This window comes from Staphylococcus pseudoxylosus (assembly GCF_044794325.1).
In the GTDB taxonomy this organism is placed as follows: domain Bacteria; phylum Bacillota; class Bacilli; order Staphylococcales; family Staphylococcaceae; genus Staphylococcus; species Staphylococcus pseudoxylosus.
Map to the genome: position 1 here is coordinate 2133848 of NZ_CP085024.1, position 115343 is coordinate 2249190.

128 protein-coding genes, 1 tRNA gene, 1 other RNA gene, 1 pseudogene and 1 riboswitch (2 of these 132 running past the window's edge) are annotated in these 115343 nt (G+C 31.7%); of the genes and pseudogenes, 42 read left to right on the forward strand and 89 right to left on the reverse strand.

Translation table 11 applies throughout. From position 1 onward, the window contains the following. From dltA to LG295_RS10195, 5 genes are all read right to left on the reverse strand, one after another. On the reverse strand, positions 1–558 hold the beginning of the coding sequence (gene dltA / locus LG295_RS10175; RefSeq protein ID WP_107530135.1) for a D-alanine--poly(phosphoribitol) ligase subunit DltA. The gene continues 906 nt to the left of window position 1, outside the view; 558 of the gene's 1464 nt are visible here — the first part of the coding sequence; the start codon lies at positions 556–558; the stop codon falls past the left edge of the window. Between the two features lie 14 nt (positions 559–572). Beyond that, entirely contained in the window at positions 573–719 is a 147-nt protein-coding gene (locus LG295_RS10180; RefSeq protein ID WP_318833056.1) for a teichoic acid D-Ala incorporation-associated protein DltX, read from the reverse strand. Between the two features lie 1039 nt (positions 720–1758). After that, positions 1759–2724, reverse strand: a complete 966-nt coding sequence (locus LG295_RS10185) for a D-glycerate dehydrogenase (protein WP_318833057.1) — start codon at positions 2722–2724, stop codon at positions 1759–1761. A 10-nt stretch (positions 2725–2734) separates the two neighbouring features. Beyond that, entirely contained in the window at positions 2735–3514 is a 780-nt protein-coding gene (locus LG295_RS10190; RefSeq protein WP_318833058.1) for a TIGR01457 family HAD-type hydrolase, read from the reverse strand. Between the two features lie 5 nt (positions 3515–3519). Continuing rightward, the gene (locus LG295_RS10195) at positions 3520–3951 is read right to left on the reverse strand and encodes a DUF86 domain-containing protein (RefSeq protein WP_318833059.1); all 432 of its coding nucleotides are present in this window, start codon (positions 3949–3951) and stop codon (positions 3520–3522) included. A 144-nt stretch (positions 3952–4095) separates the two neighbouring features. On the opposite strand from LG295_RS10195, the gene LG295_RS10200 reads away from it, so the two are divergent. Beyond that, positions 4096–4362 carry a DUF3055 domain-containing protein gene (locus tag LG295_RS10200; protein WP_017722369.1) on the forward strand — a complete coding sequence of 89 codons (267 nt, stop codon included), beginning with the start codon at positions 4096–4098 and terminating at the stop codon, positions 4360–4362. Between the two features lie 281 nt (positions 4363–4643). Here the strand turns inward: LG295_RS10200 and LG295_RS10205 are convergent, their stop codons facing one another. The 7 genes from LG295_RS10205 to LG295_RS10235 all read right to left on the reverse strand — a co-directional run bounded on the left by LG295_RS10205 (position 4644) and on the right by LG295_RS10235 (position 11707). Continuing rightward, the gene (locus LG295_RS10205) at positions 4644–5027 is read right to left on the reverse strand and encodes a YutD family protein (protein WP_107530140.1); all 384 of its coding nucleotides are present in this window, start codon (positions 5025–5027) and stop codon (positions 4644–4646) included. Between the two features lie 168 nt (positions 5028–5195). Beyond that, positions 5196–6137, reverse strand: a complete 942-nt coding sequence (lipA, locus tag LG295_RS10210; RefSeq protein ID WP_017722371.1) for a lipoyl synthase — start codon at positions 6135–6137, stop codon at positions 5196–5198. Positions 6138–6217: 80 nt separating this feature from the next. After that, entirely contained in the window at positions 6218–7537 is a 1320-nt protein-coding gene (locus tag LG295_RS10215) for a bifunctional UDP-sugar hydrolase/5'-nucleotidase (protein WP_318833060.1), read from the reverse strand. A gap of 21 nt (positions 7538–7558) precedes the next feature. Further along, the gene (locus LG295_RS10220) at positions 7559–8383 is read right to left on the reverse strand and encodes a sulfite exporter TauE/SafE family protein (RefSeq protein ID WP_107530142.1); all 825 of its coding nucleotides are present in this window, start codon (positions 8381–8383) and stop codon (positions 7559–7561) included. 10 nt (positions 8384–8393) lie between these two features. After that, positions 8394–9242, reverse strand: a complete 849-nt coding sequence (locus tag LG295_RS10225; RefSeq protein WP_107530143.1) for a DUF72 domain-containing protein — start codon at positions 9240–9242, stop codon at positions 8394–8396. Positions 9243–9558: 316 nt separating this feature from the next. After that, entirely contained in the window at positions 9559–10626 is a 1068-nt protein-coding gene (locus tag LG295_RS10230; protein WP_318833061.1) for a nitronate monooxygenase family protein, read from the reverse strand. Positions 10627–10681: 55 nt separating this feature from the next. After that, positions 10682–11707, reverse strand: coding sequence for a hemolysin family protein (locus LG295_RS10235; RefSeq protein ID WP_107530145.1), 1026 nt, complete (start codon positions 11705–11707; stop codon positions 10682–10684). A 196-nt stretch (positions 11708–11903) separates the two neighbouring features. Here LG295_RS10235 and LG295_RS10240 point away from each other — a divergent pair, with 196 nt between their 5' ends. Continuing rightward, positions 11904–12170, forward strand: a complete 267-nt coding sequence (locus tag LG295_RS10240; protein ID WP_107530146.1) for a zinc ribbon domain-containing protein — start codon at positions 11904–11906, stop codon at positions 12168–12170. A 127-nt stretch (positions 12171–12297) separates the two neighbouring features. On the opposite strand, the gene sufB is transcribed toward LG295_RS10240, so the two are convergent. The 5 genes from sufB to sufC all read right to left on the reverse strand — a co-directional run bounded on the left by sufB (position 12298) and on the right by sufC (position 17873). Then, positions 12298–13695, reverse strand: coding sequence for a Fe-S cluster assembly protein SufB (gene sufB, locus LG295_RS10245; protein ID WP_017722380.1), 1398 nt, complete (start codon positions 13693–13695; stop codon positions 12298–12300). Positions 13696–13873: 178 nt separating this feature from the next. After that, positions 13874–14323: a Fe-S cluster assembly sulfur transfer protein SufU gene (gene sufU, locus LG295_RS10250; RefSeq protein WP_107558539.1), complete on the reverse strand. Its 450-nt coding sequence runs from the start codon at positions 14321–14323 to the stop codon at positions 13874–13876. Beyond that, positions 14313–15551: a cysteine desulfurase gene (locus tag LG295_RS10255; RefSeq protein WP_404476869.1), complete on the reverse strand. Its 1239-nt coding sequence runs from the start codon at positions 15549–15551 to the stop codon at positions 14313–14315. The genes sufU and LG295_RS10255 overlap by 11 nt, the downstream gene beginning before the upstream one ends. 151 nt (positions 15552–15702) lie before the next feature. Continuing rightward, complete coding sequence (gene sufD, locus LG295_RS10260; protein WP_107530149.1) at positions 15703–17010, reverse strand: Fe-S cluster assembly protein SufD; 1308 nt, start codon at positions 17008–17010, stop codon at positions 15703–15705. 101 nt (positions 17011–17111) lie between these two features. Further along, a complete protein-coding gene (gene sufC / locus LG295_RS10265; RefSeq protein ID WP_107558538.1) occupies positions 17112–17873 on the reverse strand; it encodes a Fe-S cluster assembly ATPase SufC in 762 nt (253 codons plus the stop codon). A 364-nt stretch (positions 17874–18237) separates the two neighbouring features. Here sufC and LG295_RS10270 point away from each other — a divergent pair, with 364 nt between their 5' ends. Both LG295_RS10270 and LG295_RS10275 read left to right on the forward strand, forming a co-directional pair. Next, positions 18238–19086: a DUF368 domain-containing protein gene (locus tag LG295_RS10270; protein WP_107558850.1), complete on the forward strand. Its 849-nt coding sequence runs from the start codon at positions 18238–18240 to the stop codon at positions 19084–19086. Between the two features lie 181 nt (positions 19087–19267). Then, on the forward strand, positions 19268–20296 hold the full coding sequence (locus LG295_RS10275) for a hemolysin family protein (RefSeq protein WP_107558851.1): 1029 nt from the start codon (positions 19268–19270) through the stop codon (positions 20294–20296). A gap of 617 nt (positions 20297–20913) precedes the next feature. On the opposite strand, the gene LG295_RS10280 is transcribed toward LG295_RS10275, so the two are convergent. The 8 genes from LG295_RS10280 to LG295_RS10315 form a co-directional block, all read right to left on the reverse strand. Further along, entirely contained in the window at positions 20914–21087 is a 174-nt protein-coding gene (locus LG295_RS10280; RefSeq protein WP_142397277.1) for a VraH family peptide resistance protein, read from the reverse strand. 475 nt (positions 21088–21562) lie between these two features. Beyond that, entirely contained in the window at positions 21563–22378 is an 816-nt protein-coding gene (locus LG295_RS10285; RefSeq protein WP_318833062.1) for a MetQ/NlpA family ABC transporter substrate-binding protein, read from the reverse strand. Between the two features lie 23 nt (positions 22379–22401). Further along, the gene (locus tag LG295_RS10290) at positions 22402–23097 is read right to left on the reverse strand and encodes a methionine ABC transporter permease (RefSeq protein ID WP_107531685.1); all 696 of its coding nucleotides are present in this window, start codon (positions 23095–23097) and stop codon (positions 22402–22404) included. After that, complete coding sequence (locus LG295_RS10295; RefSeq protein ID WP_107531684.1) at positions 23090–24115, reverse strand: methionine ABC transporter ATP-binding protein; 1026 nt, start codon at positions 24113–24115, stop codon at positions 23090–23092. The genes LG295_RS10290 and LG295_RS10295 overlap by 8 nt, the downstream gene beginning before the upstream one ends. An 85-nt stretch (positions 24116–24200) precedes the next feature. Then, a riboswitch (SAM riboswitch) is annotated at positions 24201–24306 on the reverse strand. Between the two features lie 54 nt (positions 24307–24360). Continuing rightward, positions 24361–24660, reverse strand: a complete 300-nt coding sequence (locus LG295_RS10300; RefSeq protein WP_107531683.1) for a thioredoxin family protein — start codon at positions 24658–24660, stop codon at positions 24361–24363. After that, on the reverse strand, positions 24657–25049 hold the full coding sequence (locus LG295_RS10305; protein ID WP_029377597.1) for a toprim domain-containing protein: 393 nt from the start codon (positions 25047–25049) through the stop codon (positions 24657–24659). The genes LG295_RS10300 and LG295_RS10305 overlap by 4 nt, the downstream gene beginning before the upstream one ends. Positions 25050–25283: 234 nt before the next feature. Then, entirely contained in the window at positions 25284–25664 is a 381-nt protein-coding gene (gene gcvH, locus LG295_RS10310; RefSeq protein WP_017722393.1) for a glycine cleavage system protein GcvH, read from the reverse strand. Between the two features lie 175 nt (positions 25665–25839). Further along, complete coding sequence (locus tag LG295_RS10315) at positions 25840–26196, reverse strand: arsenate reductase family protein (protein ID WP_107531682.1); 357 nt, start codon at positions 26194–26196, stop codon at positions 25840–25842. 141 nt (positions 26197–26337) lie between these two features. Here LG295_RS10315 and LG295_RS10320 point away from each other — a divergent pair, with 141 nt between their 5' ends. Next, positions 26338–26658, forward strand: a complete 321-nt coding sequence (locus LG295_RS10320) for a thioredoxin family protein (RefSeq protein WP_029377600.1) — start codon at positions 26338–26340, stop codon at positions 26656–26658. 378 nt (positions 26659–27036) lie between these two features. Here LG295_RS10320 and LG295_RS10325 read toward each other — a convergent pair whose 3' ends face one another. Then, the gene (locus LG295_RS10325; RefSeq protein WP_107558599.1) at positions 27037–27576 is read right to left on the reverse strand and encodes a nitroreductase; all 540 of its coding nucleotides are present in this window, start codon (positions 27574–27576) and stop codon (positions 27037–27039) included. Positions 27577–27642: 66 nt separating this feature from the next. Then, positions 27643–28362 (reverse strand): type I 3-dehydroquinate dehydratase, encoded by a 720-nt coding sequence (aroD, locus tag LG295_RS10330; RefSeq protein ID WP_107558600.1) that lies wholly within the window; start codon positions 28360–28362, stop codon positions 27643–27645. A gap of 152 nt (positions 28363–28514) precedes the next feature. Between aroD and LG295_RS10335 the strand changes: the two genes are divergently transcribed. The 5 genes from LG295_RS10335 to LG295_RS10355 all read left to right on the forward strand — a co-directional run bounded on the left by LG295_RS10335 (position 28515) and on the right by LG295_RS10355 (position 32479). After that, positions 28515–28940, forward strand: a complete 426-nt coding sequence (locus LG295_RS10335) for an organic hydroperoxide resistance protein (RefSeq protein WP_107531679.1) — start codon at positions 28515–28517, stop codon at positions 28938–28940. A 492-nt stretch (positions 28941–29432) separates the two neighbouring features. Further along, positions 29433–29969 carry a GNAT family N-acetyltransferase gene (locus tag LG295_RS10340; protein WP_107531678.1) on the forward strand — a complete coding sequence of 179 codons (537 nt, stop codon included), beginning with the start codon at positions 29433–29435 and terminating at the stop codon, positions 29967–29969. A 238-nt stretch (positions 29970–30207) separates the two neighbouring features. Further along, complete coding sequence (locus tag LG295_RS10345) at positions 30208–30471, forward strand: hypothetical protein (RefSeq protein ID WP_107531677.1); 264 nt, start codon at positions 30208–30210, stop codon at positions 30469–30471. A gap of 164 nt (positions 30472–30635) precedes the next feature. Next, positions 30636–31931: a CitMHS family transporter gene (locus LG295_RS10350; RefSeq protein ID WP_107558601.1), complete on the forward strand. Its 1296-nt coding sequence runs from the start codon at positions 30636–30638 to the stop codon at positions 31929–31931. A 311-nt stretch (positions 31932–32242) separates the two neighbouring features. Next, positions 32243–32479 carry a hypothetical protein gene (locus tag LG295_RS10355; RefSeq protein WP_017722402.1) on the forward strand — a complete coding sequence of 79 codons (237 nt, stop codon included), beginning with the start codon at positions 32243–32245 and terminating at the stop codon, positions 32477–32479. A gap of 4 nt (positions 32480–32483) precedes the next feature. Here the strand turns inward: LG295_RS10355 and LG295_RS10360 are convergent, their stop codons facing one another. From LG295_RS10360 to LG295_RS10370, 3 genes are all read right to left on the reverse strand, one after another. Continuing rightward, positions 32484–32702, reverse strand: coding sequence for a YozE family protein (locus tag LG295_RS10360; protein WP_107531674.1), 219 nt, complete (start codon positions 32700–32702; stop codon positions 32484–32486). A 558-nt stretch (positions 32703–33260) separates the two neighbouring features. Next, positions 33261–33467 carry a TM2 domain-containing protein gene (locus LG295_RS10365; RefSeq protein WP_017722404.1) on the reverse strand — a complete coding sequence of 69 codons (207 nt, stop codon included), beginning with the start codon at positions 33465–33467 and terminating at the stop codon, positions 33261–33263. Between the two features lie 69 nt (positions 33468–33536). Then, entirely contained in the window at positions 33537–34040 is a 504-nt protein-coding gene (locus LG295_RS10370; protein ID WP_404475862.1) for a hypothetical protein, read from the reverse strand. 229 nt (positions 34041–34269) lie between these two features. Here LG295_RS10370 and tsaT point away from each other — a divergent pair, with 229 nt between their 5' ends. Next, a complete protein-coding gene (gene tsaT / locus LG295_RS10375) occupies positions 34270–34452 on the forward strand; it encodes a type II toxin-antitoxin system toxin TsaT (RefSeq protein ID WP_029377611.1) in 183 nt (60 codons plus the stop codon). Between the two features lie 228 nt (positions 34453–34680). Here tsaT and LG295_RS10380 read toward each other — a convergent pair whose 3' ends face one another. Next, positions 34681–34890, reverse strand: a complete 210-nt coding sequence (locus LG295_RS10380) for a hypothetical protein (RefSeq protein WP_107558603.1) — start codon at positions 34888–34890, stop codon at positions 34681–34683. A 164-nt stretch (positions 34891–35054) separates the two neighbouring features. On the opposite strand from LG295_RS10380, the gene LG295_RS10385 reads away from it, so the two are divergent. From LG295_RS10385 to vraX, 6 genes are all read left to right on the forward strand, one after another. Next, complete coding sequence (locus tag LG295_RS10385; protein ID WP_107531763.1) at positions 35055–35303, forward strand: hypothetical protein; 249 nt, start codon at positions 35055–35057, stop codon at positions 35301–35303. Positions 35304–35436: 133 nt separating this feature from the next. Next, on the forward strand, positions 35437–35568 hold the full coding sequence (locus LG295_RS10390; RefSeq protein ID WP_404475866.1) for a hypothetical protein: 132 nt from the start codon (positions 35437–35439) through the stop codon (positions 35566–35568). Between the two features lie 100 nt (positions 35569–35668). Next, entirely contained in the window at positions 35669–36631 is a 963-nt protein-coding gene (locus LG295_RS10395; RefSeq protein ID WP_107558604.1) for an arsenic resistance protein, read from the forward strand. Between the two features lie 227 nt (positions 36632–36858). Further along, a complete protein-coding gene (locus LG295_RS10400) occupies positions 36859–36987 on the forward strand; it encodes a hypothetical protein (RefSeq protein ID WP_017722411.1) in 129 nt (42 codons plus the stop codon). Between the two features lie 243 nt (positions 36988–37230). After that, positions 37231–37407 (forward strand): hypothetical protein, encoded by a 177-nt coding sequence (locus LG295_RS10405; RefSeq protein ID WP_199186537.1) that lies wholly within the window; start codon positions 37231–37233, stop codon positions 37405–37407. A 606-nt stretch (positions 37408–38013) separates the two neighbouring features. After that, positions 38014–38178 (forward strand): C1q-binding complement inhibitor VraX, encoded by a 165-nt coding sequence (vraX, locus tag LG295_RS10410; RefSeq protein ID WP_017722413.1) that lies wholly within the window; start codon positions 38014–38016, stop codon positions 38176–38178. Positions 38179–38437: 259 nt separating this feature from the next. Here the strand turns inward: vraX and LG295_RS10415 are convergent, their stop codons facing one another. Both LG295_RS10415 and LG295_RS10420 read right to left on the reverse strand, forming a co-directional pair. Continuing rightward, positions 38438–38878 carry a GNAT family N-acetyltransferase gene (locus tag LG295_RS10415; protein ID WP_107531761.1) on the reverse strand — a complete coding sequence of 147 codons (441 nt, stop codon included), beginning with the start codon at positions 38876–38878 and terminating at the stop codon, positions 38438–38440. Positions 38879–39078: 200 nt separating this feature from the next. Next, positions 39079–39465, reverse strand: a complete 387-nt coding sequence (locus tag LG295_RS10420) for a VOC family protein (protein ID WP_107558867.1) — start codon at positions 39463–39465, stop codon at positions 39079–39081. 243 nt (positions 39466–39708) lie between these two features. On the opposite strand from LG295_RS10420, the gene LG295_RS10425 reads away from it, so the two are divergent. Next, the gene (locus LG295_RS10425) at positions 39709–39909 is read left to right on the forward strand and encodes a helix-turn-helix transcriptional regulator (RefSeq protein WP_107531759.1); all 201 of its coding nucleotides are present in this window, start codon (positions 39709–39711) and stop codon (positions 39907–39909) included. A 180-nt stretch (positions 39910–40089) separates the two neighbouring features. Here the strand turns inward: LG295_RS10425 and LG295_RS10430 are convergent, their stop codons facing one another. Both LG295_RS10430 and LG295_RS10435 read right to left on the reverse strand, forming a co-directional pair. Continuing rightward, positions 40090–40272, reverse strand: a complete 183-nt coding sequence (locus LG295_RS10430; RefSeq protein ID WP_107531758.1) for a hypothetical protein — start codon at positions 40270–40272, stop codon at positions 40090–40092. 118 nt (positions 40273–40390) lie between these two features. After that, entirely contained in the window at positions 40391–41212 is an 822-nt protein-coding gene (locus LG295_RS10435; RefSeq protein WP_107531757.1) for an alpha/beta hydrolase, read from the reverse strand. Positions 41213–41408: 196 nt separating this feature from the next. On the opposite strand from LG295_RS10435, the gene LG295_RS10440 reads away from it, so the two are divergent. Then, complete coding sequence (locus tag LG295_RS10440) at positions 41409–41897, forward strand: MepB family protein (RefSeq protein ID WP_107558790.1); 489 nt, start codon at positions 41409–41411, stop codon at positions 41895–41897. Between the two features lie 26 nt (positions 41898–41923). Here LG295_RS10440 and LG295_RS10445 read toward each other — a convergent pair whose 3' ends face one another. Beyond that, entirely contained in the window at positions 41924–42301 is a 378-nt protein-coding gene (locus tag LG295_RS10445) for a DUF1722 domain-containing protein (RefSeq protein WP_107558789.1), read from the reverse strand. A gap of 246 nt (positions 42302–42547) precedes the next feature. Here LG295_RS10445 and LG295_RS10450 point away from each other — a divergent pair, with 246 nt between their 5' ends. The 3 genes from LG295_RS10450 (at position 42548) to LG295_RS10460 (ending at position 43800) form a co-directional block, all read left to right on the forward strand. Beyond that, positions 42548–42820 (forward strand): hypothetical protein, encoded by a 273-nt coding sequence (locus LG295_RS10450; RefSeq protein ID WP_107556325.1) that lies wholly within the window; start codon positions 42548–42550, stop codon positions 42818–42820. 346 nt (positions 42821–43166) lie between these two features. After that, on the forward strand, positions 43167–43349 hold the full coding sequence (locus tag LG295_RS10455) for a CsbD family protein (protein WP_107531754.1): 183 nt from the start codon (positions 43167–43169) through the stop codon (positions 43347–43349). Between the two features lie 283 nt (positions 43350–43632). After that, on the forward strand, positions 43633–43800 hold the full coding sequence (locus LG295_RS10460; RefSeq protein WP_199186531.1) for a hypothetical protein: 168 nt from the start codon (positions 43633–43635) through the stop codon (positions 43798–43800). A gap of 116 nt (positions 43801–43916) precedes the next feature. Here LG295_RS10460 and LG295_RS10465 read toward each other — a convergent pair whose 3' ends face one another. The 4 genes from LG295_RS10465 to LG295_RS10480 all read right to left on the reverse strand — a co-directional run bounded on the left by LG295_RS10465 (position 43917) and on the right by LG295_RS10480 (position 46816). Beyond that, on the reverse strand, positions 43917–44255 hold the full coding sequence (locus LG295_RS10465; protein WP_107558788.1) for a metalloregulator ArsR/SmtB family transcription factor: 339 nt from the start codon (positions 44253–44255) through the stop codon (positions 43917–43919). Between the two features lie 13 nt (positions 44256–44268). Further along, positions 44269–44889 carry a CadD family cadmium resistance transporter gene (locus LG295_RS10470; protein WP_199186530.1) on the reverse strand — a complete coding sequence of 207 codons (621 nt, stop codon included), beginning with the start codon at positions 44887–44889 and terminating at the stop codon, positions 44269–44271. 313 nt (positions 44890–45202) lie between these two features. Then, positions 45203–45739 (reverse strand): CHAP domain-containing protein, encoded by a 537-nt coding sequence (locus LG295_RS10475; RefSeq protein WP_107558786.1) that lies wholly within the window; start codon positions 45737–45739, stop codon positions 45203–45205. A 705-nt stretch (positions 45740–46444) separates the two neighbouring features. After that, positions 46445–46816, reverse strand: a complete 372-nt coding sequence (locus LG295_RS10480) for a VOC family protein (protein ID WP_107531953.1) — start codon at positions 46814–46816, stop codon at positions 46445–46447. Between the two features lie 350 nt (positions 46817–47166). Between LG295_RS10480 and LG295_RS10485 the strand changes: the two genes are divergently transcribed. After that, on the forward strand, positions 47167–47325 hold the full coding sequence (locus tag LG295_RS10485; RefSeq protein WP_158262640.1) for a hypothetical protein: 159 nt from the start codon (positions 47167–47169) through the stop codon (positions 47323–47325). A 51-nt stretch (positions 47326–47376) separates the two neighbouring features. Further along, positions 47377–47550, forward strand: coding sequence for a hypothetical protein (locus LG295_RS10490; RefSeq protein ID WP_167456087.1), 174 nt, complete (start codon positions 47377–47379; stop codon positions 47548–47550). Between the two features lie 307 nt (positions 47551–47857). Here the strand turns inward: LG295_RS10490 and LG295_RS10495 are convergent, their stop codons facing one another. Both LG295_RS10495 and LG295_RS10500 read right to left on the reverse strand, forming a co-directional pair. Continuing rightward, on the reverse strand, positions 47858–48241 hold the full coding sequence (locus tag LG295_RS10495) for a YxeA family protein (RefSeq protein ID WP_107558879.1): 384 nt from the start codon (positions 48239–48241) through the stop codon (positions 47858–47860). A gap of 260 nt (positions 48242–48501) precedes the next feature. Beyond that, positions 48502–48666: a hypothetical protein gene (locus LG295_RS10500; RefSeq protein WP_158256300.1), complete on the reverse strand. Its 165-nt coding sequence runs from the start codon at positions 48664–48666 to the stop codon at positions 48502–48504. Positions 48667–48878: 212 nt separating this feature from the next. On the opposite strand from LG295_RS10500, the gene LG295_RS10505 reads away from it, so the two are divergent. After that, positions 48879–49541 carry an HAD family hydrolase gene (locus tag LG295_RS10505; protein ID WP_107558892.1) on the forward strand — a complete coding sequence of 221 codons (663 nt, stop codon included), beginning with the start codon at positions 48879–48881 and terminating at the stop codon, positions 49539–49541. Here the strand turns inward: LG295_RS10505 and LG295_RS10510 are convergent. The 3 genes from LG295_RS10510 to LG295_RS10520 form a co-directional block, all read right to left on the reverse strand. After that, complete coding sequence (locus tag LG295_RS10510) at positions 49538–50014, reverse strand: DinB family protein (RefSeq protein ID WP_318833064.1); 477 nt, start codon at positions 50012–50014, stop codon at positions 49538–49540. The two genes, LG295_RS10505 and LG295_RS10510, sit on opposite strands and share 4 nt — an antisense overlap. A gap of 278 nt (positions 50015–50292) precedes the next feature. Further along, positions 50293–50802 (reverse strand): immunodominant staphylococcal antigen IsaB family protein, encoded by a 510-nt coding sequence (gene isaB / locus LG295_RS10515; RefSeq protein ID WP_326001062.1) that lies wholly within the window; start codon positions 50800–50802, stop codon positions 50293–50295. Positions 50803–51672: 870 nt separating this feature from the next. Next, positions 51673–52566: an iron-hydroxamate ABC transporter substrate-binding protein gene (locus LG295_RS10520; RefSeq protein WP_404476872.1), complete on the reverse strand. Its 894-nt coding sequence runs from the start codon at positions 52564–52566 to the stop codon at positions 51673–51675. A gap of 940 nt (positions 52567–53506) precedes the next feature. Here LG295_RS10520 and LG295_RS10525 point away from each other — a divergent pair. After that, positions 53507–54262: a LysR family transcriptional regulator gene (locus LG295_RS10525; protein ID WP_107558731.1), complete on the forward strand. Its 756-nt coding sequence runs from the start codon at positions 53507–53509 to the stop codon at positions 54260–54262. Positions 54263–55328: 1066 nt separating this feature from the next. On the opposite strand, the gene LG295_RS10530 is transcribed toward LG295_RS10525, so the two are convergent. From LG295_RS10530 to LG295_RS10545, 4 genes are all read right to left on the reverse strand, one after another. Further along, positions 55329–56162 carry a hypothetical protein gene (locus LG295_RS10530; RefSeq protein WP_107558732.1) on the reverse strand — a complete coding sequence of 278 codons (834 nt, stop codon included), beginning with the start codon at positions 56160–56162 and terminating at the stop codon, positions 55329–55331. A gap of 418 nt (positions 56163–56580) precedes the next feature. Beyond that, positions 56581–56982, reverse strand: a complete 402-nt coding sequence (gene arsC / locus LG295_RS10535; protein ID WP_107558733.1) for an arsenate reductase (thioredoxin) — start codon at positions 56980–56982, stop codon at positions 56581–56583. Positions 56983–56999: 17 nt separating this feature from the next. Continuing rightward, positions 57000–58292, reverse strand: coding sequence for an arsenite efflux transporter membrane subunit ArsB (arsB, locus tag LG295_RS10540; RefSeq protein ID WP_199186526.1), 1293 nt, complete (start codon positions 58290–58292; stop codon positions 57000–57002). After that, positions 58292–58606 carry a metalloregulator ArsR/SmtB family transcription factor gene (locus tag LG295_RS10545; RefSeq protein WP_107558734.1) on the reverse strand — a complete coding sequence of 105 codons (315 nt, stop codon included), beginning with the start codon at positions 58604–58606 and terminating at the stop codon, positions 58292–58294. The genes arsB and LG295_RS10545 overlap by 1 nt, the downstream gene beginning before the upstream one ends. Before the next feature lie 205 nt (positions 58607–58811). Here LG295_RS10545 and LG295_RS10550 point away from each other — a divergent pair, with 205 nt between their 5' ends. The 4 genes from LG295_RS10550 to LG295_RS10565 all read left to right on the forward strand — a co-directional run bounded on the left by LG295_RS10550 (position 58812) and on the right by LG295_RS10565 (position 60482). Then, positions 58812–59012 carry a hypothetical protein gene (locus LG295_RS10550; protein ID WP_107558735.1) on the forward strand — a complete coding sequence of 67 codons (201 nt, stop codon included), beginning with the start codon at positions 58812–58814 and terminating at the stop codon, positions 59010–59012. Positions 59013–59044: 32 nt separating this feature from the next. After that, positions 59045–59365, forward strand: a complete 321-nt coding sequence (locus tag LG295_RS10555) for a helix-turn-helix transcriptional regulator (RefSeq protein WP_107531472.1) — start codon at positions 59045–59047, stop codon at positions 59363–59365. A gap of 90 nt (positions 59366–59455) precedes the next feature. Then, positions 59456–60340 (forward strand): permease, encoded by an 885-nt coding sequence (locus tag LG295_RS10560; protein WP_404475881.1) that lies wholly within the window; start codon positions 59456–59458, stop codon positions 60338–60340. Positions 60341–60353: 13 nt separating this feature from the next. Further along, positions 60354–60482, forward strand: a complete 129-nt coding sequence (locus LG295_RS10565) for an alcohol dehydrogenase (protein WP_107531470.1) — start codon at positions 60354–60356, stop codon at positions 60480–60482. A 112-nt stretch (positions 60483–60594) separates the two neighbouring features. On the opposite strand, the pseudogene LG295_RS10570 reads toward LG295_RS10565, so the two are convergent. The 3 genes and pseudogenes from LG295_RS10570 to LG295_RS10580 all read right to left on the reverse strand — a co-directional run. Further along, a pseudogene (locus LG295_RS10570) lies at positions 60595–60717 on the reverse strand (YolD-like family protein); the annotation flags it as partial. Between the two features lie 114 nt (positions 60718–60831). Beyond that, on the reverse strand, positions 60832–61395 hold the full coding sequence (locus tag LG295_RS10575) for a hypothetical protein (protein ID WP_326020420.1): 564 nt from the start codon (positions 61393–61395) through the stop codon (positions 60832–60834). Further along, complete coding sequence (locus LG295_RS10580) at positions 61392–61523, reverse strand: hypothetical protein (protein WP_275128974.1); 132 nt, start codon at positions 61521–61523, stop codon at positions 61392–61394. The genes LG295_RS10575 and LG295_RS10580 overlap by 4 nt, the downstream gene beginning before the upstream one ends. A gap of 517 nt (positions 61524–62040) precedes the next feature. Between LG295_RS10580 and LG295_RS10585 the strand changes: the two genes are divergently transcribed. Both LG295_RS10585 and LG295_RS10590 read left to right on the forward strand, forming a co-directional pair. Further along, entirely contained in the window at positions 62041–62607 is a 567-nt protein-coding gene (locus tag LG295_RS10585; RefSeq protein WP_107531468.1) for a hypothetical protein, read from the forward strand. A gap of 17 nt (positions 62608–62624) precedes the next feature. Continuing rightward, complete coding sequence (locus LG295_RS10590) at positions 62625–62795, forward strand: hypothetical protein (RefSeq protein ID WP_158256294.1); 171 nt, start codon at positions 62625–62627, stop codon at positions 62793–62795. Positions 62796–63184: 389 nt separating this feature from the next. On the opposite strand, the gene LG295_RS10595 is transcribed toward LG295_RS10590, so the two are convergent. The 13 genes from LG295_RS10595 to LG295_RS10655 form a co-directional block, all read right to left on the reverse strand. Next, complete coding sequence (locus LG295_RS10595; RefSeq protein WP_107531467.1) at positions 63185–63520, reverse strand: hypothetical protein; 336 nt, start codon at positions 63518–63520, stop codon at positions 63185–63187. 238 nt (positions 63521–63758) lie between these two features. Beyond that, positions 63759–64119, reverse strand: a transfer-messenger RNA (tmRNA) gene (gene ssrA / locus LG295_RS10600). Between the two features lie 129 nt (positions 64120–64248). After that, positions 64249–64713: an SsrA-binding protein SmpB gene (smpB, locus tag LG295_RS10605; protein WP_017722470.1), complete on the reverse strand. Its 465-nt coding sequence runs from the start codon at positions 64711–64713 to the stop codon at positions 64249–64251. A gap of 22 nt (positions 64714–64735) precedes the next feature. After that, a complete protein-coding gene (gene rnr / locus LG295_RS10610) occupies positions 64736–67123 on the reverse strand; it encodes a ribonuclease R (RefSeq protein WP_107558406.1) in 2388 nt (795 codons plus the stop codon). A gap of 35 nt (positions 67124–67158) precedes the next feature. After that, positions 67159–67899, reverse strand: a complete 741-nt coding sequence (locus tag LG295_RS10615; RefSeq protein WP_107531465.1) for a carboxylesterase — start codon at positions 67897–67899, stop codon at positions 67159–67161. Between the two features lie 133 nt (positions 67900–68032). Next, complete coding sequence (secG, locus tag LG295_RS10620; protein ID WP_017722473.1) at positions 68033–68266, reverse strand: preprotein translocase subunit SecG; 234 nt, start codon at positions 68264–68266, stop codon at positions 68033–68035. A 68-nt stretch (positions 68267–68334) separates the two neighbouring features. Next, positions 68335–68796 carry a hypothetical protein gene (locus LG295_RS10625; RefSeq protein WP_107531464.1) on the reverse strand — a complete coding sequence of 154 codons (462 nt, stop codon included), beginning with the start codon at positions 68794–68796 and terminating at the stop codon, positions 68335–68337. A gap of 1086 nt (positions 68797–69882) precedes the next feature. Beyond that, entirely contained in the window at positions 69883–71187 is a 1305-nt protein-coding gene (gene eno / locus LG295_RS10630) for a surface-displayed alpha-enolase (protein WP_107531463.1), read from the reverse strand. Between the two features lie 192 nt (positions 71188–71379). Beyond that, entirely contained in the window at positions 71380–72897 is a 1518-nt protein-coding gene (gpmI, locus tag LG295_RS10635; protein ID WP_404475888.1) for a 2,3-bisphosphoglycerate-independent phosphoglycerate mutase, read from the reverse strand. 1 nt (position 72898) lies between these two features. Further along, complete coding sequence (gene tpiA, locus LG295_RS10640) at positions 72899–73660, reverse strand: triose-phosphate isomerase (RefSeq protein WP_107531461.1); 762 nt, start codon at positions 73658–73660, stop codon at positions 72899–72901. 79 nt (positions 73661–73739) lie between these two features. Continuing rightward, complete coding sequence (locus LG295_RS10645) at positions 73740–74930, reverse strand: phosphoglycerate kinase (protein WP_042363074.1); 1191 nt, start codon at positions 74928–74930, stop codon at positions 73740–73742. Between the two features lie 130 nt (positions 74931–75060). Next, positions 75061–76068, reverse strand: a complete 1008-nt coding sequence (gene gap / locus LG295_RS10650) for a type I glyceraldehyde-3-phosphate dehydrogenase (protein ID WP_107531460.1) — start codon at positions 76066–76068, stop codon at positions 75061–75063. Between the two features lie 41 nt (positions 76069–76109). Further along, entirely contained in the window at positions 76110–77138 is a 1029-nt protein-coding gene (locus tag LG295_RS10655) for a sugar-binding transcriptional regulator (RefSeq protein WP_107531459.1), read from the reverse strand. A 369-nt stretch (positions 77139–77507) separates the two neighbouring features. On the opposite strand from LG295_RS10655, the gene LG295_RS10660 reads away from it, so the two are divergent. Next, positions 77508–77738, forward strand: a complete 231-nt coding sequence (locus LG295_RS10660; protein ID WP_107531458.1) for a hypothetical protein — start codon at positions 77508–77510, stop codon at positions 77736–77738. Positions 77739–78139: 401 nt separating this feature from the next. Then, positions 78140–78634 carry an immunodominant staphylococcal antigen IsaB family protein gene (isaB, locus tag LG295_RS10665; RefSeq protein ID WP_404476875.1) on the forward strand — a complete coding sequence of 165 codons (495 nt, stop codon included), beginning with the start codon at positions 78140–78142 and terminating at the stop codon, positions 78632–78634. Positions 78635–78752: 118 nt separating this feature from the next. On the opposite strand, the gene LG295_RS10670 is transcribed toward isaB (LG295_RS10665), so the two are convergent. Then, a complete protein-coding gene (locus LG295_RS10670; protein ID WP_107531456.1) occupies positions 78753–79418 on the reverse strand; it encodes a DUF4887 domain-containing protein in 666 nt (221 codons plus the stop codon). A 981-nt stretch (positions 79419–80399) separates the two neighbouring features. On the opposite strand from LG295_RS10670, the gene LG295_RS10675 reads away from it, so the two are divergent. Further along, complete coding sequence (locus tag LG295_RS10675; protein WP_107558408.1) at positions 80400–81296, forward strand: TIGR01777 family oxidoreductase; 897 nt, start codon at positions 80400–80402, stop codon at positions 81294–81296. A gap of 23 nt (positions 81297–81319) precedes the next feature. Next, positions 81320–81529: a hypothetical protein gene (locus LG295_RS10680; protein WP_107558409.1), complete on the forward strand. Its 210-nt coding sequence runs from the start codon at positions 81320–81322 to the stop codon at positions 81527–81529. A gap of 231 nt (positions 81530–81760) precedes the next feature. On the opposite strand, the gene clpP is transcribed toward LG295_RS10680, so the two are convergent. Beyond that, positions 81761–82345, reverse strand: a complete 585-nt coding sequence (gene clpP, locus LG295_RS10685) for an ATP-dependent Clp endopeptidase proteolytic subunit ClpP (protein ID WP_017722486.1) — start codon at positions 82343–82345, stop codon at positions 81761–81763. A 154-nt stretch (positions 82346–82499) separates the two neighbouring features. Between clpP and LG295_RS10690 the strand changes: the two genes are divergently transcribed. Continuing rightward, positions 82500–82571, forward strand: a tRNA-Arg gene (locus LG295_RS10690). 237 nt (positions 82572–82808) lie between these two features. Here the strand turns inward: LG295_RS10690 and LG295_RS10695 are convergent. The 20 genes from LG295_RS10695 to fakB1 all read right to left on the reverse strand — a co-directional run bounded on the left by LG295_RS10695 (position 82809) and on the right by fakB1 (position 107622). Beyond that, positions 82809–83654 (reverse strand): YitT family protein, encoded by an 846-nt coding sequence (locus LG295_RS10695; RefSeq protein ID WP_107531689.1) that lies wholly within the window; start codon positions 83652–83654, stop codon positions 82809–82811. A gap of 219 nt (positions 83655–83873) precedes the next feature. Next, entirely contained in the window at positions 83874–84818 is a 945-nt protein-coding gene (whiA, locus tag LG295_RS10700) for a DNA-binding protein WhiA (protein WP_107531690.1), read from the reverse strand. 34 nt (positions 84819–84852) lie between these two features. After that, positions 84853–85857, reverse strand: a complete 1005-nt coding sequence (yvcK, locus tag LG295_RS10705) for a YvcK family protein (protein WP_107531691.1) — start codon at positions 85855–85857, stop codon at positions 84853–84855. Further along, the gene (gene rapZ / locus LG295_RS10710; RefSeq protein ID WP_107531692.1) at positions 85844–86770 is read right to left on the reverse strand and encodes an RNase adapter RapZ; all 927 of its coding nucleotides are present in this window, start codon (positions 86768–86770) and stop codon (positions 85844–85846) included. Before rapZ ends, yvcK begins: the two co-directional genes overlap by 14 nt. Before the next feature lie 365 nt (positions 86771–87135). After that, positions 87136–88080, reverse strand: a complete 945-nt coding sequence (gene trxB, locus LG295_RS10715; protein WP_107531693.1) for a thioredoxin-disulfide reductase — start codon at positions 88078–88080, stop codon at positions 87136–87138. 64 nt (positions 88081–88144) lie between these two features. Then, positions 88145–89581: a lipopolysaccharide assembly protein LapB gene (locus tag LG295_RS10720; RefSeq protein ID WP_107557866.1), complete on the reverse strand. Its 1437-nt coding sequence runs from the start codon at positions 89579–89581 to the stop codon at positions 88145–88147. A 21-nt stretch (positions 89582–89602) separates the two neighbouring features. Then, positions 89603–90079, reverse strand: coding sequence for a DapH/DapD/GlmU-related protein (locus tag LG295_RS10725; RefSeq protein ID WP_107557867.1), 477 nt, complete (start codon positions 90077–90079; stop codon positions 89603–89605). A gap of 9 nt (positions 90080–90088) precedes the next feature. After that, positions 90089–90925 carry a prolipoprotein diacylglyceryl transferase gene (gene lgt / locus LG295_RS10730; RefSeq protein ID WP_404475894.1) on the reverse strand — a complete coding sequence of 279 codons (837 nt, stop codon included), beginning with the start codon at positions 90923–90925 and terminating at the stop codon, positions 90089–90091. A gap of 3 nt (positions 90926–90928) precedes the next feature. Continuing rightward, the gene (hprK, locus tag LG295_RS10735) at positions 90929–91864 is read right to left on the reverse strand and encodes an HPr(Ser) kinase/phosphatase (RefSeq protein WP_039068628.1); all 936 of its coding nucleotides are present in this window, start codon (positions 91862–91864) and stop codon (positions 90929–90931) included. A 302-nt stretch (positions 91865–92166) separates the two neighbouring features. After that, positions 92167–95001, reverse strand: a complete 2835-nt coding sequence (uvrA, locus tag LG295_RS10740) for an excinuclease ABC subunit UvrA (protein ID WP_107557869.1) — start codon at positions 94999–95001, stop codon at positions 92167–92169. Positions 95002–95006: 5 nt separating this feature from the next. Further along, positions 95007–96989 (reverse strand): excinuclease ABC subunit UvrB, encoded by a 1983-nt coding sequence (uvrB, locus tag LG295_RS10745; protein WP_107531851.1) that lies wholly within the window; start codon positions 96987–96989, stop codon positions 95007–95009. A 318-nt stretch (positions 96990–97307) separates the two neighbouring features. Further along, entirely contained in the window at positions 97308–97538 is a 231-nt protein-coding gene (locus LG295_RS10750) for a CsbA family protein (protein ID WP_107531850.1), read from the reverse strand. 5 nt (positions 97539–97543) lie between these two features. Continuing rightward, the gene (locus LG295_RS10755) at positions 97544–98185 is read right to left on the reverse strand and encodes a YfbR-like 5'-deoxynucleotidase (protein ID WP_029377670.1); all 642 of its coding nucleotides are present in this window, start codon (positions 98183–98185) and stop codon (positions 97544–97546) included. A gap of 341 nt (positions 98186–98526) precedes the next feature. Next, positions 98527–99483, reverse strand: a complete 957-nt coding sequence (locus LG295_RS10760) for a CHAP domain-containing protein (RefSeq protein WP_404475899.1) — start codon at positions 99481–99483, stop codon at positions 98527–98529. A gap of 472 nt (positions 99484–99955) precedes the next feature. Beyond that, positions 99956–101072, reverse strand: a protein-coding gene (prfB, locus tag LG295_RS10765) for a peptide chain release factor 2 (RefSeq protein WP_107531777.1) whose coding sequence is annotated in 2 segments (ribosomal slippage) — positions 99956–100999 and positions 101001–101072 — 1116 coding nt in all. Because the reading frame shifts where the segments join, the coding sequence is not laid out codon by codon here. A 218-nt stretch (positions 101073–101290) separates the two neighbouring features. Next, positions 101291–103822 carry a preprotein translocase subunit SecA gene (gene secA / locus LG295_RS10770; RefSeq protein ID WP_107531776.1) on the reverse strand — a complete coding sequence of 844 codons (2532 nt, stop codon included), beginning with the start codon at positions 103820–103822 and terminating at the stop codon, positions 101291–101293. A gap of 285 nt (positions 103823–104107) precedes the next feature. Beyond that, complete coding sequence (hpf, locus tag LG295_RS10775) at positions 104108–104674, reverse strand: ribosome hibernation-promoting factor, HPF/YfiA family (protein WP_107531775.1); 567 nt, start codon at positions 104672–104674, stop codon at positions 104108–104110. 66 nt (positions 104675–104740) lie between these two features. Beyond that, complete coding sequence (locus LG295_RS10780) at positions 104741–105412, reverse strand: ComF family protein (protein WP_318833072.1); 672 nt, start codon at positions 105410–105412, stop codon at positions 104741–104743. Continuing rightward, positions 105405–106487: a DEAD/DEAH box helicase family protein gene (locus LG295_RS10785; protein WP_318833073.1), complete on the reverse strand. Its 1083-nt coding sequence runs from the start codon at positions 106485–106487 to the stop codon at positions 105405–105407. The genes LG295_RS10780 and LG295_RS10785 overlap by 8 nt, the downstream gene beginning before the upstream one ends. 271 nt (positions 106488–106758) lie before the next feature. Further along, entirely contained in the window at positions 106759–107622 is an 864-nt protein-coding gene (gene fakB1 / locus LG295_RS10790; protein ID WP_107531772.1) for a fatty acid kinase binding subunit FakB1, read from the reverse strand. 165 nt (positions 107623–107787) lie between these two features. Between fakB1 and LG295_RS10795 the strand changes: the two genes are divergently transcribed. Next, complete coding sequence (locus LG295_RS10795; protein ID WP_318833074.1) at positions 107788–108429, forward strand: YigZ family protein; 642 nt, start codon at positions 107788–107790, stop codon at positions 108427–108429. Between the two features lie 120 nt (positions 108430–108549). Here LG295_RS10795 and LG295_RS10800 read toward each other — a convergent pair whose 3' ends face one another. After that, positions 108550–109611 carry a glycosyltransferase family 4 protein gene (locus LG295_RS10800; RefSeq protein ID WP_029377678.1) on the reverse strand — a complete coding sequence of 354 codons (1062 nt, stop codon included), beginning with the start codon at positions 109609–109611 and terminating at the stop codon, positions 108550–108552. Between the two features lie 398 nt (positions 109612–110009). Here LG295_RS10800 and LG295_RS10805 point away from each other — a divergent pair, with 398 nt between their 5' ends. The 4 genes from LG295_RS10805 to pepT all read left to right on the forward strand — a co-directional run bounded on the left by LG295_RS10805 (position 110010) and on the right by pepT (position 114138). Further along, on the forward strand, positions 110010–111080 hold the full coding sequence (locus tag LG295_RS10805; RefSeq protein ID WP_029377679.1) for a diguanylate cyclase: 1071 nt from the start codon (positions 110010–110012) through the stop codon (positions 111078–111080). 533 nt (positions 111081–111613) lie between these two features. Continuing rightward, a complete protein-coding gene (locus tag LG295_RS10810) occupies positions 111614–112375 on the forward strand; it encodes a threonine/serine exporter family protein (protein WP_107557876.1) in 762 nt (253 codons plus the stop codon). 17 nt (positions 112376–112392) lie between these two features. After that, positions 112393–112893 (forward strand): threonine/serine exporter family protein, encoded by a 501-nt coding sequence (locus LG295_RS10815; RefSeq protein ID WP_017722511.1) that lies wholly within the window; start codon positions 112393–112395, stop codon positions 112891–112893. Between the two features lie 12 nt (positions 112894–112905). Then, on the forward strand, positions 112906–114138 hold the full coding sequence (pepT, locus tag LG295_RS10820; protein WP_318833075.1) for a peptidase T: 1233 nt from the start codon (positions 112906–112908) through the stop codon (positions 114136–114138). A 194-nt stretch (positions 114139–114332) separates the two neighbouring features. Here the strand turns inward: pepT and LG295_RS10825 are convergent, their stop codons facing one another. Continuing rightward, a protein-coding gene (locus LG295_RS10825; RefSeq protein ID WP_107531844.1) for a glycerate kinase crosses the window boundary here: on the reverse strand, positions 114333–115343 show its 3' portion. The gene runs 114 nt beyond the window's last position; the window shows 1011 of its 1125 coding nt (coding positions 115–1125); its start codon lies off the right edge, out of view — the gene reads right to left on this strand; it ends in the stop codon at positions 114333–114335.

Here is a 115343-nt window from a genome sequence, read left to right on the forward strand (position 1 = left end):
AAATGGAGCTTGATTTAGCCATTGTTGATTCTCACCTATTTTATTCAAATCTACCATCCAGTTCGTAAATTCGTTAAGACTTTCATACCTAATTTGTACACCCTTAGGTTCACCTGTTGAGCCTGATGTAAAAATGGTATATGCAATATCTTGATCTTTAATTTTAGCTTCAAATTCAACTGTGCGATGATCCATCACAAGTGTTTCAGTATTAATGATTACTCTGTCATTACTATCTAGTGAATGTTCACTTGTATTAAAAATAAAATCAGGGTTAATTTTTTCAGTAATCGTATTAATACGCTCTTCAGGCATAGATACATCAAGTGGTACATAACCACATCCCGCCTTCATACTGGCAATCATTCCCACAATCATAAATGGCGACATATGACCATATACAATTAATGGACTTTTACTATCTTTTATTAAATCTGCGAGTTTATTTGTATATTGATTTAACTCACGATACGTTAATACATCTGTATTATGCTTTATTGCTATTTGCTCAGGGTACATTTTTTCATTCTCAATTAATGAATATATAATATCCTTCATACTATTCTCCTCGACTAAAATTCATTATAAATAAAGTTATTATGCGTATCTCCAGAACCATAAATTAAATACAGTGCTATAAATATTGCAAAATATAAAAGAGTTAATAACCATGGTTTAAGCTTTTGATATTTTGTTGTATTTTCCATCTCTTTACGCATTTTTCACCTCTTCATTCCAATTATTTTTTTATATTATTAACTATTTATTACATAAGTAAGTTTTTTGTTGTAGTGCTATTTACACTACTTTAACATTTTACCAACTTATTATACATTTTTTATGATGTTGTGACAATCGAATTAACATATTTATATATAACAAAAATGTTAGAATGTGTATTTTATAGAGTTTTATAAAACCAAAACTATTATAAATTATTAGTTTGTTTTACATAATATGATTCGAAGTAATATTTTCTTATCGTAGTAATAATGTAATTATTTGTTACAAATCAATGCTAAAAAATCTTGCCTAAGGCTATAACTGCACGTTGCTATTGTTATCTATCGTATATAAAGTATGCAGTAGCATCATTATATTGCTACGGAAAATGTACAAATTAATAAGTAGCAATAATAAGAAATTTTGAAAATAATTCATTATCTACTTGCTTTAAAAGTTATTATTTAGCTATTTAATCGAGCGAGGATTTGTAACAAATTCGACACTTATACAATTGATTTTTTTAATAGTATTCTTTACATCATTATTTATAGTCTATTACTTAAAATTTCACATAAAAATCCACCTCCCTTTAAAACAGAAGTGGATTAAAACGTAGACAATCCTTAATGTATTGTTAGACTAAAATTTGTTTATTTATTGGTATAGTTTTTCAAAATAACAGTGGTTTTTTCAGACCAAAGTTGGCTTTATTATCAATTGATTTATTCGACATAGTAAACATCACCATTGTTTAATTTATATACTAATCTTTTTAGTGTAATACTGGCAGTGATTTAGTTGGACTCCTGCGTAATGCGCACTACCCGAGACTACAAGCTAAGGCAGTGCCCTGGAAAAGCGTGCACAAAAAAACTGCCAACAAAGTCGGAAACTTTGTCGACAGTCTGATACACATCTCTTTAAATCAGAGGTATATTTCTACATTACAGGTAAGTATTAACGCTCTACCTTATTTCTTTTATATTAGGATGTAATAATACAAAACGTCGCCATATTATCTATTTACAAAATTTATTTTAAATTGACTGGTGTTTTAGCTCGTTGATTGTTTAATACTAACCTTATATTATCAACACATAATTGAATCATACGATTTCTGGTTGTAACAGAGGCGCTTCCAATATGTGGAACGATAACAGCATTGTCCATCGATAATAAAGGATGCGCCATATCTATTGGCTCTTCACGTAAAACGTCAAGTCCACAAGCTGCAATCTGTCCATTCTGTAACGCAAATACAAGCGCCTCTTCATCTACGACAGCACCTCGCCCAATATTTATAAAAATGGCATCACTTTTCATTTTTTCAAAGGCTTGGGCATTAAATTTATTTCTAGTTTCTTCTGTAAGTGGTGCAGTACAAATAATAAAATCACTATGTTCAAGCAAAGTATCAAAAGGAACATACAATGCACCAAGTGCTTTTTCAGTATCTTTATTTCTAGATCTATTATGATACATAATCTTAGTATCAAAACCTTTTAATCTTCTTGCAAATGCCTTACCAATCTCACCCATACCATATATTCCTACATTGGCATTGGACAAGTCTTTTCCGGCAAATAAGTATGGTCCCCAACTTTGCCACTCTCCATTTTGAACATACTTTTCAGCTTCCACAATACGTCTAGCTACTGTTAACATCAATGTAAATCCAAGTTCTGCAGTTGTTTCAGTAAGTACACCAGGTGTATTAGTTACAGTAATCCCTTTACTATTTACAAGGGGGACATCTATATTATCAAAACCAACTGCCATATTAGCAATCACTTTCAATTTTGGAGCAGCTTTGATAACTTCACTATCTATTTTTTCACTTAAAGTAATCAAACAAGCAGTTGCATCTTTAATATCCTCTAGAAATTGATTTCTTGGCATTGGTATTAAAGACTCATCCCACATTTCAACTTGTGCAATAGCCTCTAACTGATCTATAAATGGTTGTGGAATACTTCTACTTACAATGATTTTTTCCATTCAATCACTCCTAACTCTCGAGTTCTTTAATAACATCATTTAAATCTTTAAATGTATAGGTCGGAGGTACTGGCTTCTGTTCAATTTCTTCTTTGGTTGTTACACCTGTTTGTACATGAATCGTATCAATATTCACATTGATGCCCGACATAATATCTGTGTCGTATAAGTCACCTACCATCGCAACCTCTGAGCGCTCTAATCCTAAAATGTCTAGCGCTTTTTTCATAATAATTGGTTCTGGTTTACCGATAAATATAGGTTGAACACCAGTTGACACTGTGACCACGCTTGTAATCGCGCCATTTCCAGGTAAAAATCCACGTTCCTTTGGTATAGATACATCTTGGTTAGTTGAAATAAATTTCGCGCCATTACGCACACCTAAAGTGGCAGTCGCTAATTTTTCATAAGTAACGGCTTCGTCTAAACCAATAACAACATAATCTACAAATTCATCTTCTTTAACTACTAACCCTTTGTCTGTTAACGCATGTTTCAATCCGCTACCACCTAACATATATACACTTGCTCCTGGAGATTCCTCAGCAATATATTCAGCAGTAGCTAGCGCTGATGTAACAACCTCATCAGCTTGTGCGACTAATCCCATTTTATTTAACTTCGCTGCTACTTCTTCTGGGTCTTTGGTAGAATTATTAGTCACATATAAATGTGGAATTTTATATTGATTTAAATATGATATAAATTGAGACGCACCATCTATATGTTCATCGCCTTTATATAAAGTACCATCCAAATCAATTAAGTAAGCTTGATATTTTTTCATATTACTTATTCTCCTTTTTTGCCAAATGCCGTTACAGGTACATCTTCACTCTTTAAAAATTGTATAACTTCTTCTACATATGTTTGATAATAAGATACCGACTCGTCAAAAAGTGGTACTAATTCAGCGGCATCAAGTTCATCATAATAATGAACAAATTGTTTTCTAACATCTACCGTTTTATTGATTTGATTTTGTGTATCTTCTGAAATCACTTTTTCCAAAGCTAAGATATCTATTACGTCTTTATAATTTCCTGGGTCTCTTAAGATAAAACCATCAATAATCATGTTCCCAATGTCTACTGCTGATTCAATAAACATTTGTGCTATGCGTTCGAACGCATAAACATTATCTTTATTTTGCGGATAATCTTGAATAAGTTGTTGCAAGTAATTTAATTTTGTATTTAATTGATCTTTATTCACGAAATACATCTTTTCACCCCTATCAATATCATCATACCATACCTTTGCAGTCAAATTCATTTATGGTTATACTGTAAATTAAGACTTTTTAACTAAATTAAATAATTATAATAATTAGATTTGTAAAATAGGAGAAGTAAGGAGTGTTTCAAAGTGATTGATATGTATCTTTATGATGATGATGAATCTGCTCAGGTGCAATTTGTTGGTTTTGTTGGTGAACATAGTCGCTATGACCTAATGTTAGTTCAAACAAACCGTCATTTCGGTAAAACGATTGTATTAAATATGCAAACGAATCAATTCGGTATAATAGGTACCGACGATTTAGAAGAAGAAGGTTATATTGCCCACATCCTAGGTGTTAATGAAGACGAAGGCAATGAAATTTCAGAATACCTTAATGAAGTTATTCAATAAATGCGCACTAGCATATCAATATAATTATCGTAACAAACCTTAGCTAAGTAGAAATAGTTATATTAACGATAGCAATTCAATTCTATGGTCTGTAAATATGTTCACTTCTACAACATAAACCAAAAGCAACTTTATTCATTTTTGAATAAAGTTGCTTTTTTAAGACGGGCTATTCTATTTATGCATCAAATTTTTTAAACAAACGATATATACATTACTATTGCACATAATGCTCAAGCATATTGTTGAATATTATTTCAAGCACGATATACTCATAATCATTATTTTTCAGTATCTTGAATACTAGGTTTTATTTTAACATCATGCAACTTATCTTCTTCAAAATCTATTTCAACTATGTCATTTGACTCTGCATAATTTTTCATTTCTACTTCTGGAATACGTCTTAATATAAAGTACGGGCAACCAAAATTACAATATTCTAATAAATAATCTTGAATTGTTGAAAAGCGTTTGCTTAATTCGGCTTTCTTATTAGAATCTTTATAAAAGCCTTTCAACCTCAGTTGATCATAACCAAAATCTCCAACAATAAAATCATACTTATCTAATATATCTGAATAGCGATTCACAAATGTTTCTTCATCAAAACATTCTCTATAATCTTCTATGATTTCAAAAAATTGTCCATTTAACTTTATCATGTCATTCACCTAATCTAAACGCATCAAATTACTATTATTCACTAGCTAATTTATTAATAAATAGTTCTTTGACTTGTATGTAATTATATTTTACTTCTAAGAAAGACTTAGCTCATTAGTATTGCGCATCAACACAACTGTAACAAATGAACTAAGTCTTTAATTAACTTATTTATTTAAATGCTTACCGATTTCTGTACCAAGTTGTTCTTCACCAATACGGTGTTTTTCTTTAGCCGCTTCATTTACTTGCTCGTCGGCATGATATGAACTTCTTACTAGTGGTCCTGCTTGGCAATGTTTAAATCCTTTATCCATTGCTACTTTTCTTAATTTACCAAATTCTAATGGTGTATAATATTTTTCAACTTTTAAATGTTTACGTGAAGGTTGCAAATATTGACCAATCGTTAAAATATCAACATCATTAGCACGTAGGTCGTCCATTGTTTCATAGATTTCCTCGTGTGTTTCACCTAATCCAACCATAAGACTTGATTTTGTTGGGATATCAGGTTGTAACTCTTTAGAACGTCTTAAGAACTCTAATGTACGGTCATAAGTTGCTCTAGCACGAACTCTCGGTGTCAAACGGCGGACTGTTTCGATGTTATGGTTTAAAATGTCTGGTTTTGACGCCATTAAAGTTTCTAAAGCATCATAGTCTCCGCCCATATCTGAAGGTAAGATTTCTATTGATGTAAAAGGATTACGCTCACGTACTTTACGTACAGTTTCAGCGTATACATTTGATCCTGCATCTCTTAAGTCATCACGAGCCACAGCTGTAATAACAACGTGTTTTAAATTCATTAATTCTACAGATTCAGCCACTCGTTCTGGCTCATCTAAGTCTAATTCATTTGGAAGTCCTGTCTTAACTGCACAGAAACGACATGCACGTGTACATACTGCACCTAAAATCATAAACGTAGCAGTACGACGTTCTCCCCAACATTCATGTATATTTGGACACTTTGCTTCTTCGCAAACTGTATGTAAATTCTTTTCGCGCATCATTTTCTTAAGACCAGTGTAGTTTTCGTTAGTATTTAGCTTTATTTTCAACCAATCTGGTTTACGTAAAATCTCTTCATTTTTAGTAGCCATAACCGCACAATCCTCCTGATTTGAAATCTCTAATCATTATAACGAAAATTCAGGTAAATTAAAACGTATAAAGTCATATTTTAATATTCCAATAATTTTTCTTTAAAAATATCTCTTAAAAACTCTGGCATCAAGTAATCTATAGACTGATCTTTTAAAGTAGGAAAATAGCGTCCAAACGTATACATATCTATCGTTCCTAATATATATGTCTCGTCATCATCGATTAATTCACCATTTATAAAGTAACGTGATTCAGACTCAATAAATCCTAAATTATATAAAATATAGCCGCCAAAAATATTACCTCTAAAACCTAGACCTTGTGCGTGTTCATTAAGGTATTCTTGTTTTTGACTTTTGATTATTATATTTTTCAACTCTCGCCCACTTAATCTAATACGGACTGCATTAATAGGGTGAGGTAACATCTGATGTATATCGTACTCCGTTAAACGTTCTGCTTCTATGCCATTTACGATGAGTCCTGCATTAATAATTGTACAGTCTGCATTCGTAAATTCAAAAATACTTTCTGCTAAAATATGCGCCGTTTGAGTAATGGTATCTGTTCTTCTAGGTAAGTAAATTGGTCGATCAATCACTGAATCATTTAACAACATTTTCCCTTCTTCATCAAAATGAGTCTTAACTTCTGGTAATTTGTCTAGTGGATGAAGTATTGCTTGTTTTTTAACTATGCTATTATTTTCAATTTCTAAAGTGACTTCCCCTAAAAAATGCCCATATTTTCCTGCTGCAGCCATTAATACACCATTGTTAATCTCACCATTTTCAAAATAGTGGTGTGTATGACTACCTAAAATCAAATCAATTTCTGGAATTTCTTGGCATAATTTTTCGTCAAAGAATACACCAACATGGCTCATAATCACAAGTAAATCATAGGCACCTTCATTAGCATTTATTTCATCTTTAATTGCTTCTAAAGGATTTGTGACAATCCAATCTAAAGCTCGATAAAAAGGAGTGAATGGAGCGGTAGCCGCAATAAATAGTATGCGTACCCCGTCTATAACTTTTATGAATGATGATGACATATTACGGGGTAAACGCCCCTGTTCATCAAAGACATTCGCACAAGTAACATCGAATGTTGCATTGTCATATAAAGTATTTAACGCATCATGAGAAATTGTCATACCTTCATTATTACCAATCGTAGCGATATCACAGTGTGCTTCATTTAATAATTCCACATTTTTTATACCCATAGTTGCTTCAGTGACAGGCGCCGAAAGGTCAACATGGTCGCCAATATCTAAATATAGCGAATGATGGCTTAGCTGTGGTCTCTTTTGAGTCAAATACTCAGTAATTCGTGCATATTCGTGTAAGTGACTATGTATGTCATTTGTGTGATAAATTGTTAACTTCATCTATAGTTCCCCTCCTTCGTTTTATAAAAATGATTTAATTATTAAATATATACCCATAATTAACATTAATGTACGCAATAATATTACAACGGTCTCTGATTTTACCGAGTGATTAATTTTCACGCCAACCTTTGCACCAAAATAACTTGCAAACACTAGGACAATTGCATATAACCAGGCCACATGTCCTTGTGCAATATGACCTACTGAACTCATAACACTAGAAAAGAAGATCATCATCATGCTTGTACCGACAGCCACATGTGGTGGGAATCTGAATACAATTAACATCAGTGGTGTCATTAATGCACCGCCACCTATACCTAGTAATCCGGTTAATATACCAATAAATAATGTTGCTATGAAGGAAATTAAAGGTGGCACATGATAAAAATATTGCTTACCATAACCATCAATATAACTCCTTTCGTACTTTGCTTTAGCAAATATTTTTAATGGTTTTATTTTCTTTCGTATTACAAGCAAACTTGCTACTAATATTAAAAACAAACCAAAATACAAGTTAAAAGATGTTAATGTTAAGTAACGACTTATTACAGAACCAATGAGCGCCCCTGGTAGCAAACCAAATAAAAATATCGAGCCATTTTTTACATCAACTTGTTTAGTTTTCAAATAACCCAATGTCGAAGATAATCCAGTTACTATTAATATAACTGATGAGGTTCCTATAGCGATTTGAGGCGTTATACCTTCAAGTAAATCATGATCAACACCTAAATAAACCAGTGTAGGTACAATGATTATACCTCCACCAATACCAACTAATGATCCTAAAATTGCTGATAAACCACCAATTAAAATCAATAATATTACAGTTAACATCCAATCGCTCCTAAAATAATTTTAATTGTTGTGGCGCTAACCCCTGATAATCTATGCCCAATAAGCGTTGATAGGTTTTAGCATTTTGGGCTGCATGTCCACCAGAATTATTATTAAAAACGACGTAAATATCTTTTGCTTTATGTTCTAGTACTTTTACTTTATCAATTAATGCTTTTAATTCTTGTTCACTATAATCATATAAATACCTTACTTCTCTCCAAGCATCATCCGTCATATCTTTTTTAGTCCATCCATGTACATTTCTTCCATGGTACCGTACAAATGCGGTTTCATTTGTAATACGGTTAACCATGGGTATAGAACCTTGACCAACTTGAGGTTCATCACAAACGGCATGTATGATATCTTGTTGTGTTAAGAACGACAACGTTTCTTCTTTAAAAGACTCGTTAAACCAAGATTGATGTCTAAATTCTACACATACAGGAAAAGCTTCCAATTGTGCTCGAATATAACGAATATACGTTATATTTTGAACAGTACAATCAAACCAAGGAGGAAATTGTACCAACACCATCGCAAGCTTATTTTCATCTTTTAATGGTTGAAGCATCATTTTGAATTGATCTACTAAAGTTTGTCTTGTCTCAGCAAAGTCATGGTAGTCTGCATGTAAAGTTAATGCTTGATGTATTTTCACTATAAATTTAAATCTTTCAGGTGTTTCTTTTATCCATTTTCTAATATTTCTCTCAGGTTGAATTGCATAATACGTTGCGTCCAATTCTACGATTGGGAAATGACTTGCATATGTAGCTAATTTATCCGTCTTACGCTGCAAGTCTTCATACAATGAATCATGATCCCCCCAACCTGTTAACCCTATATTTATCATAGTATCACCAAGTTAATGATACCATATATGTTTTAATGGATTCACTTGATTAAATTCAATTTACTATAACTTAAAAAAGTAAATCTTGATACTTTATGATTTATCGAATGTATTTAAAAAAACTGATAATGACATAATTATTTTAGTCAGTGTTAATTTTCAATAATAAAAAGAGAAGTAGTATTGAAATCAAAAGTTTAAAATTGATTTCAATACTACTCCTCATTACTTAAAAACACTATTTTCAAAATTTTTTAGCTATGCTATAGCTTAATAAGCAATTTACATATTGCGTTTGTCATATATTTATAGTTATTCACTGGTTCAATAGATGGTTTGCTTGTTGTACAATACGTTCCATCAATGCTGATGCCGACGAACATTGCGCCAATCTAGGACTTTGTCCACTCCACAAATGTGTCCACTGCGCATTACCTTCTCTAGCCGCTTCTTTACGAATTGAGCTAGTCAATTGATTTTGTATAGGGTAATCTGGGATATCTTCATTATATTCACCCATCGTATGGATAAACTCATTATCTATGCCTCTCGCAGGTTTACCAGTAAAGACATTTGTAACTACAGTATCTGTTTCTTTACTATGTTGGATTGCATTTTTATAAAGTTGGCTGGCGCCACTTTCCTCGGATGTTAAAAATGCTGTACCCATTTGTATGCCTTCAGCGCCTAAAATCATACTAGCGACCATACCTCTGCCATCCATAATACCACCTGCTGCAACGACAGGTATACTCACCTGGTCGACAATTTGAGGTATGAGTGACATCGTACCTATGAGAGGGGTGAGATTGCTGGATGTTTCTGTAAAAGCTCCCCTATGGCCACCTGCCTCACTGCCCTGGGCGATGATAATATCCATACCTGCACTTTCATTAGCAATCGCTTCCTCCACACTTGTAGCCGTTCCCATGACTTTAATATTTCTTTCTTTTAATCTGGTAAGTATTGATTGTTCAGGAATACCAAATGTAAACGAAACTACAGGCACGCCTTTTTCAATCACGATATCAATCGTATCTTCAAACTGCTGTTTCTCACTTATATTAACAATAGGTTCATCTAAATTTAATGCTCTGCGATATGGTTTTAACCAAGCATTCATGTGCTCTACTTTTTCAGGAATAAATAACTTCTCACTAGGCACAAACAAGTTCACTGAATAAGGTAAATCAGTTAATTGTTGTACATAAGTGATTTCTTTTTCCAGTCGGTCTGCGCTAAAATAGCCTGCGCCAATTGTTCCTAAACCACCACTATTACTCACTGTCGCGACTAATTCAGGCGTGGTCGATCCTGCCATGCCAGCTTGTATAATTGGATATTTAATATTTAATAATTTAGTAACTCTAGACGATAATTCCATTTAATCTGCCCCTTTGCCTTTTTAACAAAATAACATCATTAAATCATGATTAAAATCACATATTATTTTTATTGTACGCCTTCATTTGTTCCTCTAGTTTTTCATTTTCTTCTTCATCCATCTCATCTTCTATTTCCATACCTAACATTTCTTCAATTAGGTCTTCGTGAGAAACAATAGCTTCCGTACCACCATACTCATCTAATACAATGGCTAAATGTTTACGTGAAACTGTCATTTTCCTCAACACCCATTCAGCACGATTATGCTCATTCACAAATAAAGGTTCGGATGTATATTTTAAAATATTATTCTCAGGTTGACGGCTCCATGCTAATAAATATTTAGAATGAAAAATACCTATAACTTGATCGATATCTTTACCATATACAGGATAACGTGTATACGGATTAGAAACTACAGTATCATAAGCTTCTTCATACGATATATCTGAAGGAAATGCAGTAACATTTATGCGTGGCGTTGTATCAATGTCTGTAATCTTTAATTGCTCAAAATCCATAACCCCTTGAATACGATTACGCTCCATTTCATTAAATGCGCCTTCGCTACCTGCAATGGTAACCATCTGTCTAATCTCTTCTTTTGAATAACGTTGTTGTTCTTCCTGTCCTTTAGATAAAAAACGGTTAATTGCATCAGTGATACCATTAAGAATTTTAGTGATTGGTTTAAATATTAAGACGAAAAACGATATAGGTGTATACACTAAACGTGAAATTCTATCTGGATATGTAGCTGCAATTGACTTAGGAATAACTTCTGAAATAACAATGATGACTACTGTTGTTACTGCCGTTGCAATACCAACATTTAAACCCATGTCTACTGCTAATATTGTAACTAACGTAGGTAAAATAATATTCGCGATATTATTTCCAATGAGTATCGCCGTGATAAATTCACTTGGTTTTGCTAATAATTTTGATAATTTCCCCGCTTTTTTATTTCCCTCTTGAGCATCTGTTTGTATTTTCATCCTGTTTGCAGCAGTTAATGCGGTTTCACTTCCCGAAAAGAAAAATGAAGCAAACAAAAGTATGATTATACCAATAACCATAAATTCATGACTCCTTTAATAAGCTTTATTAATAAATTCACTTTCATATTATTTCCCATTTTAATAACTTTATAAACGCATTGTTCTTGTAATATAACATATCGTTTCCCAGTAAAAAGAACTCACATTTGATAGCTAATTGTTACAAGTAAATATGTTATGATAAGGAAAATAATTCAGGATAGGAGTTGTTCATATGGCTAAGGTAACGCAGTGCCAAAGTTGTGGGATGCCTATAGATAAAAAAACGCCTGCAGGAACAGAAAGTGATGATACAGCATCAGAAAAATACTGTCATCATTGTTATCAAAATGGTTCATTTACTTTGGATCTTGGATTTGATGATATGTACGAGTATAATCTAAAAAGATTTCAAGAATCAGACATGAATAAAATACAAAAATTCTTTTTAAACAAAATGTATACTAAAAAATTTATGGCCAAGTTAGATCGTTGGAAATAACACACATTACTAATATGAAAAAACACGAAATGATACGCAATTTTAACAACATTTAAAGATAAATGCTATCAATTTAGTATCACTTCGTGCTTTTAAAATTATCCAACGGCGATTTCAATGGTTAAATTTAACCGATTGAACCTTCCATTTCAAATTTAATTAATCGGTTCATCTCTACCGCATATTCCATTGGTAATTCTTTTGTAAATGGTTCAATGAAGCCCATTACAATCATTTCAGTCGCTTCTTCTTCAGAAATACCACGACTCATCAAGTAGAATAATTGTTCTTCAGATACTTTTGAAACTTTCGCTTCGTGTTCTAAAGAAATATTATCATTAAATACTTCGTTGTATGGAATTGTATCTGAAGTAGATTCATTATCTAAGATTAAAGTATCACATTCGATGTTTGAACGTGCGCCCTTAGCTTTACGTCCAAAGTGAACGATACCACGATAAACAACTTTACCGCCATCTTTAGAAATTGATTTAGAAACAATTGTTGAAGAAGTATTTGGCGCTTTATGAATCATCTTAGCACCAGCATCTTGTACTTGTCCTTTACCTGCAAATGCAATAGATAAAGTACTTCCTTTGGCACCTTCGCCCATCAATACACAGTTAGGGTATTTCATCGTTAATTTAGAACCTAAGTTACCGTCAACCCATTCCATATTACCATTCTCATGAACTAACGTACGTTTTGTAACTAAGTTATAAACGTTATTTGCCCAGTTTTGTATTGTTGTGTAACGAACATGTGCATCTTTATGAACGATGATTTCAACTACTGCTGAGTGAAGAGAGCTTGTTGAGTAAACAGGAGCTGTACAACCTTCAACATAGTTAACAGATGCGCCTTCATCAGCGATGATTAATGTACGTTCAAATTGTCCCATATTTTCAGAGTTAATACGGAAATATGCTTGTAATGGTGTATCTAATTTAATGTTTTTAGGTACATAAATGAATGAACCGCCAGACCAAACAGCTGAGTTTAATGCTGAGAACTTGTTGTCAGCAGCAGGCACAACTGTTGAGAAATATTGTCTGAATAACTCTTCATTTTCTCTTAATGCACTATCTGTATCTTTAAAGATAATTCCTTTGTCTTCAAGTTCTTTTTCCATATTATGGTAAACAACTTCAGATTCATATTGTGCAGAAACACCAGCAAGGTATTTTTGTTCTGCTTCAGGAATACCTAACTTATCAAACGTACGTTTGATTTCTTCAGGTACTTCATCCCATGAACGTTCTGTATTTTCAGATGGTTTAACATAGTAAGTGATATCATCAAAGTCCAATTCAGATAAATCTCCACCCCATTGTGGCATCGGCATTTTGTAGAATTGTTTTAATGATTTCAATCTATAGTTAAGCATCCATTCTGGTTCATCTTTCATGCTTGAGATTTCACGGACAATATTTTCCGTCAAACCACGTTCTGATCTAAAAATGGAAACATCTTCATCATGGAAACCATATTGATAATCCCCAACATCAGGTGCTTTTTTAGCCATTTAAATCACTCCTTTTATATATTAAAAACGACTTACGTGCAAAATCATTTGTGTATTACTTTTTATATGCTGTTAAATAGGCAATGTATTAAACCTTTAACTACATTAGATATCATGTTGTAATCCCTAGTTTGAATGGAATTTTACACATTGTCAATGCATCAACTTCAGTTTAATCTTACTCTTCCGTATTGCCTTCTTTTTCAACTGTACCCTTTTCGAGTGCTTTCCATGCTAATGTGGCACATTTAATACGCGCAGGGAATTGAGCGACGCCTTGTAGAGCTTCAATATCGCCCATATCTTCGCTTATTTTATAATCTTCACCAAGCATCATTTTGGAAAATTCTTGACTCATTTTCATAGCATCTGCTAATGAATGACCTTTTACCGCTTCAGTCATCATTGAAGCGCTAGACATGGAAATGGAACAGCCTTCCCCATCAAATTTAGCATCTTTTATGAAACCATCTTCAATATCAAACGTAAGATGAATGCGGTCCCCACACGTTGGATTGTTCATGTCGACGGTCATTGAACCATTATCTAAAGCGCCTTTATTTCTTGGGCTTTTGTAATGGTCCATAATCACTGAACGATACAATTGATTTAAATTATTAAAATTCATATGAGAAAAACTCCTTCGTCTGTTTCAACGCTTCGACGAGTTGGTCAATATCTTCTTGCGTGTTATAAATATAAAAACTTGCGCGTGCTGTAGAAGATTGATTCAACCACTTCATAAGTGGTTGTGCACAGTGATGTCCGGCTCTTACGGCCACACCTTCAGTATCTACCGCAGTTGCTACATCATGCGCATGAACATCAGTCATATTGAATGTAATAACACCAGCGCGTCTTTCTTTCGCAGGTCCATAAATTTCAATACCTTCTATCTCTGACATCTTGTCGTAAGCGTACTGTGTTAATGCTGTTTCATGTTGTTGAATCTCTTCGAAACCTAAGTTTTCAATATATCTTACCGCTTCAGCTAAGCCAATTGCTTGAGCTATTAATGGTGTACCAGCTTCAAATTTAGTAGGTAAGTCAGCCCATGAAGCTTCATATTTACCTACAAAATCAATCATATCTCCACCAAATTCAATTGGTTCCATTTTATTAAGTAACTCGCGTTTACCATATAAAACACCAATACCTGTTGGACCAAGCATTTTATGACCACTAAAGCTGTAAAAATCAACATCTAATTCTTGCATATCCAATGCCATGTGAGGCGCTGCTTGTGCACCATCCACGCTAATGATTGCGCCATGTTCATGTGCAACTTCTGTTATAGCTTTTATATCATTAATTGTGCCAAGTACGTTGGATACATGTGCTATAGCTACAATTTTTGTATTATCATTAATTGTAGCTTTTACATCTTCAATCGCTAACTCCCCATCTTCAGTCATTGGGATAAATTTTAATGATGCATTTTTACGCTTAGCTAATTGTTGCCATGGCACGATATTAGCATGATGTTCCATTTCAGTGACTACAATTTCATCACCTTCTGCAATGTTAGCATCACCATAACTGTGAGCGACAATATTTATTGATGCTGTTGTACCTCTAGTGAAAATGACTTCTTCAAAGTATTTTGCATTAATAAAACGTCTCACTGTCTCACGAGCACTTTCATAACCATCTGTCGCTAATGACCCTAATGTGTGTACACCACGATGTACATTTGAATTATAACGTTTATAATAATCGGCCATTGCATCAATAACTTGCACGGGTGTCTGACTAGTAGCGGTTGTATCTAAATAAGCCAAGCGTTTGCCATTAACTTGTTGATTGAGAATTGGAAAATCTTTTATAATTTCAGTAACATTTAAAGTATCAGTCAAATTACTCACAGGCCTTCCTTTATTAAAAATCAATATGCAGACCTTAGCAAAGGTTCAGTCACAATTGATAGATCGTTATACTATCTTTGTCGCTACGGTCAAAATTGGACTTCCCGCTTTAATTACTATTGTCTTAACTTCAATTTTAAGTCTATTTATTTACTTTTAATTCAATTACTTCACGTAATTGACGTTTAACATCTTCAATTGGTAGTTCACGAACTACTGGATCTAAGAAACCATGAATAACTAGTCGCTCTGCTTCTTGACGAGAAATACCACGACTCATTAAGTAGTATAATTGCTCTGGGTCTACGCGACCAACTGAAGCTGCGTGTCCTGCTTCTACATCATCTTCATCAATTAATAAAATTGGGTTAGCATCCCCACGAGCATTTTCAGATAACATCAATACACGAGATTCTTGGTTAGCATTTGATTTAGCGCCACCATGTTTGATGTAACCAATACCATTAAATACTGTTGAGGCACTTTCAAGCATTACACCATGTTTTAAAATATAGCCATTTGTTTCTTTACCATATTGCACAATTTTTGATGTCAAATTAACTTTTTGGCTACCTGTACCAACAACAACAGATTTTAATTCACTTTCTGAACGGTCACCAATTAAGTTAGTTGTATTATCGATAATCTGGCTACCTTCATTCATAAGTCCAAGTGCCCAATTAATTGTAGCATCTGCTTGAGTAACACCACGACGAATAATATGACCAGTAAAGCCTTTATCTAAATAATCTACAGAACCATAAGTGATTTTTGAATTTGCTCCTGCACTTACTTCTGAAATGATATTCAATTGGTTGCCTTCGCCACTAGCATTTGATAGATAGTTTTCAACATATGTCACTTCTGCACTTTCCTCTGTGCTAATAATGACATGATTGTAGAAACTTGCTTGTTCATCGTCATGTAAGACAACATATTGAATTGGGTGTTCTACAACTACATTTTTAGGTACATATACAAATACGCCACCGTTTAGTAATGCTGTGTGTAATGCTGTTAATCTGTGTTCATCAACAGTAACAGTTTCATTCATGAAATATTGTTTTACTAAATCTGGATGATTAACTAATGCCTCAGATAAACCTTCAACTATAACGCCATCATTTTTTGCAGAATCAGAAACTTTAGTAAAGGCCAATGTATTATTATGTTGAATAATCAAATTCTCAGAATTATCTATATCGATAATATCTTTTACTGCTTCTGGTAATGCTTCTAACGTATGATATACGCTACCTGTTGTTTCGTGTTGCTTAAATGAGTCAAAATCCCATCTGTTAATTTTTGTTTTATCTGGTTTTGGCATTTCTAAAGTTTCAGTTAATTTTAACGCTTCTTTACGTAATTCTGTTAGCCAAGTAGGTTCATTATGGGCTTGTGAATATTCAACTAGTTGCGCTTCAGAAATGTTCAAAGTTTCAGTCGTCATACTTTTTTCCTCCCATTTGATGATTGTATGATTTAATTCATCGGTATAAATCAAGACCTTAAATCTTCATCTAAATTAATATGTTTAATATGAGTTGAGACTTATTCTGTAGCACCATACTCTTCTTTAACCCATTCGTAACCTTCTTCTTCAAGACGCTTAGCTAATTCTGGACCACCAGAAGTAACTACTTTACCGCCATACATAACGTGAACATGATCAGGCGTAATGTAATTTAATAGACGTTGATAGTGCGTGATAATTAATGAGCCAAATTCGTCTCCACGCATTTGGTTGATCCCTTTAGAAACAACTTTTAATGCATCAATATCTAAACCTGAGTCAATTTCATCTAAAATAGCGAATTTTGGTTCTAACATCATTAATTGAAGAATTTCATTACGTTTCTTCTCACCGCCAGAGAAACCTTCATTTAAGTAACGTTGTGCCATATCTTGATCGATATCTAAGTAATCCATTTCTTTATCAAGTTTTTTGATAAATTGCATTAAATTAATTTCTTCACCTTCTTCACGTTTAGCATTTATTGCTGAACGCATGAAGTCTGCATTTGTTACACCAGTAATTTCTGATGGATATTGCATTGCTAAGAAAAGACCAGCTTTTGCACGGTCGTCAACTTCTAATTCTAAGATATTAACGCCGTCTAAGATTACTTCCCCTTTTGTTACTTCAAAGCTTGGGTGACCCATGATTGCTGATGATAATGTTGATTTACCAGTACCATTTGGTCCCATAACTGCGTGTATTTCACCTGTGTTAATTGTTAAGTTAACACCCTTTAGAATCTCTTTATCTTCTATAGACACATGTAGGTCTTTAATTTCTAATGTTGATGGCATACATATTCCCTCCGTATTATATGATATGTTTTTCCTATCTAGTTTATAATAATTTTAATCTGCAGTCAAAAGACTGAGCACTTGTTACATCATCTAATTATAACGTAGTTATATATGAATATAAACCTTTTCTAGTGCTAAATTAAAATCGTTATTAAAACACAATAATTTTCGATAATATTACTATGATTTCTGTAAATGATAAAAGCATCCTTAACGTTCTCAATACATTAAACGCTCTTTTTCATATTAATTCACATTATAAATATGGTATCTACATCATTTAGTTTCTTTGTGTTTATAATATTGTATTTCACTTTTTTATGCTAATATCATTACTACATTATTAAAAAAGGAGAAAGATATGTCAAAAATTAAATGGTCTAATTTATGGAAAGGTTTTGCAATGGGTACGACTGATTTAGTCCCCGGAGTAAGCGGCGGAACAATTGCATTGTTGCTAGGTATCTATGATGATTTCATACGTTCCATTAGTGGGATTTTTTCAAAACGATTTTGGGAAAGTCTGAAGTTCTTAATTCCTATTGGTCTGGGTATGGTTATCGCAATTGGAGTATTAAGTAAACTCATTAATTATTTACTCAGTACACACACAGTACCAACAATGTTCTTTTTTGTTGGGCTTATCGGGGGAATTATTCCTTACCTATTGAAAACGTCTAAATTCAAGCAAACGTTTAGTATACAGCATTATATATTATTGTTATTAGGTATCGTTATTATTGTAGTTATTACATTACTCAATAACGGAGATAAGCACGCTGGTGAAACTTTATCATTAAATTCTGGTTTAATAATCAAATATTTTATAGCAGGTATGTGTGCTTCTAGTGCCATGTTATTACCTGGCATTTCAGGTTCATTCATGTTACTCGTCTTTGGCGTTTATGGCACAGTAATGTTTGCTATTTCAGAATTCATGTCTTTAAACTTTGCGGCAATACCTGTTTTATTAACTGTAGGTGTGGGTGTTATTTGCGGATTTTTATTCTCAAGTAAATTAATTCAGTATCTACTATCCTATTATACCTTTCTCACATACGCTCTTATTATAGGTTTTGTAGTTGGCTCACTTTACGCCGTGTTCCCAGGGCTACCTGGTACATTTATAACTTGGATAATTTCAATCATCACACTTATATTAGGATTTGTTATTAGTTATAAACTAGGAAAAATTACAGCAGATGACTAATGATTTTTAATTTGTATCATATTTGACTACAAATTAAACTCATAGTCATTCAATTTATCGTTCAACACGTTATTTCACATAAAGTGATTCTTTACACTAGCTATGAACTCGTACTTTTTATATAATAGAATACCAATCAGAAATGATTGAATAACAACATATCGGAGGAATTAATTAATTTTTGGGAACCTTTATTAGTTTAATTATATTTATTTTATTATTGGTGTTAACCGCATTCTTTGTGGCGACAGAATTCGCAATCGTTAAAGTTCGAACATCTAGGATTAACTCACTTGCGAATGGAGACAATAAAAAAGCAGTTGCCGCACAAAAAGTAGTATCTCATTTAGATGAATATTTAGCTGCTTGTCAACTTGGTATTACCATTACAGCCTTAGGTATTGGTATGGTCGGTGAATCTACCTTTGAGTTTTTATTACACCCTATTTTTAGTAGTTTAGGCCTTTCCGAAACAATGATTCATATATTCACATTAATTAGTGCGTTTGTAATTGCAACTTATTTACACGTAGTTGTCGGTGAAATGGCACCTAAAACAATTGCAATTCAAAAAGCCGAACAAATCACATTGCTAATCGCTAAGCCAATTATCATGTTTTACAAATTATTTTATCCATTTATTTACATTCTTAACGGCTCAGCAAGATTAATTTTAAAAATGTTTGGCATGCAACCTGCTAAAGAAAGTGAATTATATCATTCAGAAGAAGAATTAAAACTATTAATTAAAGAAAGTCATGAAGGTGGAGAAATTTCAGAGAATGAGTTAACACATATTAATCGTGCTTTCGCGTTTGATGAAATGAAAATTGCAGACGGATACTTGCCACTTGAAAAAGTCTCAGTTGTTGATATCAATAGTAATATTGACGAAACTAAAGCCTATGTAAGTAATGCAAACTACACAAGATTTCCTGTAATTAAAGACAACACTACACAAATTGTAGGTTATATACATGCAAAAGATCTATTAAGTAATGATATAAACTCGCTTAAGGATATTACTCATAGGATTCTTAAGATCAAATTAAATTCAAAATATCATCAAGTCTTAGAGCAAATGAAATCACACCAAATTCATATCGCTCTAGTGGAAGACGAACATCAAAACCCGCTTGGTATTATCACAATGGAAAATATCTTAGAAAATATTGTCGGTGATATTAAAGACGAATATGATCAATCTTAATAATCAAATAAGTACAAAAGATTCCGAGACATTAATTATGTCTCGGTTTTTTATGTATTTAACTATCTATAGTTGTTGTTAAAATTTCAGGAAGAAATACTAAAATTACTGCTAAATATCTTTGTGCACATTATATTTATATAGCAAAATGATTATTGTAAAAAATTGATCTCCGTAACTCTAGCTCATGGGAAGTTTTATTCAATTTTTATCAAATGAAGTATCACAAATAAAACCCGACACAAAACTTATATACGTTTTCATCTATGACTGCAATGAAAATGCATATAACATAATTGTCGGGTTTAATAATGATAAATATCAATAGCGAAAATGATATTTCATTCATATAATATATCCATAAATAGAGATTTAAGAAGATTCATGCCTCTAATTATTTTAAGCTCTCCCATTACAGTTAAAATTAACAATTTGAAACTAATAACATTAAATATTCAAAGTAACAGTAGTACCTTGAACATCTAACTTAGCAAATATATTAATTGAAACTTAATTATATTTTACACCTTAGAATTGTTCAATTCAAACTTAACTAATAGGAAATACTTTATTACATTTTCCGTTACTATTAAATCTAAATACTCATTAATTTCAACCTATTTTTTGTAATTTTTATCAAACCAAAGTAAATAGACGATAGCACCAACTGGCACCCCAACCAATGGCGTTGTAACCATACTTACAACAAACATACAGGCTATAATCGTCAATACATCATTAGTACGCCACTTTTTATTTAATAAGTAATCCCACATTTCTTTTAGACTCATTTCAATCCACTCCTTAATATTTAAAAGTAATTTATTAATAAGATGCGTTTTAATAAAACCACTAATTTAAATTTTAATTCAAGATATTTGTAGTTACCATTTAAAATTCAATGAACTGATTCATTCATATTTTAATTTAGATAACTGTGCTAATTGTAAAATTAAACTATTAAAAAATATCTATAATCTGGAAATAGCTCAAGTATCAAAACGGCATCTATTCAATATTGTTGATAATCCAATGATAACACGTAATAAAGTAGATAAAACTAAAATTGTTGTCTTTTTTAAATAGTTTAATTAATTAGGGATATAACTTAAACACCTCTACTAAATACTCAAAATCTCAAAAAAGCACTAACTACTCATCCTAATGAATAGTTAGTGCTTTTTTATTTTTACAGGTTCTTTGACAAAGTTCATACAAAAATCCCCTTTAGCCATTACGCTAAAGAGGATAATAAATATTTCGCTATTATTTAGCTGGTACTACGGCACCATCATATTTTTTATTGATTTCATCTTTAATTTCTTTAGATTGTAATACTTCCATCAATGCTTTGATTTTTTTATCATCTTTATGTCCTTCTTTAACAGCAATTAAATTGGCATAAGGATTGTCTTTAGCTTTCTCTAATACAATAGAATCATCTTTAGGACTTAATTTTTGATCGATTGCAAAATTAGAGTTGATAATGACAGCATCCGCATCTTCATTTTGATAAATTTTCGGTAAGTATTCTGCAGATTGTTTATTATTAAATTTGATATCTTTTTTGTTTTCTACGATATCATCAAATTTAGCATCTTCAATCTTCACGCCATCTTTTATTTTAATTAATCCTGCATCTTGGAAGAATTTTAAGAAACGGCCTTCTTCAGCTGGATTATTAGAAACATAAACTGTGGCACCTTTTGGTAAATCTTTTAGACTCTTATACTTTTTAGAATAAACAGCCATTGGTTCTAAATGAACATTACCTGCTGATTCTACTTTATATCCTTTATCTTTTTTCTCAGTTTTTAAATAAGGTGTATGTTGGAAAAAGTTTGCGTCTAATTCACCTTTATCTAATAATTTATTCGGTGTTGTATAATCGTTGATTGTTTTAATTTTTAAATCATAGCCTTTATCTTTTAATAATGGCTTGGCTTTTTCTAAAATTTCAGCGTGAGGGGCTGGAGAAGCACCTACTGTAATTTTTTTATCTTCACTACCTCCACTATTCCCACAAGCTGCTAAAACAAGCGCTAATATAATTACAGAAGCTAAACTAAATAATTTTTTCATATAAAAAGTCCCCCTTTTTAAGATTATCTCTTATCAATTTTATTAGTAGCCCAATCACCAATAAATTGAATGATGAACACTATAATAAGGATTAAAATTGTTGAAACAAAAATAACGTCATTTTGATTTCTAGTGAAACCTGTTAAATAAGCTAGGTTACCTAAACCACCGGCACCAATAACACCGGCCACTGCAGTAGAACCTACTAAAGCAATCGCTGTAACAGTAATACCTGAAATTAACGCTGGCATCGCTTCAGGTAAAAGTACTTTTTTGACTACAGTCCAAGTAGTAGCACCCATTGACCAAGCCGCTTCAATAACACCTTTATCAATCTCTTTAAATGCAATTTCTACAAGTCTGGCATAGAATGGAGCCGCACTAATAATTAAAGCTGGTAATGCTCCAGTTGGACCACTAATCGTGCCTAATACTAAACTTGTAAATGGAATTAATAATAAGATTAAAATAATAAATGGTATCGCTCTAAACAAGTTAACTATAAATGAAACAACCGTATAGAAAACCCTCGCTATAGGTGATTTACTTTTTGCTGATAAAAAGAGCAATACACCTAATATTAAGCCTAATATAAAGGCAAAAATTGTCGAAATAACTGTCATATAAATTGTTTCGTATGTCGCTAACCAAACTTCGTCCCAGCTGACGTTTGGCATTGTAAACATCTCGCGGAGGATGTCACTCAATGAATTACCCATGTCTTAACACCTCCACTGACACATGTTGTGCTTCTAAATCACTTTTGAACTTTTCGAATTTTTCTGAATTTACATCGCTCAATTGAATCACTAAGAATCCAAGCGAACCATCTTTTGTATGTTTAATATTAGCTTCTAATATGTTCACATCGATATTATGCGTTTTTGTTATGTACGACACGAGAGGTTCCGTGGCATTATTCCCTGTGAAATTCAAACGTACAACATAATCATCTTTATTAAGTGAGACTAAGTCACTAATAGATTCATCAAAATCATCATTTAAATCATCTTTAACAAAACGTTTTGTAACTGCATGTTGTGGATTTTCAAAGACTGTGGAAACTTGACCTTGTTCAATCACACGACCGTTTTCCATAACAGCCACTTCATCACATATGCGTCTAATAACATGCATTTCATGCGTAATAATCACGATTGTTAAATTTCTTTCTTCTTTAATTTTCAATAATAATTCTAAAATTTCATCTGTTGTTTGAGGATCCAATGCACTTGTCGCTTCATCACAAAGCAATACAGTTGGTTCGTTTGCTAACGCTCGCGCAATGCCGACACGTTGTTTTTGACCGCCTGATAGCTCTGAAGGATATGCACTTTCTCTACCTTTCAGCCCAACAAGTTCTACTAATTCTTTTGCCCGTTGTTTTGCTTCACGGCGAGGCACGCCCGCTATTTCCAATGGAAATGTAATATTATTTAATACAGTACGAGACCATAGTAAATTAAAATGTTGAAATATCATGCTCACTTTTTGACGCTTTTTTCTTAACTGTGATTTTGATAGCTTACCAATTGTATCTCCATCGATAATGACGTCTCCTGAAGTCGGTTGTTCGAGGTTATTTAGAAGTCTAATTAAAGTACTTTTCCCCGCACCTGAAAAACCAACTACTCCAAAAATCGAGCCTGATTGAATACTTAAATCAACATGATCTACAGCCAGTACGTCCTGTTTTTTCGTTTTGTACTTTTTGACTATTTGATTTAACTCAATCATTCTGTTTCCTCCTTGTGTTGCTAATCCTTCAATTAAAAAATGCTTCCTCTATGTTCACCGAAGTATAGAGAAAGCAAAATCGCTTCTCTCATCTTCTAAAGTTTTAAAACTTTATGTGAATTGGCACCATTTCTATTAAAGACGGTTGCCGGGCTTCATAGGGCACATCCCTCCACCTCTCGTGATAAGAGTTTCATTATTTAATTATTTTTAATCCTACCATTGTACTAATATTTCGTCAATAACTATTTCAAATTTTCTAACAAATAAGGCACCGATTGAAATGCATAAATTCTTTTTTGCTCTTCACCTTTTGACATTACTAATAAAACTGGTACAGATTGAATTTCATATGATTGGCTAAAATCAGGATGAAAATTTAAGTCCATTTTTATTGTAGGTAATTGCAAAATATCATTAGCAATATCTAGCATTCGTTCAGAAACCTTACATGTTCCACATGTTGGTGTGTAGCCAAAGATAAGATACTTATCTTCGTTTATATATTTATTGACGTCAACACGTTGTTCACTTGTTACATTCATGTTAATAAACTTACCCTCTCAGCTATATAATCCAATCTTGCTTTCGCCACCTTTTCCTCATCCTTTACTATAAAGCCATGTTTTTCTAGTACTCTAGATAAATATGGTTTAGGACAACGAGCAACTTCACAATATTGTTTATCTACTCTTATATGTCTACTTTCACTTAAATAGCGTTTGAACCATTTTCGTATTCTTTCACCTTCATCATCCGAATCCACAAGAATATACACTTGTTTGTCATATAAAGTATCGATCATTTCATCTAATTTATCTACACCCATTGTACCATTCGTGCAGATAATTTCTATAGGTTGATCAATCACTTGTTTGACACGCTTCTTGTCTGACTTTCCTTCGACAACAATTACTTGGTTCAGTATCGTCATGACATCCACCCTCTAAATGTTGATAGTAAATCTTTTCTACTTAGTTCTTCACAATCCTTGGTGACAATAAACATAATTTACATAGTTTAAATATTTCTTATTATTACAAACATAATTTATCATTTTTCAAAGTTGAGGTGAACTCGTTAGACTTATAAAATTACTAACGCTCCAATAGTCCTCAATGATATGAAAAAACTCCAAGACAGTTATATCATGGAGTTCAGTGTTATATTATTCGCCAATCATTTCTGAATATTGCTCAGCTGTTAATAATTCATCTAATTGACTTTCGTCACTTAGTTCAACTTTAACCATCCAAGCTTTTTCGTATGGTGATTCATTTACGAATTCTGGGCTATCTTCTAACTCATCGTTAGATTCAACTACTTTACCTGATACAGGTGCATATAGTTCTGAAACTGTTTTTACGGATTCAACACTACCAAAAGTGTCGCCTTCATTAATTTCGTCATCAACTTCTGGTAATTCAACGAATACGATATCGCCAAGTTCACCTTGAGCATATTCAGTGATACCAATTGTTACTGTATTACCTTCAACTTTTACCCATTCATGTTCTTTAGAATATTTTAATTCACTCGGTACTGCCACAAGAATCCCCTCCTAAATGATTTTACATATTAATGATGCCATATGCATACCATACAATCAACTATTTCTTAGTATATTAATATTATTATAATGTTTTCACAACAATAGATGAAGCGTTTACAAACACAACTTATCATTTTAACTTACAGAGATTGCTCTATTTCCATGAGAGGAATTAAGATAACCATGTTGCTTTATATTGATCTTCTTTAAAACCAACTGTAACTTTGTCCCCAGAAATAGCTAATGGTCTTTTGACCAACATACCATTTGTTGATAATAAATCTAACTTTTCATCATCAGTAAGGTCACTCATTTTGTCTTTAAGACCTAATTCACGATATTTAGCGCCGTGCGTATTAAAGAGTTTATTTATATCGATATCTGTCATCTCTAAAATTTCTTTAAACTCGTTTTTAGTGGGCGTATGCTGCACTATATCGATTGGTTCAAAGCTCACACCGTAGTCTTGTAAAAATTTCGCCGCTTTTTTACAAGTAGTACAATTAGGATATTGGTAAAATTTTATCATTATTCTGTACCTCCTATAACTAGTTAACATTAATATATCAAATTTATTGCCAAAACGCTCTAATAAATAAGCTAATTTTTTTTATAACTTTAAATTTTTCGTTATAATAAGCTTAATTATATTTTTAAAAAGGAGAAAATTATGAAACCTATTAATACAAATGATGCATTTAAAGAAACTGTACAGAGTGATAACCCTGTTATTGTAAAATTCGAAGCTGGCTGGTGTCCTGACTGTAAAGCAATGGATATGTGGATTGACCCTATCCAAGAAAAATACAATGATTACGACTGGTTTACAGTTAATCGTGACGAACTTGAGGACGTTGCAGCCGACAACGATGTGATGGGTATACCAAGCTTACTAGTATTTAAAAACGGAGAAAAATTAGCTCACTTACACTCAGCTAATGCGAAATCACCAGAGCAAGTAGAAGCATTTTTAGCTGAAACATTTAAATAATCGATTAATAAATGAGATATTTCATCTCATTTTGATGGGCTGGGACAAATGAATTGTTCCAGCCCTAATCATTGTAGTGTAGCATTTTTAAAGCACCTCTGCTTTATAGAGCCACTTCTTTATAGAGCCACTTCTCAATTTATTGAGTTAGTGGTTCTTATGCCTGAGCTTTAGCTCAGACAATCAGTTTTAAGTTAGGGAGATTTATGTATGAACATCAACTTTAACTCAGATAAAGTCCTCCAATTAGCCGTAATCATATTTCCAAGAGATACCAACGTAACTTTTTAATATTTATGTACATCATTATAAAAATTAAGAATGGGCATTCGAAGTCAAATTTTACTTTTGATTTCGAACGCCCATTCTAAAATCACTTTAAAACTTTTCTATCACTTGATCCGTATGACGCTTTCTATGTGGCATTTCATCCTGTAAATCTGTGAGATACAAGAAACCTACAAGTTGTTCATCATCTTTCACATTAAATATTGATCTTATTTCAGGGGTGAATATATATGCCGGTGATTTCCAACATGTACCAATACCCGCTTCATGTAATAATAGCATTAAGTTTTGAGCAAAAGCCCCAAATGCCATATGATTCTCTAAATCTTCTCGTTGTCTTGGATCTCTTTTTAGAATTAAGACAAGCATGCCACCAAGATTTGTAACAGTATCATAATGATTTTCTTGTTTTTTATCTAAGTTAGGGAATGCAACCTCTGAGAGTTGTTTACTCATAGGACCTAAGCGATCTTTAGCAATATGAACCACTCTCCACGGCTCTCTCATGCCATGATTAGGAGCATCTGTCGCTTGCTGTATCGCTTGATATAGAGCGTTATCATCTATAGTCATATCTCTTTTAAAAACTTTAATACTTCTACGATGTGCAATTGCATCTTGTAGTTCCATTGATTATCGCCCTTTCGTTAGTGATAATTATTTTCAATTATAAATCAGGCGACCACTATTTTCAAACTACTCGTATAATTTAATTTGTTGTTTTAATTTTTCAACATGAATTTGACCGGGTGCTTTTGGATCGTCTAAGCAGCCATACGAAACCGAGCCTCCAAACAATCCCTGAGCAGTTCTTGAAATTAATCCAAGCTTAGACATCGCTATACCAACAACTTGTTGCGAAACTGTGTCTGCAGTCTCAGACATTGCATTTAATAGATTTAGAACATCTTGTTTATCATGAGGCATAACTGCTACTTTTAAATAATCTGGTTCAAGTTGATGCATTTTATAATATAAACGTTTTAATACTTCCAATTTAGGTGTTTTCTTAAAGTTATGTTGCGATAATACAACTTCTAGATTTTCACGATGAGCTGATTCTATCAATGTTTGATATTTTTCTATAGGCGTCCCTTCTTCATATTCAATATCTATCATATCAACATAATCTAATAGGATTATTGTCTCTAGCACATTCAAGTATTTATCATTTGCTAATTGACCTTCTCCTCCTTGACTCTTTGTTCGATAGGTTACTAACAATTTTTTATTTAAGTTTAGATTGTATATATCTTCAGCAATTTTTGCTACAGATGCTTCATCAAAATCTGACCACTGATCTATTCTTAGTTCTATAATATCTATGGCGTCTTGATATTGTTTTAAATCCTCAATTGTATGTTGTGCGAGTTCGCGTTTAGGTGCAATTGTAACAGCTATATCAACTTTGGCCATGTTTAAACTTCCTTTTATTAGTAATATTTAAATTATTGTATAACAATTTCTAAAAATAATACAATTAAAAAACATATAAATTACTCTGTGAAATGATTTAAAACATTTTTCTTGGGTAAACATGAATTAGAAGTTTTTAAGGAGGTCATAAAATGGCAGTAAATTATGAAACGAAAGCAACAAATACAGGCGGACGTAATGGTCACGTTCAAACTGACGATAAAGCAATTGATGTAGCAGTTGTACCACCAGCTCAAGCTGATGCTGAAAAAGGTACAAACCCTGAGCAATTGTTTGCAGCAGGTTATGCTTCATGTTTTAATGGCGCATTTGATTTAATCTTAAAACAAAACAAAGTGAGAGGCGCTGAGCCAGAAGTTACTTTAACAGTACGTTTAGAAGATGACCCAGAAGCTGAAAGTCCTAAATTAAGTGTCTCAATTGATGCAAAAGTCAAAAATGTATTATCTCAAGAAGAAGCTGAGAAATATTTACAAGATGCACACGAATTTTGTCCATACTCAAAAGCTACACGCGGCAACATCGATGTTGACTTAAATGTAGCAGTTGTTGACTAATATACTCCCCCCGAAAAATTCTTAATTGAAACTTTTCGGGGGGATTTTTTTGTCTTTTAATTCCTGGTGTGCAATCTAGATGTTTTAATACTTAATGAATGTTTAATTAATTGTTCCCTTCATCTTTACTGTGAAATAAGATGTAAGCAACCAACACTGCAAAAGAAATCAGGATTAGCACTACCAGTGAAACTATAATAGTTATTAAAGCTCCCACAATTTATGCCTCCATTCACATTTATGCGTCTTGCTATATTATACCATAATTATCATATCTCTATTATTTACTTAAAATATATATTAAGATGTATTTTAAAGTTTATAAAAAGTTATTCTTTTACATACTGAATTGAAAATGTCCACATATTTTTGCAAAAAATTAAAGATGGTATTGCTCAAATAAATTATTTCCTTTAATATTATAATTAAATTGGTAAACGAGAACTATTCATCCATTATAAAAAATACTTTGCAGAGGTTAGGAGGCATTGAATGACGCAAATTCGCTATTTAACAACTGAAGATTTTTCTATTTATAAATCCTTGTTACTGCAAGGCATTAATAAAGAACTCGAAGTATTAGCGTGGAAATTACAAAACGAGAAATGCTTAAATGATACAGATTTACACAAGTTACTATCCACAGACTCAACAGATTGTATCGTTCTTGGCGCTTTTGAACAGGATATACTTATTGGCGCTGTTACACTAATTCATCATCAAACCTATAGCTTGTCTCATAAAGCAACCTTAGAAAATATGTGCATTAAAAATGTAGATCAAAATTCTAAAGAACAAATTTCAAAAATGCTTATGCGCCAGATATTTGAAATTTGTAACGAAAAAGAAATTGAAATATTGATGACTTCACTTATTTCAAATAACATTAGTGGTAAAGTCTTTTTTAGTAACTTAAATTTTGAAACACTTGTGCTAGAACAGCATGCTAGAAAATATGATGATTATTATGTAGATGAACACTGGCTTATTTATCGTTTCGACGGTAATGACAGTGACTTATTTGTTTAATAGCAGTAATCACTAAATTGTTGACATAGGGTAACTAAATTTCTCTATGTCATATTTAATTTTAAATGCAAGGTGATAAATTGTGTTTTATTTCAAAGTTCATAATTAATATGAAACTGATTCACTTATCTTAAAAATGACTTGCAATTATATTGCTAAACAAATATTATTTTTGTTAAGTGCTATTTTATTAATAAATATTCTATTCATCTTATTATTTAAGAGAGGGCTGAACATTTTGAAATATGCTACAACATTATTATCACTGTTCTTGTCATTAATTACACTTGCTACCCCACTATTAGTAGTTAATAAAGTTTTAGAGGGTAACTTGCCAATATTAGCAGGTGGACTATTTATCTTAGGCGTTATATTAATTAATATATATGCAGCAATACGTGGCGACCGTATTGCAAATTTATTTGCATTATGTGTCTCCATCTTTTCATTCATTTTATTAAGCTATCCATTATGGAAACCTTTTGTAATTGGTTTTTTATAATACTAATAAATATCCCTAATTTATTTATAAAAGCTTTATGATTACTTTGTTTGTAATCATAAAGCTTTTTATAGTTTGCTAATGTAATAAATATAAATTTACACATTTTTAATTTTACAAATTTTCTGAAAAAGATATAATATAAAAAATAAGGGGGGAACGCTATGAATTTAGCGCTATTAGGTTTTATCATGATTATTATCTTTATGATATTAATCATGACACGCAAGATGTCTGCATTAACAGCTTTAATTGTTTTACCAACTATTTTCGCTTTGCTTGGCGGCTTCTATGCTGGGCTAGGCAAATTTATGCTCGAAGGAATAGAAACAGTTGCACCGACTGGGATTATGCTTACATTCGCTATTCTCTACTTCGGCGTCATGATAGATGCAGGTTTATTTGAGCCTGTAATCAACCAAATCATTAAAGTGGTCAAAGGGGATCCAGTTAAAATTGCATTTGGTACTGTAATCTTAGCTTCAATGGTAGCATTAGATGGAGATGGCACAACTACATTTATCATCACAGTTACTGCAATGATGCCACTTTATAAGAAAATTGGTATGAGCTTGTATACATTATCAACACTCGCATTATTGTCCATTGGCGTTATGAATATGTTACCTTGGGGCGGACCGACAGCACGAGCTATTTCCTCATTGCAAGTAACAACTGAAGAGGTATTTATTCCTATTATACCTGCAATGGTAGCAGGTATTGTTTTTGCTTTCGTTGTTGCATTCATACTAGGAAAGCGTGCCAAAAAACATATTACTTCTTATACCGATATAGATTTAAATGACATTAAACCAGAAATTTCAACTGAAGACTCATTGTTAAAAAGACCAAAGATGCTTATACCAAACGCAATCCTTACCATTTCACTTATTGTCTGTTTGGTAATTGGTATATTACCCATACCAGTAATGTTCATGCTTTGGTTTGGAGTAGCGATTTTATTAAATTATCCAAATCTTAGTATTCAAAATTCAGTGGTAAAAAAACATGCAGGAGACGTCCTATCAGTTATCAGTTTAGTATTTGCCTCGGGTATTTTTACAGGCGTAATGAACGGTACTAAAATGGTTAACGAAATGGCAAATACCTTAGTTAACATTATTCCTGATGCTATGGGTGATCACTTTGCATTAATAACCGCCATATTAAGTGGGCCATTTACATACTTCATGGCAAACGATCCATTTTATTACGGTGTACTACCTATTCTTGCTGAGTCTGCACAACAATTTGGCATTTCAAAAGTTGATATGGCAAGAGCGTCCGTATTAGGCCAACCATTACATGTGCTCAGTCCTTTATATGCTGCTGGTTATTTACTAGTCGGCATGCTTGATATAGAATACGGACAAAATCAAAGAATTGTTATAAAATGGGCAGTAGGATCTAGTTTATTTATGATACTTGTGGCGTGTATTTTAGGAATTATACCGTGGTAACAATATATTAAATTTTTAAAATAAATTATAACATGAGGGCTATGTTACCTATCTAAAAAAGATAGATGACATAGCCCCATTTTTGGTAAATAGTATCATTATGGAAGATCATAATTTTTGTCATTCCATATTCATGTTAGTTTGTCCTGCATGCCCCATTGCAACTTTTTAAAATATAATATTCTATTACAAAATTAGATAACAAATAAAATACTTTAGAAGAAATAAATTTATATTATGCAAACCGTTTTATTTATGTTTTACATGGGTAAAAGTTAACGTCGGATTTACAATATTGAGGAGTGTTTTTTATGAATCAAATTAATGAATGTAATTATATCAATCCTTCTAAAGTTTCACTTGATTGGGAATGCTTTGTACTAAGCAAAAGTGACATGGAATTAGATGGATTGCCAAAAGAACTCATTAATTCTTGGATGGCACAAAATATCATTGAACCATTTTCTATTAGAAACAACGAGATTAATTTTAAAACAACAGATATAAAAGCTGCTTTAGAAAAACAAAATTGGTATTATGACAATTAAAGTATTAGTTAGCTAACTCTATATTATTTCGGTATAAACTTAATGCTCGTTTTGCAGAAGCTAAAACTTCATGATCAAAATAATTACTATAGAAATACGAATTTAATGCAATAAAACTTGTTTCATTTTTCGGAAAATTTTTGTCGCCTATAATATTATGCGCAAGTTGACCGAGCGGTGTATCATCTTCTATAAAACCGATTACAAAATCATAAAATGTCATAAGCATTACCTCGATTATCTATATTTTAATCGTTACCGTCTTTTCAATGTGTGAGCGTTTGTTTAATCATAACAAATAATAATGTTTTGTCTATCACGATACATTTATAAATTTAAATGTTTTTAAATTAAATACTGCCATGACAATATTTAATTTGAATTGTAAAATTTACAAAGTTTTTTTAATTTAATGTTAATTCCATAAATTCAACTAAAGGTAGGCGTATTTATATAACATAACTGTATAAAGCGCCTACCTATTCAACGTGTCTAATAAAATAAATGAACTAACTATAACATTACAAAAAGTAATAAAATTTCTTATCACTATTCTCTTTATATAATTTAGCAGTTGCTTCAACTAGCAAATTTTTCTATATGCATAAATGAATTAATACAAATATTTTTTCAATTAATATCTCCTTTTTGTACTGTTTTATCGCTTACCAAAACTACTCGCTATGAACATATACATTACCATTCAAACAAAAAGAGCTGTAAAGTAATCTAAAACGATAGATTGCTTTACAGCTCACATGCATATACTTCTTAATTTTGCTTATACTAACACGTTACCATTTTGATCTGCTGGTTTAAATAATGTTAATATTGCACCTATAATAGCTAAAATTTGTGGAATTCCGGTCCAACAAAAAACCAAGAATAATAAGCCCATTCCAGTTTTTCTAGCATAAAATTTATGAATTCCAAAGCTACCTAAAAAAACAGCTAAAACAATGTAAATAACTTTATTTACTTCATTCATATTTTTGTCTCCTTACTTAATTTATATTGACTCCATTATACATCAAACTATTTAATAAATTAAATAATATTACATATTATTATAATATACTTTGAAATAAGTTTGTTCTAACTCCAAAATCTTTGAATAACTATTAGGCATAATTTCAATGCTTAATTCGATAAACTTGTCTAAAACTAATATTATCAATTGTACGTTATACTTATCATCTTTAAACTTGTGTTTAATTTGTTCAATTATTGTATTTTCTTCTAAGAGTACCAATGCACGGCCATAAGTTTTATCTACTTTGCCTCTTTGAAAAGCTGGCTCTAAATAATTAAGCATGTCATCTATACTTTTATAAGTTTCAAGTCCAGTTTGGATATGCAAATGAATTTTGTCAGCGATTTCTCTAATTCTCTCATCTTCTTGTTTATTTTTGGGCATTAATCCTTCGCGAATCATATTTTTTTGTTCAACTATATCATTTTCTACTTGATTATATAACTCAACAAATTCACTAACACTTTTTGACTTTAATGCTTCTATCTTTTGTTCAATCTTTGTAAAGTTACTGTTATAATCTTCCATTATTATTCCTCTTTTCATACTTTAAATAATTAAAGGCTATTATTTATTATCCATTCTTTAAATAAGTGAAACTTTAAAATTCATCCTATATGAGATTGTAAATTAGTGATAAGATGATAATGCTATAAGATTAAATGTAACTACAGTTAAATTTTTTAAGATTCACATAAATTTTGCACAAATTTAACAGTTTTATAAATGCATACACATAAAAAGGAGGTGTAGTATTTTGAATCTACATTTCATGGTCGTTTTTTGGTTATCGGTAATTTTCTTAATTTGTGGTATAGGCGCACTTATCGCATACAAAGTAAGAGGGTCACAACAAGCTAAAGAATCTTTACTAGGTGTTACAGTCATGCTAATTGTTTTTGGTGTTGTTGGTATACTATTCTCATTAATATTTAGTTAAAAAATAAATTTAAAATTTATTTTTTAGAAGCATCTATAAAACTATACTTCGAAAAACACCCTATATTATTTCTTAACACAAATTAATCAGCGCAAAATACTAAACACAGGTCTATAAATCCATATTGCTTTAAATTAGGAACAAGGCAGAAATCAATTTTGATTATGTCCTGTTCTTTTTTTGCTAAAATCAAGCTACGTTTTCTATTTATTTTTTAAACTTCACTTTTTAATCTTGAAGAAAAGTGTAAATGATTAATATTACTATTGCTAAAACAAAATAATAAATAAAGCGCTTGAAAGTACGTCTCTTTTCATGACGTATTTCATCTTTGGCATAATTTTTATTTTCATGTAATCTTGTATTAATAAATAAAAATGGCATTGTTGCTAAAAATGCGAAAATAAGACTTAATATTACAATAATAACTATGTTCATAGGTTCACCTCTATAAAAACATTATTTACTTAATTCTTATTCCCTGTATTTTGTACTTTAATGGAAATTTGATTAAATATATTAGATGTAGTGTTACAGTTTTATGATTTATAATGAAATTAATTTCGATTTAACTCGATAAAAATTAAAAAGGAGGCACCATTTTGAATTTAACTTACTTGCCACAATGGACAGTTATTAATCAAAGTCAAAAACAGTTTGTTATCCAAGAGGATGAAACGTCCATTTCAATAGTTAGTCCTATAAATGACTACGCCATGGGTATTTTAAGCCAGGTATCTTTTGATATCGAACAAGGAGCTGTTACAAACTATAAAGTAGAAAATAACAGCAAATCGTTACTCATTGAAATCGACGAATCAAAAAAACACTTAATAATTAAAGATATTTAAAATACTGTGTGCTGAACATAAATCAAAGTGAATTATTAGATTTATATTTTCACTTATTAACGTAAATAACGGGTATAATATTTATAGCGTGAGTTATTAATTTTATCTAATATAAGATGGGTGAGTGATTCGAATGAAATTCTTCAGAAATTTATTGTTACTCGTATCTGGTGTATTAGTCGTCTGTGCATTATTATTAAGTGTTGATAGTTCAACTAATGAAAAAGTAGAAAACAAAGTTAGTGTTCAAGATAAGCAAAAATAATAAATTAATAGCAATTTAACTAACAATCATTAAAATTCTATATAATGATTGTTAGTATTATATTTGAGGATTTATTTTTATATTTTAAAGAGAGGTAACTATGCAACATTTAAAAATTAAAATTGAAAATTACCAAATTTACATATATTTTACCGTTATATTACTTGCTATAATTATAGGATTAACATCAGACCATTTAACTAAATTACTTGAATCTGTCATCCCTTTCTTTATTGGAATTTTAATGTTTAGTATGTTTTCACAGATTCCTTTTTTTAAATTACGCAAAAACATGCTAAATGGCAAATTTATGATAGCCCTAATTTTATCAAATTTCATACTCATCCCTATCTTCGTATATGGTTTAATTCAGTTATTCAATATTACTTCCCCTGCTATATTGATAGGTTTAATGCTCGTATTGTTAACACCTTGTATTGATTATGTAATTGTCTTCACCTCGCTAGGCAAAGGCAACGCACAATATATGTTGATTTCTACACCTATTTTATTTATTTTACAAATCATCTTATTGCCCTTGTACTTTGTTATCTTTAATAGCGAAAACGCCTTTTCTTTCAGAGATTTAGCGCCATTTATTCAATCATTTATCATTTTTATCGTTCTGCCCTTTATGGTTGCTGCATTACTACAATATTTTAGTAAACATGCTTTGGCTTTTGAGAAAACGTTAAAAATTACTGGATGGCTTCCAGAAATTTTTATGTCTTTTGTACTTTTTGCAGTCATTGGATCTCAAATACATAAAATCACTCATGATTTAAACATCGTCGTTACTGTTCTCCCAATCTATATCATATTTATAATTATCGCTCCTTTTATTGGATATCTATCAGGAAAACTATTCGCATTAGAAACTGCGACTTTAAGAACATTAGCCTTTAGTTCAAGTACAAGAAACGCTTTGGTTGTATTACCTTTAGCCCTTTCATTACCAGATAGCTGGGTAACGATTACAACAACTGTGATTATCACACAAACGTTGGTTGAATTAGTAGGAGAGATCTTTTATATAAAAATCATACCTAGATTAATCAAATAAAGTTTTCTGTAGAATCTTTAAACCAATACATCCGACGGTCTAGGTATAAAAAAAGTTTTTTATTTATTAACAATTACATATCATACAACTAAAACATTTGCTATAATAGATATCAATCGTAAAATATTACCTTTTGGTTTAAAATCTTCGTATAAGTTAATATTTTAATACGCTTGGATATGAATTTATTATGTTTCATATTGAAATTAAACTAAGGAGTGGATGTTTTGAAGAAATTTATTTTAGTTTTATTAGGGGTATTAGGCACAGCATTTTTAATCAAACCATTATTAACAGTTGTAGTCGATGATGAAGACGAAAGTGTTGATGAGGACCGAACAAACGAACAATTTTAAACTCAACTATTTATAAATTACAATAAGTTAATTATGAATATATTCAAAAGCGCCGACAAACTCTTAAGATTTTGTTGGTTTTTTATTTTGCTTATTTTAGGCACAATTCAAATATTGTTATTTTGTGTATTTTTACTATAAAATAGATATATAGTTTTCTTTCCTAATGATTTTGTATTCCATTATTTCACTAAACCTTTAAGCCCTCTATACATGAGAAATTTCTAAATTTGAGGTGATTTTATGCAAATACTAAGAAAAGTGACTGACAATGACAGTCTGTTATATTATGTAAAAACTGACCTAGGTTTAATTATTAAAATTAAAGCTAATCCCTCTTTAAACAAAGCCGAAACAAAACAAATGTTGATTGATGTAGCAAATGAAATGGATGATAAATTGAGGAGCAATATTGAATAAATAACAGACTTCATATTCGAGCATTTAATAACTGCTTATGTCTAATACCTCCCCATTATCTAATTTCATTTCTATAAAAGATTCACTTCTTAAGGAATTAATATCATAAGACACTTAGATTAACTGTGAAAGAATCTGTAGTTAAAGATTTTTTCACAGTTTTTATAATTTTATAAAAGAATCACTTCAAATTTTCTTAGAGATTAAATTACAAAAAAAGCGCCACTCTTAAGAATGGCGCAAATCTCGAAAATATAATCCACACTAGAGTTTGGAGGACTTCTTGTGCTTATTAATATCTACCCCAAAGTAATTTAATAAAAACATAAATAACTAAATTAATATTAAATTTCTTAGATGTATTTATTGATGATAGACATTCATTTCCATCTCTTTAATAATATATAATTTGCTGTTTAAGAAAAAAATTAAATGAATTCAATCATACTGTTGGAAAACAAATTAATAAAAAGTTATCCTATATATAAAGCATTATAATGAAATGAGTGATTAAATAAGCGTTATTCGTAGTAATAATTTACAACGCATTTTTATTTAGTTAGGTAGTAGATTAAATAGAAATGTTTCAATAAAAAGGGTGATGAAATGGAAGTACTACGTAAAGTTTATAAGGACGATGAACCAGTCTATCATGTAAAGACTGACAAAGGATCAGTTATAAGAATCAAAGGTTCTGATGAATTAACTGACCAAGAAACTGAAGAACTATTAACACTGGTGTCTCAAGATATTGATAAAATGAAAAAATAAACAACTACATTTTATAGACTACTACAAAATGTATAGTGCAAAAACTTATTAGGTGCATGTTTAAAGAAAGGGGCAATTAAACAATAAACACCTGCATAAGTTAAAAATACATTAACAGTAATAATATAATGAGATAACAACTTAATAATACGTTTCGAATATACCATTCTAAGCGTATTAATATATACGAAATGCGTGAATATGAAACCTAAACATTGTTTTAGATTTCAACTTCACGTATTTTTATTTTATCAGATTATTAACGAGCTAAATACATTTGAAAGGTTATATGAGGAATATTGTCTTCTAAATAAACGTCTGAGACACTTTCAAAGCCAAATGACTCGTAAAATGATTTAAGGTATGCTTGACCAGATATTCGAATCTGCGTTTGCTTATAGCTTTCTTTAATCTTATTTAACGTTGCTTTCACAATTTTTCTACCATAATTAGCTTTTCTATATTTTTCTACTACTAGCACTCTACCAAAAGTAATATAAGACGGATGTTCTATAATACGACTATATGCAACGATTTCTTCTCCGTTTTTAAGCATTACATGTAAAGTATTTAAATCAAATTCATCTACTTCTTGATACGTACAATTTTGCTCAACTATGAATACATTGACTCTAGCTTGGAAAACTTTAACCAATTCTATATTCGACATTTCTTTTGTGTGCTTAACAACTAACTCCATCCTATATTCCTCCAATAAATAAAAATGTACCAGATTTACCCCATCCTCTTAAAACGAGAACACATAGCATAAATCTAGCACTATCAACAAAATTAATCCATCTAATAACAAACAATATATTTAATTCTTATTCGAGCTGAAATCATATAGCATAAGATTATTTGCACTTTTCATGATGACTTTAACTAAAAGTTTATATTTTATTGTTCAACAATTTGAATTAAATTACCACACGTATCATCAATTATGGCATATTTCACACCTTCAACCTCTTTGGGTTCTGTATAAAATTTGACCCGTTTATTTAACAATACTTCATGTTCTTTCTCCAAGTTATCTACACCAAACATGGTTACCGGTATACCCGCTTCATATAAACCGTCTTGATAGTTTTTGGCAATCGGACTTTCATTAGGTTCCAAAACGATTTCAACCGGGTTATTAGAATGATCTTCAGTAACCGTTAACCATCTAAAGCCGCCCCCCATTTCAATGTTATGCTTTAATTTAAATCCTAATTTTTCGGTATAAAATTGTTTTGCTTCATCTTGATTATTAACAAAAATACTCATAGCAATTATTTTCATTATAAATCTCCTTCTTCTTAATTTATTTATTATATATACATTCCCAAACTAGATAATTTTGACACATAACTACAATTAACTATTGAATTTACACATTTCTATATCAAGATAAATAATAAATGTAAATATACAATTTTTTATTTAAATTACTTAAATAAAAAAACATAAATTTTGTAATAATAGTACCCATATATTACAATTAAAAGTGGTATTCGTATTATCTATTTATAGGAGTGAACGATTGTGAAAATTCTTAACGAATTACGCGAGAAATCTAATTTAAGCATATCCAAACTAGCTATTGATTTGAATCATGGCTATGGGACAGATATCAGAAATTGCCAAATATGGGACTGGGAAAATGGCTATCGCAAAATTTCAGAAAAAGATGCTGCAATGCTAGCAGACTATTTTAATGTTTCAGGAGAAACATTTACTTCATAATTGCATTAAACGGAATGTAATATAAATTAAGGGACAATAAATTGTTAATAAGGCTATGACATAGCAAATGTCATAGCCTTTCTTCTTGTACATGATATTATCAAACAACTTTAATAACAGGCTCTAATTACTAAAAGTAACTATTTCTATCAATTACATTGCAACTCATATCATTACTATCTATTTTTTGTAGACAATCGTAATAAAGTAATCAACGCCTTCAATACTATTTGTTACAGATGGTGTAACACTCACTAATTCCCAGTGTTGCTTCTCATCTACATATTGTAAGAATTCGTTGACACGTTCATCAAATTCTTCAAAACTTTCTTCATATTGCATGTGTAGTGTTTTTATCTTCATTATTATCTTTCCTTTCAACCATTTTTTCCTAGACCAATTGTAAATCTTTATTTTTTTCATAACAAACATGACGATACTTGTTTAGTTTGGTTAAACACTTTTATTGTAAGGATACTTTTTAAATTTTAGAAATACGTATTTCATTATCTAGCCAATCAACAATTTCTTTGAAAATACTTAAATTATAAGACGATTCATTAAATATCTCATGTTGTAATCTATCATAAATATGAATAGATTTATGCTCAGATTCTATTTCTTGGTACAATTGTAGTGAATCATGGTAACTTACTAATCCATCTTCTTTACCATGTAATATCAAAATATTGTTAGTAAAGCGCTCCGCATTATTTTTCAAATAAGTGATGCCATCTAATAATGTACGAATCAGACCCATAGATATCTGTTTCGCGTTTAATTGGTCAATTTCATATTTTCTAATAACTTCAGCATCAGAACATACACCATCCCCTAATTCATTTTTAATATAAGTGTCCGATGAAAAGCTTGGATCAGGATTACCGAATAATTTATTATTATACCTTGTTAAAGCACCCGATGTAACTACACCATCTACAGCACCAGGATAAATCGTTTCAAATAAAGTTACTGTATAACCGCCCATGCTATGTCCAATTAGATACACTTTCCCTTCGAAAGTAGTTTTTACGTATTCTATTATAGCTGTTAAATCTTCTACAATTTCATACATATTACTGTAATAAGTTTGTGCGCCTCCAGACCTGCCATGTCCTCTTTGGTCGTATCTTATAACATTAAAGTTATTTTCATTTAAATATGCCGTTAAAATATCGTAACGATCTAAATGTTCGGCTAATCCATGTACTATAATAATGTTTGCCTTCGCTTCTGGAGCATCATTTATTTTAGTATACAATTTCGTATTATCTGATGAATTTAAATATTTAATATAATGCATCTTGTTCACCCCTCGATTTATAAATTCTATACTCGCCATTATGTCTACCCTTATTGTATCAATTTACACTTATCTTTTTATATAATGACTTTCCTGTTTATTGTAGATATTAATTGATTCGCACTCCTAAAAATAGTTATACAGTAATGAATTTGGTATACTCAAAATAATCAAAACTCAATGAAGAAGGTACATTATGTATAAATCAATAGACTTTATAAGCTCCATATTTAAATCTACGAATAGTATTAATCTTAAAAATTGGGAAACAGAATTTTTTAACGAGGAGTATGAGAGTTGCACTTTTCAAGCTAACAATCAAAATTGCAGAAGTAGAATTGCTAAAAAAACACCAAATAAACAAGGCTATTTTGTAGTATTTTGGACTAAAGATAACAATAATAAAAACAGGCCTTTTACATATAATGAATCATGTGACAAATTAATTATTACAGTAATCGATGGCAGTCATAAAGGGTTATTTATATTTCCAAGAGACGTGTTAGCTAAACATAATATTATAGCTAACGGAGCAAAAAAAGGAAAAATGGCAATGAGACTTTATCCAACTTGGGAACACAAATTAAATCAAACTGCAATTAAAACTCAAAGGTGGCAATCAAATTATTTTATTGAATTAACTGATAATATTGACAAACCTTTATTATATAAATTGTTAAATTGAAATTTAACTATAACCTGTGCATAAGGTCAGTTTAATTTTTGTATTATTGTTGAAGATTTAATGTAGTTTACATCATAATAATTTGCCATGCTTTTTAAAAATTGTAATAGATATATTTCATCAACTTCTTCTTTTTTAAATGCTTCTTTTAAATAGTTATGTAAACTTTTTTCTGATGAACTACACTTTCTTTTAAAATAACCCCACATATGATCATATGCATTAATTATTGACCCAGTACTTGGTGTAGTATTTAATGCTTCATTAATTAAAGTTTCAATTTCTTCTATCGTTGTATCATATTTCAACTGTTCTCTAATCATTTTATATTTATTTTGATCGTGCCATAGAACCTCATATTTATGTTGTTTCCATAACTGCTCAATTTGATATTGTCCACTCATTGTAATGTATCCTTTTTAACTCTCCCACTAAACATATATTTTAATTGGAGAACCTATTTTTATGAAATAGATATTGCTATTATCTGTATAAATATTATTACCTTATTTTCATTTTTACAAACCAGAATAACACCTATATTGTTGAAATTACAGGTAGAAGTATAAAAACTAAAATATAGTTAAAACTAGGCTCCTACAACTTCTAAATTACAGTTAATGATATGCTTGTATGGGAGCGTGATATAAATGTCAAAATATATATTATCTTATAATTTAAATTCCATTTCATACGGATATGAAAAATTACCAGCACAATTAAACTCTTTAGGTAATGCACTATATATTTATAGTGGGTTGTGGTTTTTGCAAAGCGACTTAGACAAAAACACAATCTGTGAAAGTATCAAAACATCTTTTAATGCAACTGATGATTTTCTAATTTTTGAAATTGAACAAAGCCCTTTAGGTACATTAAATGCACAAAAATATTCTGAAATTCAAAAAATACTAGATGCATAAAGTCATAATTTATTTAAATAATATCTAATATTTCTCAATCATACATCTTATACAGTTTTACTACTCAAAATGCCTTTATAACACATATTGCATGATTGTCACTCTATTGTTTAGGAGGAATAGTTTTTTATTCATAATCTCCTTTTCCATAGCGAACAATGAATTTTCTATTAAAGTAACATATGACTGTTCACCATTACTTTTTCTCCATATTATAAACTTTGTTATTCCTACCATATGTAATCCCTTTTAAATATACCAAGTTATATACATTTTGATTGTTTTAAATTTTATCATTTTGTATATTATTTATAGAATAATCTAAAATATTTTTGAGGTGAATAACATGGCAGATGAAAGTAAATTTGAACAAGTTAAGGGAAACATAAAAGAAACAGCAGGCAATGTTATGGATAATAAAGCATTAGAAAAAGAAGGTAAAGAAGATAAAGCTTCTGGTAAAGCTAAAGAAGTAACTGAAAACGTTAAAGACAAAGTCAATGGCGTTATCGATAAATTAAATAAGTAATAATAATTTATGTAAGATCACAATTCTAATTATTGTGGTCTTTTTTATAGCTACATTTACAACAATTCATTAAATAGGTCAAAAAAAGATTTCTTTAAAATTAAATCTTATCAGCCTACATATAAACATAGTACACTTTATAGTTGCAAAAGCGTTTATATGTAGTACAATTAAACAAAACATACTATTTCTATAGGAATATCAAATTTATAGTTAAATAGTGGATTTATTTAAACGTATATACTCAAACTAAATTTTTAAAGAGCTATTTTAAGGGGACATTATGAAAATTATTAAATATGAAATTGGTAGTATAGACATTAGTTACACAGTCGAGACATATAAAGGTCATGTATTTACACATGCTTTTCCTAAAGATACACCGTCAGATAATGTTCAACGTTATTTGATGCTATTATCAAATACTGTGGATGAAAGAAAAATTAAATAAACACTTTTAACTTGTATAACAAAGGAGTGAATCGGCCACTTATTAAAACAATTCGTTGGCTGAAACACTCCTTTATGCTTATTCATGCTACTTACTAATTTATTAGTTACCTAACATTATAAATTATCCATAAAAAATGTTTTTATTTGTTCATCTTTTATAAAGTAATAAGACATTTTTCCTTCTTTATATTTATCAAGTACCCCTTTTTTATATAATAATCTTAAATGATGTGATGTAGTTGCAATACTCATATTTAATAATACAGATATATCACATACACACATTTCACTTTCTTTTAATAATCCAAGTATAATTTTAACTTTAGTCTCATCAGAAATCTTGCTAAAAATACTTAATAGCGACTTAGGTGCAGCTTCTTCAATGAAATTCTGTGCGTTTTCAATTTTCTGTTCATGCACACACTGCACTTCACAAATATAATCATTAGCCATCTCTTCCACTTCCTTAATTTATAATTAAATTATAAATAGTTTGTATTGTCTCATTTTCAATTATAATGAATAATCCTAACCCTATGTATATTACAGCCATAATCCAGCGGTTAAATCGTTCAATTACTTCACCTATGCCTGGGATTTTTGATAAAAGTTGTGCTGAAAATACTAATACCAAAATTAAAATAATAAATATGATTAATGTAGTTATCAGCTCTACTGTATTTAAAGTTACAAAGTATGGTACAAATAAACCAACATTGTCTGCGCCACAACTAGCTATGGTAACAAGTGCAACCATACCAACAAGCTTACTTAGGCCTTTTTCATTTAATTCTCTTTTAGCTCTCTCCTCACCTTCACAATCACCAGAAATAGCTACGCGAATCCCTAAATAAATTGGTATTAAACCTAATAACCCTAAAATCCATTTTTCAGGAACATAGTTTAATACAAATGCTAAAAATAAACTTATTAAAATTAATGATAATGAACCTACATATTGGCCAATATAAATATCTCGATATTCTTTTTTTGTATTAGCTCTAGCAAAAAATATTAATAAAATGACTAATAAATCTACCGCTGTAGCTGTGTACAGAATAATTGCTGTAATAATAGTTTGTAGCATAACACACCTCATTCAAAAATACTTTTGAATGTATTGTATAATATTTAACATCATAATTAAATAGAAAATCCACTTACTACTATATAATTTATTTTTATACTCCACCAATAAGTCCACAGTATTCAGTTAAAAATCAAAAAATACGGGACATCAATCTAATTTAAAAAATAAGATTTTAATGCCCCGTCAAAATAAGAATCGCATCTCATCCTGTATGCTTATAGAATTTACAATAAAATGCTTACATATTTAAAAACTGAAATTGAAGATGATATTTCAGTTTTTGACTTATTATTAATTTTTAATTATTCATTTATTTACTGTAATGTGGTCGAATAAATACCAATTCTGATTCATAATCATGAACTACCTTATGCGCAACCTCGGTTTTATCTTCACCTCCACCTTCCCAATTTTGGTCTAAGGATTGAAATTGAAGATAATTACCATCATAGTTGCCGTTAGTTACAATCGCAGTATGACCAGCACCTTCACCATAATTTTCATTAAACACCACAATATCGCCTGCAGTTGCTTTGAAATCAGGTGTATTTTCATAAACTGTCGCTTCACCTATAAAATTATTTTCTTCTGGAATATCTTTTGCATAATCACCCTTTAATCCATGACCATATAAATAATCCCACTGTTCATTTACAAGATCAAAGCATTGCCATCCATATTCCGAATCATAATCCCAACCTTGACCGTTTAAAGTTTCAACATGATTAATTGCATCTTGTTGTGTTGCATTTGTAGCAGCTGAAGCATTACTAGATTGGTTTATTACAAATATGTATAATGTTGCCATCATTAAAAACGTACTGATTTTTAAAATATACTTAAACATATAAAGCCCCTTTGTTTATTATAATTATGATGTACCTTTAATTTTCACTATAACTTATTTCATTAATTCTTTATACTAAAACTATTGCCACAAAACATAAACGGAGGTATCATAATGGAATATTTTGCTACATTATATTTTTTTCACTGGTAAAATCGGTGCTGGTAAATCAACAACTGCTAAAAAATAGCTAAAGATAAAAATGTCCTACTATTATCAGAAGATGACATACTTGAACAATTTTGTCCAAATCAAATAAAGACATTTGATGATTACTTAACCTATTCAAATCTTATTAAATCTTTTATTAAATATCACGTTCAAAATTTATTAAGCGTTGGTACAAATGTGGTCATGGATTTTCTAGGCAACACTCAAAAACAGCGCAAGTGGCTTAGCAATATCTCTTCAGAAATCCATGTTAGCCACAAACTCATTTAACTAAATATATCAGACGAAATATGTTTACAAAGGTTAAAACAGCGAAATATTGAAAATCCTGAAAGAGCTAATTTTGACACACAAGAAACGTTTAATTATGTTAACCATTTTTTTGAAGTACCTAATGAATCTAGAGGATTAAATATATTAGAAATAACTTAGTAATCATTCACTAACTTTTTCACATAAAATTAAAGAACACTTCTTATGATTTTTAAAATTCATAAATAGCGCTCTTTTTTCTATAACTTTGTACAACTCTAATTAGTCACTCACTGCGAAATAATTGCCTTGACCATCTTGAAAATTAAACACCCTTGTACCTGACATTTCAATTATGTCATGACCAGTTAAGCCTTTTTCTTTTAATTTTTCATACAATGCATCAAGATTCTTTTCTTTAAACATTAGAGATGGCGTTGTAACACTTACTTCAGGACTGTATTTTTCCATAAACTCTTTTTCAATAATTGAAATAGATGTTTCGACATTATGATTTGGTGTCACTTCTACTGCTTTAAAGCCTTCTGCCATTTCTTCTTCAGAAACTACAACAAACCCTAAAATATCGGTCCAAAATTCAACTGCTTTCGCTTGATCATCAACATATAACATCACTCGATTTAACTTTTCCATTTAAAAATCCCCTCACTTGTTTTATGTATACTTACCCTTTATATTATCGTTAAGAAACATCATTAGTAATAATTACTTCAAATGACTGGTATACAAAAAATATTAAGTAGTTAACATCAAGTTTCTATTTAATTATAAGTAATTATATTGTGAAATATAAGATTTTGTTATCACAAAACTTATTTATATATAGTACAATTAACTAATATAATTATTTTGCGTAGATATGTAGAAAAATCCATATGAGTGTTATTAATAAATCTTAGCATTTGAGGGTATATAAAAATTTATTAGCACAAAATTAAGGATATCCGAAAGATCCTTAAAATTTTATTTAAAGGAGCATATTTATGGAGATTGTAGATTTTAGTTATGACCACGAAAATTATACTTACATTGTAAAGACTATGTCAGGTGTCTTATTTTCTCATTCAGTACACAAAGATATGCCACCTAACAAAGTTACTTCTGAATTACTTCGAAGAGAAAGACACATTGAACAACAATAACTAACTTATTACATTTAGCAAAAACGGGAAATCAAACTTAAGGGAGTTAATATGAAAATATTAAATTATAGTATAGAACACGATGTTTTTAGCGAACTTGTTACTATTGTGGCAGAAACAGCAAAAGGGAAACAATTTAGTTTTACTTTTGCAGATAGCCACACACTTAAAGAAGTCAAAGTTAAATTGGAAGAACTTGCTGATGCATTAGACAACAATAAATAATTTAAAACACTTGAAGCATAACGATACTATCAATTATTTAACTTATGAGATATAGCATATTAATCACTGCCATAAACAAGGCAGTGATTTTTTATATAATTCTAACAAATATTTATATAATTTCTTAGACAGAAATATTCTATCCATACTTATATTTACAATTGATAAGTGAAAAATTCAGCACTTATCTTTTTTATGAAATGAATACCTAGTTTTTCGTTACATAACCATCATTTCACGTTTCTAATCAAAATCATTAACATACAAAAATGTTAAAAACCTCATCAATAATGATGAGGTTTAGACATTATAGTTTAATTTTTGCTTTTCTAGGTATATCTTTTTCTTTCACTTCACTATACCCTTTAACTTCTCCTACTTTATAATCTAATTCTAAATAATGATTGGTCTTTAATTTTTTAATAGCTGTATAAGTAATCTCTTTTTCATTACCGTCCTTATCATATGCTTTATTTGTATATTCATATTGTTTAGTACCCTCACCAGAATCTTTTACACTTCTAGGCTCATTAGTCTGTATATAATATTTTTCACTTGTAATTAAAGGATTTAAATTAGCAAGATTTCTAACATTTTTACTATCTGTATGTGATTCAGCGTATAACTTCCAAAAGAATAATGCCAAAATTATTACCACAATAAATATAATTATCCTAAAAATTATTTTCATTATTTAAACCTCCTAAACTTTAATTTAATACTAACATTTTATTATAATTGAATCGTTCGAAAATCCTTACAAAATATCACTCACATGTGACAATTTTGAAAGAAAGAGCTTATCGTGTATTCTATAAAGGTTTCTTTAGTTACATATAGTCACTTTCTAATTAACTTCAAATAACTATTGTTAAAATAGAAAAATTTAAGACTCAAAAAATAACAAACCACCCATAGATAATATTGAGTGGTTTGTTTAATCATAAATATTTATTTTAAAAGTTTATCTTTTAATTGCATTGCTACAACAATAATTAGCCCATTTGAGATTCCTGCTAAAATACTACCAAGTGTATTATCTAAATAATTAAATATACAGAATAAAATCGTAAACATTAAAATTAGAGCTACTACAACAATTAAAAAAGTTCTCATAAATCTCCTTTCGTAGACGAAAATTTATTGAAATTCTATTACTAAATTATTGTACTTTCTTGGCTTAACTAAAGTCTATTTATTATTTTGTAATACTTCATTAATATTATATTGCATTTCAAATGTTGAATGTCTAAGATACATAGCACTTTAATTATATGGTAACATTGATTTAATTTATTAAATATTCTTAAACAATTGGGAGGCTTTTTATGATAAAAGCAATTTTATTTGATTTAGATGGAACACTTTTAGACAGAGAAAGCTCATTAAATAATTTTATCGATGACCAATATGACAAATTCATTAATTACTTAAAACATATTGAAATAACTACTTTCAAAAATAAATTTATAGAATTAGATAAAAATGGATACGTTTGGAAAGATAAAGTTTATGCACAATTAATAGACTATTTTAATATTAATCACTTAACACTTGATGTTTTTCTTAATGACTATACAACTAACTTCTGGAAAAGTTGTTTACCTTATCCCAATTTATATAAAACTTTAAAGATACTTACCTCAAATAATTACAAGTTAGGTATCATAACTAATGGTAAATTCCCATTCCAATATAATAATATTGAATCTTTAAAAATCGAAGAATATATGGATATAATTTTAGTATCTGAAAAAGAAGAAGTTAAAAAACCTAACCCACTTATTTTTGAAAGAGCTGCTAAGAAATTAGGAGTAAAATTAAATGAATGTATTTTTGTCGGTGATAGTTTAGATAATGATTATAAAGCATCTAAGATAGCTGGAATGTATCCGATATATAAAGCAAACAATGACCAATATTCAATTAGTACAATACCTACAATCCAAGATTTATCTGAGATACCTTGTATGATTAATAACTACAACTAACTAGTTGATAATTTATTAATCATAGATTTTAATAATACAATTTGACCAAAATGTCGATTAGTATGAAGAATGGCAAAATGAATAGATTCATTAAAATTTTCCATAACTATATCTGCATCTTTAAGAATAATTGCTTCTTTTCTATCTTTCATTAATTGCTTTTCTAATCTATTAAATATTCTATCAAATTGTTCGTCCAACAATAAATTCAGTTCCTTAAAAGAAGGCTCATTTCCATCAAAATCTGTTGGCGATGTACCCCATAGAAAATATTTTGCAGCAGTTTGATTTAATGCATTTTCCCCATTAATGGTTTCAAATACTAAAAAATCATTTAATAAAATTAAATGACCTAATTGCCATTTAATATTATTATTAGCGACGTTCGGTTGAAAAGTAGCTTTATCTTCATCAATATCTTTTAAATGTTTTTTTAATAATTTATACGATGCTTGAAATTGTTCTTTAATCATTTTATAATCCCTCACCTAGAAAATTAATGAATTTACTATAAACTTCTTAGTATTAAAACACTAGCATTTATTTTTATTTATTGCAAAAAACTAATATATGTCAATTTTAATTTTTATCTATTCGAATATAAACTAAGGTAATAAAAATACAAGCCTTCAACCACAACGGTTAAGAGCTTGTATATAAAGACGATGAATTTTCATTAAAACATTTATCTATATTTTAAATGTCACTGTAAGAGTTGTTATATCCCCGTTAAAATTCACGTAGTAATATATTAACCATCTACGCCACCATAACCAATATGTACATCGGTTACGTTAACATTATTTGTATTAAACATTACGCTTATCTCATTATTTGGTCTATAAATATATATACTATTTGAATTTTCATGTGTTTTCATCTTAATTAAACTAGAACCATCTGCATTTTTCAATTGTTGTACTGTTAATTTATCTTTAACATTAAAATCAACTAAATTTGCACTTTTATGATTTTCGCTTACCTCAGAAAAACTTTGATCATACTTAGTAAGACTATCATTTCCAGTATTACTTGTTACTTTTATACCATTAAAAGTTAAATCATTAAATTTAATACCATTCATAAATTCTTTATCCAATAAAAAACTTGAGTCATTCCCAGCGTAACCCTCATAATTATAGCATGGGGTTTGAGCTGTTTCAGCTTCTATATGCGAATCTCCAGAATTAACAAAATTTAAACTTAAAATAGAACTAAATGCGATACTACTTGCTAGTGTTATCTTTGAAATATTTTTCATGTGGAACGCCTTCTAAGTAGTTTTGAATCTTAAATGATTCGTCACTACCTTATACTAATAGTCACAATCACACAACTAAATATATAAACAATAATATTTAACGCATTCATTCTAAAGATTTAGATAAACATCTAGTAACATGTGTGGGCGGTCTGATATCAAAAAAAATATAAAACACCTTTGCTATAATAATTAAAGCTAAAACACAAATTACAGCTAATAAACTAAAATAAATACTATTTTTGTAACTAATGTTTTATCGCTTTTACTTATAATTTTATAAATTTCATTTCCTCAAAGAATCAAAGCAGAAATACCGAATACAATAAATCCAATTCCTAATACATAACCTAGAACGTCTAAAACCATAATTTCCGCCCCCTTTTTTATGTGATTTACAAATATAATAACAAAAAATATTGGTTGTAAAACTAACATATTTGCCACATTATTCTTCTAGCTTTTACCCAGTAACTTTTAAAGTTTCAATCTGAATTCAAGCTAGCATTTAACTATTATGCATACTTATATTTCAATCCTATAAATCAAAACATATCAATAACGGTAAGTTATTCAACTATTCATAAAATATTTGTTATTTTTCATCAATTAAAAAAATATTCAAGAATCTATAATTTTTTTATGACAATAAAAGAATTAAACCAATATAAAAAAGCTTCTCTCATAAAAACTTTAGGAAAAAACTTTAAAATATTATATTAAACCAAAGTACAACTTTGGGGTTTCATTATATTTGTCCTATGTTTAATATTGAATAGATAGAACACAACAAAAAGGCAAGCACAAAAGTGCTTGCCCTTAACTATGTTTTAAGTAAATAAATCATTGTAATATTCATTAAGTTACAAATTACTCATTCAATATTTTATTTTTCAATTTCATCCTTAACTTTTCTAATGTTAATGGGTCTGTAAACCAATAATCTTCTGCTTTATATGAAATTACTCTATCATTTTTCACGGCATCTAAGTTATTCCATGTAGCTGATTCTTCAAAGTCAAATTTGCCGTTAGATGGTTTACTTAAGAAAATATAATCTCCCGCATATTCTTCTACTTCTTCTTTGGAAATTGAAGAATATCCTTTATTATCTTCTTTTAATTTTTCTTTATACTTTTTAGTCATAGGCATGCCAAACGCATCATGAACGATATCTAATCCTCGGCCCCATGTACTGTTATATATATAAATATCTTTACCATCTGGTTCAAATACTGATGCGGTTGAATTACCAACTTTACTTTGTATTTCTTTTTTATCTTTTGCAGTTTCTCTGTTCCATTTTTCAATCCAACTATTTGCTTTGCTCTCTTTATTTGTTAACTTACCAATTTCTTTTAAAATTTCTTTATGATCATATTTTGTATATGTATAAGGGACAGTTGGTGCAATTTTTTGATACTTTTTAATATTTTTATCCATTGAATCAACTATAATCAAATCTGGTTTTTCTTTAGCAACCTGTTCAACATTTCCTTCTCCTATTAATTTAGCATCTTTTAAGTAAGGTTTTAATATTGACGAATCTTTAGTTATATCAGATACAGCTACTGGTTTAATTCCTAATTCTATAAAATCACCAACATAAAACGCTGTTAAAACGGCAACTTTTTTAGGATTTTTAGGTACTTTTATAGTTTTACCATTTTCTAGTTTATAGTCTTTTGTTTCTTTTGAAGTATTCTGTGGTTTGTTAGTGTTGCTCGAACAGGCACTTAAAATAATAAAACAACATAATGCCATAATTAGAATCTTTCTCAATTTATCATCCCTATTCTCTAATTGATAATATATCTCAATTATATACATAAATGAATTTTTAGCAACTCAATAATTTAGATTTTATAAAAAAATAGGATGAGTACATAAATGACTTCCCTCAACATTCCATATGCTATTTTTGTCTCATTAAAGACTTAAATTTTCCTACATTACAATTACCTATCAAGTGAGTTTTTGTTTAATAATTCAAATAAAAGATTTATCAATACCTATAATTTCTTTACATTTAGTTCTATTATCCATTGTTTAGTGATATATCAATATAAATTCTTTTATTGTTGTTTTATCTTAACCCATACATATTCTAATACTTTTGTAAAAGCTTTTAATATAACCTATTTAGTATGTCTTAGTGTTAATACACATACACCTATTACATCAGCTATTACTTCATACCACCAAGTGTATTTAATAATCTGTTGCACCTTTACTACACTATTGTTAAATACCTTCGTAACACCTTTACAATTGAATCTACGTTTATATAAAAATACTGAAGGCCGTATAGACTAGTAATAACGACATAATTAAATTAAAGACCAAACTATGTTTATCAAGAAAGTTTTTTAAAATATCGCCAATAATACCCCAAATTAGCAAAGCGCTCCACCCTATTAATACAGTGATCAACATATACAGAAAAACCATATAATAATCATTAGCCACTGGTAAAATAAAAGCTCCTAATAACGTAATAAAGAACAATAATGATTTTACGTTTAGCAGTTGCATAATCAAGCCCTAGCTAAAAGTATATTAAGCATAATTTGAATTATTTCTTTTCTTAGAATTGTATGTTTTATACGCTAAGTACAGTAAATACACAAAACCAAGATACTTTAAAATCACCTCCCTTATAGTGTAATATTATATAGTTATTATTTTTTTAATAGAAGGATTTATGAACTACAAACAATTAAAAACATTAAAATTTCTAATTAAAACTGGTAGTTACACTAAAACTGCAGAAATTCTCAACTATACTCAATCGAATATTTCACAGCTAGAAAATGAACTTGAAAATTCACTCTTTATCAATCATAACAAAAGCATTATGCAAACTGATTTTTTAAAAAATATAATGCCACTGATAAATGATTATATAGATGTATATGAACAAATTATTAATATTTCAAAATATGAGAATAGTAGAAGAAAAATAAAAATTGCAGCACCTGAGTCATTATTAACATCTGGATTAAGTAATTTTATAAAATGTTTTTTAGAAAGTTATCATGAAATAGATATTGATTTATTTAACAATACCTGTAGCTTTAATCAGCAACAATTGTTAAATGGAAATGTAGATATTGCTTTTGCTGTAAATGAAGATATTACCAATAAATATCTTCAAAAACACAAATTAGATGATGAACAAATTGTACTTGTCACACATATGGATGCTCCCGATACTCTAGATTTACTTTTAAAAGATAATACTTTTAATCATCTTATTATTAATGAAAAAAATAGTACTTATAGACAAATGTTTGAGAAGTATATTTTCAATAATGATTATCATATATCAAAAACAACTGAGATGTGGAGTATCGATTCAATTAAGTCATTAATAACGCAGAGAATAGGTTTTAGTGTGCTTCCATTCAGAAACGTCAAAAATGAAATCGAAAATCGAAAATCGAAAATCGAAAATTAAAAATAATAAAAACTGATCGGCCTTTTCCTTTATTTCAATCATTCGCTCTTGTTAAGAAAAAAACCTGGATAAACCCAATATTAAATTTATTTTTAAAAGAAGTTAAAAATTTTAATAATTAAGTCCCAATTCATTTAATATTCTTGAATTATTACTTTCATAGCATTACTGCATAAATACAACGGAACTTTTCTTCTAATATGTAAAGAAGTATATTAGATATAAATTAAGATAAAAATAAGACTAGCACATAAGCTCCCATCAATAAACCGGCGCACTTAAAGTACACCCGATTTATTGCTATTTGCTTGTGTAAAATAATTCTTTTTCATATTTAATACGTTGTTGTTTTTCAGTCATTCTAGCAATTGCACTGTAGAATACACCCTCTCCTATACAAATATTAAATTTGTTATATATAATACAGAATTATATTCTATTACTTGAGTTACCTTACTCAACAATCGATCAAATATTTGTTTTACTCTATTCTCAGTCACATGAAGCACATTCCCAATTTCTTTGTATGAATCCCCCTCATTTAACAACCAGAAAATATCATACTCTTTATCTGTCACCACTTATTCTACAATCTCTTCTAAATCATTATAAAGTATCATATGTTCTATATTTTTATAATCATAAAAGTCTGTTTCCACTTGATTATTAAGTTCAAAGAAATCATCTAAATTATCATTATATTCTTACGGATTATTTTCCAATATATTGAGATCTTCAATCCCAAATATTTTTATATAAAATACTTCATTGCTACATAAACTCTTATTAATTTATTTGATCAGTCATTTAATTTTAGTGGTTTTTACGACTTTTTGTATTAAAAATTAAAAAGCCTATGACCATTTAAGTCATAGGCTTTTCTCATATGGAGACGGCGGGAGTTCATTATACCGTTTATGTATACATTTAAAAATTGCTATAAGTATTGTCATATCAACGTTTACATTGCCTTACCCATCCAGTGTAAAATGTTAAAATTGCAAAAACAACATAAATCTGTGGCAATATATACGTATTCATTCCCATATGCGTGAGATACCTATTTTTACTGATATCCTCCATAATATTCTGCAATAAAATCTCTAATATCATCTTTAGTTTTAAATTTAAAACTTGCCCAAAACTCATTAAAATCATCTATCTTCTCATTTATATTTGCTAAATCATGAGTATTAATCGCTTTATTAACTTCACTATTTTTCAAACTCACATCAACTTGGTTACCTAAATGATCTGTCTCTATAATTGCGTTTTCATCATCAATTTTAAATAACGCTAATCCCGAACCTCGACCACGTGTAGTATGGTTATTGTACCCATATTCTTTAATTAAGTTGTTTAGATAACTATCTATTTTATCATTAGATTTCCAAAATTCTTTGGTTAGAGCTTCAATCCTTATTTCAAGTTCTTTAAAATCATATGATATTAAAGGAAATGTACTTTCAAATGTATTATCCCTTCGGAAATGCCTATAATCTTCTTGGAACATGAGAAATTGAATCATAAAATTATTTACATCGAATGTATTTTCCAAATCATTCTTTCTTGAGTAAAAATCTAAATTTCTTTTTAGGCCTTTAGTATTAAAACTCTCTAAAACTTTATTATTACTTTGCATTGTTCGATTCAAATCATTTATCATGCTTTCCCTTTTAGCCAATTTGCTGGCATTTTCCCCCGAAATCTTAGCACCTAAATAAGCACCACCAAATGTGGCAAATATTCCAATAAAACTAATTGCTATTGTATAACCTTCCAATTTATTTTCAGGATCTACATTACTTAGTATGTAACCAACCGTAAAAATAAAAGTGAATATCATTAAACTGATTACACCAGTAATAGTTATAACAGTCTTACAATCCAATCGATTCAAGTTCTACTCACCTCTTAATTATTGTTATTTATAATTATCTTCTAAAAATCAATCTTATACAAGATGAGTTAAGAAATAATCTAACTATTTACCTACAACATGATTTTTTTATCCATTTGCTGTTAGTCAATTTTAAGTAATAGTACGTGCCCTTTTTTGACCATTTACTTTTACTTATTGGTTAGACACTTTTATCTAACTAAAATACATACTCATTTTTGAGTAATAGCTTTTGTTACATCAAATAACTTAATATATAGTTCTGACATTCACTCTCTGCTACATCGAGAACTGAATTAACATATAGTTGTTCGTTTGATGTTCTAAAATAGCATTGTGCTTTTAATCAGCGTGTGTAAAGAGTAGTTGTTATTAAACAGAGAATAAAAAGGGATACAGATAAGAAAAAACACTTACATTAGGCAAGTGCTTTTTTAAATTCCTCTATTCTATTTCCGATTTCATCTCTAACACGTTGAAATTCTGACCAATCTTTACCCGCTGGGTCATCAAAACCCCAGTGTTCTTTTCTAACGTTTGGAGGTAAAATAGGACAATTATCATCTGCATCACTACATAACGTCACGACCAAATCTGATTGTTTTAAAATATCACTATCAATCAAGTCTGACGTATGGTTTGATATATCAATATCTACCTCTTTCATAGCTTCTATTGCTTTAGAATTAACACCATGTGTTTCAATACCGGCAGAATAGACCTTCCAATCTTCACCCAATATTTCCTTTCCCCAACCCTCAGCCATTTGACTACGACAAGAGTTTCCTGTACATATAAAATAAATTGTTTTATTATCCATAATTAATGCCTCTTTTCTTAAAATATGATTAGTGTAAGGTATAAACCTAAGAGTGTTACAAATAGGACTGGAATAGTAATGATAATTCCAGTTTTAAAGTATGTTCCCCACGAAATCTTCACACCTTTTTGTGTTAAGACATGTAGCCACAATAATGTTGCTAAAGAACCAATTGGCGTAATTTTAGGTCCTAAATCAGAACCTATGACATTTGCATAAACCATGCCTTCTTTTAATATTCCTGTAGCACTGGATTGATCAATCGCTATTGCATCTATTAAAACAGTTGGCATGTTGTTCATAATTGAAGATAAGAAAGCAGCTACAAAGCCCATACCCATGATACTGCTGAATAACCCATAACTTGAAATATTTGTTAGGACATCCCCTAGAATCGTTGTAATACCAACATTTTTTAGTCCAAACACAACAAGGTACATACCAATAGAGAATACAACAATATTCCATGGTGCGCCTTTAATTACTTGTTTGGTACGAACTGCTTTGGATTTACGAGCTAACAGTACAAAGATAATAGCAATAATACCGGCAATCATTGATACAGGAATTTGTATAAACTCACTAACAAGATAACCCACAAGTAGTATTGCTAATACAATCCATGAAAGCTTAAATAATTTAGGATCTTTGATTACATTTTTAGGATCTGAAAGATTTTCTGTATCGAACTTTTTAGGTATAGATTTTCTGAAATATAACCATAAAATGAGGATACTAGCAATAAGAGAGAATATATTAGGAATAATCATTCGACTAAAATACTCAATAAACCCAATATCAAAGTAATCTGCAGAAACAATATTAACTAAGTTACTTACAATTAAGGGCAGTGATGTAGTATCAGCAATAAAACCGCTGGCAATAATAAAAGGAAAAATCACTTTTTTATTAAATCCTAGATTTCTTACCATCGCTAATACAATGGGTGTTAAGATTAAAGCTGCACCATCATTGGCGAAAAATGCTGCTACAATTGCCCCAAGTAGCATGATAAAAATAAACATTTTTAAGCCATTACCGTTTGAGGCTTTGACCATATGTATCGCAGACCATTCAAAAAAACCAATTTCATCTAATATTAATGAAATAAGAATAACAGCTACAAAGGTTAAAGTTGCATTCCAAACAATACCTGTTACTTCTAATACATCAGAAAAACTTACGACCCCTGTAATAATAGCAATAACAGCTCCAATTAAAGCTGTAACACCAATATCTAAACCTTTCGGTTGCCATATCACAAAGATTAAAGTTAAAAGAAAAATCACAATTGCTAAGGTTGTCATCATCAACATTCACCTGATTTCACATTTTTACATATACAGCGTTGATCAGAAGTATTAATGATAGTTAAATTTTGTTTGACGTCATCTAAAATAGCATGATTAAGTTTATACATGTGTTTGTTACCGTCTTTTCTTGTAGTAACTATATTATTTTCTACTAATGACTTCATATGATGACTTAAAGTTGGTTGTGAGAATTGAAAGTGTTCTAGTAAGTCACAGGCACATAATTCACCACAAGATAGTAAATCTAGTATTTCTAATCTGCTTGAATCTGATAAAACTTTTAATACTACTGATAAATTTTTATAAGACATAAATATACCTCCTATTCATAACATAGATTAACATCTATATAGCTTTGTGTCTATGTAGTTTTCCGACTAATTTTAGTATTAGATTAGAATGCGTCGTAAATAACTAGTTTTATTATCTTGCAAAAGTTAAAATAATAATTTATAGTTGATATATCAAAAAAAGTTGATATATTGTTTTAGTATTTTATAAAGGAGTTCTATTTTATTGAGAGTAAATCATGCAAGTACACTATCTGTTGATTATTTTGTTAGTTACTTAAACCTAATTATGATATCAAGAGAAATTTCTTTAAAAGAAGCTATATCATATATGAAAAATGAGTTCTTCAAAGGAGAACCTGACATGTATGGTAAAATGACAGAAACTCATTTTAATTTAGCAATACAAGAACTTAAACAAAAATAGAGGTATGTAAATATAAGAGAGGTGATCTTTCAATGGAAGTTATTAAATCCAGTCCTAGTAGAACTGAGGAAGAACAATTAGATTTTTATGAACAGATGTTTAATGCACTTGCCGATAAAATTAGACTTAAAATTCTACATTCAATACGTCAAAGCGATAAAAAATCTTTGTGTGTATGTGATTTAGAAGAATTATTAGCGTTAAAACAATCTAAACTTTCCTATCACTTGAAAAAATTAGTAGATGCAAATATTCTTGTTGCTGAAAAGCATGGCACATGGAATTATTATAAAATTAATGACCAACAAATACAGGTGGTTTTAAATGAAGATACTTTTTGCAAGATACTTTAAGTATCTTCTTTTTAATATAGAATTAATCAATTTTTTTTTGATTAATATATCAAAAAAAATTGATTAAACAAATTCGGAGGAGTTATATTAATGGTAGATTCAATTATGGAATTCATAAAAACATTTCTAATGTTATTTTTTGAATTATTATCACTATTTATAGTAGTGAGTTTTATAGTAAGTCTGATTCAACAAGTTGTTTCAGAAGAAAAAATAAAAAAACTTTTGAGCAAACCTAATAAAGCCGTCAATTATATATTGGGTATGATATTTGGTGCTGTTACACCATTTTGTTCTTGTTCAACTATTCCAATACTTGCAGGTCTATTAAATTCCAAAGTTCCTTTTGGCCCAACGATGAGTTTTTTAATTGCTTCACCGTTAATGAATCCATTAATGATATTTATGTTATGGGTTTTATTAGGATGGAAGGTTGCTATTGTTTATTTTGTAGTACTAGCTTTTTTCAGTATATTCACAGGTTTAGTATTTTCAAGAATGAATTTAGCTGAAACCTATAAAGGAGTCAATGTTAAGGGTGATGGATTTTTTGCTAATAAATCAGGGTCTCGTTTTAAACAAGCATTAAACGATGCGTGGGCATTTTTATATCCAATGTTACCTTATCTATTTATTGGTGTGTTTATTGGTGCGTTTATATATGGATTCATACCTGAAGAATTTATAACTAAGTATGCAAGTGGTGATGGTTTTATATCGGTATTTATTGCTTCTGTTATCGGTATTCCTATGTATATCAGACCAGAAACAATGTTACCCATAGCCGAAGCATTAGTATCAAAAGGTATGTCGCTAGGAACAGTAGTTGCATTGATAATTGGTGGTGCTAGCGCAAGTATTCCAGAGGTCGTATTGCTATCTAAGTTATTCAAGAAAAAATTTGTAGTATCATTCTTTATAGCAATTTTAGTTGTAGCCATTGCTACAGGTTTAATTGTGAACATCATTATTTAAAGGAGGTGAGATAATGGGGATTAAAGATGCAATAAAAAAAATAAAACCTCAAGAACAGTCATGTTGTTCGGTAGAAATTAAGGAAAGTAAAGACACTAAGCAAGAGAAAGATGAGAAAAAAGAAAATAATAAATCTTGCTAATCTAAAAAGACACCTTTTTTATCGGTGTCTTTTTAAATATGATATATAATATATGTTTATTATGTTAAACATTGCATTGATACTATATTTATATAATGTTAGTACATATAACAAAGGCTTGCCACTTAACCATGCAACGACCTTGTGGTATTCGTGGGTTTAGATATTCTCTAGGTATCTTACGGTAATCAGTTTCATATTTATATTCATCTGGTGCGTTCGGATTTATTGCTATCATATTATCACCTCAATAATATGATTGAACACTTGTTCGTATAAATCAATTTAAAAATCCTCATTCTAAATAAGGTTTTTTCAATAATAACAATAATAATCTCAATTCACATCTTTACTTATGTTTTTCAATATAACTTTTTACTTTGCTCACAAATTCGGCAACCATTTCTTTGACGCTTTCTATAAAAGCGAAAACTTCTTCTATAATTTCACCTTTATAGACAAAGAAATATTCTTCCTCATAATGATAACCAGTTGATTGCGATAAATCTACTTCTTTGCCGTTAATAGCAATTCCACTAGACATATCACCTACTACTTTTATATTATTTAAAACTATATTATTAGGATATACTGCACATTCTGTAGTTTGAGTAATTTCTTTGTAATGAACATTTATTTTAATATGCTTTTCGTCATTATGCATTGTATTAAATGTTTCGTATAGACTACTTTCAAATAAATTATTAAAAATATTATATATAGTCTCATCTACGTGACCAATGTTATTTTTTAAATGCTCTTTATATTTATTATTTGTTGTTCCCTTTTTTCTGAACGGGATAAAAGAATTTGATTTACCAAATTTATTAGATAATTCATATGTTGCGTATTCCATTGGTGATTTTAAGATGTTTAATAACGTATTGATTTTTATTTGGTCATATACATTCAATTTTTCTTTTTTTGTAATTCGCTTTTTTCTATATCTACATATTCTATTTTAAAATTGCAATTCTGATACCAATCTGCATTTTCTAATTTAATCACAATAAAACCGCTCCTTTTTTTATATTTTAACATAAAAAAGCCACCCCGAAGGATGGCAATATACTATATAAATAAAAGGGTGTGAATTAAATATCGGAATTTAACCACACAAACTAATTTATCACTATCTACATATTAATCAAATTATTTGATTGTCCGCTTTGTTTTTAATCAAAAATAACCACCCTAAACAAGGGTGGTCTTAGAGAGTTTGTCTGGATGCACACCCTAGGGCATGTATTAGACCCACTCTATCTAGCAACACCCTAAGGTGCACTAGATAATAGTACAACATTGAATATTGGTTGTAAACTATAATTTATATTAAAAACAGGGCAAGCACATAAGCGCCTACCCTAAACAGTATTATTAGAGAGCATTCTATTAAGGAATGGTATAACTTATTCTAGTATACTAAATTCATTTTATCACTTATTGGTTTTAGTAAATATTAACAGTTTGGAATTATATTGTGACACTTACGAAAAACCCCATTTTATTTTACATTTTATTGTTATGTTATTTATATAAATCAAAGGAGGTATTCATTATGAACAAATATACGAAGTTTACTGGTACTGTATTAGCATCAATATTTACTTTATCTTTAGCAGGTTTACCAATGGCGCAAGCAAATGATTCAAGTGAGAAGAGTATTAACCCTGCACAACAATTAATGAAAACCAATAGTATTCCAAAAGATGCACATCAAGAGGGAGACCACTATGTTAAATATTTTTCAGATCAAGAATTAAAATCAAACTTAGATAAACAAGGCTATGATACTAGTGGTTTTGAATCAACTGAAAGTGATAACGGTATTAATACTTATGCTGCTAAAAAAGGCGGAGTAACAAAAGCAGTATATGGTAAAGGTAAAAATGCAGATAAAGTAGACTTGTATCTTTCGCATAACGCTACAACAGGGATTGTTAAAGCAGGTGCAACAGGTGCAGCGGGTGCTTTAGGCGGATTAATTGGTGGAGCCACTGGTGGTTTTATTGGTTCCTTCGCTGGCCATATAGTTTCTACCTATGGTGGTAAAGTAGTTCCTAAAAATGGTATCATTGTAAAAGGAAATATCAACGGTGATATTAGCGCAATAGTAAGTCAGTAATTAACGAGGTGTTTTACATGACTAAAGTTTTAAGTGTATTATTAACGGCAATTTTATGTGCAGTATACGCCCTTGTGCTATTTTTTCTAGTATCTAATAATACTTTAAGCACCATACTTTTACCAATTGGTTTATTTATTATAATTTATGGTATTAGTATGCTTGAAAAGAAATTATCAAAAAAATAATAAATAATTATTTAAGAGAAAAAGGCTCGAATATTATATTCGGGTCTTTTCGTAATTATCTATCTTTTCCAACAATTCTATTACTCTACTTAAAAGCTTTTTCATTTCATTATCATTTCTGACCGCTGTTTACATGACTAATACCTTTTCTATCTATGTTATACCACATAAAAAATAGGGCAAGCACATAAGCGCCTACCCTAGTAATAGGATTACTTGGTGCAATTATATTGCATCAATTTATTGTTATTTAAACTTGTCAACAGTTCTTTTTCGTATTTAATACATTCTTATTTATCAGTTATTCTAATAATCGCACAATAGAATGCGTACTCACTTTTCAAAATATCAAGAATCCTCACGTATTATACAAATTTACATTCTACTACTTAAGATATTTTTCTCAACAATCCATCAAATATTTGTTTCACTCTGCCCTCAGTTACATAAAAAACATTCCCAATTTCTTTGTATGAATATCCCTCACTTAACAACCAAAATATATAATGCTCTTTATCTGTACCAACTTCTTCTACAATTTCCTCTAGTTCATTATAAAGTATCACATCTTCTATATTATTATCGTTATAAAAGTCTTTCTTCACTTGATTATTAAGTCCAAAAAAATCACTTAAATCATTATTACATGCATTTACATCATCATTTTTCTGTAAACTATGATAGTTAAGTATAAATTTCTTTAATGTAGCTTTATCATAATTCATATATTTATCACAATCCTTACACTACAGTTGCTTTTCTATGCTTTCTAGCACTATTAGTACGGTTAGAATACTTTAATTCATATAAATCCTTTTGTAGTTTCTCAATCGTCTCATAAGCCTTTATACATCCATTAAAATGTATAAAATCCATCAGTTCTTTTTGCTTCCTGTTTTGTATTAATTCAATGTTCCCTCAAAATTAAAAAGCCTATGACCATTTAAGTCATAGGCTTATCTCATATGGAGACGGCGGGATTCGAACCCGCGTCCAGAGGTTCTGATACTAGCACTTCTACGTGCGTAGTCTATCAATGGGTTTCGCATAATGGGAGGTGATAGACATCCGTCATTATGCTAGTTTGATTCATCTCTTCTAGGCAGACTTCAAACGGCAGTGCCTAGCGTATCCTACTATAGGTTGAATCGCGTTAACGGTACATAGGAGATACCGTTAGGCGATGCAGAGTGCTATTACGCAGCTACTGCGAAATTATTGTTTTCTTTGCCAGTTATTATAACTGTGTGTGTTGGTGACGGAGACAACCCTCCGACACGCTTAACTAGCTCATGGAACCCCTGTCGAATCCAAAAACGCCCCCAGAATAATATTAAATGTACTTTCTGCTGACTTCATAATCACTTTATAACGACTATATAGTAACTACTAAGCTTTTTCAGAAAGCACATATTATATTACCAAAGATTATCATCTTTGGCAATATATCCGCTTAATAACGGGCTTTCATCTCTCTAGCTACATCACGTTGTACTGCTTTTTCTTTTAAAGCTTGGCGTTTGTCATATTTCTTCTTACCTCGAGCAACGCCTAATAAGACTTTGCAGTGACCGTGTTTGAGATAGAGCTTCAATGGAACAATTGAATAACCAACTTCACGTGTACGTTCACCTAGTTTTATAATTTCACGTTTGTGCAATAATAGCTTACGTGAACGACGTGGGTCATGGTTAAATCGGTTACCTTCTTCATATGGTGCAATATGCATATTATTTAAATACATTTCACCACGATTAACTTGTGCGTAACTATCTTTAAGATTGGCACTTCCCCGGCGAATCGATTTAATTTCTGTTCCTTGTAACACAATGCCCGCTTCAATCGTATCTTCAATATTATAATCATGTCTTGCTTTACGATTTTCTGCTAGTGTTCCTGGTGATTTTTTCTTTGGCATTGAGTTTCACCTCTTTGTTGAGTTATTTTTTCTTTTTGCGCGCTTTATTTTTCACTTTTTTATCTTTGTAAAATGGTTTATGTTTCGTATTACCTTGTTCTTGTTTCCCATTATTACGTTTGTTTTTACCTTTACGTTGTTTCTGTTTCGTACGATTACCTTTACTGTTTCGATCATCTTTTGATTTGTCTGATGATTTACCACGCGGATTAGCTTGAATCGTCTTACCACGAGAAGGTCTTTGGCCGCGTTCATTTTTAGGTAATGGCATACCTACAATTTGGAAATCAATCATACGTTCGTCGACGTCAACATTGATTACTTTGATTTCTACAGGATCACCTATACGGAATACTTTAGCTTGGCGTTCACCAATCATAGCCATTTGACGTTCATCAAAATGATAATAGTCATCTGTCATGTTGGATACATGTACCATACCTTCAATTGTATTTGGCAATTCAATAAACATACCAAAGTTCGCAACTGAACTAATGATACCTTCGAACTCTTCACCAATATGTTGTACCATATATTCGGCTTTCTTCAGTTCATCTGTGTCACGTTCAGCTTCTATCGCTCTACGTTCTCTTTGTGACGTATGTTCAGCAATTTCAGGCAGTGCTTCTTCCCATTTATTTTTTTCTTTTCTATCCATAGACTGTTCTACAATATACTTGCGAATTAATCTATGCACAATTAAATCAGGATATCTACGTATCGGTGATGTGAAATGGGTATAATACTCTGCTGATAAACCAAAGTGACCTAAGTTCACATCATCATAACGTGCTTGTTGCATTGAACGTAACATCATCGTTGAAATAACCATTTGTTCTGGTTGCCCTTCAACTTCTTGTTGGATCTTCTGTAAAGTAGATGGGTGAATATCTTCGCCTGTCCCTTTAATCATTAAACCAAAATTAGTTACAAAGTCAAAGAATTGACGTAGACGTTCTGATTTAGGTTGCTCATGAACACGATAAATAAATGGTACTTCTAAGCGATCAAAATGTTCAGCAATTGTTTCATTAGCAGCTAACATAAATGATTCGATTAGGCGTTCGCCTTCGCCACGTTTTCTTAATTGAACGTCAGTTGGGATACCTTCCTCATTGACAAGTACTTTGGCTTCATCAATATCAAAGTCAATTTCACCACGACGTTTTCTCATATTAATCAAACGTTGCGACAAGTCTTGTGCTAAGTCAAGCATCGGTGTAACTTCGCTATATTTATTGCGAGTTTCTGCATTTTGATCCGTTATAATTTCATTTACTTCATCATAAGTCATACGATAATTTGAATGAATTACACTATCAAAAATTTCATGTTTAACAACTTCACCACGCTCATTAAGCTCCATTTGACAACTTAAGGTCAATCTATCTACTTTAGGATTTAATGAACAGATACCGTTACTTAAACGGTGTGGAATCATTGGAATTACACGATCAACTAAATACACACTTGTTGCACGGCTATAGGCTTCTTCATTTAACGCTGACCCTTCAGTTACATAGTAACTTACATCTGCAATGCTTACTGTTAGTTGTGTATTACCGTTACTTAATCTTTTAACACTAATGGCATCATCTAAATCTTTCGCATCTGCGCCATCGATAGTAATTGTCAATTCATCACGTAAGTCGTGGCGACCTGTAATTTCTGATGATTCTATATGATCTGGCACTGCTTCAGCCTCTGCTAAAACATTATCAGGAAATTCAATCTCGATTCCATGTTGATAAATGATTGATAGGATATCTACACCTGGATCATTCTTGTGTCCTAAAATTGCTGAAACAATACCTTCTGGATTATCTGTACCATCAGCATATTTCGTAATTTGTACGAGCACTTTGTGACCGTCAACAGCTCCAAGATTTTGACCTTTTGGAATAAAGATATCTTGCATAATTCGTTTATCATCTGGTAATACAAAACCGAAATGACGTGCTTCACTATAGGTACCAACCACTTGAGTGACCGAATGTGTTTCTATAGTTTTAACTTCGCCTTCAACTTTCCCTTTATGATCCCCTTTAGATTGATGTACCTCAACTAGGACTGTATCACCGTCCATAGCTCTGTTTATCTTCGTAGGTGGGATAAAGATATCATCCATGTCCTCTACTTCTGGACGTAAGAATGCAAAGCCTTTTTTATTTTGGCTAAGTTTACCTTTTATCAATTTTGGTTGTTTGGACTTTTGTGATTCCTTGCGCTGATATCTATCTGTTTTTGTACGTTGAATTAAACCTGTTTGTTCTAATTCAACAAGCACCTTAATTAAGTCTCTAAATGAGTCGGCACTATTTAAACCTAATGCATCTTGAAAATCAGACACAGACATTGGTTCATAATCTGGTTGTTTTATAATTTCTTCAATGGATTGCTTTAAATTCATTATGCCCCTCCTTTCTATTTTTAAATATTTATATTTTAATTTGACCAATCTAATGATTCTAAGAAATTATAGACGTCTTCGAATACTAGTTCTTTCTCTTTGTCTATCGTAATGACATGTCCTGAATTTGCATACCATTTAATATCTTTATCATCAGATTCGCTCTCATTGTATATAATGTTTGCAGAATCTGTATTGATCATTTGATCTTGCTCTGCTTGAATAACCAATAACGGATCCATCACTTCATCAATGTGTTCTCTTACATCTTCAATTTGACCTTGTAATTCTTTTAAAGTATCTGTTGGTTTGAAATGATCCATTTCTTTTTGAATTGTGGCTTCATCTTTTCCTTCATACTTTTTAAAATTACGGGCATATTCTAAAACCCCTTCAAACATAGCGCCCTCAGTCTTAATATACATAGGAGAGCACATAGTTACAATACCCTTTACATCTCTGTTTAAGCTTAATTTTAAAGCATAGCAGCCACCAAGTGACAAACCCGCTACAACAATTTCATCATAACCTTTATCTACCAAAAAGTCATAACCATCTAAGGCATCTTTTAACCATACAAAAGGGCTTGATTTTAAAATCTCTTCAGGTGGTGCTGCATGTCCTTCATATTGTGGTGCGTAAGATGTATAACCTTTTTTCTGTAAGAATCGACCTAATTGTCTTACATCTGAGGAATTTCCTGTAAAACCATGCAATAACAACACTGCTCTATTCCCTTCTTCAAAAAAGAATGGCTCTGGAAGTTTCATCTGCATTGTATTCAATCCTTTCGTTTATGCTTTTAATTACAACATCACTATATTTATCTATACTTGAATATTTCACTATTCATTTAAACTCAACATATCTATTATAAATAAAAAAGCCCGACTTTAACATTGTCGGACCTTATAAACCAAAATAACTTATGCCTAACATTAACAAGAAGAAAATGATAGACAATACAATTGTTAATCTATGCAAGAATAAATCAATACCGCGTTGCTTTTGTTTACCAAATAACTGTTCGGCGCCACCACTGATTGCACCTGATAGTCCATTACTTTTACCTTCTTGGAGTAACACAACAGTTACTAATGCAATACAATCTAAAATCAAAAGTACTATTATTAATGTATGCATGAAAATTGTCCTCCATTCATCATATACGAAACGCATTATATCATACGTTCGTTACCTTTAGCAAACTTCTATCTATTGAACGTACTCTTACGTACTATTGAAACGATTAACATGTATACGCCGAGTACAAATGATATCACTAATACTAATGTTAGTGGTAATAAGTTTAAACTTGATTTCACATCTAATATTGCGTGATAAACTGCACCAATATTAATTATATTATACAAAATTTGTGATGCGAATACCGCAAACATGAACCACCATAAATAGCTATGCCTATTCCAAATTGCAAAGATACCCGCTAAGTTCGCTAAGATATACATAATCCCAGTAAACTGAAAACTATTTTTAATTGTGCCAACAGCATTTTCTGATGTTTTTTGTCCACTATTAGATAGCAATTGTTTTATTACACTATCATCTAACACTAAAAATAAATGTACGGCATAAAGTATAGCAATAATTAATGAACTATATGCAATCAGATGTGCTGTCTTAATTTCTTTTGACTTTGGTTTTACATCCATAATGAGTTGATACTCCTTCTATAATTTACACTTATAATTATATCAGTTTCATAGTGAAAGATGAACAATTTAAGTAAATAAGTAAACTATAGTCATACGCTCTAGTAATACTTTTTATTTTTGATATTAAATATAAACAAGGGAGTGGGACAGAAATCTAATTTGTTTTTAAGTGATTTCGTCGTCACGCCCCGGAAAGGATGACTAGGATTGAAATGAGTAAAGGTTTTATTGAAACTAAATTTCATACTTTAAAAGCATTTACTCAATACACGATAAGGATCGTTTTTATTTTCAATCCAGTCAGCTACTGCTCTTTTAACAATTACAATTTGAATCAAGTACACTCTTCCACTGTTTACAATAGCCTTGCTATTGCATAAGTCCTACTAGGGAGTGGGACAGAAATCTAATTTGCTTTTAAATGATTTCGTCGTCACACCCCGGCAAGGATGACTAGGATTGAAATGAATAATGATTTTATTGGAACTCAAGCTCATACTTTAAAAGCATTTACTCAATACACGATAAAGATCGTTTTTATTTTCAATCCAGTCAGCTACTGCCCTTTTAACAATTACGACTTGAATCAAGTACACGCTTCCACTGTTTACAATAGCCTTGCTATTGCATAAGTCCTACTATGCTCACTTTTCAATTGAGCAAGTATTTTTCCTGTTTACAATAGCCTCGCTATTGCATAAGTCCTACTATGCTCACTTTTCAATTGAGCAAGTACTTTTCCTGTTTACAATAGCCTTGCTATTGCATAAGTCCTACTATGCTCACTTTTCAATTGAGCAAGTACTTTTCCTGTTTACAATAGCCTTGCTATTGCATAAGTCCTACTATGCTCACTTTTCAATTGAGCAAGTACTTTTCCTGTTTACAATAGCCTCGCTATTGCATAAGTCCTACTATGCTCACTTTTCAATTGGGCAAGTACTTTTCCTGTTTACAATAGCCTTGCTATTGCATAAGTCCTACTATGCTCACTTTTCAATTGAGCAAGTAGGACTTTAAAAAAACACGCAAGTCATTATGACTTGCGTGTTAGCGCGTGAACTCTTTAATTTTAAAGCTATATTATTTAGATAAGTTATAGAAAGATTTAAGTCCGTCAAACTTGCCTGTTTCGTATAATTCATCTTCAATACGTAATAATTGGTTGTATTTAGCAATACGGTCAGTTCTTGATAATGAACCAGTTTTGATTTGGCCAGCATTTGTTGCAACAGCGATGTCAGAAATTGTAGTATCTTCTGTTTCACCTGAACGGTGAGAAACAACTGCAGTGTAACCAGCTTTTTGAGCCATTTCAATTGCGTCAAATGTTTCTGTTAATGTACCAATTTGGTTAACTTTGATTAAGATTGAGTTACCGATACCTTTTTCGATACCTTCAGACAATTTAACTGTATTTGTAACAAATAAATCGTCACCAACTAATTGCACTTTGTCACCGATACGATCTGTTAATACTTTCCAGCCGTCCCAGTCATTTTCATCCATACCATCTTCAATAGTGATAATTGGATATTTGTTAACTAATTCTTCTAAGTAGTCAACTTGTTGTTCAGCAGTACGTTTCGCACCATTTTCACCTTCGAATTTAGCGTAGTTATAAACGCCGTCTTCAAAGAATTCTGAAGAAGCACAGTCGAAGCCTAAGAATACATCTTTACCTGGCTCTAAACCAACTGCTTTAATTGCTTCTAAGATTGTTTCAACAGCATCTTCAGTACCTTCAAACTTAGGAGCAAAGCCACCTTCGTCACCTACTGCTGTTTCTAAACCACGATCTTTAAGGATTGATTTTAAGTTGTGGAAGATTTCAGCTCCCCAACGTAATGATTCTTTAAATGTTTCTGCACCTACAGGCAATACCATAAATTCTTGGAATGCGATAGGAGCATCTGAGTGAGAACCACCATTAACGATGTTCATCATTGGTACCGGTAATTGTTTACCGTTAAATCCACCTAAATATTTGTAAAGTGGTTGTCCAAGTAAATCAGCTGCTGCACGTGCTACTGCAATAGAAACACCAAGAATAGCGTTAGCTCCTAATTTACCTTTGTTTTCAGTACCGTCTAATTGAATCATCATTTTATCGATTGATACTTGCTCTAATACTGAAAATTCACCTTCGATAAGTTCTGGTGCGATAATTTCGTTAACATTGTCAACTGCTTTAGTAACACCTTTACCTAAGTAACGTGATTTATCACCGTCACGTAATTCTACTGCTTCATGTTCACCAGTAGACGCACCTGATGGAACTAATGCGCGACCAAAAGCGCCGCTCTCTGTTAATACTTCTACTTCAACTGTTGGGTTACCACGTGAGTCTAGGACTTCGCGAGCGTAAACATCTGTAATAATTGGCATGTTTATAATCTCCTTTATAAATAAGTAGTTTAGAAATATTAAATTTCATCTTCATTATAGCTTTAAATACTATAAATACAAAGTAATTTAATTCTCTTGTGTTGTTTATAGATGCTACAAATTGTCAGAATAAAAAGTGCTTCCATACAAATTTATAGCATCAATTTTCACTCTAAATTTTAATTCATTCAATTAGTGATTGATTAATGACTCACCAGTCATGTCTTCTGGTTGATTTACATTTAATAAATCTAATAATGTTGGTGCTAAATCACCAAGACGACCTGTTTCACGTAATGTCACACCATCTTTTGTAACAATGACCGGAACTGGATTAGTTGTATGTGTAGTCATAGGTTGATCATCGTCAGTTAATACCATATCTGAATTACCGTGGTCAGCAGTGATAATTGCATGGCCACCCATTTCAGTTATTTTATCAACAACCTCACCTAAACATTCGTCTACGGCTTCAATTGCTTTAATCGTCGGTTCTAACATACCACTATGTCCAACCATGTCAGGGTTTGCAAAGTTTAATAAGATTAAATCTAGGTCACCTTTGTTTAACTCTTCGATTAAAGCATCTTTGACTTCATATGCACTCATTTCTGGTTTAAGGTCATAAGTTGCGACTTTAGGTGAATCAATTAAACGACGACGTTCACCTTTGAATTCATCATTGCGACCGCCACTCATGAAATAAGTTACATGTGGGAATTTTTCTGTTTCAGCAATACGTAATTGTTTCAAACCATTATCTTGTGCAACTTCACCGATTGTATTATTTAAATCGACTTTTTCAAAAACAATTTCTGCATCTACGTTGTCATTGTATTTTGTAAATGTTGCATAGAATAAATCTTTGACTTGTTCCACTTTAAACCCGTCAAATGCTTTATCTGTAAACACTTCAGAAAGTTGTCCTGCTCTATCTGGACGGAAGTTATAGAAGATTACTGCATCGCCATCATTAACACCTTCATTTTGGTCTTCAATGATAAATGGTTCTACAAATTCATCTGTTAAATCTTTAGCATAGTTAGCTTCAACGCCAGCTTTTGCTGATTCAAACGTCTCTCCACCAAAATTACGGATAGCATTATATGCTCTTTCTTCTCTATCCCAACGTTTATCACGATCCATTGCGTAATAACGTCCAGATACAGAAGCAAATTGGCCAATGCCAAGTTTATTAAATTTAGCTTCAGTTTCTTCTATATATTTTAATGCTGATTTTTGATCAACGTCACGTCCATCTAAAAATGCGTGAACATAAACTTTTTCAATGCCTTGTTTTTTAGCTAATTCTAATAAAGCAAAAAGGTGCTGATAATGACTGTGTACGCCTCCGTCTGATAATAGACCAAAGACATGTAGTACTGAATCATTACCTTTAACATGTTGTATAGCACTGTTTAATACTTCATTTTCAAAGAAATCTCCATCTTCAATTGATTTATTAATACGAGTTAAACTTTGATAAACAATTCGTCCAGCACCAATATTCATATGCCCAACTTCTGAATTACCCATTTGGCCGTCTGGTAGTCCAACATCTAAACCACTTGCTTCGATTTGTGTTGTTGGATACTTACTATAATAACGGTCAAAATTAGGTTTATTAGCTAGTTTTACAGCATTACCATGCTCGCTCTCTCTGTTTGCAAAACCATCTAAAATAATTAATGCAGTTGGTTGTTTCGCCATATTATTTTGCACCTTCTAACAATTGTACAAAATCATCCACTTTAAGTGATGCGCCACCTACTAAAGCACCATCGATGTCTGATTCTGCCATGTATTCTTCAATGTTGTTAGGTTTAACACTACCACCATATTGAATACGTGTTGCTTCTGCTACAGTTTGGCTAGATAATTCTGCAACTGTTTGTCTTACAAATGCGCACATTTCGTTTGCATCTTTAGCTGTAGATGATTTACCAGTACCGATAGCCCATATTGGTTCATATGCGATAACAACTTGTTGTAGTTGTTCTTCAGATAAACCTTCTACTGCTTTCTTAACTTGGCTTCCAACAACTTCATTTGCTTTGCCACTTTCGCGTTCTTCGTCAGTTTCACCAACACAAATGATTGGAGTCATACCATGGTTAAAGATTGCATGTGCTTTCTTGTTAATTTCTTCATCTGTTTCATGGAAGATTTCACGACGTTCTGAGTGACCGATAACAACGTATTTAACACCTAAGTCAGCTAAAGCTACTGGAGAAGTTTCACCGGTGAAAGCACCATTGTCTTCGAAATATGCATTTTGTGCGCCAATTTGTAAGCCTTGTGCTTTACCTTCATTAACTAACGTTACTAATGCGTCTAGTTGAATTGTTGGTGCACAAATAACAGATTCTACTTCTTTAGTATCTGGTAATGCTGGTAATTCATTTACAAAATCTTTTGCTTCTTGAACAGTTTTGTTCATTTTCCAGTTACCTGCGATAATTGGTTTTCTCATTATATTACACTCCTATTAGTAAATTATGATTAAATAGTGTCTATTTTATAATCATGGGTTGCTGATTCTAGTCGTGCGATTATTTGTTAGCAATTGCAACTACGCCAGGTAGTTCTTTACCTTCAAGATATTCTAATGATGCGCCGCCACCAGTTGAGATATGGCTAAAGTCATCAGCATAACCTAATGAAATAGCTGCAGCAGCTGAATCGCCACCACCAATAATAGTATTAGCATCTTTCAATTCAGCGATTGCTTCACAAACGCCAATCGTACCTTTAGCAAAGTTACTTAATTCAAATACACCCATTGGTCCATTCCATACTACTGTATGTGCACCTTGTAAATGCTCTTTGAATAATTCAACTGTTTTCGGTCCAACATCCATCGCTTCTTGATCAGCTGGGATATTATCTACAGTTACTTCTGTAATCTCTGCATCATTTGAAAATTCTTTAGCGATTTTACAATCAACCGGTAATACGATTTGATCGCCAGCACGGTCTAATAATTCTTTAGCAAAGTCAACTTTATCTTTTTCTAATAAAGATAAGCCGATTTCTTTTCCTTGTGCTTTAAAGAACGTGTATGACATACCACCACCGATAAGTACTTTGTCTGCAATTTTCAATAAGTTTGTAATAACGCCAATTTTGTCAGAAACTTTTGCGCCACCAAGAATTGCAACTACAGGTTTATCAGGGTTTTCAACTACGCCACCAATATATTTGATTTCTTTTTCCATTAAGAATCCTGCTACTGTTTCTAAGTTAGCTGCAATACCTACATTCGATGCATGTTCACGATGTGCTGTACCAAAAGCATCATTTACGAATACATCCCCAAGTGAAGCCCAGTATTTACCTAATTCAGGATCGTTTTTAGATTCTTTTTTACCATCTACATCTTCAAAACGAGTATTTTCTACTAATAATACATCACCTTCATTAAGATCTTTAACAGATTGTTCTAATGTTTCACCACGTGTTTCAGGTACAAAAGTAACTGTTTTACCTAATTTTTCCGTTAATGCATCAGCTACTGGTTTTAAAGTTAATTCTGCTTTGTCGCTTTCTTCTTTCACTTTACCTAAATGAGAGAATAATACAATTTTGCCACCTTGTTCAATAATATATTGAATTGTTGGTAACGCTTGGACGATACGATTATCATCAGTAATTTCTCCATCTTTCATCGGTACGTTAAAATCAGCACGAACAAGTACAGTTTTACCTTTTAATTCTAAGTCAGTTACAATTTTTTTAGCCATGTAAGCTTCCTCCTCTGAATGGAACAATAAATTAAAATAAGCGGAGAAGCGTTGTGCTCCCCGCTTACTCCTAAGCATATTGTTTAAATTTAACAGCACAATGCGCTTGCTAAATCAATTTTACATCGAATTATTTAGCTTGAGTTGCTAAGTGTTCTAATGTACGAACTAATTGTGAAGTGTAAGACATTTCGTTATCGTACCAAGCTGCTACTTTAACTAATTGGCGATCGCCAACTGTCATAACACGTGTTTGTGTTGCATCGAATAATGAACCGTAAGTCATACCAACTACATCAGAAGAAACGATTTCGTCTTCAGTGTAACCGAATGATTCATTTGAAGCATTCTTCATTGCAGCGTTAACGTCTTCAACACTTACATTTTTCTCTAATACAACTGTTAATTCTGTTAATGAACCAGTAGCTACAGGAACACGTTGCGCTCCACCGTCTAATTTACCATCGATTTCAGGAATAACTAGGCCAATTGCTTTAGCAGCACCAGTTGAGTTAGGAATAATGTTTTCAGCAGCTGCACGAGCACGACGTTTGTCGCCTTTAGCGTGTGGCGCATCTTGTGTATTTTGGTCACCAGTGTAAGCATGGATTGTAGTCATGAAACCTTCTACTAAACCAAAATCATCGTTTAATACTTTAGCAACTGGAGCTAATGAGTTAGTTGTACATGAAGCACCTGAAACAACTGTTTCTTTACCGTTTAACTCTTGGTGGTTTGTGTTATAAACGATTGTTTTTAAATCACCAGTAGCTGGAGCTGAAATTAATACTTTTTTAGCACCTGCATTAATGTGAGCTTCTGCTTTTTCTTTATCAGCGAAGAAACCAGTACATTCTAATACAACATCGATGTCTAAATCTTTCCAAGGTAATTTACTTGGGTCTGGCTCAGAGAATGATTTCACTTCTTGTCCGTTCACACGGAAACCGTCATTTTCTACTTCAACTTCTCCTGTGAAGCGTCCTTGCATAGTGTCATATTTTAATAAATGTGCTAACATTTCGTCATCTGTTAAGTCATTTACTGCTACTACGTCAATTCCATCAACGTTTTGAATTCTTCTGAATGCTAAACGACCAATTCTACCAAAACCATTAATTGCTACTTTTACTGCCATTATAATGGCCTCCTTTAATAAATGATATTTAAAAAGTGTTATCACTTTTTATTACTGTTGTTTGCGATTGCTTTTGCTGCACCTTCATCTGTAATTAAAACAGTGTTTTTAGGAGCAATTGAAAGATAAGCTTTAATTGCTTCTCCTTTTGATTTACCCCCTGCTACAGCAAAAATAAACTTTTTCGATTCAAGGTCTTCTAACTGAAGTCCTATCGTTTTCACTTTGTGCACGACCTCACCTTGATCATCGAAATAGTATCCAAATGCTTCTCCCGAGGCATTGTGATGTTGAAGTTTTTCTATAACTTCATTAGGTGATTGACGTCTTCGCGCCATCTTCAGCGCATCACCAATGCCATGGATTGTAATATTGGATTGTTTGATTTTTTCTAGCGTCTGGATTACGGATGGTTCTAACATAAGTGTATTATATGTCGTTTCACTTACGTTGTCTGGTACATATAATGTTGTGTAATCACCGTTTGTCTGCTGTGCCATGCTAGCTGCAATAGTGTTTGCTTGATAAACAACATTTTCACCAAGTCCGCCCCTCGCAGGAACGAAAAACGCATTGTATGGTTGATGATGCATCGCTTCACTAACATAGGCCATTGTTGAGCCACCTGTTACTGCGACAATTGCATTTTCATAAAGAACATCCTCAACGAGTTGTCCTGCCTGACGGGATAATTCAATCTTAACCGTTTGATCAGCGTCTGAATCTCCCGGTATGACATAGACTTCTTTGATTCCATACTGTTCTTTAATAACTTGGGCAAGATGATGGTCGTCAGAATATACATTAAAATAACCATTTAATTGTCTGACGGTTGCCGCACCTGCTTCTGTTATTTCCATACCTGTGGGTTTAACTTTAATTAAATCCTGTTTCTTTAGGGTGTCTGTTTCAGAACGAAGCACACGTTCAGTCAAATCCATATATTCACTTAAACTACGTCTACCTACGGGTTGATGCTTTGAAATAGTAGTGAGGATCGAGAAACGACGATACATTTTTTCAACAATTTCTGGCACAAGCTTTTGTTGAACTTTTATCAAATCCTTCACTACTATCCTCCTCCGTTTCTTTATAAAGGGTCAAGTTCTAACCATAGATTGACTTTTTCCGTCCCTAGTGGGACAAAAAAATATAACCTCTTATATTTGCAATAATACTACTATCGTTTTGAAATTGCAAGCAAAAATGCCTTATATTTCATTAGCTAAATCCACTATTAAAATCATACATTTTTTATCTGCGTACAGTAACAATTTACCCGCTATATAATTTGTTAATCATTATTCCTTAAATAAATGGATAATTAAGTTAAACACATTTTGTTCAACCCCGACCACTACACTGAGCAACTCTAATTGAATACTATGTATTAAATCTTTAAAATGAATATATATTAAACAAATCGAGGAGAGAAACACATGTCTAACAATAATAATCCAGAAGTTATTGAGCCAGATGATCAACGTTATAAGAATAAAGATTACTTTAATAAGAAAAATCAAGACATTCCTACAAACCATCAACGCCAATCTTTACATTACACAAAACATTTTGGCTGTGGTTGTGGTCCTTTAGGATGTTTTGGCGGTTGTTTTACTTTAATTATTATATTTTCGTTAATGTCTTACTTACTCAGTTTTTTATTTTAAAATTATATTTTCAAAAATGATAATTACAAGTCATATTTCATTGTTCATCTACCATACTATTAATTCCTTATTACAATAGTCTTCTCATAGAATCTACCTTTTAATAATAAATGCTTCTATCTATATTATAACTTTCTCAATTCATTATCATGCTTATATATTCTTTACTGTTGTATAGTGACTTAAGCTATGCGACAGTTTATTTTTTATGCTCTCATAGCAACTTAACTTCTTTGAATCATCTCCGCTCTTAGGCAAAATTTACTAGTTAATTAAATTTTTGTAATATATTTGTAACATTTGTAACTGTATAGTAATATATTTATAGCAATAAGGTTACAAACAACATAATTATAAAAATATTAAAAGGAGCTTTAAAAAATGAAAAATTCACAAAGGTTATTTTAGCTGGCGCTATCGTATTAAGCACATTACTAGGCACTACAGCAACACAATTTGCATCACAAAGTAACGTTGCAGAGGCGGCGGTAAAACCATGGTACAATTACACTGGTATGACTGGTCATAACGGTAACTTTATATTAGATTCCAATTTTAAAAATGCTGTAAAACACAATAACGTTAAAATCAATGGCTATCATATTTATGCCGATACTCAAAGTGCTTTAAGTTACCAAAAATATTCAAAAGAAATTAAAGTACATGACAAAAAAATGATGAAGTTTGCTACTAACAAAGCAATCCAAGCTAAATTCCCAGTTAAGAAAAACCATATTTCTCAAAAACAACTGACTAAAGTATGGGGTGAAGGTAAAGTTGTTAATACAGGAAAAGCTCAATCTATTTACTATACTTTAAATGGTAACAATATCAAATTTGATATCCAAAACGGTTATGTGGCAGAGGTGACATTAGGAACGGTTATTTCTAATTAATTCTACTGAATCTTAATTTGTGAAATACTTTTTATATAAATAAAGCCGGGCTGATAAATAATCAGTCCGGCTTTTCAACATTAACAAATGCTTTGACACATCCTTATACAACTGTACTTTAGTCTTCGTCAGATGTTTGTTCGCTTCGATTTGAAGCATTATTTTGTGATGATTTCTCTTGTGTACTGCCTTGTGAACTATTTTGTGCGCTTCTTTGCTCAGTTGTAGGCTCTGATGTTTTTTGCTCAGTGGATGGTTCACTTGTTCTTTCTTCCGTTGAAGGCTCTGGTGTTTTTTCTTCTGTCGTTTTTTCTTCTGTTGTTCGCTCTTCAGTAGTTCTTTCTTCCGTGGTTCTTTCCTCAGTTGTTGCTTCTTTTGTTTTTTCTGGTGTTTTCTTTTCTTCAGTTGTACGTTCAGTAGTAGCAGGTTGTCTAGTTCTTTGTTGTGTCTGCTGTGTTTGTTGCGTTTGAGGAGCTTGCTGCGTCTGCTGTGTTTGTTGTGTCTGTTGCGTTTGTTGTGTCTGTTGAGATTCTTCAGTAGATTTATCTTTCTTTTTCTTCTCTTTTTCTTCTTTTGTTTTCTCTTTTTGTTTCTCTTTTTCTTCTTGTTTCTGATCTGCTAAACGTTCGTTAGCTTTATTGGAATGATCCACAAATGCAAAAATGGCAAATATGAGTCCGCCTACTAATAGTAATACAATTACTCCACTAACTATTTTCGCAAAACCACTCATTGTCTTATTATCTTGGTCATCAAAGTTATTATTTTGATTATGCTTTGGCATATGCTCCCCTCACTTCAATTTATATCATACATTTTAAAAAAACCTGTATGCTTTCAATATCAAATATATATTTTACACTATTCCATATGCTAATTAAACTTATTAACTAATTTTTTAATCTAGTTGTTATCTTAAAGTCATATATATAGTAAAATACATATGTATGATAAAATTTTATGATTTGCTTTAATATTAATCTAATTTTATTAACACTTTCAATACTTTTGTGAAAGTAATTAAAAAAAGATTACCTTATATCTATCATAACAGGATGTGTTCTAAATTGAAAAAACATGAACTATTTGATGACTTAGATCAACACTCAAGGAATAGCAATCACGGTCTTAGACAAATTATGCTTGAAAACGAAAATCATAATACCAAAGTACATTCGAAATCACGAGTTACATTCATAATCTTTATTACTTTAATATTAATTAGTCTTTTGGGCTTTATTTTATTATTTCTGTAGCTACAAGTGTAAACTTCTAACTTACTCTCTTTTTTAAGTGGGATAACAAGTAAAAAGATAGTTAGATGCTGCAAATTGCGTTAACATAAATTTATAGTCAGGGACAATCAACAGAAGCTTCTGCAAGGCGCTTTTGTAATCCCATTATAACTCTATACCAAAAAGTAATTGGCAATGAAAGATAATTATAAATACCTAATTAGTCTCTGGCAATAACGCATTTAAGGCTGAGACACATAGTTATGTCCCAGCCTCACTACTAAAGGGAGTCAAAATTTTACCTTCGTTAGTATATTATGGGGTATACTCGAAATAATTAAGAGATGATTAATTAATATCGAAGGTACTTTTATTATAAATCGAACCTCCTTTATTTTAAATACTTCTTAAGGTAAGTAAATGACATATTCTTGAACAATCTTTGAAAAAATTATGACCTTCAAATGCGATGCGATTGTTTCGCTTAAAATCATTGCAACATTAGGCATTACTATTTATGAGGTGATAAAATGAAAAACTATTTAATTACAGGTGGCACAGGCATGGTAGGTACGAAATTAGTAGAAGCCATTGTCCAAAGTGACTCACATATTACAATTTTAACAAGACAAGACAAAACAACATCACATCCCAAAATCACTTATGTAAATTGGTCAAATCCTGATTGGGAAGCACAAGTACCTGACATAGATATCGTTATCAATCTTGCGGGTGCAAGTTTAAATAAGCGTTGGACTAAAAGTTATAAACAAAAGATTATGGTGAGTCGCTTACAATCAACGCAAGCGTTATTTGAATTATTTGAAGGGCGTGAACAGAAACCCTCAGTATTCTTCAACGCAAGTGCTGTTGGTTATTACAAACCCGATTTATATCGCACATATACTGAATTATACAAAACATTACCCTTTGATTTCTTATCAGAAGTAGTCTATCAATGGGAACGTCTTGCTCGTCAATTCGAATCATTAGGCACACGTGTAGTGATAGGTAGATTTGGTATGGTACTATCTAATGAAGGTGGTGCCTTACCAATGATGAAACTACCCTATGAATTCTATGTTGGTGGTAAGATTGGTTCAGGAAGACAGTGGTATTCTTGGATACACATTGACGATTTAACTAGAGCAATTCTTCATACTATCAACACTGAAGAAGCACAAGGCGTATTTAATTTTACTGCGCCAATCGTTGAACACCAAAATTTATTTGGCTACACGCTTGCGCGCGCATCACATCGCCCTCATTATACATGGGTTCCATCATTAGCATTACGAATTATCTTAGGTCAGATGTCTACAGTTATACTTGATACTCAAAAGGTTATTCCTAACAAATTACAGGCAATTGACTTTAAATTTAAATATCCAGATTTAAAAATCGCTTTAGAAGATTTAGTACATTAATGGAATAGGACTGAATTTAAAAAATGAAACATGATCGTTTAACACATGTATTACTTTTAATCTCTGGTTTACTTCTATTATTAAACGGTGTATTTGCATTTGAGAAATCCACTCCGATGCTTGTCGTTTCATCCTTTTTAATCATTTTTGGAATCTTTGTTACTGCATTTGCACTAAAACTTTACTTTAACGGCAAAAATAGTTCCAAAAGTAATACATTTCAAGATTCTTAATATACTTTTCAATAAAAACCAGTCAAGTGCTGTCCATGCATTTGGTTGGTTTTTCATTTAAGATATTTTTTGTTTTAATTTGATTCATATCAATATTTCATTGATTGAATTCATCACTTATTATTAAAAGGCACATAAAAAAGCCCGGAACATCTACTTATGTCCCGGGACCCATAAAACAAGCTACACAATTCTATATGCATCTTGTCAATAACCTTACAATTTGTAATCCTATGATTCAGGAACCATTACTTGGTCAACTAAACCATATTCTTTTGCTTCTTCAGCAGATAAGAAATTATCTCTATCTGTATCTTTTTCAATTTTTTCAATTGATTGACCTGTACGTTCTGCTAAAATTTGATTTAATTTAGCACGTGTTTTAAGAATGTGGTTAGCAGCAATTTCAATTTCTGTAGCTTGACCTTGTGCGCCACCTAATGGTTGGTGAATCATTACTTCTGCGTTTGGAAGTGCAAAACGTTTGCCTTTTGCTCCAGCTGCAAGTAAGAATGAACCCATAGACGCAGCCATACCAATACAAATCGTTTGTACATCTGGTTTGATGTGTTGGATTGTATCATAAATTGCAAAACCAGCAGTTACACTACCACCTGGTGAGTTAATGTAAAGATAAATATCTTTTTCAGCATCTTGTGCTTGTAAGAATAATAATTGAGAAACAATAGAGTTTGCTACATTATCATCGATTTGTGAACCTAACATAATAATACGATCTTTTAATAAACGTGAGTAAATGTCATAGGCACGTTCCCCACGGTTTGTTGTTTCAATTACTGTAGGTATTAAATTCATTAATATTGCCTCCTTATTTCTAATTGATAAACTTATTTTAACTCAAAAGTCAAACATGGTCAAAAAATAACGCTCAATTTTTTTATGAAAGTTAAATTATTCTTATTGACCGAAGGCATTTAGATTTGTACACTTAGATTAATGTGTTTTTTATCCCCTCGTAGTGTAATGGATAACACGTAAGATTCCGGTTCTTAAGATAGGGGTTCGATTCCCTTCGAGGGGACTTATATTATATACATAAAAAAGGGATTCCATCTTTGGCGTCCCTTTTTTGTATATCATTGTGACTCTAATACTTATTGAATTATAAAGCCACCATCTACTGAAATTGCTTGGCCAATCATATAACTTGTCTATGGGGAGCATAGCCATAGAACGACAGATGCTACTTCTTCTGGTTTAGCTAATCTGCCAATTGGCATTTGTTCAATCAATGCATCCATAGCTTCAGTTTCATTGATTAACTCATATTAATAAAAGTACTTCCTAAAACATCTCGTACATCGTGGATGACTAAAAAGGCATTTTCATCTTCTTCATTCACAAGTTTTTTCACTCTTGTCACTTGTGACTGTGGCACGACGACATAAAGCATATGTGTTTCATTTTTCCCATAACCGCCTTTACCAGTAAGGATTGTTGAGCCTCTCCCTGTAAAAGCATTGATCTTATCACTAATTACTTCACTTTTATTTGAAATTACAGTAACTGCCTTTTTAGGATTAAATCCTTCAATTATAAATGCTGTTGCTCGTTCAGTAACAAATAGCATAATGATTGTAAATAAGACATTTTCTAACGGTAATACCATTAAAAAAGAAAGTACCACCAATGCATCAAGTATAAAAATACCTTGTGATGTTTTAATCTCTGAATACTTATTTACTATTTTAGCAATTACAGATGTCCCACCAAGTGTACTACCTGTTGATATAACCAAACCAGCACCAATACCGATAATAGCGCCACCAAAAACCGAATTAATAACAAAATTATCGATGCCGAGATTAATATTTTCAGTTAAATGTAAAAAGAAAGACAGCGCAGTATTTGAGATAACGGTATAAACAGCAACCGTTTTACTTAAAAATTTCCAACCAATAAAAACAACAATCGTATTTATAATTAGAGAGGTCCATGCAGGAGATAAACCAAAGGCATACAGTAAAGAAAGTGATATGCCAACAGTCCCACCATCTCCAAGGTTAGAACCAAGTAAAAAGCAATTCACCCCTATTGCGTTAATTAATGTACCGATTAAACAAAATAAAATATTTCTATAGTGCTTATTAATAAAATCTAACATGTATGCCCTCCTTAATGTCTATACTACTTAATTAAACTTCGACATGATTCAACCTTAGAATCAATTTTTAAATGATATAAAAAAGACACCTATACAAGGTGTCAGTAATTGAAATAACTACTTTTATTATATATTAGCATAATTATTAAAAAAATGACCAAATATGATTTATTTATAAAAAAGTTCAAGTCTAGTAAATTACGCGATTGCAGTGCTAATTTACAACTCTATTGATTCTCCGCTTCTTATCTTGTCGGCCATTTCATTTAATTTACGCAGACGATGATTTACACCAGATTTAGATATTTTTCCAGTAGACATCATTTCACCTAATTCTTTTAACGAAACTTCCTGATGTTCTATTCTTAATTTTGCGATTTCACGTAATCTATCAGGCAAATTGTCTAATCCTATTTCTTTATCAATGAGATGGATACTTTCAACGTGCTTCATTGCAGCACTTACTGTTTTATTTAAATTTGCCGTTTCACAATTAACAAGCCTATTTACAGAATTCCTCATATCACGTACGATACGCACATCTTCGAATTTCAACAATGCCTGGAAACCACCAATTAAACTAAGAAAGTCCGATATTTTTTCTGCTTCTTTTAGATATGCGATACTTCCTTTTTTACGTTCAAGGTGCTTGGCGTTTAATTCATATTCATTCATCAATTGTGTGATACCTTCAGAATGATCTTCATACAATGAGAAGATTTCTAGATGATAAGAAGATGTTTCTGGATTATTAACCGAACCGCCAGCAAGAAAAGCCCCTCTCAAATAACTTCTTTTCATTTCATCTTCATAAATCATACCTTGGTCAATTTCATGCGTGAAAACGCCATTTTTTAATATACCTAATTCATCTAAAATTTCTCTTGCTCGCGCTTTAATACGACAAATATATATATTATTTTTTTTAAGCTTCATTTTTTTTCTTACTAGTAACTCCACTTCAACATTAAATACTTTTTTGATTAGTGAATAGATACGTCTAGCTGTCGTAGCATTTTCAGTTTGTACATTGATAACAAATTGTTGATTGGATAGACTGAGTGCACCATTCATTCGAATAAGGGCACTGAGCTCTGCTTTTGCATTCTCTTCATCTACTTCTATTCTTGTTAGTTCATTCTTCATATCGGATGCAAAGCTCATTACAATCAGTCCCTTCTTAACTTTATAGTCTCACTTAATACTTTTCATCATTTTCTTTATCCCGAGTAAATTCTATTGTCTCTGTTTCCTGCATAGCAATTTCATAGATCATCTTAGAAAGCACTTCAGTATTATGTCGCACATAATTTTCAGTGGAAACTTCAACCATGTTTGGGTGTGTAAACACTTTAATACCTTGAGCTTCCATTTCAGCTATATCACATTGCACAGGCTCAGCGTTATCTTTTCTATAACGTTCGACTACATCACCATGAAACGGTTGCGTACTACAAATGGCATAGTTAATACAATGACTTCCTATGTGATCATGTATCGCTTTAACGTGGTCGAGTGCTGTATAATGATTCGTTTCTCCAGGTTGGGTCATAACGTTCGATACATATAGTTTAGGTATATCAACTTTAAGTAATGATTCAGAGATGCCTTTAACGCAAAGATTAGATATAACACTCGTATATAAAGAGCCTGGTCCCAATACAATTAAATCTGCTTCTTCAATAGCTTCTACAGCTTCTTCCATTGGTTTTACATCTTCTGGCTCTAAAAATACACGTTCTATCTTTTTATTCTTTTTAGGTATTTTAGATTCGCCATAGACAATTTCTCCGTCTTCCATTACTGCATTTAATCTTACACTCGTATTAGTTGAAGGGATGACACTACCTCTAATATTTAATATTTTACTCAATTCTTTAACTGCATGTCCAAAGTCATTATTAATGTTGGTAAGTGCAGCAATCAATAAATTACCTAAAGAATGCCCTTCAACCTGATTTTCTTTAAATCGATATTGGAATAATTGTTCTAATGTTGATTCAGTTTCACTTAATGCTGAAATTACGTTTCGTATATCACCTGGAGCAGGTATATCCATTTCGCTTCTTATCTTTCCAGTACTACCCCCATCATCAGCAACTGTAACAATTGTCGTAATATCTATGGGATAATCTTTTAAACCACGTGCTAAAACGGATAAACCTGTACCTCCACCTATAAGTACAAGTTTAATTCTTCTCATCTTTATGTTTCACGCCACTTTCGACATGTGCGTCTCTATGATGCACATAAACATTATAGTCAAAACTCTCTTTGAGTTCTGCTCCGATTCGTTTGGCTAATGCGACAGAACGATGTTGTCCACCAGTACATCCAATGGCAATAACAAGCTGAGATTTACCTTCTTTTTTGTAACCTGGTATCATAAATTTTAATAAATCCATTAATTTTTCATAAAAAGTCTCAGTTTCTTTCCATTTCATGACATATTTATAGACCGGCTCATCTTCACCAGTTAATGGTCTCAAATCATCAACATAGTGTGGATTAGGTAAAAACCTTACATCAAACACTAAGTCGGCGTCCATTTGTATACCATGTTTAAAACCAAAACTTGTTACATTGATATTAAAAGTTTGATAATTACTTTGATTGAAATAGTCACCAATACGCTTGCGCAATTCTTTTGGTTTCATTTGTGAAGTATCGATCGTGTAATTTGCCAAGCTCTTAATCTCAGTCAATAATTCGCGTTCTTCTTCAATAGATTCAATTAATGAGCGCTGTCCCCTTTCATTCAAAGGATGTGCACGACGTGTTTCTTTATACCTAGAAATCAGTCTTTCATTAGATGCTTCTAAAAACATCATATCAACGATAACATCTGAATCACCTTTGATTAAATCAATTTCTTTAACAAGCGATTTAAATAATTCTTTACCTCTTAAATCTATTGCGATTGCTACTTTTTGTAGGGAAGGATTACCTTGTCGCATAAGTTCGACGAATTTCGGCAAAAGAATTGGTGGTAAATTATCTACACAAAAATATCCAATGTCCTCTAAGCTCTGTATAACTACAGACTTTCCGGCACCTGACAAACCTGTAACAACTAATAATTCACTTTTCACTATATCTTGTTCTTCCGGTTGCATCTTTTCACACCATCCGTTGTTTATTTATCAAAATTATTGTTAAATCGTTATATTGAGCGACTATTATGTTCATTCTTTAAAGTGACGCGTTCATATCTAATAGTCTCATAGTATCATAAACTATTTTACATGAAAAAGGTCTAAGGTAGTAGTCTAAGCATTTGTCACTATGAGATTATTTGTATTCAATCCTTTTTGGCTTTTAAAATTTAACCATGACAACTTTACCAGTCGTACAAATTCTTTATGTAAAAAAAGCTAGAATGCGTTCACTTACAATCTAGCGTAAGTTTAACATTCTAGCAATAACTATATAACCGAGTTACATTAATTAATTAATTCTGATTAGCTCAGTTAATTTTTAATTATGCTTCAATTGTATCTTTAAGGTGTTCAATATATGCAATTGCACTTTGTGCGGCAATACTTCCATCACCTGTTGCTGTTACGATTTGACGTAAACCTTTTTCACGAACGTCACCTGCTGCATAAATACCAGGAATATTAGTACTCATATCTTCATTAGTTAAAATATAACCAACTTCGTTAGTAATACCTAAATCTTGGAAAGGTACTGTTAATGGTTTCATACCAATATAAACAAATACACCGTCTGCATCTAACGTTTGTTCTGCACCATCTTTAGTTGATTCTAATGTGACAGAGCCAACTTTACCGTCTTTTTCATTAATTGTTTTTAGCGTGTGACTCCAAATAAAATCAATTTTGTCATTCTTAAATGCACGATCTTGAAGTATTTTTTGTGCACGTAATTCATCTCTACGGTGAACGATTGTGACACTATCAGCAAATTTTGTAAGGAATGTACCTTCTTCAACAGCTGAATCTCCGCCACCGATAACAAATAATTTTTTACCTTTAAAGAATGCACCATCACAAACCGCACAGTAACTTACACCACGACCGCCAAGTTCTTGTTCACCTGGTACTCCGATTTTTTTATATTCTGCACCAGTTGAAATGATAACTGCATGAGCTGTAATTACATTATTACCAAGATTGATTTCTTTATAAGATCCTTTATCTTCAATTGATTTAATATCACCATATTGATATTTTGCACCAAATTTTTTCGCGTGTTCAAACATTTTTGTTGATAAGTCTGGACCTGTTACCATTTCAAATCCTGGGAAGTTTTCAACTTCTTCTGTATTCGCCATTTGACCACCAGGCATGCCACGTTCAATCATTACTGTGCTTAAATTTGCACGAGATGCGTAAACTGCAGCAGTCATGCCTGCTGGACCTGCACCGATAATTGCAATATCAAAATCCACTTGTTCAGCCATTTAATTGCCTCCTATTTAATAATTCATTATGCGAAGTATATATGATTTCTTGCTTTTTATAAACTTATATGCTCACTAAATAATCGATTGTTTTATTCAAGCGATACGCTGAGATATTAAACCATTCTAATACTTGTTGTTTCGTCACTTTGATATCGGTATTCCGAAAATATATATATACAAATGCCGCTACATAGTTATCGACATTGCTTAAGTCTACCTTTTCAGAAATAATTGCTTCCGCTTGATCAATCCATATAATAAATAATTCTTCATTATTTTTCAATGATTCTACATCATAAAGCATTAACAAACCTCTATGAATAAAATCTAACTTGTTTAATTTTAAATCTTGTATAAGGTATGTTAAATATAATTTTTCATAATCATTCATAGATTCTAATATGCCCCAAATTTCTTGGGTCAATAATACTTCTCTTCCCTTTAACTGATTAAGTAAAAAAATACCATACAATCTATGGTGACTATCGTCATTTAATAATAATGGTAGGATTTGTTGATCAAAGTAAGCTTTACTTTCTTCTATAACCCACGGGGCATGGCCAACGTCTACTTGAGTAACCTCTTGTAGTTTAGACCAAAAATATTTACTATCTTCCAAATTGCCTAAATAGTAATTATTGTAGCTGAGCGCATTATACATTTGTATAGATAGGAATTTCCCTTTTCTATAAAGGGGATGTAATATCTTTTGCGATGCTTCATATTGCCTTAAATAACATAGGACTATCCCTAATTTGAATGATTCGTCATCATTCATAGGCATAACTTTTCCTAAAATATTTAAGTAGCGCTGATATTTCTCTTTATCATTCGTATTATAGAGTAATAACGTATAATGACATAAGGCATGTACATCACTATTATCTTCACTCAGTAAACGTTCAAACATCTCTTTCGCCGTATCATATTCATTTAAATATAAGTAACACATTGCTAACAAATTACGTACGACACGATGTGCTTGTATGTCATCATTTTGATTTAAAATAAAATTCCTTGCTTCTGGTAAACGACCTTGGGAAAATAAATATTGAAAAATGAGCTGTATGGCGAATAGTTGACTTTCTGTTTCAATTTTTTCAGCAGAATGATAGGATACTTCAAACATCTCTTCAAGTTCATCTCTATAATCTTCATCGTTAGACATTGTAATATAATTGATTCCAAATAGGAATGCTTTATTAGCTTCATTCATCGTAATATTAAGTTGGCTAAGCTGAAAATAACTCTCTTCCACAAATTCATCTTGCGCTATACTTTCATAAAAAAGATGTTCTGCCTTATTACCTAGCCCTATATTTACTAGAGATTCCGAATATTTTACTTTTATATCAAAATCTTGAGGTGACATTTCAAGCACTTTTTTAAAATGTTCTGCAGCTTTTTTATATTCTTGTTGGTGAAATTTTTGTTCACCTAATTTTTTATAAAACTGACTATCAAACTTCATTGGTATTACATTGTCGTTATGCGCCATCCATGCTCACCTCCTATGTTTTTAACTTTTAATTTGTATGGGATTCCCATAAGCCAATGTGTTATCTGGTATATCTTTAGAAACAACGGCACCCGCACCAACTTTGACATTCTTTCCTATAGTAACACCAGGCAAAATAGTTACGTTTGCACCTATTAAAGTATTGTCACCGATATGGACAGGTCCTGTTTTAAACTCATCCACTAGAAATTCGTGCGTCAAAATAGTTGTATTATATCCAATGACACAATTTTCACCTATCGTAATATATTCTGGATAAAGTAAATCCGGAACGACTTTAAACGCAAATGCCGTTTCTGCACCGATGTTCATTTTCAAAAATTTACGATATATCCAATGCTTTAACTTCACTATAGGTATATAGCGACAAATTTCAATAATCACCGTCTGCTTGAAAATTTTAACAATCCTCACGTAACGGTACATATGCCACAGTGGATTTTTGCCATGTGACTTCTGTCTTTTTAAATTCCGCATGTTATTTTATCACTTCACTTTTGGGTTTGGCCATGATAACGGACCAACATCTTTATAACGTGGCGAACGATATTTCACTCTTCTAATAATCATTATGATAATACCAACTAGAATTAAGATAATAGACATTAACTGAGCTACACGAATATCACTTGTTAACATTAGGCTGTCTGTACGCATGCCTTCCACGAAAAATCTACCGATAGAATACCATATTAAATAAAGGCAGAACGTATCACCAACACGCAGATGTTTTCTTAATAAAATTAATATCACAAAACCTAAAATATCCCATATGGATTCGTATAAAAACGTTGGTTGATAATATTTACCATCATTGTACATATTATCAATAATAAAATCAGGTATATGTAAATTTTCAAGCACAGACCTTGAAACTGGTCCACCATGCGCTTCATGATTCATGAAATTTCCCCATCTTCCAATACCTTGGCCAAGAATCATACTAGGTGTAATTACATCACCGATTTGAAAGGGATTAATATTCTTTTGCTTACAAATAATAATACCGGTAACAAACCCTCCAATTAAACCGCCGTGTATCGCAATACCACCATGCCATATCATTGGTATCTCAATTGGATTTTGTATGTAATAAGGCCATTGAAAAATAACAAAATAGATTCTTGCCACAATGAAGCCAAATATGGCACTCCAAAAAATAATATCAACTAGTGTATCTTGGTCATAGCCAATCCTTTTCACGCTAGCCTGTGCTATAAAATAGCCTAATAGTATACCAGCCGCAATGATAATTCCGTACCATCGGACTGAAATCGGTCCTAATTCAAATGCAATAGGATCGATATAGTTTAATGTTAACATTGCTTATTTCTCCTCACCATTATTACCGTTACGTAAAATTTCTGCGTTTAAACGATCATTAAATTCTTCAGCTGTATTAATTCCCATAATGTTTAGTCTGTAATTCATTGCTGCTACTTCAATGATTACTGCTACGTTACGACCAGGTCTAACGGGTATCGTTTTCTTCGTGATTTCTGTATCTAGAATGCGTAATGTTTCTTCATTTAATCCAACACGATCGTATAATTTTTCTTTGTGCCAGTTTTCTAAATGAATATTCAAGCGTAATCGTTTTTCTGTCAAAATCGACCCAGCCCCGAATAAAGTCATAACATTGATAATGCCCAGACCTCTAATTTCTAGTAGATGTTCTATTAATTTGGGTGCTCTACCAATTAATTCATCTTTACTTATTTCTCTAATTTCAACGTTATCGTCGGCTACAAGTCTATGACCTCTTTTAATTAATTCTAAGGCTGTTTCACTTTTCCCAATACCAGAATCACCAGTTATTAATACACCTACACCATACACATCCACAAGTACACCGTGGAGTGACGTTGTTCTAGCTAGTTCATGTTCTAAAAACGTAGTCAATCGACTCATTAATTGTGTAGTAGCAATTGTAGAAGTGATTAAAGGTGTTTCATGTTCTTTAGCGGCTTCAATCAATTCTTCTGGTGGTTCTAAGTCTCTCGTCACAATAATTGCCGGTGTTTCAGGTCGGCATAATTTTCTCATGCGTCCTTTACGTTCTTCATCTGGCAATAAATTATAAAAAGATAATTCCGTAGTACCTAATAATTGGATTCGGTCTGAAGCATAGTGAGAAAAATACCCCGCCATTTCCAATCCAGGTCTTGAAATATCAGTGTTTTTAATTTGCTTATTTAACCCTGCTTCGCCTGCAATCATCTCAAGTTCGAAGCGTTCTACTAAACTTTTTGTAGTTAACATTGGTTCACCTCTATCAATATTTCTCCGACTTTTATAGTATAGTTATTATCATATCAAAAAGAATTGATAATCCATATTAAAAAGTGTAGAAGATTAATAATAAATCGCTTTAATCACATCACTGTCTAATTAATTATAAACGATATCTTCCATTTATAGTTCAGTCACCTAACAATTGTATAGTTTTTACAGTAAAACAAAAAGAAAGACTCCTTATAAGTAACACTATTTCGCGTTATTTATAAGGAGTCTATTTTTATATTGTTTAATAAAGTTCATTGGTCTATAGCGAATCGTGATTTTTATTTAACTGTATCACGAGCTAATACTGGCTTTAAATATCGACCTGTATAACTTTCGTCAACTTCTGTAATTGCTTCAGGCGTACCAGTAGCAACGAGTGTACCACCACCATCGCCACCTTCAGGTCCTAAATCAATGATATGGTCAGCCATTTTAATCACATCTAGATTATGTTCAATAATAACTACAGTGTCACCATTTTCTACAAGTGTATTTAACACTTTTAATAAACGACTAATATCGTCAACATGTAAACCAGTAGTAGGCTCATCCAAGATATAAATTGATCGACCTGTAGATCGTTTATGCAATTCTGAAGCAAGCTTCACACGTTGCGCTTCGCCGCCGGATAAAGTAGTAGCAGGCTGACCTAAAGTTACATAACCTAAACCAACATCTACTAGCGTTTTCAATTTACGATGAATTTTAGGTACGTTTTCAAAGAACGACGTAGCTTCTTCTGCCGTCATCGCTAAAATATCAGCAATATTTTTCCCTTTGTATGTCACTTCTAGTGTTTCTCGGTTATATCTAGAGCCACCACAAACTTCACAAGGCACATATACATCAGGTAAGAAATGCATCTCTATTTTGATGATACCGTCGCCTTTACACGCTTCACAACGCCCGCCTTTAACGTTGAAACTAAAACGACCTTTCGTATAACCTCTAACTTTCGCTTCATTGGTCTGTGCAAATATATCTCGTATATTATCAAAAACCCCTGTATACGTAGCTGGATTAGACCTTGGTGTTCGACCAATTGGAGATTGATCAATATCAATAATACGATCTAATTGATCTATACCTTGAATTTCATCGTAATCACCAGGTTTTATTTTAGATTTATTAATATGTTTTGCTAATGATTTGTAAAGTACCTCATTCACTAATGTACTTTTACCAGAACCAGAAACGCCTGTGACAACTGTCATTGTTGATAGCGGAAAATCAACATCTATATCTTTCAAGTTGTTACTTCTAGCACCTTTCACGCTAATTTTGCGATCTGTAATCTGCCTACGTGCTTCTGGTACTTCAATACGTTTTTGTCCACTTAAATATTGGCCCGTCAATGATTGCTTATTATTCATTACCTGTTTTGGTGTCCCACTCGCAACGATTTCTCCACCATGTTCACCAGCGCCTGGACCAACATCAACTAAAAAGTCTGCTGCGCGCATTGTATCATCATCATGTTCAACAACGATTAAGGTATTACCTAAATCACGCATTTCTTTTAGCGTATTAATTAACCGGTCATTATCTCGTTGGTGTAACCCGATAGAAGGTTCATCTAAAACATAAAGTACGCCTGAAAGTCTTGAACCAATCTGAGTCGCAAGGCGAATACGTTGTGCCTCACCTCCAGATAATGAGCCAGAGGCGCGATTCAATGTTAAATATTCTAGTCCAACGTTATATAAGAATTCTAATCTTGAATTGATTTCTTTTAAGATTTGGTTAGCAATTTTTCTATCTTGTTCAGACAGCTCTATATGTTCATAACTATGCAATGCTTCTTTGATAGATTGTTCAACGACATCACCAATATTTTTCCCTGCAATATAAACAGATAATGCTTCACGACTTAATCGTTTACCGTGACAAGTTTCACATGGCAATTCAGTCATGTATTTACTCATCATTTCTCTTACTAATTCAGATGGAGAATCATGATATCTTCTATTGATGTTATTGATTACACCTTCGAACTCCATTGTACGTTTGCGTGTTTGGCCATTACGTTGTGTGAAGGTAAATTCAATTTCTTTGCCTTTTGAACCATTTAAAATAATATCTTTTTGCCGATCTGTAAGCTTGTTAAAAGGCTTATCCATATTTATTTTAAACACTTCACAAACGCGATTTAACAATGTTGGATAATAATCAGAACTTGATGATTCCCAAGCAACAATAGCGCTTTCATTTAATGTTTTATTAGCGTCAGGAACTACTAAATCTAAATCCACAGTCAGTTTTTGACCTAAGCCATCACAGGTTGGACAAGCACCAAATGGACTGTTAAAACTAAACATACGTGGTTCCAATTCTCCAATTGAAAAACCACAAATTGGACAAGCATGATTTTCTGAGAATTTTAATTCTTCACCGTCAATGATATCCACAATGAGGCTACCTTCAGAAAGTTGCAATGCTGTTTCGATAGAGTCTGCCAAACGTGATTCAATACCCTCTTTAACAACTAAACGGTCGATGACTACTTCGATAGTATGGTTTTTATTTTTATCTAATGCAGGTACTTCATTTACATCAGTTATTTCACCATCTACTCTTACACGCACATAACCTTTTTTACTAATATCATCAATTAACTTCTCTTGGGCGCCTTTTCTATGTGTAATCACTGGTGCGAGAATTTGAATCTTAGTACGTTCTTCTAATTTCATGACTTGATCGACCATTTGTTGTACTGTTTGTGATTCTATTTCAATACCATGATTAGGGCAAAATGGTTTCCCTATACGTGCATAGAGTAATCTAATATAATCATAAATTTCAGTTACAGTCGCAACAGTAGATCTTGGATTTTTGCTCGTTGTTTTTTGATCTATTGAAATAGCTGGAGATAAGCCTTCTATCGTGTCTACATCTGGCTTATCCATTTGTCCTAAAAACTGTCTCGCATAGGCACTTAATGATTCTACATATCTACGTTGTCCTTCAGCATATATTGTATCAAATGCTAAAGATGATTTACCTGAACCTGAAAGTCCGGTCATAACTATAAGTTTGTCTTTAGGTATTTCTATATCAACATCTTTTAAATTATGGGCACGTGCCCCTTTTACTACAATGGATGGTTGCTTCATTTGTGTCACCCTTCTGCTTTTAATTCAAATAACATATCCCTAAGCTCTGTAGCTTTTTCGAAATCTAAATCTTTCGCCGCTTTCTTCATTTCTTTTTCTATATTTGCAATTGTCTTTTCGCGCTCTTTTTTCGTCATCTTCTTAGGAACTTCCGTTTGTTGCTGGTCATTAGTTTCATCGTTATCAACAGTAGCACTAATCACATCATGTATTTTCTTATTAATAGTCATAGGTGTAATGTTATGTTTTTCGTTATATGCTTCTTGGATTGTACGACGTCTTTCTGTTTCGTCTAACGCATAACGCATAGAGTCAGTAATTTTATCCCCATACATAATAACTTCACCACGACTATTACGTGCAGCACGTCCAATTGTTTGAACAAGTGATCTTTGTGAACGCAAGAATCCTTCTTTATCTGCATCTAATATCACTACGAGAGATACTTCTGGTATATCAATACCCTCTCTTAATAAATTAATTCCGACTATGACATCATATGTGCCCATTCTCAAGTCGCGAATAATTTCAATTCGTTCTAGTGTTTTAATTTCTGAGTGTAAATAATTAACTTTTACTCCCGCTTCTTTCAAATAAGTTGTTAAATCCTCACTCATTTTTTTAGTTAAAGTAGTTACTAGCACGCGTTCATTTCGATCAATACGATCTTGAATTTCTCCAATTAAATCATCGATTTGATTTTCTGTTGGTCGAACTTCAATCTTAGGATCCAATAAACCTGTTGGTCGGATAATTTGCTGTACCATTTCATCTGTATGTTCTAATTCAAATGGACCTGGTGTAGCTGATACATAAACTAATTGCTTAGTCTTCTCTTCAAATTCTTCAAATTTTAGTGGTCTATTATCTAAAGCACTGGGCAAGCGAAAACCATGGTCTACCAGTACTTGTTTACGAGCGCGGTCACCATTATACATCCCTCTAATTTGCGGTAATGTAACATGTGACTCGTCAATCATTACTAACCAATCATCACCAAAGTAATCTAGAAGCGTATAAGGTGTTGAACCTGTTGGTCGTAAAGTTAGATGAACGGAATAGTTTTCTATACCTGAACAAAAGCCCATTTCTCGCATCATCTCTAAGTCATAATTCGTACGTTGTTCTAAACGTTGTGCTTCTAGCAATTTATTTTCTGAACGTAGTTCAGTCAAACGTGCTTCTAATTCATTTTCAATTCTTTGGATGGCTAATTTCATTTTTTCTTCTCGTGTTACGAAGTGTGAGGCTGGGAATATCGCAAAATGGTCTCGTTCCCTTAATACTTCGCCTGTTAAATAGTTCACCTCACGAATACGATCTATTTCATCACCAAAGAATTCTACTCTTATACACATTTCTTCTCTTGAAGCTGGGAAGATTTCTACTACATCACCTCTAACGCGGAACGTACCACGTCTAAAATCAATATCATTTCTTGTATATTGCACGTCAACCAATTTTTTCAGTAATTCGCTTCTATCCATTTCCATGCCAACTCGCACACTTACGACTAAATCACGATACTCTTCTGGATTACCCAAGCCATATATACAGCTGACACTAGCTATGATAATAACATCATCTCTTTCAAATAATGCACTAGTTGCTGAATGTCGTAATTGATCTATTTCATCATTAATGGAGGCATCTTTTTCTATAAAAGTATCAGTCGATGGCACGTAAGCTTCTGGTTGATAATAATCATAATAACTGACAAAATATTCCACTCTGTTTTCAGGGAAAAACTCTTTAAATTCGCTATATAACTGTCCTGCTAGTGTTTTATTATGTGCGATAATTAACGTAGGTTTACCCACTTGTTTAATGACGTTACTCATCGTAAAAGTTTTACCTGTCCCTGTAGCCCCAAGTAACGTTTGATGTCTTTTTCCTTCATTGACACCATTTACAATTTTTTTAATGGCTTCTGGTTGATCTCCTTGAGGCTCAAAATCAGAATGCAATTTAAACGGATAATGTTCCATATTATAACCCTACCTCCTATATCATTTCTAACGCTTAAAACCTATTTAAAATCTTTATATTAGGCTATATACATTGTTTTTTGGCGTAATATTTTCCGAAGGTGCTTATACTCGTTACATATTTTAACAGATTAACAAAGACAAAAGCAAACATTTGTTCGTTTTAATTAATCTTGTTCTATATAAATAAAAACAAACATAGTCACTCTACCATGTTTGCATAAATTTGCATTATAATCATATTCTTAATTATCTCAAGCCATATAATTATAAAGCGCTTATTAAATTATAGCAATTAGGTTGCTCAATACTTACTTTTCAATCGTCTTCTTTTTTGTGCAATTCTAATTGATCAATAATGAGATATCCTGCCAACATAGACACTACATCTATAAAAATAATCCATTCACTATGGAAGAATCCTTTTTGTACAGATGCGCCTATAATAACTAATGTCAGGATTGTTCCTACCCATTTATTTCTCGTTAATACACTAAACAACACAACAAATATACAAGGAAAAAAGGCCGCAAGCGCATACCAAATCATTCCATTCACCCGTTCCTATTATTTAAAATAGCCATGGTTGTTTCTCGTAATTCAGATTTTGGAATGAACTTTTCCGTCAACATTTCAGGAATGATATTTTCTATAAAATCTTGAACCGAGCTAAGGTGATCAAATTGCATTATTGTCTCTAATGACATTTCATATATTTCAAAGAATAGTTGTTCTGGATTACGTTTTTGAATTTCTCCAAATGTTTCATATAATAAATCTATTTTATCAGCTACCGAAAGTAATTGACCTTCTAACGAATCGTCCTTACCTTCTTGTAGTCTTTCTCTATAGATAGCTTGATATGGTTCTGGAATCTCTTCATTTATAAAATGATCTACCATTTCCTCTTCAACTTGTGAGAATAATTTCTTTAGTTCTCCGCTAGCATACTTTACAGGCGTTTTAATATCTCCTGTGAATATTTCCGCGAAATCATGGTTTAATGCCTTTTCATATAAGCTTTTCCAATCCACTTCATTCCCATGATACTCTTCAACAGTGCCTAAATATTGAGCTATTTTAGTCACCTTGAATGAGTGGGCAGCGACGTTATGCTCGAAATACTTAAATTTACCTGGCAATCTAATTAATTTTTCTAAATCAGATAAGCGTTTAAAATATTGATGTACTCCCATGACATCGCCTCCTAGTTTATTTAATGAATCATTATACTTGTTTTTATAATATCACTCAACAAATAAAATGTCTTACCAATATCCTTAAAAATAATTATTTATTTGTATTATAAACATACTTCTTTAATTAATATAACGAGGGAGTGGAACAGCGAAATCATATGACGCTACAATGATTTCGTTGTCCCACTCCCATGAACACAGCTTTCAACTTAATTAGTCATTTCTTCTACATTCATTTCATCAAATTTACATAGTTAGTTTACGATTTCACTCATTATCTTATAAAACAAGATATCAGCATATTTGTTCTAACTTCAAACTGAAAGCTCTAGTATTAATTAGTGAATATAGTTATATTGTCCTGTATTGTGAACTGTTCTATAAGATTTTTGTCCTACGCCTTGCCAGTTCATTTCTGACACAAGAATAGACCCATCTGAATTTTTACGTTCCACTACACCTACATGCCCATAGTTACCAGCATTACTTTGGAAAATAGCTCCAACTTCTGGCGTGTGATTTACTTGATAGCCATTTTGACGAGCTGCTGAAGCCCAATTATTCGCATTTCCCCATAAATTACCAACAGATTTTCCTAATTGTTGGCGTCTATCGAAAGCGTAATATGTACACTGTCCCCATGTGTAATAGTTATTGCCATTTGAAGCTTGTTGTACTGGGCTATATTGTTCGTTAGATCCCACATTACTATCAACATGCATTTGTTGATTGTTTTGACCTACATCTTGTGTGTTAACGTTTGACCACGTTTGTGGTGCAATAGATGCCATATGTGTTGATGTTGATGTTGTAGCACGATTTGGTGTTGATTGTTCATTAATTGCTTCATTGTAATTACCGTCTGAGATATTACTTTGCCCTTCGATTTGCTCGTTAAACATTTGTTGTATTTGATTATTTAAATGTGCTGAACCTTTCTCAGAAACTGCGATAAGTTGACCAGGATATATCACGTCTCCTAAATTTGGGTTCAATTGAACAAGTTGTTCAACCGTCAATTGATGTGCAGTTGCGATACTTTGAATTGAATCTCCAACTTTTACTTCTACAATATCATTGTCTGGAAGCACTAATTTTTCTCCTGCTTGAACATACGCTCTATTATCTATTTGATTTAAATTTTGAATTTCAGTAGTTGATGTTGCAAATGCTTGAGCTATATCTGTTAATTTAGCATTTTCCTTCACTGTATGGATTTGGTCTGCTGATGCGATACCATTTATACCAAAAAACATTGCTGCCGTTGTTATAGAAAATGTTAAGCCTTTCTTCATTACATCTTTCATCCTTTGCTGTCTTAATTTTAATCAAGAATAATATAGCACATAACCCATAGACATTTGTCTTTGTTATTATACTGTAATACAACAGTCAACTTTCTATTTTAACGAACTATTTTATATCCTTTAAAATACGTCTAATCCCTTGATACGACTAAATTTAAATAAAGATTATTATTCTGTAAGCATTGGACTATGTAACATTAAAAAATGTATTTTACATCCAATGATTAATGTTTTGAAATTATTATAAATATACAACAATATATTTATAATAATTTCAAAGTATAGATTGCCTCTTTATTCGTTAAAATTCATATAACAGTTATTTACATTCAATATAAAATTTCAAAAATAAAGGGATGCGCTAGTAATCAACATTTTAATATTGATTACTAGCTCATCCCATACATACATCAAACTTCAACTTGCTAATTTATAACGTATATTTTAATATCATTCATACTTATTTTTCACTATGGTCCATTTGACTGCGTAAATATGCTTCTATAAATGAATTAATATCTCCATCCATTACCGCATCAACTTTACCCGTTTCAGCGTTAGTACGATGATCTTTAACCATAGCATACGGGTGGAATACATAAGATCTGATTTGACTACCCCATCCTATGTCTTTTTGTTCTCCTCGAATTTCTGCCATTTCCTGTTCTTGTTCTTCAATTTTTAATTGATATAACTTAGATTTCAAAGTCTTCATAGCAGCTTCTCTGTTTTTAATTTGAGAACGTTCATTTTGATTATTTACAACAATGCCAGTTGGATGGTGAGTGATTCGAATGGCTGATTCTGTTTTATTAATGTGTTGCCCGCCTGCACCTGATGCTCTAAAAGTATCAATTGTAATATCGTCTTGATTAACCTCAATTTCTATATCGGTATTATTAAATTGTGGGATTACGTCACATGATGCAAATGATGTATGTCTGCGTCCTGAAGAATCAAATGGAGAAATTCGAACAAGACGGTGTACTCCCTTTTCAGCTTTCAAATAACCGTAAGCATTATGACCTTTTACGATTATCGTTACACTTTTAACTCCAGCTTCGTCTCCTGGTAAGTAGTCAGCAATTTCTACCTTAAAGCCTTTTTGCTCACAGTAACGTTGGTACATTCTCAATAACATGTTAGTCCAATCTTGCGATTCAGTACCACCTGCACCTGGATGTAACTCCATAATGGCATCGTTCGCATCATATGGACCATCTAACAATAATTGTAATTCGAAGTTGTCCAACTGACTTTCAAACGTATGAACTTCTTGCTCCAATTCTTGCTTCATTGTGTGATCGTTTTCTTCTAATAATAATGCTCTAGTCGTATCCATATCTTCTAGAGTTGCTTCAAGTGATCTGTATGCATTCACAATTGATTTCAAAGCATTGTTCTTATCAATGACCTCTTGTGCTTTATCTTGGTCATCCCAAAAAGTAGGATCTGTCATCATCTCTTCAAATTCTTTAATATTAGTCTCCTTTTCTTCTAAGTCAAAGAGACCCCCTAAGTTGTTCTAATCTTTCTCTATAAGCATCAATATTTCGTTTAATTTCTGATAATTCCATTTTGCATCTCTCCTATTATCAAATGAAGTACTTACACAACATACTTATTCATCTTAATTTATTTTATCCAATATCACTATTCTACAGAAGTCAGGGTTAACATTTCAACTTTACACTTAATCTCCTCCATGCGACCTGTAATGTTTTAATACAAAAATAAAACCGGAAGTTAATGATACGACTATCAATGCTCCCGGTTTAATTTATAGTCACATGTGTTACGCACCGTGACAGTTTTTATATTTCTTACCGCTACCACAAGGGCAAGGGTCATTTCTACCAATATGTTCATCTTTAACATATGGTGATGATTTAACTTTTTCTTTACCATCTTCTGCAGAAACGTGCTCAGCTTTACCAAAGTCAGTAGCTTTGTCTCTTTCTACATCATCTTCGACTGAAACAACGGATTTAAGAATATATTTACTTACGTCTTCTTCAATATTTTCCATCATTGCATCAAATAATTGATGACCTTCATTTTGATAATCACGTAACGGATTTTGTTGACCATAAGAGCGTAAATGTATACCTTGTCTAAGTTGATCCATTGTATCGATATGGTCAGTCCAATGTGTATCAATAGAGCGAAGTAGTATCATACGTTCAAATTCGTCAAATTGCGTACCAATCTTTTCTTTTTGGTCTTTCAGCGCTACTTCAACCTTATTCCAAACGATTTCAACAATGTCTTCTTTATCTTTCCCTTTAATGTCTTCAACTGTTAAGTCGCCTTCATTTAAAAATACATCGTCGACATAATTAATGAATGGTTCATAATCAGGTTCGTCTACTTCTTCATTTACGTAATAGTGAACACTTCTTTCTAATGTTGAATGAAGCATTTGATCGACTAAATCACCACTTGTATCACTATCAATAATATTATTACGTTCATTATAAATAATTTCACGTTGCTTACGTAATACATCATCATATTCAAGAACACGTTTACGCGCATCGAAGTTATTACCCTCAACACGTTTTTGTGCAGATTCTACTGCACGTGAAACCATTTTAGACTCAATTGGTGTAGAGTCATCCATACCTAAACGATTCATCATATTTTGCAAACGCTCTGAACCGAAACGTACCATCAATTCATCTTGAAGCGATAAGTAGAAGCGGCTATCACCTTTGTCACCTTGACGACCAGAACGACCACGTAATTGGTCATCGATACGACGAGATTCGTGTCTTTCCGTACCAATAACTGCGAGTCCGCCTATTTCTTCAACGCCTTCGCCCAGTTTAATATCTGTACCACGACCCGCCATATTCGTAGCAATCGTAACAGCGCCACGTTGACCGGCATTGGCAACAATATCTGCCTCACGTTCGTGGTTTTTAGCATTTAATACGTCATGACGTACGCCATTTTTCTTCAACAAGTTAGAAATATATTCACTGGTTTCCACTGCAACAGTACCTAAAAGTACCGGCTGACCTTGCTTATGCTTTTCAATGACATCTGCAACTACTGCATCGAATTTACCTTTTTGGCTAATGTATATTAAATCAGGTTTATCTATACGTTGTATCGGTTTATTCGTAGGAATTTGAGTTACAGTCATGTTGTATATATTTCTAAACTCTTCTTCTTCCGTTTTTGCTGTACCCGTCATACCTGATAATTTATTATACATTCTGAAATAGTTTTGGAATGTAATAGATGCCATTGTCTTAGATTCATTTTGAATTTTAACGCCTTCTTTGGCTTCTATCGCTTGATGTAGCCCTTCAGAGAATCGACGCCCCGGCATTGTACGACCTGTAAATTGATCGACGATAAGCACTTCACCGTCATTGACCATGTAGTCTACATCTCGTTGTAATGTTACATGAGCGCGTAACGCCGTATTAATGTGGCTAATAATATCAACGTTTTTCACATCATATAGGTTATCGATTTTAAACATACGTTCTGCTTTATCAATACCTTGTTCTGTTAATTGAACTGCTTTTGTTTTCTCATCGAAATTATAGTCATCTTCATTTTTTAGCATTTTGGCGAAAACATTTGCTTGTGTGTAAAGGGAAGTAGATTTCTCTGCTTCACCCGAAATTATTAATGGTGTACGTGCTTCATCTATTAAAATAGAGTCAACCTCATCAATAATTGCAAAGTTTAATGGTCTCATAACTCGCTCTTCTGCGTAGTTCACCATGTTATCACGCAAGTAGTCAAAACCTAGCTCATTATTTGTACTATACGTAATATCACATGCATAGGCTTCTCTCTTTTCATTTGTTGTTTTACTATTTAAATTTAAACCAACAGATAGACCAAGAAACTCATATAACTCAGCCATTTCCTGACTTTGAACACTAGATAAGTATTCATTGACCGTAATAACGTGCACACCGCGACCAGTTAAAGCATTTAGATAAACTGGCATCGTTGCTGTTAATGTTTTACCTTCACCAGTTCTCATTTCTGAAATATCGCCACCATGAATTGCGATACCACCCATAACTTGTACTTTGTATGGACTCATATTAAATACACGTTTTGCACCTTCTCGTACGATTGCAAAAGCTTCTGGTAAAATATCATCTAATATTTTATTTTGTTTTTTTATATCTTCTTCAGCTTGTAATTGTTCTTGAAATGCTTTTGTTTTTCCTTTAATTTCTTCATCAGTTAATATCGACATATCCTCTTCTAATGCAAGGACTTTGTCGGCTAATTTACCAAGGCGTTTTATTTCTTTTTTATTGCCATCTGCAATTTTTGATAAAAAACCCATTTTGTTCGCTCCTTTAGCTTAATAACTCTTAGCTTACAACAACTTATATTATCATTAATAAGCTTAAATTTACACTTATTGACTTCAATATATTTATTAATGCTGACATCAAACATAAACTTTAGTTATTTTTAATTCGTCTTTGAAACCTTGTTCACTAAAAATATACACAAATACATGTATAACTTTCAAATTATTTTATAGTAACATAGCAAAAAATGAGCGTCCACGATTTAACATAATCATGAACGCTACTGTTAATTAATATGAGACTAAATTAAAATGTTATTCAGTTGTTTCAATTAGCCCATATTTGCCATCTTTTCTTTTATAAACAATGCTTGTTCCATCTGTTTCTCGATCTGTAAAGATGAAGAAATCATGTCCTAATAAATCCATTTGCAATACTGCTTCTTCTGAATCCATTGGTTTCAAACTGAAATTTTTAGCACGAATGATTTCGATTTCATTTTCAGCATCGTCATTTTGAATTTCTACTGCTTCATTTTCTTCTGGTAGTGATGCAAATGCTTCTTGCTCACCACGATTTCTATTTCTACGATTTACACGTGTTTTGTATTTTCTAACTTGTCTTTCAAGTTTGCTATTGATTAGATCAATGCCTGCATACAAATCATCGTTACGTTCTTCAGCTCGTAATGTAACATTTTTCAATGGAATAGTTACTTCTATTTTAGTAGCTGAGTTTTGGTACGTTTTTACTTTAACGTGTGCAGTTGCATTTGGCACATCGTTAAAATAACGTTCAAGTTTACCAATTTTCTCCTCAATATAGTTGCGAATCGCATCAGTAATAGTGAGGTTATCCCCGTGAATTTCAAATCTGATCATAATAATCGACTCCTTTAAAACCTCTATATTGGTAATATTGCTTACTTTTATAATACCACTTTTATGTTATCGTGCAAACGTAAACACATCGAATTTTCTGATTTTTCTAATAAGTAGTATTGCTAACGCATTGTGAACCGTTAATCCTGTAGTATATATATCATCTACAAGTAATATATTTTTGTTTTCCAAGTCTATATTTTGCACAATTTCAAACGGGTTCGTTAGCTCAAAACGGTGTAATTTACCTAATGGTGCTTGTTTCGGTCTCACTTTTGCTATCAATAAAGATTTATATGATATATTCATCTGGTCTAAGACGTACGTCACAGGGTTAAATGTTCGTGCTTGATCTTTTTCTCTCGATGAGGGTATAGGTACGATATAATCGTATTGGTTTTTAGGCAGTTGCATTTGTGCTGCTAACACTTCAGCAAGCGCCACATCTTTCATAAATTTATATTGATGTAATAGCTGTTTTACAATACCTTGGTATTGGTAATTACAATAAAGTTGATGCATTAATTTGAATTTCGTCATCAAAAACTTACAGTCTAAGCATGCTGTTTCAGTTATTGCTAACAGTTTCAAACATCGTGGGCACCGATTTTCTGGTGAGAGCTTTGCCTTTTGCCATTGTTCTAAACAGCGATCACAGAATTTTGACGCTTTTTTATAAAATGTCTTAGCATTCAATGGTTCAATATATGTTGCTTGGCACTGTATACATTTAGTCATCTATCCACCCTTTTTCACGAGCCAATTGATTCATACGTTTAATATTTTTACGTGCCTGTAACATTTTAAATGTGATGCCTTCATGTAAAAACAAAACAAGCCCACTCGGATCCTCTCTCTTGCGTCCAACTCTTCCTGCTATTTGAATTAATGCATTGGTTGAAAAGTTATGACTATTACAGACTATCACGTCTAAATTAGTCATTGTAAAACCACGTTCTAAGATGGTTGTTGTAAAAACAATTTGATACTTTCCATTTCTTAAGTCCTTTACTTTTTCAAAGCGATAAACATCATCGCTGTGAACATAAGTTATTGTTGTGAAGCGTGTTTTGTATTGGTTATAAGCTTCTTTCATTAATTGAATATTATTAAAAAACACGAGTGTAAAGCGTTGGTTACTAATTTGCTTTTTTAAAATATTTAATAGTTTTCTTTGTATTTTGTGGGGTTTTAAGTTGAAGTATTTAAAATGAGGTATCGGAAGTGAGTGTCTATGAAAACGTGCAGGTAAGACAATCACATCGATATCATTCAAACGTTGGCCTAATTTCTTTGATGGCGTAGCAGTCATATAAATGTGGGAACAATGTTTATTTGAAGCGTGTTTAACCGCTTCAAATAAAGAAGGGTCTATGTCTAAAGGAAAAGCATCTACTTCATCAACAATAATTAAATTAAAATGCCTTTTGAAGCGATACAACTGATGTATTGTTGCTACGATGAAATGCCCATTGTATTTTTGTCCATGTCCTTGGTATAAGACATCAATAGCTTCTTGCTGAAAGGCTTCTGCGATCCTCATGCTCACTTCTATAACTACATCCACTCTAGGAGAAACAATAGCAACATTATACCCTTGGCTACGTGCGTATTGGATAGCTTCAAATATCATCTCTGTCTTTCCCGCACCTGTCACGGCATATAATATCTTTGAGCGAAACGCTTTTATAGCTGCTAAAATTTCATTTGATGCATAACTTTGTTGTTCCGAAAGGTCAAATTGCAATTGAAAGGTGCCCGGCGAAACGTAATTTTGTGATGCTGTGATGAAAACAGAATGAATATTGTCCATTCTTCCCAAATTAATGCAATTTCTACAATAAACAATATACTTATTTAAAACTTCTGAATAGTATTTATAGTAATGGCTTGGTTGATTAGTGTGACATTGTATACAATACCACTTATTCTTTTTTAAAATTACACCTTTTGATATATGACTTATCGTTTCATTTGTTAAAAGTGATTTATCTAAAATTAATCTACCATAGTATTTTATCGCTCTTTACCTCCAAATAAAGACATGTGGCAACAAAGCCAAACATGTCTTTAGTTTAAAAATATTAATTTGTACGAATCGTACGCCCTACATAACCCAATCCAATTCCACCTGAGCCAAGATGAGCTGCGATTACAGGTCCAAAACTTGAGCGATAGAGTGGATATTGCGCATATTTTTCTTCTAACTCATGTTGAATCCAATCTGAGTCCTCCGCAATGTCACCCTCAATAACAAATAATGTTACTTCTTCAAAATCTTTTACTTCCGCAATAACTTTATCAATCATTTTACGCAATGCGCGTTTTTTTGTTCTTACTTTTTCGTCAGGTACTATTTTACCATCTTCAAATTTCAATACTGGCTTCATTTTAAGCATTGTACCAATCCATGCTTGTGCACCTGTGATTCGTCCACTTTTTTGTAGATTTTTTAAGTCATCTACCATTAATACCGCACCAGTATCTTCTCGCATCGCATATAGCTCATCAAGGATTGCTTGTGGTTCATAGTCTTGTTCAATCATTTCAATGGCCTTGAGTACATATGCACCTTCAACCATTGCAGCTAGTTGTGAATCAAATGTGTGAACATTGATGTCTTCTACCATTTCTCCAGCTTGAGTAGCTGTTTGATAACAACCACTAATACCTCCAGATAAGAATACACAAATAACATCTGTATAGCCTTCTTCACGAAGTTGTTCAAAATTCTCCAAAAAATCTCCAATCGCAGGTTGGCTAGTTGTTGGAATAGTATCCGATGTTTTCATACGTTTATAAAATTCATCCGTTGATATTGTTGCATTCTCAACAAAATTTTCCCCAGAATCAAAAGTGACACTTAATGGCGCTACTTTTATATTATATTTTTGAATTAATGTTTGAGATAGATAACTCGTTGAATCTGTCAAGACAGCGATTTTCATCATAATCCTCCTCAATTATACTCACAACTATAATACCTTACTTTTGCTTAAAAGAAAATTCATTTTAACATTTAATCTATAATTCAATACAGTGTATAATATTAGTTAATAACTAATTCACTGAAAAATAACTAAACGTATAATACATACACGAGGTGACTATAAATGGATGACACAATTAAAACAATTAAACAAGAACATACGATTGAAAATATAATCAGTAAGTCGCGTTTTATAGCGCATATTAAACCTGTTGAATCAGAAGATGAAGCAAAAGATTTTATTGCGGCTGTCAAAGCAAAACATAAAGAAGCTACCCATAACTGTTCGGCATACACAATTGGTGATCAAATGAATATTCAAAAAGCAAACGATGACGGTGAACCAAGTGGTACAGCCGGCGTGCCAATGTTAGAAATTCTTAAAAAGCTTGAAATCCATAATGCATGTGTGGTGGTTACACGTTACTTCGGAGGAATTAAACTGGGCGGCGGTGGTTTAATCCGTGCCTATAGTGGCGCTGTGAGAGATGTCATATTTGATATCGGACGTGTTGCTTTACGCCCTGCTATACCTACTACTGTAACTATAGGTTATGATTTAACTGGTAAATTTGAATACGAGTTAGAAAGCATGCCTTTCTTATTGCGAGAGCAAAACTACACAGACAAAGTAAGTTATAGCATTGATGTTGTAGCTTCCGATTACGATACCTTTCTAACATTTTTAAATCGCACGACCTCAGGTAATTATAATTTAATTGAGGGGGAAACAGTTCGTCTGCCTTTCGATATCCCTACAAATTAACGCTTTGTGGTGTTAAATTAACTTCCCTTTAATATTTTGCCTTACATTTTAATCATAAAAAAAGACACCTCCTATAATATGGAGGCGCCTTTCTATGACTATGAGCAATATTTTATAATATTATTTGTGATAATCGTCATGCTGTTCTTTATTTTCAATTAATTTTAATAATGGTCGATAATCATCATCAATCAATCCTGTAAACTCAACGATAAGTTCAATTGTGATTAAAATCAAAATAAACATCATGAGTACGCCCCACGGTTGAGATAGATATAATATTATACTAGCAAGACTAAATAGTATTGCTATAGAATATATCAATAGTACAGTTTGACGATGTGAATAGCCAAGTTCTAAAAATTTATGATGGAGATGTGATTTATCAGCTTGCATAATATGCTGACCTTTTTTCACACGACGAATCATAGCGAAGAGTGTATCAATAAATGGTACAGCTAAAATTACAATCGGGAAGAATAAAGATACAAAGGTAATATTTTTAAACCCGAGCAATGATAAGAAACCTACGATAAAACCGACAAGCAAAGCACCACTATCGCCTAAAAAGATTTTTGCTGGATGGAAATTAAAGAATAAGAATCCTAGAAGCGCCCCAATCAAAACACTACAAATCATCATAATAAATATATTTGCTTGTAAGATTGCGATAAAACCTATCGTCATTAATGCAATCATCGAAACACCAGATGCTAAGCCGTCTAGTCCATCAATTAAATTAATTGCATTAGTAATTGCCACAATCCAAATAACTGTAATTGGTATACCTAAAATACCAAAATGAATCGTTGGTCCAATAGGTAAAGAAATAAAATCAATAGTCACACCATAATAAACAACAACAAGTGCTGCAATTACTTGACCTAATAATTTAATGATTGGTTTCAAATCATAAATATCATCTATGAGTCCAACCAAGTAGATTAACACTGACCCAATAACCAGAGGTTTAACTTCCGTTTCTATAGGATGTCCAAGCCATATCCCTACTAAGAATGATATGAGTATTACAGTTCCACCAAGTACGGATATAGGTTTAGTATGTACCTTTCTAAAATTCGGTTGATCTACAATCCCTAATTTATGTGAAACCTTTATAACTATTGGTGTAAGTATCAAACTGACAATCATTGAAAAAATGATTAATAATAATGTATACATCAGTTCACCTTCATTAATATAATTCTGTTTTATTTTTAATTTCAAAATCCTAAGTTGAAAATAATTATTTAAATTAATTGTAAGCTAATCATCATCTAATTAACGAATCATGCAAATTTGAAAATTCATTGCAGGCGTTATATAGTCTGATGTGCTACATAATTCTATAATACCCTATACGCTTTTACTTATACAACTTGAAATGCGATAATTGATAAGTCACAGGATTATTTCTTAAATATTTAAATTTCAGAGTGAATCATTGTATATTCACTCAAAAAATTATTTTAACACGAATATTAAGTGAATGTTATAAATTTCTATTTTCATTAAGATGACAAATTGTAAGTTTTCACTTACAATAACAAAGTGCTAAACAAAGAGGAGTGTAAAGTTAAATGTTTGAAGCTATTATTTACAATATTTCTGTTACAGTAGCAGGTATCTATTTATTTCACCGCTTACAGTATTCAGAGAATAAAAACATGGTGTTTTCTAAAGAATATGTTACAGTTTTAATGACCATAGTAGCACTTTTACTATCTGCTTATCCCGTGCCACTATTTAACCAATACACACTTTACTTAACCTTTATACCTATACTCTTCCTAGGTAGGTATACGAACATGTTTTACACTGTGCTTTCAGCATTAATCGTAGGGTTAGTAAATGTTCTAATTGGTGATTACACTATCATTGCGGCTATGATACTCATCGTTATCGCTGTGATTGTTGGTGCTGTTGGCCCATTTTTAAAACAAAATGACATTATTTCACTACAAATTCTTAACGCGATTACACTTGTTATTTTCTTTATTTTATCACTCATAAGCCCATATTACGAAATTACAGAGGTATTGTTCCTAATACCTATATCATTTATATTAATGATTACTTCGTCAATAACATTTGTCGATATTTGGTATTTTTTCTCTTTAGTAAATCGTTATGAAAATGAAGATAAATTTGATTATTTAACAGGTTTAGGTAACGTTAAAGAATTCGATAGACACCTTAATGAAACGACAAGCATTGCTGAAAAAAACAACCAAAGTATCGGGCTGTTACTCATCGATATCGATGGATTTAAAGATGTAAACGATAAATTTTCACATCAATCTGGTGATGCAGTACTAAGGCAAGTTGCACAACTGCTCAAAAACTATGTCCCACAAGAATTTAGTATTTATCGTAATGGCGGCGAGGAATTCTCTATCGTTTTATACGATTACACGTTAGACCAATGTGTTAAATTAAGTGAGAGTATACGTGGTGGTGTAGAACAATCAACTTTCCATCTACCTAATAAAGAGGTTATTAAATTATCTGTTTCAATAGGTGTTGGTTATTTAACTGCCGATGACTACAAGTCACAACGTAAAGTATTTAAAATTGCAGATGATATGTTGCATATGGCTAAAAATGAAGGCCGGAATCAAGTGATGTTTAATCCTATTGTTAAACTTTAAAACCTTTAAAATAAATTCATTTTTAATTGTGACTATATAAGTTCAGTTCATATAACTTACGTTAAACATAACTCATTAGATGTTCCAGCTTAAACTACTTCCCTAGTACCTCACGACATGACTTATATCAATATAAAGACAAACACTCAGCAGAGAGTGTTTGTCTTTTTTTGATATAGCTTTATTCCTATCAAATCTTATTACTACTTTAAATGAACCATAACTCAAATTTAAACAACTATTATGAGTCAAACTGTCAATTACTTCATTTACAATTACCTTTATATTTTCATATTTAACATTCATCAAATTGTTATGACAAACAGTATTAATATCATACGGTAATTTCTAACTTTAAAATCTTTAACTAAAACTTTCATTTCTATAAACTGTTATAGTTATACAATTGAGTTTGTTACAATATATAATGGAATATTAAAAAATGATGACGGCGTATGAATTGCTATTGAAAGTTTCAATTGTACACTGTAAACTTTCAATTGTTCTAAAAAATTTTCAGGAGGTGCAAAGCTATGTCAGATTCAATTACGATTATTGATGAAGATAAAGTCATTGATGTCGTGCTTATTGCAGGAAGAATTTTACTTGAAAGTGGCGCTGAAACATACCGCGTTGAAGACACGATGACACGTATAGCTGCAAGTTTTGGTTTAGATGATACATATAGCTTTGTGACATCTACTGCAATCATTTTTTCACTAAATAACCGTACTAATACACGGCTTATCAGAATTCGCGAACGTACCACAGACTTAGAAAAAATAGCTTTGACTAATAGTCTCTCACGAAAAATTTCTAATAATGAACTGAATATAGATCAAGCAAAATCTGAACTGGTACATTTGCACCACGCCTCTTTACAATATTCATCCATAACTAATTTCTTGGCAGCACCGATTGCATGTGGTTTTTTCCTATTTATGTTTGGTGGAATCATCCAAGACTTTATTTTCGCTATCCTTGCTGGCGCAGGTGCCTTTTTAACCTTTAATTATGTGCAACGTTACATACAGATTAAATTCTTTTCTGAGTTTATTAGTGCAGCAGTGGTGATTATGATAGCCTCTGCTTTCACAAAAATAGGTTGGGCACATAATCAAGATATCATAACCATTGCTGGCGTTATGCCTCTGGTACCTGGTATTTTAATTACTAACGCCATACGTGATTTGATGGCAGGCGAATTACTTGCTGGTATGTCACGTGGTGTTGAAGCGGCATTAACTTCATTCGCCATTGGAGCTGGCGTTGCCATAGTATTATTAATATTTTAAAAAGGAGTGCTAACATCATGGCCATTGTCTATTATTTTTCACAATTTATAATTAGCTTTCTTGCAACAATGCTATTTTCAATTCTGTTCAATGCACCAAGACGCCTCCTTTTAGCCTGTGGTTTTGTAGGCGCAATGGGTTGGATTATCTATAAGTTGACATTTGATGCTGACTTAGGTAAAGTCTTAGCTTCTTTTTTAGGTAGTTTTATCTTAGCTTTAATGAGTCATGTTATGAGTAGACGTTACAAACGACCTGTAATTATCTTCATTGTACCTGGTATTATTCCACTTGTACCAGGTGGCTTAGCATATGAAGCTACACGATTCTTGGTAAGTAATGAATACACACACGCCGTTAATACATTTTTAGAAGTAACTCTAATTTCAGGGGCAATTGCTTTTGGTATTTTATGTGCAGAGATTATTTATTATATCTATACACGGATAAAACAACATTATGGTAAAATGAATGGCAAAACTTATAAAAAATCTTACAATATGAACAATAGAGCTTAAAGGGGTGTTTTTATGAAACAAGACATAATTGAAAGACTGACAAGATACGTAACTATTGACACACAATCCGATCCAGAATCTAATACAACACCATCTACAGAGAAACAGTGGGATTTATTAAACTTATTAAATGATGAATTGACTGACTTTGGGTTAGAGACAGATATTGATGAACAAGGCTACTTATTTGCCACTTTAGAAAGCAATGTAGATGCTGATATACCGACTGTTGGTTTTTTAGCACATGTCGATACATCGCCAGACTTTAACGCTACGAATGTCAATCCACAAATTATTGAAGCTTATGATGGTAAACCAATTCAACTTGGGGATACGAACCGCGTTTTAAGCCAAGATGTTTTTCCAAATATGAAAAATGTCGAAGGTCATATACTTATGGTTACAGATGGAACGTCATTATTAGGCGCTGATGATAAAGCTGGTGTAGTTGAGATTATGGAAGCTTTAAAATACTTAACTTCACATCCTGAAATTAAACATGGACGTATCCGTGTAGCATTTACCCCAGATGAAGAAATCGGTAGAGGACCTCATGAATTTGATGTCGAACGCTTTAACGCTGACTTTGCCTACACAATGGATGGTAGTGAATATGGTGAATTACAATATGAAAGCTTTAATGCTGCTGAAGCAATCGTAACTTGTCATGGTGTCAATGTGCATCCAGGTTCAGCTAAAGATGCCATGATTAATGCTGTATTATTAGGCCAGCAATTTAATTCTTTACTTCCACCAAACGAAGTCCCTGAAAGAACTGAAGGTTATGAAGGTTTTTATCATTTGATGAAGATGAATGGCGACGTTGAAAAAACAACACTTCATTATATTATTCGTGATCACGACAGTAATCAATTTGACTTACGTAAGAAACGTTTAGTCGAAATTAAAAATGATATCAATACGCATTTTGAAGACGATCCTATTGAAATTGAAATCAATGATCAATATTATAATATGGGTGAAAAAATTTCGGCAAATCCACATGTTATTGATATACCAAAACGTGTTTTTACTAAATTAGACATCCCAGCCAATACCGCGCCAATTCGTGGAGGTACAGATGGTTCACAACTATCTTATATGGGATTACCTACACCAAATATCTTTACTGGCTGTGATAATTTCCATGGTCCTTTCGAATATGCATCTATTGATGTAATGGAGAAAGCGATTGAAGTTATTATCGGTATTGCAGAAGAAGTCGTACAAACATATCAAAAATAATTATATTTATATTAAAATAGGTTCCAAGACATATAAAGATGTCTCGGAACCTTAATTTTTATCATGCTTAACATCATATTTTTCACTAAAATGATAACGTCATAACGAATGTAGTTACCAAAAATGATTTAATCGTTTCAGTAGCTTAAGATACATTCTAAAAAGAAATTAGCTATGCATTTTAATCACTTAATCTATTTGTTGATATCAAATTGCGTTTTCAATAACTTAATTGCTTGAACAGTATAATGTCTAATTTGAATGCCCATTTTAAAATCCGTAAAACTTTCTGGCATTTCTATAAATGTATTAAACATTGCTGTAACACCTATAGATTCAAATAAGTCAAACTTATCATCAGTGGCACAAATGGCTATTGATGGTTTATTATATTTTGTAGCTAATTCTGCTAGACGTACCGTTGTTGTTTCAAGTATTTGATCTGCTTCATTGATACCTTCACCAAAAATGATTAAATCTGCTTGCTCAATTAATGCATCTAAATGTGTTATTTGGTCTACGAGTTCATGACTAGTCATGATTTCTGCATTATAGAGCGCATTTAATACTGCAGCGATGCCACCGCCTGCGCCCCCTCTTTGTACTGGGCCAAGCACAAGTCTTAGTTCACTTTTAAACATTTCACTTAAATACCAAATTAAGTTATCAATTTCGGCAGCATTTTCACGTGTTACCCCATAAGTTTCATACGTTTGCATTATTTCACTATTCTTACCGTAAATTTTACTATCAAAATCTGACATTAATTGAAAACGTACATTATTTAAGTTGGGATGTAACCCAGAAATATCGATTTTGCGGATATATTTTAACTTATTACTACCTTGACGCAAATCAATTTCTTGTGCTTCATCATCGTAAAACTTAGCACCCAGTGCTTGTAACATACCTGCACCGCCATCAAAGCTACCAATGCCACCAAGTGAAATAACCATATGCGTTGCATCATTCTCTAGAGCATCTACGATCACTTCTCCCAGACCATAGCTTGTACGTTCATTAATTGGCTTTTGACCTTTCAAAAATAGATTACCCTCAATCACAGTCATACCGCTATCTGTAATGCCATACACTGCTTCTACCTCTTGCATATCAGCATCATGTGTTGTCATTCTATATTTAGTACCTGACTGCCAAAGAAAGACAGAATCCATAAGCTCATGACGACCATTAAATAAAGGTAC

Excerpts from the sequence above, each read along its gene's own strand:
- LG295_RS10180 (WP_318833056.1), bottom strand. The coding sequence starts at position 719 with ATGCGTAAAGAGATGGAAAATACAACAAAATATCAAAAGCTTAAACCA.
- LG295_RS10185 (WP_318833057.1), bottom strand. The coding sequence starts at position 2,724 with ATGGAAAAAATCATTGTAAGTAGAAGTATTCCACAACCATTTATAGAT.
- LG295_RS10190 (WP_318833058.1), bottom strand. The coding sequence starts at position 3,514 with ATGAAAAAATATCAAGCTTACTTAATTGATTTGGATGGTACTTTATAT.
- LG295_RS10195 (WP_318833059.1), bottom strand. The coding sequence starts at position 3,951 with ATGTATTTCGTGAATAAAGATCAATTAAATACAAAATTAAATTACTTG.
- LG295_RS10205 (WP_107530140.1), bottom strand. The coding sequence starts at position 5,027 with ATGATAAAGTTAAATGGACAATTTTTTGAAATCATAGAAGATTATAGA.
- lipA (WP_017722371.1), bottom strand. The coding sequence starts at position 6,137 with ATGGCTACTAAAAATGAAGAGATTTTACGTAAACCAGATTGGTTGAAA.
- LG295_RS10215 (WP_318833060.1), bottom strand. The coding sequence starts at position 7,537 with ATGAAGTTAACAATTTATCACACAAATGACATACATAGTCACTTACAC.
- LG295_RS10220 (WP_107530142.1), bottom strand. The coding sequence starts at position 8,383 with ATGTTAACTGTAATATTATTGATTTTAATTGGTGGTTTATCAGCAATT.
- LG295_RS10225 (WP_107530143.1), bottom strand. The coding sequence starts at position 9,242 with ATGATAAATATAGGGTTAACAGGTTGGGGGGATCATGATTCATTGTAT.
- LG295_RS10230 (WP_318833061.1), bottom strand. The coding sequence starts at position 10,626 with ATGGAATTATCGTCTAGAGTTACTAAATTATTAAATATTAAATATCCA.
- LG295_RS10235 (WP_107530145.1), bottom strand. The coding sequence starts at position 11,707 with ATGGTTATTGGTATAATCATACTTTTGTTTGCTTCATTTTTCTTTTCG.
- LG295_RS10240 (WP_107530146.1), top strand. The coding sequence starts at position 11,904 with ATGGCTAAGGTAACGCAGTGCCAAAGTTGTGGGATGCCTATAGATAAA.
- sufB (WP_017722380.1), bottom strand. The coding sequence starts at position 13,695 with ATGGCTAAAAAAGCACCTGATGTTGGGGATTATCAATATGGTTTCCAT.
- sufU (WP_107558539.1), bottom strand. The coding sequence starts at position 14,323 with ATGAATTTTAATAATTTAAATCAATTGTATCGTTCAGTGATTATGGAC.
- sufD (WP_107530149.1), bottom strand. The coding sequence starts at position 17,010 with ATGACGACTGAAACTTTGAACATTTCTGAAGCGCAACTAGTTGAATAT.
- sufC (WP_107558538.1), bottom strand. The coding sequence starts at position 17,873 with ATGCCATCAACATTAGAAATTAAAGACCTACATGTGTCTATAGAAGAT.
- LG295_RS10270 (WP_107558850.1), top strand. The coding sequence starts at position 18,238 with ATGTCAAAAATTAAATGGTCTAATTTATGGAAAGGTTTTGCAATGGGT.
- LG295_RS10280 (WP_142397277.1), bottom strand. The coding sequence starts at position 21,087 with ATGAGTCTAAAAGAAATGTGGGATTACTTATTAAATAAAAAGTGGCGT.
- LG295_RS10285 (WP_318833062.1), bottom strand. The coding sequence starts at position 22,378 with ATGAAAAAATTATTTAGTTTAGCTTCTGTAATTATATTAGCGCTTGTT.
- LG295_RS10290 (WP_107531685.1), bottom strand. The coding sequence starts at position 23,097 with ATGGGTAATTCATTGAGTGACATCCTCCGCGAGATGTTTACAATGCCA.
- LG295_RS10295 (WP_107531684.1), bottom strand. The coding sequence starts at position 24,115 with ATGATTGAGTTAAATCAAATAGTCAAAAAGTACAAAACGAAAAAACAG.
- LG295_RS10300 (WP_107531683.1), bottom strand. The coding sequence starts at position 24,660 with ATGAATGTAACAAGTGAACAACGTGTTGACGTCAATAAATATATAAAC.
- LG295_RS10305 (WP_029377597.1), bottom strand. The coding sequence starts at position 25,049 with ATGACGATACTGAACCAAGTAATTGTTGTCGAAGGAAAGTCAGACAAG.
- LG295_RS10315 (WP_107531682.1), bottom strand. The coding sequence starts at position 26,196 with ATGATAAAATTTTACCAATATCCTAATTGTACTACTTGTAAAAAAGCG.
- LG295_RS10320 (WP_029377600.1), top strand. The coding sequence starts at position 26,338 with ATGAAACCTATTAATACAAATGATGCATTTAAAGAAACTGTACAGAGT.
- LG295_RS10325 (WP_107558599.1), bottom strand. The coding sequence starts at position 27,576 with ATGGAACTACAAGATGCAATTGCACATCGTAGAAGTATTAAAGTTTTT.
- aroD (WP_107558600.1), bottom strand. The coding sequence starts at position 28,362 with ATGGCCAAAGTTGATATAGCTGTTACAATTGCACCTAAACGCGAACTC.
- LG295_RS10335 (WP_107531679.1), top strand. The coding sequence starts at position 28,515 with ATGGCAGTAAATTATGAAACGAAAGCAACAAATACAGGCGGACGTAAT.
- LG295_RS10340 (WP_107531678.1), top strand. The coding sequence starts at position 29,433 with ATGACGCAAATTCGCTATTTAACAACTGAAGATTTTTCTATTTATAAA.
- LG295_RS10350 (WP_107558601.1), top strand. The coding sequence starts at position 30,636 with ATGAATTTAGCGCTATTAGGTTTTATCATGATTATTATCTTTATGATA.
- LG295_RS10355 (WP_017722402.1), top strand. The coding sequence starts at position 32,243 with ATGAATCAAATTAATGAATGTAATTATATCAATCCTTCTAAAGTTTCA.
- LG295_RS10360 (WP_107531674.1), bottom strand. The coding sequence starts at position 32,702 with ATGACATTTTATGATTTTGTAATCGGTTTTATAGAAGATGATACACCG.
- LG295_RS10365 (WP_017722404.1), bottom strand. The coding sequence starts at position 33,467 with ATGAATGAAGTAAATAAAGTTATTTACATTGTTTTAGCTGTTTTTTTA.
- LG295_RS10370 (WP_404475862.1), bottom strand. The coding sequence starts at position 34,040 with ATGGAAGATTATAACAGTAACTTTACAAAGATTGAACAAAAGATAGAA.
- LG295_RS10380 (WP_107558603.1), bottom strand. The coding sequence starts at position 34,890 with ATGAACATAGTTATTATTGTAATATTAAGTCTTATTTTCGCATTTTTA.
- LG295_RS10390 (WP_404475866.1), top strand. The coding sequence starts at position 35,437 with ATGAAATTCTTCAGAAATTTATTGTTACTCGTATCTGGTGTATTAGTC.
- LG295_RS10395 (WP_107558604.1), top strand. The coding sequence starts at position 35,669 with ATGCAACATTTAAAAATTAAAATTGAAAATTACCAAATTTACATATAT.
- LG295_RS10405 (WP_199186537.1), top strand. The coding sequence starts at position 37,231 with ATGCAAATACTAAGAAAAGTGACTGACAATGACAGTCTGTTATATTAT.
- vraX (WP_017722413.1), top strand. The coding sequence starts at position 38,014 with ATGGAAGTACTACGTAAAGTTTATAAGGACGATGAACCAGTCTATCAT.
- LG295_RS10415 (WP_107531761.1), bottom strand. The coding sequence starts at position 38,878 with ATGGAGTTAGTTGTTAAGCACACAAAAGAAATGTCGAATATAGAATTG.
- LG295_RS10420 (WP_107558867.1), bottom strand. The coding sequence starts at position 39,465 with ATGAAAATAATTGCTATGAGTATTTTTGTTAATAATCAAGATGAAGCA.
- LG295_RS10430 (WP_107531758.1), bottom strand. The coding sequence starts at position 40,272 with ATGAAGATAAAAACACTACACATGCAATATGAAGAAAGTTTTGAAGAA.
- LG295_RS10435 (WP_107531757.1), bottom strand. The coding sequence starts at position 41,212 with ATGCATTATATTAAATATTTAAATTCATCAGATAATACGAAATTGTAT.
- LG295_RS10440 (WP_107558790.1), top strand. The coding sequence starts at position 41,409 with ATGTATAAATCAATAGACTTTATAAGCTCCATATTTAAATCTACGAAT.
- LG295_RS10445 (WP_107558789.1), bottom strand. The coding sequence starts at position 42,301 with ATGAGTGGACAATATCAAATTGAGCAGTTATGGAAACAACATAAATAT.
- LG295_RS10450 (WP_107556325.1), top strand. The coding sequence starts at position 42,548 with ATGTCAAAATATATATTATCTTATAATTTAAATTCCATTTCATACGGA.
- LG295_RS10455 (WP_107531754.1), top strand. The coding sequence starts at position 43,167 with ATGGCAGATGAAAGTAAATTTGAACAAGTTAAGGGAAACATAAAAGAA.
- LG295_RS10460 (WP_199186531.1), top strand. The coding sequence starts at position 43,633 with ATGAAAATTATTAAATATGAAATTGGTAGTATAGACATTAGTTACACA.
- LG295_RS10465 (WP_107558788.1), bottom strand. The coding sequence starts at position 44,255 with ATGGCTAATGATTATATTTGTGAAGTGCAGTGTGTGCATGAACAGAAA.
- LG295_RS10470 (WP_199186530.1), bottom strand. The coding sequence starts at position 44,889 with ATGCTACAAACTATTATTACAGCAATTATTCTGTACACAGCTACAGCG.
- LG295_RS10475 (WP_107558786.1), bottom strand. The coding sequence starts at position 45,739 with ATGTTTAAGTATATTTTAAAAATCAGTACGTTTTTAATGATGGCAACA.
- LG295_RS10480 (WP_107531953.1), bottom strand. The coding sequence starts at position 46,816 with ATGGAAAAGTTAAATCGAGTGATGTTATATGTTGATGATCAAGCGAAA.
- LG295_RS10485 (WP_158262640.1), top strand. The coding sequence starts at position 47,167 with ATGGAGATTGTAGATTTTAGTTATGACCACGAAAATTATACTTACATT.
- LG295_RS10490 (WP_167456087.1), top strand. The coding sequence starts at position 47,377 with ATGAAAATATTAAATTATAGTATAGAACACGATGTTTTTAGCGAACTT.
- LG295_RS10495 (WP_107558879.1), bottom strand. The coding sequence starts at position 48,241 with ATGAAAATAATTTTTAGGATAATTATATTTATTGTGGTAATAATTTTG.
- LG295_RS10500 (WP_158256300.1), bottom strand. The coding sequence starts at position 48,666 with ATGAGAACTTTTTTAATTGTTGTAGTAGCTCTAATTTTAATGTTTACG.
- LG295_RS10505 (WP_107558892.1), top strand. The coding sequence starts at position 48,879 with ATGATAAAAGCAATTTTATTTGATTTAGATGGAACACTTTTAGACAGA.
- LG295_RS10510 (WP_318833064.1), bottom strand. The coding sequence starts at position 50,014 with ATGATTAAAGAACAATTTCAAGCATCGTATAAATTATTAAAAAAACAT.
- isaB (WP_326001062.1), bottom strand. The coding sequence starts at position 50,802 with ATGAAAAATATTTCAAAGATAACACTAGCAAGTAGTATCGCATTTAGT.
- LG295_RS10520 (WP_404476872.1), bottom strand. The coding sequence starts at position 52,566 with ATGGCATTATGTTGTTTTATTATTTTAAGTGCCTGTTCGAGCAACACT.
- LG295_RS10525 (WP_107558731.1), top strand. The coding sequence starts at position 53,507 with ATGAACTACAAACAATTAAAAACATTAAAATTTCTAATTAAAACTGGT.
- arsC (WP_107558733.1), bottom strand. The coding sequence starts at position 56,982 with ATGGATAATAAAACAATTTATTTTATATGTACAGGAAACTCTTGTCGT.
- arsB (WP_199186526.1), bottom strand. The coding sequence starts at position 58,292 with ATGATGACAACCTTAGCAATTGTGATTTTTCTTTTAACTTTAATCTTT.
- LG295_RS10545 (WP_107558734.1), bottom strand. The coding sequence starts at position 58,606 with ATGTCTTATAAAAATTTATCAGTAGTATTAAAAGTTTTATCAGATTCA.
- LG295_RS10555 (WP_107531472.1), top strand. The coding sequence starts at position 59,045 with ATGGAAGTTATTAAATCCAGTCCTAGTAGAACTGAGGAAGAACAATTA.
- LG295_RS10560 (WP_404475881.1), top strand. The coding sequence starts at position 59,456 with ATGGTAGATTCAATTATGGAATTCATAAAAACATTTCTAATGTTATTT.
- LG295_RS10565 (WP_107531470.1), top strand. The coding sequence starts at position 60,354 with ATGGGGATTAAAGATGCAATAAAAAAAATAAAACCTCAAGAACAGTCA.
- LG295_RS10580 (WP_275128974.1), bottom strand. The coding sequence starts at position 61,523 with ATGTTAAAATATAAAAAAAGGAGCGGTTTTATTGTGATTAAATTAGAA.
- LG295_RS10585 (WP_107531468.1), top strand. The coding sequence starts at position 62,041 with ATGAACAAATATACGAAGTTTACTGGTACTGTATTAGCATCAATATTT.
- LG295_RS10590 (WP_158256294.1), top strand. The coding sequence starts at position 62,625 with ATGACTAAAGTTTTAAGTGTATTATTAACGGCAATTTTATGTGCAGTA.
- LG295_RS10595 (WP_107531467.1), bottom strand. The coding sequence starts at position 63,520 with ATGAATTATGATAAAGCTACATTAAAGAAATTTATACTTAACTATCAT.
- smpB (WP_017722470.1), bottom strand. The coding sequence starts at position 64,713 with ATGCCAAAGAAAAAATCACCAGGAACACTAGCAGAAAATCGTAAAGCA.
- rnr (WP_107558406.1), bottom strand. The coding sequence starts at position 67,123 with ATGAATTTAAAGCAATCCATTGAAGAAATTATAAAACAACCAGATTAT.
- LG295_RS10615 (WP_107531465.1), bottom strand. The coding sequence starts at position 67,899 with ATGCAGATGAAACTTCCAGAGCCATTCTTTTTTGAAGAAGGGAATAGA.
- secG (WP_017722473.1), bottom strand. The coding sequence starts at position 68,266 with ATGCATACATTAATAATAGTACTTTTGATTTTAGATTGTATTGCATTA.
- LG295_RS10625 (WP_107531464.1), bottom strand. The coding sequence starts at position 68,796 with ATGGATGTAAAACCAAAGTCAAAAGAAATTAAGACAGCACATCTGATT.
- eno (WP_107531463.1), bottom strand. The coding sequence starts at position 71,187 with ATGCCAATTATTACAGATGTTTACGCTCGCGAAGTCCTAGACTCACGT.
- gpmI (WP_404475888.1), bottom strand. The coding sequence starts at position 72,897 with ATGGCGAAACAACCAACTGCATTAATTATTTTAGATGGTTTTGCAAAC.
- tpiA (WP_107531461.1), bottom strand. The coding sequence starts at position 73,660 with ATGAGAAAACCAATTATCGCAGGTAACTGGAAAATGAACAAAACTGTT.
- LG295_RS10645 (WP_042363074.1), bottom strand. The coding sequence starts at position 74,930 with ATGGCTAAAAAAATTGTAACTGACTTAGAATTAAAAGGTAAAACTGTA.
- gap (WP_107531460.1), bottom strand. The coding sequence starts at position 76,068 with ATGGCAGTAAAAGTAGCAATTAATGGTTTTGGTAGAATTGGTCGTTTA.
- LG295_RS10660 (WP_107531458.1), top strand. The coding sequence starts at position 77,508 with ATGTCTAACAATAATAATCCAGAAGTTATTGAGCCAGATGATCAACGT.
- LG295_RS10670 (WP_107531456.1), bottom strand. The coding sequence starts at position 79,418 with ATGCCAAAGCATAATCAAAATAATAACTTTGATGACCAAGATAATAAG.
- LG295_RS10675 (WP_107558408.1), top strand. The coding sequence starts at position 80,400 with ATGAAAAACTATTTAATTACAGGTGGCACAGGCATGGTAGGTACGAAA.
- LG295_RS10680 (WP_107558409.1), top strand. The coding sequence starts at position 81,320 with ATGAAACATGATCGTTTAACACATGTATTACTTTTAATCTCTGGTTTA.
- clpP (WP_017722486.1), bottom strand. The coding sequence starts at position 82,345 with ATGAATTTAATACCTACAGTAATTGAAACAACAAACCGTGGGGAACGT.
- LG295_RS10695 (WP_107531689.1), bottom strand. The coding sequence starts at position 83,654 with ATGTTAGATTTTATTAATAAGCACTATAGAAATATTTTATTTTGTTTA.
- whiA (WP_107531690.1), bottom strand. The coding sequence starts at position 84,818 with ATGAGCTTTGCATCCGATATGAAGAATGAACTAACAAGAATAGAAGTA.
- yvcK (WP_107531691.1), bottom strand. The coding sequence starts at position 85,857 with ATGAGAAGAATTAAACTTGTACTTATAGGTGGAGGTACAGGTTTATCC.
- rapZ (WP_107531692.1), bottom strand. The coding sequence starts at position 86,770 with ATGCAACCGGAAGAACAAGATATAGTGAAAAGTGAATTATTAGTTGTT.
- trxB (WP_107531693.1), bottom strand. The coding sequence starts at position 88,080 with ATGGCTGAACAAGTGGATTTTGATATTGCAATTATCGGTGCAGGTCCA.
- LG295_RS10720 (WP_107557866.1), bottom strand. The coding sequence starts at position 89,581 with ATGGCGCATAACGACAATGTAATACCAATGAAGTTTGATAGTCAGTTT.
- LG295_RS10725 (WP_107557867.1), bottom strand. The coding sequence starts at position 90,079 with ATGCGGAATTTAAAAAGACAGAAGTCACATGGCAAAAATCCACTGTGG.
- lgt (WP_404475894.1), bottom strand. The coding sequence starts at position 90,925 with ATGTTAACATTAAACTATATCGATCCTATTGCATTTGAATTAGGACCG.
- hprK (WP_039068628.1), bottom strand. The coding sequence starts at position 91,864 with ATGTTAACTACAAAAAGTTTAGTAGAACGCTTCGAACTTGAGATGATT.
- uvrA (WP_107557869.1), bottom strand. The coding sequence starts at position 95,001 with ATGAAGCAACCATCCATTGTAGTAAAAGGGGCACGTGCCCATAATTTA.
- uvrB (WP_107531851.1), bottom strand. The coding sequence starts at position 96,989 with ATGGAACATTATCCGTTTAAATTGCATTCTGATTTTGAGCCTCAAGGA.
- LG295_RS10750 (WP_107531850.1), bottom strand. The coding sequence starts at position 97,538 with ATGATTTGGTATGCGCTTGCGGCCTTTTTTCCTTGTATATTTGTTGTG.
- LG295_RS10755 (WP_029377670.1), bottom strand. The coding sequence starts at position 98,185 with ATGGGAGTACATCAATATTTTAAACGCTTATCTGATTTAGAAAAATTA.
- LG295_RS10760 (WP_404475899.1), bottom strand. The coding sequence starts at position 99,483 with ATGAAGAAAGGCTTAACATTTTCTATAACAACGGCAGCAATGTTTTTT.
- secA (WP_107531776.1), bottom strand. The coding sequence starts at position 103,822 with ATGGGTTTTTTATCAAAAATTGCAGATGGCAATAAAAAAGAAATAAAA.
- hpf (WP_107531775.1), bottom strand. The coding sequence starts at position 104,674 with ATGATCAGATTTGAAATTCACGGGGATAACCTCACTATTACTGATGCG.
- LG295_RS10780 (WP_318833072.1), bottom strand. The coding sequence starts at position 105,412 with ATGACTAAATGTATACAGTGCCAAGCAACATATATTGAACCATTGAAT.
- LG295_RS10785 (WP_318833073.1), bottom strand. The coding sequence starts at position 106,487 with ATGGACAATATTCATTCTGTTTTCATCACAGCATCACAAAATTACGTT.
- fakB1 (WP_107531772.1), bottom strand. The coding sequence starts at position 107,622 with ATGAAAATCGCTGTCTTGACAGATTCAACGAGTTATCTATCTCAAACA.
- LG295_RS10795 (WP_318833074.1), top strand. The coding sequence starts at position 107,788 with ATGGATGACACAATTAAAACAATTAAACAAGAACATACGATTGAAAAT.
- LG295_RS10800 (WP_029377678.1), bottom strand. The coding sequence starts at position 109,611 with ATGTATACATTATTATTAATCATTTTTTCAATGATTGTCAGTTTGATA.
- LG295_RS10805 (WP_029377679.1), top strand. The coding sequence starts at position 110,010 with ATGTTTGAAGCTATTATTTACAATATTTCTGTTACAGTAGCAGGTATC.
- LG295_RS10810 (WP_107557876.1), top strand. The coding sequence starts at position 111,614 with ATGTCAGATTCAATTACGATTATTGATGAAGATAAAGTCATTGATGTC.
- LG295_RS10815 (WP_017722511.1), top strand. The coding sequence starts at position 112,393 with ATGGCCATTGTCTATTATTTTTCACAATTTATAATTAGCTTTCTTGCA.
- pepT (WP_318833075.1), top strand. The coding sequence starts at position 112,906 with ATGAAACAAGACATAATTGAAAGACTGACAAGATACGTAACTATTGAC.